Origin of the sequence: Helicobacter burdigaliensis (assembly GCF_003670295.1) — a bacterium.
Taxonomy (GTDB): domain Bacteria; phylum Campylobacterota; class Campylobacteria; order Campylobacterales; family Helicobacteraceae; genus Helicobacter_D; species Helicobacter_D burdigaliensis.
Genome location: NZ_QXJG01000002.1, coordinates 1 through 115,343 on the forward strand (window position 1 = coordinate 1; position 115,343 = coordinate 115,343).

123 protein-coding genes and 1 pseudogene (1 of these 124 running past the window's edge) are annotated in these 115,343 nt (G+C 32.9%); 87 read left to right on the top strand and 37 right to left on the bottom strand.

The window, feature by feature from the left end; genetic code table 11:
* Together EBF09_RS01300 and EBF09_RS01305 are read left to right on the top strand one after the other, a co-directional pair.
* Positions 1-1,438, top strand: a pseudogene (locus tag EBF09_RS01300) (hypothetical protein); the annotation flags it as partial.
* A 333-nt stretch (positions 1,439-1,771) separates the two neighbouring features.
* Positions 1,772-2,200 (top strand): hypothetical protein, encoded by a 429-nt coding sequence (locus EBF09_RS01305; RefSeq protein ID WP_121763354.1) that lies wholly within the window; start codon positions 1,772-1,774, stop codon positions 2,198-2,200.
* Positions 2,201-3,243: 1,043 nt separating this feature from the next.
* Here EBF09_RS01305 and EBF09_RS01315 read toward each other — a convergent pair.
* The 10 genes from EBF09_RS01315 to gap all read right to left on the bottom strand — a co-directional run bounded on the left by EBF09_RS01315 (position 3,244) and on the right by gap (position 13,942).
* Entirely contained in the window at positions 3,244-3,969 is a 726-nt protein-coding gene (locus EBF09_RS01315) for a hypothetical protein (protein ID WP_121763356.1), read from the bottom strand.
* Positions 3,970-4,098: 129 nt separating this feature from the next.
* A complete protein-coding gene (gene rplT, locus EBF09_RS01320) occupies positions 4,099-4,452 on the bottom strand; it encodes a 50S ribosomal protein L20 (RefSeq protein ID WP_121763357.1) in 354 nt (117 codons plus the stop codon).
* A gap of 95 nt (positions 4,453-4,547) precedes the next feature.
* The gene (gene rpmI, locus EBF09_RS01325; protein WP_121763358.1) at positions 4,548-4,742 is read right to left on the bottom strand and encodes a 50S ribosomal protein L35; all 195 of its coding nucleotides are present in this window, start codon (positions 4,740-4,742) and stop codon (positions 4,548-4,550) included.
* 25 nt (positions 4,743-4,767) lie between these two features.
* Positions 4,768-5,283, bottom strand: coding sequence for a translation initiation factor IF-3 (infC, locus tag EBF09_RS01330; RefSeq protein ID WP_121763359.1), 516 nt, complete (start codon positions 5,281-5,283; stop codon positions 4,768-4,770).
* Positions 5,280-7,097 carry a threonine--tRNA ligase gene (thrS, locus tag EBF09_RS01335; protein ID WP_121763360.1) on the bottom strand — a complete coding sequence of 606 codons (1,818 nt, stop codon included), beginning with the start codon at positions 7,095-7,097 and terminating at the stop codon, positions 5,280-5,282. Before thrS ends, infC begins: the two co-directional genes overlap by 4 nt.
* Before the next feature lie 97 nt (positions 7,098-7,194).
* Positions 7,195-9,984 (bottom strand): cytochrome c biogenesis protein CcsA, encoded by a 2,790-nt coding sequence (ccsA, locus tag EBF09_RS01340; protein ID WP_121763361.1) that lies wholly within the window; start codon positions 9,982-9,984, stop codon positions 7,195-7,197.
* Between the two features lie 89 nt (positions 9,985-10,073).
* Positions 10,074-10,655 (bottom strand): thioredoxin fold domain-containing protein, encoded by a 582-nt coding sequence (locus EBF09_RS01345; protein WP_121763362.1) that lies wholly within the window; start codon positions 10,653-10,655, stop codon positions 10,074-10,076.
* Positions 10,652-11,602 carry a ferrochelatase gene (hemH, locus tag EBF09_RS01350; protein ID WP_408609803.1) on the bottom strand — a complete coding sequence of 317 codons (951 nt, stop codon included), beginning with the start codon at positions 11,600-11,602 and terminating at the stop codon, positions 10,652-10,654. The genes EBF09_RS01345 and hemH overlap by 4 nt, the downstream gene beginning before the upstream one ends.
* Positions 11,595-12,932: a M99 family carboxypeptidase catalytic domain-containing protein gene (locus EBF09_RS01355; protein ID WP_121763364.1), complete on the bottom strand. Its 1,338-nt coding sequence runs from the start codon at positions 12,930-12,932 to the stop codon at positions 11,595-11,597. The genes hemH and EBF09_RS01355 overlap by 8 nt, the downstream gene beginning before the upstream one ends.
* A 5-nt stretch (positions 12,933-12,937) precedes the next feature.
* Entirely contained in the window at positions 12,938-13,942 is a 1,005-nt protein-coding gene (gene gap, locus EBF09_RS01360) for a type I glyceraldehyde-3-phosphate dehydrogenase (RefSeq protein WP_121763521.1), read from the bottom strand.
* 159 nt (positions 13,943-14,101) lie between these two features.
* On the opposite strand from gap, the gene EBF09_RS01365 reads away from it, so the two are divergent.
* Both EBF09_RS01365 and EBF09_RS01370 read left to right on the top strand, forming a co-directional pair.
* The gene (locus EBF09_RS01365) at positions 14,102-14,809 is read left to right on the top strand and encodes a Bax inhibitor-1/YccA family protein (RefSeq protein ID WP_121763365.1); all 708 of its coding nucleotides are present in this window, start codon (positions 14,102-14,104) and stop codon (positions 14,807-14,809) included.
* On the top strand, positions 14,802-15,209 hold the full coding sequence (locus tag EBF09_RS01370) for a thiamine-phosphate pyrophosphorylase (RefSeq protein ID WP_121763366.1): 408 nt from the start codon (positions 14,802-14,804) through the stop codon (positions 15,207-15,209). Before EBF09_RS01365 ends, EBF09_RS01370 begins: the two co-directional genes overlap by 8 nt.
* Here EBF09_RS01370 and EBF09_RS01375 read toward each other — a convergent pair.
* A complete protein-coding gene (locus EBF09_RS01375) occupies positions 15,202-16,086 on the bottom strand; it encodes a DMT family transporter (RefSeq protein ID WP_232817617.1) in 885 nt (294 codons plus the stop codon). The genes EBF09_RS01370 and EBF09_RS01375 overlap by 8 nt on opposite strands.
* 77 nt (positions 16,087-16,163) lie before the next feature.
* Between EBF09_RS01375 and der the strand changes: the two genes are divergently transcribed.
* Positions 16,164-17,546, top strand: a complete 1,383-nt coding sequence (gene der / locus EBF09_RS01380; RefSeq protein WP_121763367.1) for a ribosome biogenesis GTPase Der — start codon at positions 16,164-16,166, stop codon at positions 17,544-17,546.
* 86 nt (positions 17,547-17,632) lie between these two features.
* Here der and EBF09_RS01385 read toward each other — a convergent pair whose 3' ends face one another.
* Positions 17,633-18,673: an agmatine deiminase family protein gene (locus tag EBF09_RS01385; protein ID WP_121763368.1), complete on the bottom strand. Its 1,041-nt coding sequence runs from the start codon at positions 18,671-18,673 to the stop codon at positions 17,633-17,635.
* A 63-nt stretch (positions 18,674-18,736) separates the two neighbouring features.
* On the opposite strand from EBF09_RS01385, the gene EBF09_RS01390 reads away from it, so the two are divergent.
* From EBF09_RS01390 to EBF09_RS01415, 6 genes are read left to right on the top strand one after another with little or no spacing between them, the layout of a single operon-like run.
* A complete protein-coding gene (locus tag EBF09_RS01390; protein WP_232817618.1) occupies positions 18,737-19,357 on the top strand; it encodes a hydrogenase-4 component G in 621 nt (206 codons plus the stop codon).
* Between the two features lie 9 nt (positions 19,358-19,366).
* Complete coding sequence (tsaD, locus tag EBF09_RS01395; RefSeq protein WP_121763369.1) at positions 19,367-20,428, top strand: tRNA (adenosine(37)-N6)-threonylcarbamoyltransferase complex transferase subunit TsaD; 1,062 nt, start codon at positions 19,367-19,369, stop codon at positions 20,426-20,428.
* A gap of 36 nt (positions 20,429-20,464) precedes the next feature.
* Positions 20,465-20,959: a thiol peroxidase gene (tpx, locus tag EBF09_RS01400; RefSeq protein WP_121763370.1), complete on the top strand. Its 495-nt coding sequence runs from the start codon at positions 20,465-20,467 to the stop codon at positions 20,957-20,959.
* Between the two features lie 8 nt (positions 20,960-20,967).
* Positions 20,968-21,516: a YqiA/YcfP family alpha/beta fold hydrolase gene (locus EBF09_RS01405; protein WP_121763371.1), complete on the top strand. Its 549-nt coding sequence runs from the start codon at positions 20,968-20,970 to the stop codon at positions 21,514-21,516.
* Between the two features lie 59 nt (positions 21,517-21,575).
* Complete coding sequence (locus tag EBF09_RS01410; protein WP_121763372.1) at positions 21,576-23,531, top strand: cache domain-containing protein; 1,956 nt, start codon at positions 21,576-21,578, stop codon at positions 23,529-23,531.
* Positions 23,532-23,545: 14 nt separating this feature from the next.
* Positions 23,546-24,877 (top strand): sodium-dependent transporter, encoded by a 1,332-nt coding sequence (locus EBF09_RS01415; RefSeq protein ID WP_121763373.1) that lies wholly within the window; start codon positions 23,546-23,548, stop codon positions 24,875-24,877.
* 443 nt (positions 24,878-25,320) lie between these two features.
* On the opposite strand, the gene kcuS is transcribed toward EBF09_RS01415, so the two are convergent.
* The 7 genes from kcuS to hisS form a co-directional block, all read right to left on the bottom strand.
* Positions 25,321-25,530, bottom strand: coding sequence for a KCU-star family selenoprotein (kcuS, locus tag EBF09_RS01420; RefSeq protein WP_121763374.1), 210 nt, complete (start codon positions 25,528-25,530; stop codon positions 25,321-25,323).
* Complete coding sequence (locus EBF09_RS01425) at positions 25,514-27,661, bottom strand: carbon starvation CstA family protein (protein WP_121763375.1); 2,148 nt, start codon at positions 27,659-27,661, stop codon at positions 25,514-25,516. The genes kcuS and EBF09_RS01425 overlap by 17 nt, the downstream gene beginning before the upstream one ends.
* A gap of 297 nt (positions 27,662-27,958) precedes the next feature.
* Entirely contained in the window at positions 27,959-28,972 is a 1,014-nt protein-coding gene (hemE, locus tag EBF09_RS01430; RefSeq protein WP_121763376.1) for a uroporphyrinogen decarboxylase, read from the bottom strand.
* Positions 28,973-28,982: 10 nt separating this feature from the next.
* On the bottom strand, positions 28,983-29,465 hold the full coding sequence (locus tag EBF09_RS01435) for a YqhA family protein (RefSeq protein ID WP_121763524.1): 483 nt from the start codon (positions 29,463-29,465) through the stop codon (positions 28,983-28,985).
* Positions 29,466-30,473: 1,008 nt separating this feature from the next.
* Complete coding sequence (locus EBF09_RS01440) at positions 30,474-31,052, bottom strand: hypothetical protein (protein WP_121763377.1); 579 nt, start codon at positions 31,050-31,052, stop codon at positions 30,474-30,476.
* Positions 31,049-31,447, bottom strand: coding sequence for a hypothetical protein (locus EBF09_RS01445; RefSeq protein ID WP_121763378.1), 399 nt, complete (start codon positions 31,445-31,447; stop codon positions 31,049-31,051). The genes EBF09_RS01440 and EBF09_RS01445 overlap by 4 nt, the downstream gene beginning before the upstream one ends.
* Before the next feature lie 163 nt (positions 31,448-31,610).
* Complete coding sequence (gene hisS, locus EBF09_RS01450) at positions 31,611-32,915, bottom strand: histidine--tRNA ligase (RefSeq protein ID WP_121763379.1); 1,305 nt, start codon at positions 32,913-32,915, stop codon at positions 31,611-31,613.
* Positions 32,916-33,048: 133 nt separating this feature from the next.
* Between hisS and rpmE the strand changes: the two genes are divergently transcribed.
* The 21 genes from rpmE (at position 33,049) to EBF09_RS01555 (ending at position 57,492) form a co-directional block, all read left to right on the top strand.
* The gene (gene rpmE, locus EBF09_RS01455) at positions 33,049-33,252 is read left to right on the top strand and encodes a 50S ribosomal protein L31 (protein ID WP_111229261.1); all 204 of its coding nucleotides are present in this window, start codon (positions 33,049-33,051) and stop codon (positions 33,250-33,252) included.
* Positions 33,253-33,255: 3 nt separating this feature from the next.
* On the top strand, positions 33,256-34,074 hold the full coding sequence (rsmI, locus tag EBF09_RS01460) for a 16S rRNA (cytidine(1402)-2'-O)-methyltransferase (protein ID WP_121763380.1): 819 nt from the start codon (positions 33,256-33,258) through the stop codon (positions 34,072-34,074).
* A gap of 15 nt (positions 34,075-34,089) precedes the next feature.
* Entirely contained in the window at positions 34,090-34,779 is a 690-nt protein-coding gene (rlmB, locus tag EBF09_RS01465) for a 23S rRNA (guanosine(2251)-2'-O)-methyltransferase RlmB (protein ID WP_121763381.1), read from the top strand.
* Positions 34,763-35,626 (top strand): hypothetical protein, encoded by an 864-nt coding sequence (locus tag EBF09_RS01470; protein WP_121763382.1) that lies wholly within the window; start codon positions 34,763-34,765, stop codon positions 35,624-35,626. The genes rlmB and EBF09_RS01470 overlap by 17 nt, the downstream gene beginning before the upstream one ends.
* Positions 35,620-36,435 (top strand): hypothetical protein, encoded by an 816-nt coding sequence (locus tag EBF09_RS01475; protein ID WP_232817619.1) that lies wholly within the window; start codon positions 35,620-35,622, stop codon positions 36,433-36,435. Before EBF09_RS01470 ends, EBF09_RS01475 begins: the two co-directional genes overlap by 7 nt.
* Positions 36,436-36,444: 9 nt before the next feature.
* Positions 36,445-37,656 (top strand): LL-diaminopimelate aminotransferase, encoded by a 1,212-nt coding sequence (locus EBF09_RS01480; protein ID WP_121763383.1) that lies wholly within the window; start codon positions 36,445-36,447, stop codon positions 37,654-37,656.
* Positions 37,657-37,671: 15 nt separating this feature from the next.
* Positions 37,672-40,095, top strand: coding sequence for a heavy metal translocating P-type ATPase (locus tag EBF09_RS01485; protein ID WP_121763384.1), 2,424 nt, complete (start codon positions 37,672-37,674; stop codon positions 40,093-40,095).
* Positions 40,096-40,097: 2 nt separating this feature from the next.
* On the top strand, positions 40,098-41,084 hold the full coding sequence (gene pseB / locus EBF09_RS01490; protein ID WP_121763385.1) for a UDP-N-acetylglucosamine 4,6-dehydratase (inverting): 987 nt from the start codon (positions 40,098-40,100) through the stop codon (positions 41,082-41,084).
* Positions 41,081-42,244 (top strand): UDP-4-amino-4,6-dideoxy-N-acetyl-beta-L-altrosamine transaminase, encoded by a 1,164-nt coding sequence (gene pseC, locus EBF09_RS01495; RefSeq protein ID WP_121763386.1) that lies wholly within the window; start codon positions 41,081-41,083, stop codon positions 42,242-42,244. The genes pseB and pseC overlap by 4 nt, the downstream gene beginning before the upstream one ends.
* Before the next feature lie 12 nt (positions 42,245-42,256).
* Positions 42,257-42,967, top strand: a complete 711-nt coding sequence (gene pseF / locus EBF09_RS01500) for a pseudaminic acid cytidylyltransferase (protein ID WP_232817620.1) — start codon at positions 42,257-42,259, stop codon at positions 42,965-42,967.
* Between the two features lie 19 nt (positions 42,968-42,986).
* Entirely contained in the window at positions 42,987-44,576 is a 1,590-nt protein-coding gene (locus EBF09_RS09155) for a hypothetical protein (RefSeq protein ID WP_198672512.1), read from the top strand.
* Positions 44,577-44,723: 147 nt separating this feature from the next.
* Positions 44,724-44,852 carry a hypothetical protein gene (locus EBF09_RS09435; protein ID WP_269801076.1) on the top strand — a complete coding sequence of 43 codons (129 nt, stop codon included), beginning with the start codon at positions 44,724-44,726 and terminating at the stop codon, positions 44,850-44,852.
* A 367-nt stretch (positions 44,853-45,219) separates the two neighbouring features.
* On the top strand, positions 45,220-47,757 hold the full coding sequence (locus EBF09_RS01515; RefSeq protein WP_121763387.1) for a hypothetical protein: 2,538 nt from the start codon (positions 45,220-45,222) through the stop codon (positions 47,755-47,757).
* A 63-nt stretch (positions 47,758-47,820) separates the two neighbouring features.
* Positions 47,821-49,515, top strand: a complete 1,695-nt coding sequence (locus EBF09_RS01520) for a ShlB/FhaC/HecB family hemolysin secretion/activation protein (RefSeq protein ID WP_121763388.1) — start codon at positions 47,821-47,823, stop codon at positions 49,513-49,515.
* A gap of 482 nt (positions 49,516-49,997) precedes the next feature.
* The gene (locus EBF09_RS01525) at positions 49,998-50,531 is read left to right on the top strand and encodes a hypothetical protein (protein ID WP_121763389.1); all 534 of its coding nucleotides are present in this window, start codon (positions 49,998-50,000) and stop codon (positions 50,529-50,531) included.
* The gene (locus EBF09_RS01530; protein WP_121763390.1) at positions 50,531-50,986 is read left to right on the top strand and encodes a hypothetical protein; all 456 of its coding nucleotides are present in this window, start codon (positions 50,531-50,533) and stop codon (positions 50,984-50,986) included. The genes EBF09_RS01525 and EBF09_RS01530 overlap by 1 nt, the downstream gene beginning before the upstream one ends.
* A 75-nt stretch (positions 50,987-51,061) precedes the next feature.
* Positions 51,062-51,697, top strand: coding sequence for a hemerythrin family protein (locus EBF09_RS01535; RefSeq protein WP_121763391.1), 636 nt, complete (start codon positions 51,062-51,064; stop codon positions 51,695-51,697).
* A gap of 67 nt (positions 51,698-51,764) precedes the next feature.
* Positions 51,765-53,018 carry a Vi polysaccharide biosynthesis UDP-N-acetylglucosamine C-6 dehydrogenase TviB gene (tviB, locus tag EBF09_RS01540; RefSeq protein WP_121763392.1) on the top strand — a complete coding sequence of 418 codons (1,254 nt, stop codon included), beginning with the start codon at positions 51,765-51,767 and terminating at the stop codon, positions 53,016-53,018.
* A 331-nt stretch (positions 53,019-53,349) separates the two neighbouring features.
* On the top strand, positions 53,350-56,604 hold the full coding sequence (gene carB / locus EBF09_RS01545; protein ID WP_121763393.1) for a carbamoyl-phosphate synthase large subunit: 3,255 nt from the start codon (positions 53,350-53,352) through the stop codon (positions 56,602-56,604).
* A complete protein-coding gene (locus EBF09_RS01550; RefSeq protein ID WP_121763394.1) occupies positions 56,604-57,050 on the top strand; it encodes a Sua5/YciO/YrdC/YwlC family protein in 447 nt (148 codons plus the stop codon). Before carB ends, EBF09_RS01550 begins: the two co-directional genes overlap by 1 nt.
* Before the next feature lies 1 nt (position 57,051).
* The gene (locus EBF09_RS01555) at positions 57,052-57,492 is read left to right on the top strand and encodes a hypothetical protein (protein ID WP_121763395.1); all 441 of its coding nucleotides are present in this window, start codon (positions 57,052-57,054) and stop codon (positions 57,490-57,492) included.
* Here EBF09_RS01555 and EBF09_RS01560 read toward each other — a convergent pair.
* Genes EBF09_RS01560 through EBF09_RS01580 form a run of 5 tightly spaced genes read right to left on the bottom strand, consistent with a single transcriptional unit; the run spans position 57,477 to position 61,979 of the window.
* On the bottom strand, positions 57,477-58,208 hold the full coding sequence (locus EBF09_RS01560; protein WP_121763396.1) for a M15 family metallopeptidase: 732 nt from the start codon (positions 58,206-58,208) through the stop codon (positions 57,477-57,479). The two genes, EBF09_RS01555 and EBF09_RS01560, sit on opposite strands and share 16 nt — an antisense overlap.
* The gene (locus EBF09_RS01565) at positions 58,183-58,428 is read right to left on the bottom strand and encodes an HP0495 family protein (protein ID WP_121763397.1); all 246 of its coding nucleotides are present in this window, start codon (positions 58,426-58,428) and stop codon (positions 58,183-58,185) included. The genes EBF09_RS01560 and EBF09_RS01565 overlap by 26 nt, the downstream gene beginning before the upstream one ends.
* Positions 58,429-58,431: 3 nt before the next feature.
* Positions 58,432-58,821 carry a YbgC/FadM family acyl-CoA thioesterase gene (locus EBF09_RS01570; RefSeq protein ID WP_121763398.1) on the bottom strand — a complete coding sequence of 130 codons (390 nt, stop codon included), beginning with the start codon at positions 58,819-58,821 and terminating at the stop codon, positions 58,432-58,434.
* 14 nt (positions 58,822-58,835) lie between these two features.
* Complete coding sequence (locus tag EBF09_RS01575) at positions 58,836-60,863, bottom strand: WG repeat-containing protein (RefSeq protein WP_121763399.1); 2,028 nt, start codon at positions 60,861-60,863, stop codon at positions 58,836-58,838.
* Between the two features lie 30 nt (positions 60,864-60,893).
* Positions 60,894-61,979 carry an ATP-binding protein gene (locus tag EBF09_RS01580; protein WP_232817621.1) on the bottom strand — a complete coding sequence of 362 codons (1,086 nt, stop codon included), beginning with the start codon at positions 61,977-61,979 and terminating at the stop codon, positions 60,894-60,896.
* A gap of 191 nt (positions 61,980-62,170) precedes the next feature.
* Here EBF09_RS01580 and rpsJ point away from each other — a divergent pair, with 191 nt between their 5' ends.
* From rpsJ to EBF09_RS01760, 36 genes are all read left to right on the top strand, one after another.
* Positions 62,171-62,482, top strand: a complete 312-nt coding sequence (gene rpsJ, locus EBF09_RS01585; protein WP_121763401.1) for a 30S ribosomal protein S10 — start codon at positions 62,171-62,173, stop codon at positions 62,480-62,482.
* Positions 62,483-62,491: 9 nt separating this feature from the next.
* A complete protein-coding gene (rplC, locus tag EBF09_RS01590) occupies positions 62,492-63,070 on the top strand; it encodes a 50S ribosomal protein L3 (RefSeq protein WP_121763402.1) in 579 nt (192 codons plus the stop codon).
* Complete coding sequence (gene rplD / locus EBF09_RS01595) at positions 63,067-63,681, top strand: 50S ribosomal protein L4 (protein ID WP_121763403.1); 615 nt, start codon at positions 63,067-63,069, stop codon at positions 63,679-63,681. The genes rplC and rplD overlap by 4 nt, the downstream gene beginning before the upstream one ends.
* Before the next feature lie 2 nt (positions 63,682-63,683).
* Positions 63,684-63,965, top strand: coding sequence for a 50S ribosomal protein L23 (locus tag EBF09_RS01600; RefSeq protein ID WP_121763404.1), 282 nt, complete (start codon positions 63,684-63,686; stop codon positions 63,963-63,965).
* Positions 63,966-63,976: 11 nt separating this feature from the next.
* The gene (gene rplB / locus EBF09_RS01605; RefSeq protein ID WP_121763405.1) at positions 63,977-64,804 is read left to right on the top strand and encodes a 50S ribosomal protein L2; all 828 of its coding nucleotides are present in this window, start codon (positions 63,977-63,979) and stop codon (positions 64,802-64,804) included.
* 9 nt (positions 64,805-64,813) lie between these two features.
* Entirely contained in the window at positions 64,814-65,095 is a 282-nt protein-coding gene (gene rpsS / locus EBF09_RS01610; RefSeq protein WP_121763406.1) for a 30S ribosomal protein S19, read from the top strand.
* 9 nt (positions 65,096-65,104) lie between these two features.
* Entirely contained in the window at positions 65,105-65,434 is a 330-nt protein-coding gene (gene rplV / locus EBF09_RS01615; RefSeq protein WP_121763407.1) for a 50S ribosomal protein L22, read from the top strand.
* Positions 65,434-66,138 carry a 30S ribosomal protein S3 gene (gene rpsC, locus EBF09_RS01620; protein WP_121763408.1) on the top strand — a complete coding sequence of 235 codons (705 nt, stop codon included), beginning with the start codon at positions 65,434-65,436 and terminating at the stop codon, positions 66,136-66,138. Before rplV ends, rpsC begins: the two co-directional genes overlap by 1 nt.
* A 2-nt stretch (positions 66,139-66,140) precedes the next feature.
* Positions 66,141-66,566 carry a 50S ribosomal protein L16 gene (gene rplP / locus EBF09_RS01625; RefSeq protein ID WP_111229612.1) on the top strand — a complete coding sequence of 142 codons (426 nt, stop codon included), beginning with the start codon at positions 66,141-66,143 and terminating at the stop codon, positions 66,564-66,566.
* Complete coding sequence (gene rpmC / locus EBF09_RS01630; RefSeq protein ID WP_121763409.1) at positions 66,553-66,747, top strand: 50S ribosomal protein L29; 195 nt, start codon at positions 66,553-66,555, stop codon at positions 66,745-66,747. The genes rplP and rpmC overlap by 14 nt, the downstream gene beginning before the upstream one ends.
* Complete coding sequence (rpsQ, locus tag EBF09_RS01635; protein WP_111229610.1) at positions 66,747-67,013, top strand: 30S ribosomal protein S17; 267 nt, start codon at positions 66,747-66,749, stop codon at positions 67,011-67,013. Before rpmC ends, rpsQ begins: the two co-directional genes overlap by 1 nt.
* A complete protein-coding gene (gene rplN, locus EBF09_RS01640) occupies positions 67,010-67,378 on the top strand; it encodes a 50S ribosomal protein L14 (RefSeq protein WP_111229609.1) in 369 nt (122 codons plus the stop codon). The genes rpsQ and rplN overlap by 4 nt, the downstream gene beginning before the upstream one ends.
* Complete coding sequence (gene rplX, locus EBF09_RS01645; protein ID WP_121763410.1) at positions 67,378-67,608, top strand: 50S ribosomal protein L24; 231 nt, start codon at positions 67,378-67,380, stop codon at positions 67,606-67,608. The genes rplN and rplX overlap by 1 nt, the downstream gene beginning before the upstream one ends.
* A 4-nt stretch (positions 67,609-67,612) precedes the next feature.
* Positions 67,613-68,167 (top strand): 50S ribosomal protein L5, encoded by a 555-nt coding sequence (gene rplE / locus EBF09_RS01650; RefSeq protein WP_121763411.1) that lies wholly within the window; start codon positions 67,613-67,615, stop codon positions 68,165-68,167.
* Positions 68,160-68,345 (top strand): type Z 30S ribosomal protein S14, encoded by a 186-nt coding sequence (locus EBF09_RS01655; RefSeq protein ID WP_026943278.1) that lies wholly within the window; start codon positions 68,160-68,162, stop codon positions 68,343-68,345. Before rplE ends, EBF09_RS01655 begins: the two co-directional genes overlap by 8 nt.
* A gap of 9 nt (positions 68,346-68,354) precedes the next feature.
* A complete protein-coding gene (gene rpsH, locus EBF09_RS01660) occupies positions 68,355-68,750 on the top strand; it encodes a 30S ribosomal protein S8 (RefSeq protein ID WP_111229606.1) in 396 nt (131 codons plus the stop codon).
* 9 nt (positions 68,751-68,759) lie between these two features.
* Complete coding sequence (gene rplF / locus EBF09_RS01665; RefSeq protein WP_121763412.1) at positions 68,760-69,296, top strand: 50S ribosomal protein L6; 537 nt, start codon at positions 68,760-68,762, stop codon at positions 69,294-69,296.
* 9 nt (positions 69,297-69,305) lie between these two features.
* On the top strand, positions 69,306-69,662 hold the full coding sequence (rplR, locus tag EBF09_RS01670; RefSeq protein WP_121763413.1) for a 50S ribosomal protein L18: 357 nt from the start codon (positions 69,306-69,308) through the stop codon (positions 69,660-69,662).
* Between the two features lie 8 nt (positions 69,663-69,670).
* A complete protein-coding gene (gene rpsE, locus EBF09_RS01675) occupies positions 69,671-70,111 on the top strand; it encodes a 30S ribosomal protein S5 (protein WP_121763414.1) in 441 nt (146 codons plus the stop codon).
* Between the two features lie 9 nt (positions 70,112-70,120).
* Complete coding sequence (gene rplO, locus EBF09_RS01680) at positions 70,121-70,522, top strand: 50S ribosomal protein L15 (protein ID WP_121763415.1); 402 nt, start codon at positions 70,121-70,123, stop codon at positions 70,520-70,522.
* Complete coding sequence (gene secY / locus EBF09_RS01685) at positions 70,522-71,781, top strand: preprotein translocase subunit SecY (protein WP_121763416.1); 1,260 nt, start codon at positions 70,522-70,524, stop codon at positions 71,779-71,781. The genes rplO and secY overlap by 1 nt, the downstream gene beginning before the upstream one ends.
* Positions 71,781-72,539, top strand: coding sequence for a type I methionyl aminopeptidase (gene map, locus EBF09_RS01690; RefSeq protein ID WP_121763417.1), 759 nt, complete (start codon positions 71,781-71,783; stop codon positions 72,537-72,539). Before secY ends, map begins: the two co-directional genes overlap by 1 nt.
* Positions 72,540-72,542: 3 nt before the next feature.
* On the top strand, positions 72,543-72,761 hold the full coding sequence (gene infA, locus EBF09_RS01695) for a translation initiation factor IF-1 (protein WP_121763418.1): 219 nt from the start codon (positions 72,543-72,545) through the stop codon (positions 72,759-72,761).
* A gap of 212 nt (positions 72,762-72,973) precedes the next feature.
* Positions 72,974-73,087: a 50S ribosomal protein L36 gene (rpmJ, locus tag EBF09_RS01700; protein WP_005022299.1), complete on the top strand. Its 114-nt coding sequence runs from the start codon at positions 72,974-72,976 to the stop codon at positions 73,085-73,087.
* 11 nt (positions 73,088-73,098) lie between these two features.
* Positions 73,099-73,467, top strand: coding sequence for a 30S ribosomal protein S13 (rpsM, locus tag EBF09_RS01705; protein ID WP_111229599.1), 369 nt, complete (start codon positions 73,099-73,101; stop codon positions 73,465-73,467).
* Between the two features lie 9 nt (positions 73,468-73,476).
* Entirely contained in the window at positions 73,477-73,869 is a 393-nt protein-coding gene (rpsK, locus tag EBF09_RS01710) for a 30S ribosomal protein S11 (protein ID WP_111229598.1), read from the top strand.
* A gap of 11 nt (positions 73,870-73,880) precedes the next feature.
* Positions 73,881-74,507, top strand: a complete 627-nt coding sequence (rpsD, locus tag EBF09_RS01715) for a 30S ribosomal protein S4 (RefSeq protein WP_121763419.1) — start codon at positions 73,881-73,883, stop codon at positions 74,505-74,507.
* A 19-nt stretch (positions 74,508-74,526) separates the two neighbouring features.
* On the top strand, positions 74,527-75,513 hold the full coding sequence (locus EBF09_RS01720) for a DNA-directed RNA polymerase subunit alpha (protein ID WP_121763420.1): 987 nt from the start codon (positions 74,527-74,529) through the stop codon (positions 75,511-75,513).
* A 12-nt stretch (positions 75,514-75,525) separates the two neighbouring features.
* The gene (gene rplQ / locus EBF09_RS01725) at positions 75,526-75,876 is read left to right on the top strand and encodes a 50S ribosomal protein L17 (protein WP_121763421.1); all 351 of its coding nucleotides are present in this window, start codon (positions 75,526-75,528) and stop codon (positions 75,874-75,876) included.
* Positions 75,877-76,075: 199 nt separating this feature from the next.
* On the top strand, positions 76,076-76,579 hold the full coding sequence (gene petA, locus EBF09_RS01730) for a ubiquinol-cytochrome c reductase iron-sulfur subunit (RefSeq protein WP_121763422.1): 504 nt from the start codon (positions 76,076-76,078) through the stop codon (positions 76,577-76,579).
* Between the two features lie 9 nt (positions 76,580-76,588).
* Positions 76,589-77,818: a cytochrome b gene (locus EBF09_RS01735; protein ID WP_121763423.1), complete on the top strand. Its 1,230-nt coding sequence runs from the start codon at positions 76,589-76,591 to the stop codon at positions 77,816-77,818.
* 11 nt (positions 77,819-77,829) lie between these two features.
* A complete protein-coding gene (locus tag EBF09_RS01740; RefSeq protein ID WP_121763424.1) occupies positions 77,830-78,678 on the top strand; it encodes a c-type cytochrome in 849 nt (282 codons plus the stop codon).
* 103 nt (positions 78,679-78,781) lie between these two features.
* Complete coding sequence (locus EBF09_RS01745; RefSeq protein WP_121763425.1) at positions 78,782-79,198, top strand: chemotaxis protein CheX; 417 nt, start codon at positions 78,782-78,784, stop codon at positions 79,196-79,198.
* A 12-nt stretch (positions 79,199-79,210) separates the two neighbouring features.
* Entirely contained in the window at positions 79,211-79,570 is a 360-nt protein-coding gene (gene fliN / locus EBF09_RS01750) for a flagellar motor switch protein FliN (RefSeq protein ID WP_121763426.1), read from the top strand.
* Complete coding sequence (locus EBF09_RS01755; protein WP_121763427.1) at positions 79,567-80,028, top strand: flagellar biosynthetic protein FliO; 462 nt, start codon at positions 79,567-79,569, stop codon at positions 80,026-80,028. Before fliN ends, EBF09_RS01755 begins: the two co-directional genes overlap by 4 nt.
* Positions 80,029-80,034: 6 nt before the next feature.
* Entirely contained in the window at positions 80,035-80,850 is an 816-nt protein-coding gene (locus tag EBF09_RS01760) for an energy transducer TonB (RefSeq protein WP_121763428.1), read from the top strand.
* Positions 80,851-80,925: 75 nt separating this feature from the next.
* Here EBF09_RS01760 and EBF09_RS01765 read toward each other — a convergent pair whose 3' ends face one another.
* The 7 genes from EBF09_RS01765 to recA are packed head-to-tail and all read right to left on the bottom strand — an operon-like array spanning position 80,926 to position 86,636.
* Entirely contained in the window at positions 80,926-81,789 is an 864-nt protein-coding gene (locus EBF09_RS01765) for a menaquinone biosynthesis family protein (protein WP_121763429.1), read from the bottom strand.
* A 35-nt stretch (positions 81,790-81,824) separates the two neighbouring features.
* Complete coding sequence (gene waaF / locus EBF09_RS01770; protein WP_121763430.1) at positions 81,825-82,838, bottom strand: lipopolysaccharide heptosyltransferase II; 1,014 nt, start codon at positions 82,836-82,838, stop codon at positions 81,825-81,827.
* Positions 82,835-83,326 carry a shikimate kinase gene (locus tag EBF09_RS01775; protein WP_121763431.1) on the bottom strand — a complete coding sequence of 164 codons (492 nt, stop codon included), beginning with the start codon at positions 83,324-83,326 and terminating at the stop codon, positions 82,835-82,837. The genes waaF and EBF09_RS01775 overlap by 4 nt, the downstream gene beginning before the upstream one ends.
* Positions 83,313-84,071, bottom strand: a complete 759-nt coding sequence (locus EBF09_RS01780) for an AMIN domain-containing protein (RefSeq protein ID WP_121763432.1) — start codon at positions 84,069-84,071, stop codon at positions 83,313-83,315. The genes EBF09_RS01775 and EBF09_RS01780 overlap by 14 nt, the downstream gene beginning before the upstream one ends.
* The gene (locus EBF09_RS01785; protein WP_121763527.1) at positions 84,068-84,274 is read right to left on the bottom strand and encodes an FtsB family cell division protein; all 207 of its coding nucleotides are present in this window, start codon (positions 84,272-84,274) and stop codon (positions 84,068-84,070) included. Before EBF09_RS01785 ends, EBF09_RS01780 begins: the two co-directional genes overlap by 4 nt.
* 31 nt (positions 84,275-84,305) lie before the next feature.
* A complete protein-coding gene (gene eno / locus EBF09_RS01790) occupies positions 84,306-85,577 on the bottom strand; it encodes a phosphopyruvate hydratase (protein WP_121763433.1) in 1,272 nt (423 codons plus the stop codon).
* An 18-nt stretch (positions 85,578-85,595) separates the two neighbouring features.
* Positions 85,596-86,636 (bottom strand): recombinase RecA, encoded by a 1,041-nt coding sequence (gene recA / locus EBF09_RS01795; protein ID WP_121763434.1) that lies wholly within the window; start codon positions 86,634-86,636, stop codon positions 85,596-85,598.
* A gap of 284 nt (positions 86,637-86,920) precedes the next feature.
* Between recA and EBF09_RS01800 the strand changes: the two genes are divergently transcribed.
* Positions 86,921-87,283 (top strand): hypothetical protein, encoded by a 363-nt coding sequence (locus EBF09_RS01800; RefSeq protein ID WP_121763435.1) that lies wholly within the window; start codon positions 86,921-86,923, stop codon positions 87,281-87,283.
* A gap of 784 nt (positions 87,284-88,067) precedes the next feature.
* Here EBF09_RS01800 and EBF09_RS01805 read toward each other — a convergent pair.
* From EBF09_RS01805 to maf, 3 genes are read right to left on the bottom strand one after another with little or no spacing between them, the layout of a single operon-like run.
* Positions 88,068-89,027, bottom strand: coding sequence for an NAD(P)-binding domain-containing protein (locus EBF09_RS01805; RefSeq protein WP_121763436.1), 960 nt, complete (start codon positions 89,025-89,027; stop codon positions 88,068-88,070).
* Positions 89,024-89,221: a cbb3-type cytochrome oxidase assembly protein CcoS gene (ccoS, locus tag EBF09_RS01810; protein WP_121763437.1), complete on the bottom strand. Its 198-nt coding sequence runs from the start codon at positions 89,219-89,221 to the stop codon at positions 89,024-89,026. The genes EBF09_RS01805 and ccoS overlap by 4 nt, the downstream gene beginning before the upstream one ends.
* A gap of 9 nt (positions 89,222-89,230) precedes the next feature.
* Positions 89,231-89,773 (bottom strand): septum formation inhibitor Maf, encoded by a 543-nt coding sequence (gene maf / locus EBF09_RS01815; protein ID WP_121763438.1) that lies wholly within the window; start codon positions 89,771-89,773, stop codon positions 89,231-89,233.
* 254 nt (positions 89,774-90,027) lie between these two features.
* On the opposite strand from maf, the gene EBF09_RS01820 reads away from it, so the two are divergent.
* From EBF09_RS01820 to acpS, 6 genes are all read left to right on the top strand, one after another.
* On the top strand, positions 90,028-90,948 hold the full coding sequence (locus EBF09_RS01820) for a methylenetetrahydrofolate reductase (protein ID WP_121763439.1): 921 nt from the start codon (positions 90,028-90,030) through the stop codon (positions 90,946-90,948).
* Positions 90,949-90,951: 3 nt separating this feature from the next.
* A complete protein-coding gene (locus tag EBF09_RS01825; protein WP_121763440.1) occupies positions 90,952-92,109 on the top strand; it encodes an FtsW/RodA/SpoVE family cell cycle protein in 1,158 nt (385 codons plus the stop codon).
* 60 nt (positions 92,110-92,169) lie between these two features.
* Positions 92,170-93,426 (top strand): diaminopimelate decarboxylase, encoded by a 1,257-nt coding sequence (gene lysA, locus EBF09_RS01830; protein WP_121763441.1) that lies wholly within the window; start codon positions 92,170-92,172, stop codon positions 93,424-93,426.
* Between the two features lie 9 nt (positions 93,427-93,435).
* Positions 93,436-94,503 carry a prephenate dehydratase gene (gene pheA / locus EBF09_RS01835; RefSeq protein ID WP_121763442.1) on the top strand — a complete coding sequence of 356 codons (1,068 nt, stop codon included), beginning with the start codon at positions 93,436-93,438 and terminating at the stop codon, positions 94,501-94,503.
* A 69-nt stretch (positions 94,504-94,572) separates the two neighbouring features.
* Complete coding sequence (gene fliL / locus EBF09_RS01840; protein WP_121763443.1) at positions 94,573-95,103, top strand: flagellar basal body-associated protein FliL; 531 nt, start codon at positions 94,573-94,575, stop codon at positions 95,101-95,103.
* Between the two features lie 3 nt (positions 95,104-95,106).
* Positions 95,107-95,466 (top strand): holo-ACP synthase, encoded by a 360-nt coding sequence (gene acpS, locus EBF09_RS01845; protein WP_121763444.1) that lies wholly within the window; start codon positions 95,107-95,109, stop codon positions 95,464-95,466.
* A gap of 3 nt (positions 95,467-95,469) precedes the next feature.
* Here the strand turns inward: acpS and EBF09_RS01850 are convergent, their stop codons facing one another.
* Positions 95,470-96,234, bottom strand: coding sequence for a TSUP family transporter (locus tag EBF09_RS01850; RefSeq protein ID WP_121763445.1), 765 nt, complete (start codon positions 96,232-96,234; stop codon positions 95,470-95,472).
* The gene (locus EBF09_RS01855; RefSeq protein ID WP_121763446.1) at positions 96,235-96,444 is read right to left on the bottom strand and encodes an alkylphosphonate utilization protein; all 210 of its coding nucleotides are present in this window, start codon (positions 96,442-96,444) and stop codon (positions 96,235-96,237) included.
* An 85-nt stretch (positions 96,445-96,529) separates the two neighbouring features.
* Between EBF09_RS01855 and EBF09_RS01860 the strand changes: the two genes are divergently transcribed.
* Positions 96,530-97,789, top strand: a complete 1,260-nt coding sequence (locus tag EBF09_RS01860) for a glutamate-5-semialdehyde dehydrogenase (RefSeq protein WP_121763447.1) — start codon at positions 96,530-96,532, stop codon at positions 97,787-97,789.
* 345 nt (positions 97,790-98,134) lie between these two features.
* Here the strand turns inward: EBF09_RS01860 and acnB are convergent, their stop codons facing one another.
* On the bottom strand, positions 98,135-100,681 hold the full coding sequence (gene acnB, locus EBF09_RS01865; RefSeq protein ID WP_121763448.1) for a bifunctional aconitate hydratase 2/2-methylisocitrate dehydratase: 2,547 nt from the start codon (positions 100,679-100,681) through the stop codon (positions 98,135-98,137).
* Between the two features lie 280 nt (positions 100,682-100,961).
* Here acnB and cysK point away from each other — a divergent pair, with 280 nt between their 5' ends.
* From cysK to EBF09_RS01920, 11 genes are all read left to right on the top strand, one after another.
* Positions 100,962-101,885 (top strand): cysteine synthase A, encoded by a 924-nt coding sequence (gene cysK, locus EBF09_RS01870; protein ID WP_121763449.1) that lies wholly within the window; start codon positions 100,962-100,964, stop codon positions 101,883-101,885.
* A gap of 104 nt (positions 101,886-101,989) precedes the next feature.
* Positions 101,990-103,306, top strand: a complete 1,317-nt coding sequence (locus tag EBF09_RS01875; protein ID WP_121763450.1) for an alanine/glycine:cation symporter family protein — start codon at positions 101,990-101,992, stop codon at positions 103,304-103,306.
* 66 nt (positions 103,307-103,372) lie between these two features.
* On the top strand, positions 103,373-104,041 hold the full coding sequence (locus tag EBF09_RS01880) for a bacteriohemerythrin (RefSeq protein ID WP_157978154.1): 669 nt from the start codon (positions 103,373-103,375) through the stop codon (positions 104,039-104,041).
* On the top strand, positions 104,042-105,757 hold the full coding sequence (locus tag EBF09_RS01885; RefSeq protein ID WP_121763452.1) for a flagellar assembly protein A: 1,716 nt from the start codon (positions 104,042-104,044) through the stop codon (positions 105,755-105,757).
* Between the two features lie 9 nt (positions 105,758-105,766).
* Positions 105,767-106,609: a fumarylacetoacetate hydrolase family protein gene (locus EBF09_RS01890; protein ID WP_121763453.1), complete on the top strand. Its 843-nt coding sequence runs from the start codon at positions 105,767-105,769 to the stop codon at positions 106,607-106,609.
* A 113-nt stretch (positions 106,610-106,722) separates the two neighbouring features.
* The gene (locus tag EBF09_RS01895; protein ID WP_121763454.1) at positions 106,723-107,895 is read left to right on the top strand and encodes a NifS family cysteine desulfurase; all 1,173 of its coding nucleotides are present in this window, start codon (positions 106,723-106,725) and stop codon (positions 107,893-107,895) included.
* Positions 107,896-107,906: 11 nt separating this feature from the next.
* Positions 107,907-108,887, top strand: a complete 981-nt coding sequence (locus EBF09_RS01900; RefSeq protein ID WP_121763455.1) for an iron-sulfur cluster assembly scaffold protein — start codon at positions 107,907-107,909, stop codon at positions 108,885-108,887.
* Positions 108,888-108,997: 110 nt separating this feature from the next.
* Entirely contained in the window at positions 108,998-109,735 is a 738-nt protein-coding gene (cysQ, locus tag EBF09_RS01905; protein WP_121763456.1) for a 3'(2'),5'-bisphosphate nucleotidase CysQ, read from the top strand.
* A gap of 326 nt (positions 109,736-110,061) precedes the next feature.
* Positions 110,062-112,143 (top strand): TonB-dependent ferric enterobactin receptor CfrA, encoded by a 2,082-nt coding sequence (gene cfrA, locus EBF09_RS01910; protein WP_121763457.1) that lies wholly within the window; start codon positions 110,062-110,064, stop codon positions 112,141-112,143.
* 106 nt (positions 112,144-112,249) lie between these two features.
* Positions 112,250-113,392 carry an MFS transporter gene (locus tag EBF09_RS01915; RefSeq protein WP_121763458.1) on the top strand — a complete coding sequence of 381 codons (1,143 nt, stop codon included), beginning with the start codon at positions 112,250-112,252 and terminating at the stop codon, positions 113,390-113,392.
* A gap of 2 nt (positions 113,393-113,394) precedes the next feature.
* On the top strand, positions 113,395-115,343 hold the 5' portion of the coding sequence (locus EBF09_RS01920; RefSeq protein WP_121763459.1) for a dynamin family protein. 229 nt of this gene lie beyond the right edge of the window; 1,949 of the gene's 2,178 nt are visible here — the first part of the coding sequence; the start codon lies at positions 113,395-113,397; the stop codon falls past the right edge of the window.

Genomic DNA, 115,343 nt, shown 5'->3' on the forward strand with positions numbered 1-115,343 from the left:
TAATGAAGAACTAAAGAAACCTAGTGGAAATGTAAATGAAGAACTACATCTCGTAGGGAATAATGTATTTATTAATGTAGAGGGAATTAAATCTAATTCTGTGATTGCTAGTGCATATAAAAGTGGAGCATTACAGCAAAGCACTACAAACTTTATTACAAATCCTAATGCAATTACTAACTTTAACTTTAGCATAAAAGATTATGAGAATGTAGAGGGTAATAGCAATAATGCTATTAGCAATAGAGAATTTAAAAAGTATGCGACTATGGCTAGTGCAGAAGATTGGAAAAACTTTGCTAATGGGTGGAATAATAATACAAATAATATGCAAACTTTCTTTGATGAATATCATTTGATTGGTGATATTGATTTTAGCACTTATGTAGATAGCGAGGGAAAGCAAATTGCTATTGATCCGGTGGGGGTTTATCAATATGGGCTTGATGAGAATGGACAACCTACTGAAGAGGATATAAAAGTACCCTTTAATAAAGTCTTTAATGGCAATGGATATACATTAAGTAATGTATTGATTGATACAAACTATCATAGTTTGGGATTATTTGGAAATATCAAAAATGCGAGTATTTCTAATCTTAATATTAATGGGTTAAATTTTAATTATGGCAATCAAGATAGAATTATTAATATTGGTAGCTTTGCAGGACATATAACAAATTCTAATGTTTCTAATATCAATATTAGTAATGTAGGGGAAATAAAGGGAGATTCTGTAGGAATAGCAAGTGGATGGATGCAGGTTACAGCAGGTGGATTTGCAGGCACCGTTACCAATTCTAATATTCGTAGTATTATTTTAAAGAATGTTGAAAGTATTAAAGGACAAAATTCGGAAGGTGTGGAGGGTTACTGGGGTGCTGGAAGAGTAGGGGGATTTATGGGGGTGGCTGTTTATAGTGATAATTATCTTATTGAAAATATTTTTATTGATGGAATAGGCAGTGTAGAAAATCACTTTGACCATGTAAGAGCTAGTACAGGAGGTTTCTATGGAGATGGATATATAAGTGGCAAATCGAAAGTAAACAATATAGTCATTAAAAATATTGATAGAATCTATGCTAAAAATGGGCTGGCATCAGGTTTTGCAAGTGGTACGGAGACCGTTAATAATATCTCTAATATCTATATTTATTTTTCTAAAGATGCAGAGATTGTATCTGATAAAGGAGATGCTTATAAATTTTCAGCATTCTATGGTGATGCTAAAAATGTAAATGTATATTATCAAGAAGGAAGATTAGTAGGTGTAGGTGAAGGCTCTACTAATGGTAACCCTATTAATTATGTAACTTATAAAGAAGATATGGAAAAAGAATTTGATAGCATAGTGGCTAAAGATAGTAGCTTTCAAGATAATGGATGGCATGTAGATGATAATGGCAATCTAAGTTTTATAGAAGAAAAGCAATAAAACTTTCTTACCGGCAACGACTTCTCTAGCGATTTAGTAAAACAAATCATCAAAGATTTTTATGAGGGTAAAATCATCATTGATTTACAAAACAGCTTTGATGCTAATGGAAACTTTATCTATTCTAGTTTAGATGAATCTTTAAAACAAAGTATTGCATTCTTATTAGCTTTTAGTGATAAAGACTTAGGAGCATTAGAAACTATTTTAGCAAGTAATCAAACAAATAACTTTGAAATCACAAAACCAGAAATCAACCATATAAAAGAAATCCAAAATAAATTTAAAGAAGATATAAAAGCTCTAGGAAGTAAAATAGCCTTTTTAAAAGAAATGGAAAATCTTATCTACTCTTATAACAATGCTATTGATGAAAGCCATAAACAAGCTTTAGCAAAAGATATTAAAAAACAATTAGATAAGATGAATAAGATTCAAGAAGAACTAGAAAGCTATGTGGCTAAAGGAGAATATCACTTTAAAAATGAAGACGGAGAAGAACAAGTGGGCTTTGTAATGCTAACTAATCCTTTTAATCTTGTTTTTAAAGAAAACACAGATGATACACTAGATCAAACCCTAACCACACCCCTAAAAGACATTAACTCTTCTATGATAAACAAAGAAAAGGTAGTTTTAGTAAAACCAGCAGAAGAAGAAAAAGAAGCTCTAGATGAAGAGAAAGGAACTCTAAATAGTAGGACTTGTGTTGTATCAGAGAACTTTAAGACAAATAATCCTTGTATGGCAGAAAGAATTTAAAATTCGTATTGGGGTAAGCAATATAAAAGATTTGAAAGATTTTAAGGGGTTCGCAAACCTTATGTTTAGCCTCACCCCTAAAATCTTCCAAAAGCTTTCATAGCCTTACCGCCACTACTAGAATTTATTTTTACTATTTCAAAACTTATGAATCTTTTAAGACATTGACTTCCTGAAAAGCCCTTTAAGGCTTTTATTATATGCTGTAACTACTAGAATTTATAATTATTTTTATTGCTGTAAATAATCCTAAACTACTTATATTGTCATTGCGAGGAGCGTTAGCGACGAAGCAATCTAATTGCCAGAATCTTAAAAAAACCTTTCATAAAAACTTAAATTGCAATGTAAGCCTATGGACTGCCACGAGCTAAAGCTATTGCAGTAACAAAGATAAAAACTCTTTACTGTAAAAGAATTCTCGTGGCTTAAGGGAAGAAAACTTTGGTATTCTACTCTCCTTGAAAGAAATTTTTTAAATAAAGAGTATGGTGTAATAAATAAAATAAAAGATGATGAAACTTTATATAAAAAGTGTTTTTTCACAAAAACGCCTCTCCCCCTCCCCACTCCCCCGAGCACAAAAAGCTCCCTTTGTGGTGGAGAACCTCGCCTTTTCTGCTTCTAGCTTTCGTGCAAGCGTTGCACTCTTACAATTCTTTTTCTACACTCCAGCACCACGAAGCAGAGCGAGAGAATGTTTGCAAAAAACCTTTTAGATTTGCACTTTGCTTTGCTCGTGGATAGTTTGGCGTGTATGCTTTGGCACAATGTGCCTCGCAATGACAGGAGAGAGGGGGGTGTAATGATGAAATAGATTTGTAGTGGTTAAAATTAGATTGCTTCGTTGCTTTGCTCCTCGCAATGAAAGGTGGGTGGGGTAAAATCTTGCGATGACAAGAGAAAATATTTTGCTTGTTCTTTTGGATTTGCATTGTGTTTTGTTTATGGATAGTTTCGTTTGTATGCTATTTAGTTAATTTTTGCTTTTTAAAAGAATGATAGTTACCAAAAAGGCGATTTAATCGCCTTTTAATAGGTATTTATTTGCAAATAAAAATTGCTTTAGCTTTTAGTGTCCTTAGTGCTTTTTTGTCTTGAGGCATAGAAATATTTTCAAGTGAAACATCACTAGAAGCTCCTAGCATAAGACTATTTTTTCTCATAAGAGGGGAAGGCATGCTAAGATCATTTTCTCCTAAAGCAACCTCTTGCACTGAACATTTCTTTTGTGTAATTTTAGAGTAATCTTTGGCTTTTTGCATAATTTGAATCAAAATTTCTTCTTGTAATTTTTTGTCAAAATTTTTAACACTTTCTTGAGTGGCAATATTTTCACTTTTTGGAATAGGGAATAATAGCCATTTATTGTTAGAAACTTCTTTTTCTATAAATTTCAAATAGTGATTAAAAGTTTCAATCTCTTTTTGGGTATTGAAATTACATTCTAAATTATATGAGGTTTCAAAGCCACTTTGTTGTTTTGTGTTATTTTTATACTCATAAAAGGGATTGATTTCAAAGCCACCTCCCATACAAATATCCCCTAAAACTTGCTTATTAATTGCATTAAAAGTTTTGATAATAGAGTTTTTATCTTCTAATGAGAGATTTTTTGTTTCTCTTAATTTTTGAGAGCCTAATATTTGGATATTACTTTTATAAGAATTGTTGGGTATTTCTTTTGAAAGCTCAAAGTTTTGTGATATTTTCATCTCTGCTAATAATAGTCCGCTCATAAAAGTAGCAAGTAGTAACATTTTTTTCATAAACAATCCTTGGTGTAGAAATTTGTATATTATAACAATATATAATTTTAGAAAGTCTTATTTTAAAAAATATATATGAAGTATATATGAAGTTTGAGAGTTAAAGCCATTTGGCTTTAACTTTTTATATTAGAGGGCTTTTTTAGCACTCTCTACAATTTTTGCAAAGTTTTCTGGCTCATTCATAGCAATATCTGCTAGTATTTTTCTATCTAGCGCAATGCCTGCCTTTTTTAAGCCAAACATAAATCTTGAATAAGAGATTGCATTCATTCTGCAAGCAGCATTGATTCTTACAATCCAAAGTTTTCTAAAATCTCTTTTCTTTTGTTTTCTATCGCGAAACGCATAACATAAACTTCTCTCTAATTGCTCTTTAGCTTTTCTAAAATGTTTGCGTCTTGCACTATAGAAACCTCTTGCTAGTTTTAAAACTTTTTTGTGTCTTCTTCTTCTTACGACACCTGTTTTTACTCTTGCCATTTTAATTCCTTTACCATATTGTGGTGTGGTATTTCTACCAAACTTGCCCTAACTTTAGGGGAATGACATACTAAAATGTATGAAACTTTAAAACCTTATGCCATACATAGCATTTTTTTAACAGATTCAAGATTTGCATCATGAACATATTTTGGTGCATTTAAGTTTGCGATTTTTCTTGGTCGCTTTTTAGTCAAAATATGGCTTTTATAAGCAGAACCGCGTTTAACAAGATTCTTTTTAAGCTTGAATCTCTTCGCTGCACCACGATTTGTTTTCATTTTTGGCATCGCTTTACTCCTTTCATAAGATAAATTATTTTTTGGGGGTTACGAGCATATTTACATAACGCCCTTCTACTTTGAAATCTCTATCTACATTTGCAACATCTTCTAACATTGTAGCAACTTTTTCTAAGACTTCAAAACCTGCTTGAGGCTCACTCACCTCACGCCCACGCAAGAAAACTCTAAATCTTACATGCTTGTTTTCTTCTAAGAATTCTCTTGCATGTTTTACTTTGTAATTAATATCATTGATTGCTATCTTTACAGAAAGCTTTATCTCTTTGATTTCAATTTGTTTTTGTTTTTTCTTGGCTTCTTTTAGCTTTTTTTCTTGTTGGTAGCGAAACTTCCCATAATCCATAATTTTACATACAGGAGGCTTTGCATTTGCTGCAATCAAAACTAAATCTAGTCCTTTTTGTTCTGCAATTTTTAGGGCTTCTTGTGAGCTTATTACTCCATATTGCTCACCATCATCGCCCACACAACGAACTTCTGGAAAATCAATCTCCTCATTTAGGATCACTTCTTCATTTTTACTCAAAAACTAACCTCACTCATTTTCTCCTTTAATAGTTTAATAAACTCCTCTTTTTGCATTATACTTTGTTCTTTGTTTCTTCTATCTCTAATGGATACTTTTTGTTCTTCTACCTCCTTAGCTCCGATTACTGCTATCATAGGAACTCTTTGTTTTTCAGCATTTCTAATGCGTTTATTAAGAGTTTCATTTTTATTTTCAATTTCTGCATAAATACCAAATCTTAAAAGCTCATTACGCAAATTTTTTGCATAGGCATTTTGATCTTCACCAATAGGTATAATAATAAGCTGTGTAGGAGCCACAAAGAAAGGAAATTCTCCTCCAAAATGTTCTGTTAATATAGCAATAAATCTTTCAAAACTTCCTAAAATTGCTCTATGAATCATTACAGGTTGCTGTGCGCTGTTTTGCTCATCTGTGTATTCTAGTTTAAAGCGTTCTGGTAAGTTCATATCAATCTGAATAGTTCCACATTGCCATTTTCTGCCAATTGCATCTGTGATTTTAATATCAATCTTAGGCCCATAAAATGCACCTCCACCCTCATCAATTTTATAAGGGATTTTGCAAACTTCAAGAGCATTTTTTAAAGCAAGTGTAGCTTCTTCCCATACAGCATCATCGCCTATGGATTTTTCTGGGCGTGTAGAGATTTCCATTTCATAGCTAAAATCAAATGCGGCCATAATTTTTTGTGTAAAATCAATAATATTTTGCACTTCATTTGCGATTTGATTAGGACGACAGAAAATATGTGCATCATCTTGTGTGAATTCTCTAACCCTTAAAAGTCCGTGCAATACCCCACTTTTTTCATGGCGATGGACTACACCATATTCATAAAATCTTAAAGGCAAGTCGCGATAGCTTCTCAAAGTATTTTGATAAACTTTGATATGTCCCACACAATTCATAGGTTTAATGCCGTATTCTACTTCATCAATAGTAGTAAAATACATATTTTCACCATAATTTGCATAATGTCCGCTTGTCTTCCATACTGCACTTTTTAGAATCTCTGGACCCCTTACAGGCTCATATTCACGCTCTATTAGTGCTTGTGTTAAAAGCTTTTCAATATTTCTTCTAAGTCTTGCACCTTTTGGAAGCCATATTGGAAGCCCTGCACCTACTTCTTCATCAAATGTAAAAAGCTCCATTTCCACACAAAGCTTTCTATGATCGCGTTTTTTGGCTTCTTCCATTTGTCTTAGATATTGATTAAGACTTTCTTTATCTGCAAAAGCAATGCCGTAGATTCTTGTTAGCATTTCTGCTTTTTCATCTCCTCCTAAATATGCTCCTGCAATTTTAGTGAGTTTAAATGCTTGGAGAAGCTTTAGAGTAGGCAAGTGGGGGCCTCTGCATAAATCTTCAAATTCACCTTGTGAATAAATGCTAAGTGTCCCATCGCCTTGTGGAATTTTACTGATTACAGCTTGTTTTAAGTCATCATTGGCAAATTTTGCAATTGCCTCTTCTCTTTTTAAGCTATATTTTGTAATTTTTTCGCCTTTTTTAGCAATTTCTTTCATTTTGGCTTCTATTTTTGGTAAATCTTCTTCGCTAATTTTTTGATTCACTCTAAAATCATAATAGAAACCCTCATCTACCACAGGACCGACGAAAAATTGCGCTTCTTTGTAGAGTGCTTTGATGGCTTCTGCCATTAAATGTGCACAAGTGTGTCGCATAATTGCTAAGGATAGAGGAGAATTATCAAAATAGATTTCTTCTCCATTTATATTAAGTTCTTGTGCTGTTTGTGTATCATAAATCTCATTTTGGATTTTATAACCTATTATTTGAGACATTAAAAACTTGCCTTTTTACTTTATAAATTTTAAAACAAAAAGCTTATTATAGCAAAAAAACAACAATTATGGCTTAATCTAAAGTAAGTTCTTTAGATTAAGATAATTTTGGAGGTTGTAAATCGCTTTTTCTTGAAGCTAGAATGATTAATAAAATAGTTGTGGCAACAAAATAATAAAGGAAAGATGGGATAGGAAGTGGATCTCCTGCAGCATAAGAATGCAATCCTGAAAGGTAGAAATTTACCCCAAAATAAGTCATTAGAATAGAATAAAATGCTACTACACTTAAAGTTGCAAAGACATAAGGAGAATTGCCTTTAGGAATAAATCTAGCATGAAGCACAATAATATATACTACAATAGAAATAAGCGCCCAAGTTTCTTTAGGGTCCCAGCCCCAATAGCGTCCCCAAGATTCATTAGCCCATACACCTCCTAAGAAATTTCCAACCGTTAGCATTGAAAGTCCTAAAATCATCGCCATTTCATTAATAACATGTAGTGTGAGAATAGTAGAATCAATTTGTGGGTAGTTTTTATTCCTTAGAATAAATAATGCTAAAGTGATAGCACCCAACAAGAAGCAAAGCCCTAAAAATCCATAACTTGCGGTGATGATAGAAACATGGATATTTAGCCAATAAGATTTTAAGACAGGCACGAGATTTCCAATTTGAGGATCCATAAAGCCTAAATGTGCTACAAAAAGAGAAATCCCTGCTAGAAAGCTTGAAGTAGAGAGTGCTAGATAGCTACGCCTAAAGAAAAGCACCCCTGCAATACCAGCAGCCCAAGCAATATAGATCATTGATTCATAGGCATTGCTCCAAGGGGCATGTCCGCCTACATACCATCTAACTCCAAGACCTATTGTGTGTGTTAAGGCTAATAATACAATAAAAATGTAAAGAATTGTAGTTAAAGGAATAAAGACGCTTTGGTTTCTAAAGATTTGTATAATTACTACAAAAAATAAAATTAAACCTGCAATAATGTAAAAATAGGTTAAATTATCAAAAATATTATAATGGTTTAGGAATATTTCTAACTCTAATTTGCTTTTAGAAGGCAATAAATCTGCACCAAATTTTTCTTGTATAGTTTTAAAAGATTTGAGTGCTAAATCTGCATTTTCCCATTTGTTTTCCACAAGCCCTTGATGGAAGCTTGCAAAATATGCACCAAAAAGCTTTTGTAAATGTGTAGAATCTTTTGTATCAAAATTTGCCATAGCATCAGATGGGGCATACCAAGTGTTGCTTTCTTGTTTGAAATCAGGGATAATTCTTAAAGCTTGTGCTGTGTAAATCAAGAAAGCCGCATTTATTCTCTCATCTACGGCTATGACATCTTTATCAAATGTGCTACGCATTGCGGGTTTTTTTCTGTTGGCTTCTTCTACAAAATTTGTGAGCTTATATTCTCCCTCTTTTGTGAAAAGATCATCAAAAGCAATGCGTTTTTGGTCTTTGCTAACTCCTATTAACTCTCTTAATTTTGGGGTTTTAGTAGAAATCATATTGATGCGTTTAAATTCTGCTGGATAAGTCATCATACCTAGCAAAATTTGCATATTGCTTAGGCCTTGAAAATTATCTGTTTGTGTGATTTTATGCACATATTCCATGGCTAGAGTATCAAGAGGCTTGATTCTTCCTCCAAAATCTTGCACTAAGATTTTTCCAAACTTGTTTGCATGAGTGCTAGAGTTTTTCTTGAGATGATCTAATAAGTCTTGAATATTCTCTTTGGTGATTGTGATTTCTTGGTGTGGATTTGTTGTGTTGTTTTCGTTTGCATAAAGAGGAGCGTTAAAAAGGGCTAAACTACATGCAAATAAAAGTGCCAAATTTTGGTTTTTTAAATATCTTCCTAATTTATAAAAGCGTCCATTTTTCACAAAAAACGACCATAAAAGTCCAAGCGTTAGCATAGCATATCCAATATAAGTTGGGATTTTTCCTGGATCTTTATTGACAGAAAGAACTGTTCCTAGCTCGTCTTGATCATAAGAGGATTGAAAAAATCTAAAACCTCCATAATCTAATACATTATTCATAAAGATTCGATAGGGTTGCTTGATGTTGTTTGTAGTATCTTCTAAAATGATTTCTGAAGCATAAGAAGAAGGACTCATGGAGCCTGCATAGCGATCAAGCTGAAAGTCTTTAAGCTCTAGATAAAAAGGTAAAACTTTATCGATGCTCCCCCATTCTAGCCCAAGTTTTAAATCGCCCACCATTAAAAGAGTTGGACCTTGTCCCATTGTATTTTTTTCTATTTCTATAATTTCTTGATTGTTTTGATAAGCGATTTCTACTTTTAAGCGTTCTAGGGACATTTTGTCTTCTGCTGGGGTGTATTCTAAAAATTTGATACTTAGAGTTTGCTTGTTTTGCGGAAGTTCAAAAGTTTTATCAAAATGTTGTTGGACTAATGGAGTGAGATTGACTGGAAAATAAGCACGATAAACTTTATCTGTTTTTATGAAGATTGATAAAAACTCTTCTTGGGTTTTTATGGTGTTGCTTTTTTCTCCTTCTCTTATATGCATTACTCCTTCAAATCCATAATAGCGTGTGATTGCTGCCCCTATAAAAATCACTACTAAAGAAGAGTGGAATAAAACGCTTGCATACTTTTTTCTTTGCCAAGCACGCGAGAGTAGCAACACGCCTATGAGATTTAAAACGAGTAGCAAATGCAATAAATCAAACCATTGCGTATTGTAAATGAGGGCTTTAGCAGATGGAGTTCCATAGTCATTCTCTACGAAAGTTGCTACCGCACAGGCACTTCCATAAATAAATAATAAAACAAAAGTAACCCAAAAATTACAAAAACCCTTGATAACAAAATTGAGAAAATTTTTAACGCTTTTCATAACTTCCTTTCTTTATTTGGACAACACAAAGTAAATTTGTATTCTAGTTTTACTTGAATAACGATTGATAAACTAGAAATTTTTTATGGTTACTTTTCTAAGAATTCTTGCAAATGTTTCGCAATTTCCTTTTCCTCTAGACTTTCCCAAGCAGGATCGCTTAAAAATTTCAAAGTTTTGAAGAATCTTTCTTTAGGCATAAAGCCTGGATATACATATAAAATCTTTCCTTTTGCACTTAAAAAAACCATTGTGGGAGTAGGCTTAATGCTAAAATATTCTCCTAACTCCTGTGTGTTTAGGATTTTATCTTGCATAAAGGAGATTTTATGCTCTTTAGTGTAGCTAAGATTGATGTAATAAGGAGAATAATTTTCTTGAATATATTTTTTAACTTCTTCATTTTCTTTGATGAGGGTTTTTAATTTATCACAAAAAATGCAACCATTAGCTGCAAATACTAAAAAATAAGGTCTATCGCCTTTGGTTGTAATTTCTTTAGTATCTAAAAAGACATCCGCAACTTCTGCATACGAATTTTTATCCACATTTTGCATTGCTTCTATATGGCTTGTAGAATCTTGCGTCCCACTAGAGACTAAATCTTCCTCATTACAACCTATAAAAAAAATGATTGAAATAGCTAAAATTAAGAATTGAATTTTTTTCATTTTGCTTCCTTTAATTGATTTAAAATAAATTTTGCAAAGTCCTCATCGTCATTAAGGCATTTACAAACTATAAATTCTTTAATGCCTAAACTTAAAGCTTCCTGCTTGTATTGGAGTGAGAGTTCAAAATCGGTTTCAGAATTGTCCATAGTAAATGCAATAGGATAAATGATAACCTTTTTATCCTTGTAGGATTTTAGCAAGTGTTGTAAGCTAGGCTCTAGCCATTTAATAGGGCCAATTTTAGATTGATAGGCTACTTTGATGCTTGCAAAATCTAATCCTTCTTTTGCCAAAAGTTCTTTTAAAATTTCTACATTTTCTAAAATTTCTTTTTGATAGGGATCGCCTCTATTTATATTTCTTTGTGGGAGAGAATGGGCGGAGAAGATGAGATGAAAGTCTTTTGAGTTTTTATCGGCTAAGCCTTCTTTGATTTTTTTGAGAATGGCTTGATTGTAGAGTTTATCCCAGTAGTAGTTTTTGACTACTTTTATTTTTGGATGATAGTTTAGCTCTTTTAATGCTTTTAGAAAATCTTCATAAGAGGATTGAAAAGTAGTGTAGCTAAAATGAGGATACATACTAAAAAGAATAATTTCTTCCACTCCTTTTTGAAAAAGATCAAAAGCTACCATTTTAGCAAAGGGTGGTGTATAACGCATAGCATAAGTAAAATAATATTCGCTATTTAGGACATTTAGTTTTTCGCAAAGAGAAAAGGTAAGGGCGACAAGAGGGGATTTCCCGCCGATTTGTTTGTAGTTGTTTTGGGATTCTTCTAAGCGTTTATTGACGATGAAATTTGCCACCATTTTGCGCATAAAATCGGATTTTATACTAAGAATATAGGGATCATTAAACATATTTTGCAAAAAAACTTTAACCTCATGTAAGGAGTTTGGACCTCCCATATTTAAAAGAACAACCGCTTTATTTTTATTCATCATTTTTCTCCATTATTATCATACCGCAAAATTCATCTCCCTTATAAGCTTCTATTCTAAAGCTATTACCTTGCTTATCTAGGCTAAAATTTTTGTCAATTTTATCAATATATAGATTATCTTCACTGATTATTCCTTTTTTGGAATATCCTATTACATTGATTCTTATATCTTTTGTAGGTTTAATCAAAAAGCCTTTTTGAAACTTTAGAGAATCTCCTAATTTGACATTGCAAAAATCCTTGTCATCTGCTTTGATTTCTAGGCTTTCTAAAGTGCAACGCATACTAAAATAATCAGGCTTTAAAGTGCTTATTTTTTGATGTCCGATGTAGATTTCATAGCCTTTATTAGTTTGCTTTACTCTTCCAAGTGGGTGTGAAAAGCTAAAGGAATTATCCTCTTTTTTTAAAGGTATGAAGTTAAGTTGTGTTCTTATGTTGTTTAGCTTTAGAAGGGTTTTTTGGTTGATATTTAAAGTCCCAAAATCATCTAGCTTTTTTCTAACTCCCTCTAGAGTGAAGTCAAAATCTCTACTAAAAGTGATTCCTAAAATCTCCATTAATGCTTCAATGGAGCTTAGTTGATAATATACTTTTAAATCTAACTCTTTAATGTTTTTACTAGTTTCAATGGCAATAGAGGGTTTTAGGTTTGTAATTGCAAAAAATGTAAGGGAGTTTTGTTGCTCTTCATCTTTAAAACGGGTTTGCGTGTTTCTCACACCAAAAGTGTGAAAATCATAATGCAAATTTTGATTGAGTTTTGTTTCAATCTTTTTAGTAATTTCATCTAAGTTTCCAAAAGGCACATTATCCAATGTTTTTTGATCAATTACATAGGTTTGCCCCCAAGCTTTTGGGTTAAAGATTGCATTTTCCCATTTTTCCCTATAAAATCCATGCCCATCGTGCAAATTAATAATAAAATCCACTTCTTTGTATGTAATCAATTCTTTAATTTTCCAAACATTCTCATAATCTGGATCACTAAGCTTTATAGTTGCAAATTTTCTATTCATATCTTTATAGATTCCGCGCCTAAAGGCTAAAATGCTATCAGGATTTAAATTAGGAACTACATAAAGATTACCTTTTTTGATTTTATAGGAGCTTAGCAACACAGAAGGACTAAAATAGCCCCCAGGTTCATCTCCATGGATTCCACCAATTACAAGCAGTGTAGGGCCTTCTTCCTCTCCTTTTAGATGATATACACTAAAAGGAGCGTTTTGTTTATCTCTTAGCTTTTGCAAAGACATCGAATGAGCATAAACAAAATCCAATAAACAAAAACCAAAAACTAATAAAACCTTTAAAAACAATCCCATCTAATTTATCCCACTATAAATTTTGCCATTTCTAAAATGCGATGCGAATAGCCCCATTCATTATCATACCATACCATTATTTTTGCCATATTACCACCAAGGACAAAAGTAAGATCGCTTGCAACAACCCCACTTAAAGGACAATTTAAAAAATCTTGAGAGACGCCATAATTTTCATCTACTCCTAAAATACCCTTTAAGCGATTTAAAGAAGCCTCTTTAAAAAGGGCATTAATAGCTTCTTGGGTAGTATTTTTATTTAAATTCACATTGAGATCTACCATAGAAACATCTGCAATAGGCACTCTAACGCTGTGTCCATGCAATCTATCTTTCATATTGGGTAAAACCAAATGGAGTGCTTTTGCAGCACCTGTTGTGGTGGGTATCATATTGAGTGCAGCAGCTCTTGATCTTCTAAAGTCATTTTTTTTGTGTGCGCTATCAATTAAGTTTTGATCGTTTGTGTAGCTATGAATGGTGGTTAAAATCCCTTTTTCTACCCCAAATGCTTCCTCTAAAAGCATAACAACAGGGGCAAGGGCATTAGTCGTGCAGCTTGCATTAGAGAGGATTTGCTCTCCTTTGTAATTTAGATGATTTACTCCTAAAACAAAAGTAGGGGTATCATCTTTAGCGGGTGCAGAGAAGATTACGCGTTTTGCTCCCTTTTTTAAATGGGTTTGCACTTCTTCTTTTTGTAAAAATAAACCACTTGCTTCAATCACAATATCTGCATTTAAAATATCAATAGTTTCTGGGTGTTTTTGTTGTGAAAAACGCACAGGAGTGTTGTTGAGTAAAAATAGATTTTCTTCTAGCTTTGTAGAAGTGATTTTATGGCATTGATGCACAGAATCATTTGCTAAAAGATAGTTTAAAACATCAGCATTTGCTAAATCATTAATTCCCACTAGTGTGAAATCTTCTTGCATTTTACTAAGGGCTACTCTAGCAATTGTGCGTCCAATTCTCCCAAAACCATTAATAAAAACTTTTATTTTCTGCATACTCTCTACTCTAAATTTTGCGTTTAAAAGTCTAATTGTAACAAAAAATAGTTTTTTAAAAGCTTGATACAAAAGCTTTTTTACAAAAACTTTTTATTAACAAACTCTTAACAATTTTTAGTTATAATAAAAATTCAAATTTTTTACAAGGATTTTTAGATGTCATTGTATAACAGAAGGTCAGTTGGTGATTATGCACAAGAACAAAATTCTTTTGCACAAAATGATGTAGCGCTGATTAGTTTTGTAAAACAAACTTATCAGCTTTTTGCAGCTTCACTTTTAGCAGCAACTGTGGGGGCTTATGTAGGACTTAGCACAGGTGCAGGAGCAATGGTAGCACAATTTTATATTGGATTTGTGATTTTAGAATTTGCACTTCTTATAGGATTGTTTTTTACAAAGGCAAAGCCAGGAATTAATCTTGCAATGCTTTTTGGTTTTACATTTGTAACAGGTTTAACTCTTACTCCACTTTTAAGTAGAGTTTTGGGAATGCCAGGTGGTGGTGCTATTGTAGCACAAGCATTTTTACTTACTACCATTATTTTTGGAGTGATGAGTATTTTTGCGCTAAGAACTAAAAAAGATCTAGCAAGCATGGGGAAAATGCTATTTATTGCACTAATCGTGGTTGTGATTGCATCTTTAGTAAATTTATTTTTAGGAAGCCCATTGTTGCAAGTTTTAATCGCAGGCGCAGGAGCGATTCTTTTTAGCTTATTTATTGCTTATGATACACAAAATATTGTAAGAGGATTGTATGATAGCCCAGTAATGGCAGCTGTTAGCTTATATTTAGATTTCTTAAATCTTTTTATTTCGCTTTTACAATTATTTGGTATCTTTGGCTCATCAGATGAGTAAGGAAAAAGAACAAACTTTTCGTATTATTGATGCTAACCTTAATCGCCTAAGAGAGGGGATTAGGGTAGTAGAAGACATCTTACGCTATTATTTTAACCACAAAGAATTCTCACAAACTTTAAAAAACTTACGCCATCAGTGTATTTTAGAAAATGAACAGGAATTTTTACCCTTTAGAGATTCTCTAAAAGATGTACTAAAACCCTCTAGCAAAGAAGAGCAAAACCGCACAAGCTTAAAAGACATTTGCATTGCAAATTTTAAAAGAGCTGAAGAATCTTCACGCGTTTTAGAAGAGATTTTAAAGCTAGATTCCATTCCTCAAAGTCAAAAATTTAAAAATATCCGTTATGAGCTTTATATGCTAGAAAAAGAAGTGATATTAAAATTATTTATTTAGCTTTTTTAGAAAGAACTGCTAAAATCCCACTTATTGCAATAAGCAACATTCCCAAAATCACAAAAAGGCTAGGGAGTGCATCGCCTAAAATAATTCCAGCTAGAGTTGCTAAAAAAATGCTTACATAGGAAATTGCACCCACTAGTGGAGGATTTCCCATACCATAGGCTTTTGTTAGGTAGATTTGTGCATAAGTAGAAACCACTCCTAAACCTAAAAGCAAAATCCATTCTTTAGCATTTGGTATAATAAAGGGTTCAAAAAGTGCGATAGGATAGGATTCATAAGGCACTAAAAGAGTAAAAAGAGGCAAAATTGTCCCGCTAAACATTAAAGAGCCGATGATTATGCGTTGATCGTAAAAATGTGCAAGTTTTGCAATAGAAAGATAAGCAAGTGCTGCACCCACCCCGCTATAAATCCCAATTATAAATCCCATTATGCTTAAATCTCCCCCTGTTGGGTTGCTAATGAGTAAAATCCCAAAGAATCCGATTAAAAGTGCAATCCAAAGCTTCAAAGAAACTTTATCATGGATAAAAATAGCACTAATAAGGGCTAAAAAAATCGGAGAAGTATAAGAGAAGCTAAAAGCAAGTCCAAGGGGCATTACAGACATATTATAAAAATATGCCATCATCGCACTTCCTCCTGCAAATCCTCTAAAAAACAGCACAAAAGGTTTGCCTCCTTGTCTATTTTTGGGCGGATTTAATAAAAGTGCGCTCACAATCCAAAGCAATCCAAATAAATTCCTTGCAAATGCTACTTCAATTACTGGCATATTAGGGCTTAACACTTTTACAAACATTCCCATAATGCAAAAAAGACATGCAGCAAGTAGCATGGCTAAAATTGCTTTGTTATTTTGTGACATATTTCCTACTTTAATCAATTTTATGGAATAATATTCTTAATTTTTTAAAAAAGCAATAATAAAAGGTTAATAAATCTATGGAAGAATTTTATGGAACAATCGCGATTGTTGGAAGACCCAATGCTGGTAAAAGCTCACTTTTTAATAGATTTTGCAAAGAAAGAATTGCAATTACTTCAGATGTAGCTGGGACGACGCGTGATGTGAAAAAAAATATTTTTATGCTCAAAGAACGCCCCTTTTTGCTTTTAGATACGGGTGGGCTAGATAGCCAAAATGATCTTTTTAAAAGTGTTAGCAAACATTCGCTCATTGCAGGGGAGGGTGCGGATTTAATTTTGTATTTAGTAGATGGCAAACAAGCTCCAAGCCCTGAAGATAAAAGTATTTTTTATGCCCTAGAGAAAAAAAATCCTAATATTTTTTTGGTAGTAAATAAAATAGATAATGAAAAAGAAGAGGCAAATGCGTGGGAGTTTTCTAGTTTTGGAGCAAAGAAGTGTTTTTTCATTTCTGTTTCACATAATAGAGGTATGGCTAAGCTAGAAAATGCCATAGAAAAAGAATTTAGAGCAAAAGTGCAAAACCTAGATAATCTTTTATGCAAAGAAGAGGATATAGAAAGTTTAGAGGACTTTTTGGAAGAAGACACAAAAGAAGATTTGATTAATATAGGGATTATCGGTAGGGTAAATGTGGGTAAAAGCTCCCTTTTAAATGCACTTTTAAAAGAAGAGAGATCGGTTGTTTCTAATGTTGCTGGGACTACGATTGATCCTGTAGATGAGATGGGCTATATCCAAAATACTAAAGTAAAATTTGTAGATACAGCAGGGATTAGGCGTAGGGGAAAGATTGAGGGGCTAGAAAAGTTTGCATTGCATAGAACTAAAGGTGTGCTAGAACGCACAGATATTGCGATTTTGGTGCTAGATGCTTCTAAGCCTTTTGTGGAACTAGATGAAAAAATCGCAGGTTTAGTAGATGAGTATAAATTAGGTGTAATTGTAGTGCTTAATAAATGGGATATTGCACATAAGGATTTTAAGGCTATTATGGAAGATTTTAGGCTTAGATTTAAATTCTTAGAATATGCACCTATTCTTACAATTTCAGCGAAAAATGGACGCCATATCCAAAAACTAGAAGAAGAAATTTTAAAGGTTTATAAAAACTTTAGCTCACGCCTTAGCACTTCAGTTTTAAATAATCTTATTAAAGAAGCTACACAAAGACACCCCATTCCTAGTGATAGAGGTAAAATTACTAAAATTTATTATGCTACACAATTTGATTGTAAGCCTCCACAAATTGCTTTGATTATGAATCGTCCTAATAGTTTGCATTTTAGCTATAAACGCTATCTTGTTAATTTTTTACGCGAGAGAATGGATTTTAGTGGCACTAGAATTATCTTTATTGCTAGGGGTAAAAACGCCTTTAAAGAGGAAGAAGAATAAAATTTAAAGATATGTAGTTAAGGCAAAGCCTAAAAGGCTAAGAATGCTTGATATTGTAATAAGCTTTTTTGCTTTATTGTAAAGCCTTAATTAAGATTTAAAAGAGTGTTTTTGGGAAACTGCATACTAATGCAATGCAAACTCCCATGCTGTCTTATTAGCACACTACAATCAATAGGGATAATTTTATGGTTTGGGAGTGCTTTTGTTAAAATTTCTATGGCTAAAGCATCGTTTTTATCATTATAAATAGGAAGCAAAAGCGCCCCATTGATAAAAAGAAAATTTGCATAAGTAGCAGGCAATCTTTCATTATCATAATATTTTGGTGTGCAAAAGGGCAGGGCTACAAGATTAAAGGGCTTATTTTCAAGATCTCTTAATTCTTTTAGTTCTTCTTCCATAGCTTTTAGTGCTTCATAATGAATATCGCTTTTATCTTCGCATTTTAGATAAGCTATGGTATTTGGTGTGATAAAACGCGCTAGAGTATCGATGTGGCTATCTGTATCATCTCCTTCTAAAAAGCCAAAATTAAGCCATAAAACTTTTTTAATCCCCAAAACTTTTTTTAAAATTTTCTCTATTTTATCTTTAGAGTAGGCAGGATTTCTGTTTTTTTCTAGTAAGCATTGAGTGTTTGTGAGTAAAATCCCCTCTCCATTGCTTTCAATGCTTCCACCCTCTAAAATTATCTTTTGTGTTTTAACCTTTTTCAAAATCCCTTTTTCTTTGAGTTTAGCAGTGATTTGATTATCAAAATTAGAAGGAAACTTCAATCCCCATCCATTAAAACCAAAATCAAGCACAATATTTTTACCATTTTTGCAGATACTAATGCCTCCAAAATCTCTCGCCCAAGTATCATTGCTAGGAAGCTCTACTAAATGTAAATTTTTAAAATCTAAGTGCAAATTATGCACTTTAAAATAGTTTTCTATGTAATTTTTTGCTTCTATTTTGTCTTGTGCTACTAAAATACAAGCTTCTCTTTTGATAATTTTTGAAATAATTTCACAATAAACATCTCTAACTTCGTTAAGATACTCACACCAATCAGAATCTTTGTGGGGAAAAGCCAGTAAGATTCCATCTTGATTTTCCCATTCAGCATAAAATTTTTTCATAAGGACTCACTCTTTTTAAAAAAATGACGATATTATTACATATTTAACTTTAAGGAGTTTAAAATGGAAATCAAAAAAAGTGCTACCGAATATGCAAATAATTTGCAAAGCAATTTAAACCTACCTATTCAAAATGAAAATCTTGCCAAAAATGAGAATGCTACTACACAAAAAGAGGCAGATATTAAAGAAAGTGCTTCTAAAGTAGATGCAAAAGAACTCATGATGCAATATACTGTGCAGTTTCAAATGAGTGTGAGTGGGAATTTCTTAGCTCAAAGTGGGCTTAATAGTGGTTTTGGTAATTTTGGGAATGGAGAAAATTATGCAAATAATCTCCAAAAATTATTTTCAAGTCTTGATTTGTCAGCTATCGGATATGAGGGTAAGCCATTAAGGGAGTTAAGCAGTGATGAGGCTAAAGAGCTAGTGGGAGAGAATGGATTTTTTGGAATCACACAAACTTCAGATAGAATTGCAGATTTTGTGATAGCAGGTGCAAGAGAGGATATAGAGAAGCTAAAAGCAGGTAGAGAAGGGATTATTATAGGATATGAACAAGCGCAAAAAGCTTGGGGAGATGAATTGCCAGAGATTAGCAAAAAAACTCTTGATAGAGCGTTAGAAAAGATTGATAAGACTTTAGCAGATCTTGGGGTAAATGTGCTAGAGCAAGACGCATAAAGGGTGATTTTGCAAGATTTAATTTTGAGCATAGAAAGTAGTTGTGATGATAGCTCCATAGCACTTACGCAAATTAGCGATAAGAAGCTTATTTTTCATCAAAAAATTTCACAAGAAAAAGAGCATTCAAGTTATGGTGGGGTAGTGCCAGAGCTTGCAAGTAGATTGCATGCAGAGGCATTGCCTTTGATTTTAGAAAAGACAAAGCCCTATTTAAAGCAAGTAAAGGCGGTGGCTGTTACCACAGAACCCGGATTAAATATTACTTTATTAGAAGGGCTTATGATGGCAAAAACTCTTGCTTTTAGCCTAGAAGTCCCTTTAATAGCCATTAATCATTTAAAGGGGCATTTGTATTCTCTTTTTTTAGAAAAAGAAGCGATTTTTCCTCTTGGGGTTTTGCTTGTTTCTGGCGGACATACGATGCTAATAGAAGCTAGAAGCTTTGAAGAGATTAAGATTGTAGCAAGAAGTATAGATGATAGCTTTGGAGAGAGCTTTGATAAAGTGGCTAAAATGCTAGGCTTAGGGTATCCGGGCGGTCCTATTGTGGAAAGCTATGCTAAAAGAGGTGAAGCTAGTTCTTTTAGCTTTCCTGTGCCGCTCAATAGCAAAACAAAATTTGCTTTTTCTTTTTCGGGACTTAAAAATGCAATAAGGCTTGAAATTGAGAAATTTAGGGAAGATGGAGGATTTGAAGATAAAGAAAGACTAGAGATTTTTAGAGCAAATCTAAGTGCGAGTTTTCAAAAAGTAGCTTGTGAGCATCTTTTAAAAAAGTGTAAGATATTTTTTGAAAATGATCAAAAAAGTAAAGATTCTTGGGAACATTTTGCTGTGGTAGGTGGAGCAAGTGCGAATCTATTTTTACGAGAAAATTTACAAAAAATGTGTGAAAGTTATACAAAAACTTTACTTCTTGCACCTTTAGAATTTTGCTCAGATAATGCTGCAATGATAGGTAGAGTAGGCATAGAATCGTATTTAAAAGGAGAATTTAGCTCACCTTTTAATATTAAAACTAAGCCAAAAGTTAGCGATTTTAATGCAAATTTTAGTGAAGATATTTAAAAATTTGATTTTAAATTTAATAAAAAAGGAATAATTATGGTAACTTTTAAAGGTAGTGAAGTAACACTTAAAGGAAAAGAGATTAATGTAGGAGATAATGCACCTAAAGTAGATTTAATCGCAGGAGATTTAAGTGTAAAAAGCGTGGGTGGAGCAAGTGGCAAATATCAAGTAATCAATGTAGTTCCTTCTCTTGATACAGGTGTTTGTGCTATGCAAACAAGAAAATTTAACGAAAAAGCAGCTTCCTTGCCAAATACAGAAGTATTTGTAGTGTCTTTGGATTTGCCTTTTGCACAAGGAAGATTCTGCACAACTGAAGGCATTAGCAATGTAGTAGCGCTTAGCGATTTTAAAGAAAAAGCATTTGGTGAGGCTTATGGTGTATTGCTTGGTTCTTCTCCGCTTGCTGGATTGTTAAGCAGAGCTGTATTTGTAGTAAATCCTGAAGGTAAGGTTATCTATAAAGAGTTAGTGGCTGAAATCACAACAGAACCAAACTATGAAGCAGCACTTGCAAGCTTAAAATAGGGAAGCGATTGTTATTATATATACACGGCTTTCGTAGTGTTGGATTGTGCTATAAAGGGAGTTTGATAAGGGAGTTTAGCAAAGATTCTCTAACTCCTAATCTCCCTTATGCACCCAAGCTTGCCATTAAACTTTTAGAAGAAATCATCCTAAAAAATTTAGAACAATCTTGCAAAATTTCTCTTGTTGGAAGTTCGCTTGGTGGGTATTATGCGATTTATTTAGCACATAAATTTAATTTAAAAGCAGTGCTTGTAAATCCTGCAGTTTATGCTTATAGGAATCTTTCTTTGGCTATTGGAAAAGTAAATGTTCCTTATAGTGGAGAATCTTTTTTATGGACGCAAGATTTAGTAGAAGATTTAAAAGAGTTAGAAATAAAAAATCTCAAAAGTGAATTATTTATGGTGCTTTTGCAAAAAGGTGATGAGGTGCTAGATTATAAAGAGGCAGCTTTAAAATTTAAAGATTCTAAGCTTTTGATTTATGAGGGAGGTTCTCATAGATTTGAGAATTTTGAAGCACAAAAAGAAAATATTCTTCAATGGTGCTCTTAATTTTGAAAAATAGGTCAATTTTTTTTGTTATAATTTGATAAAACACAAGGAGGCAAACTATGGAATCTTCAATGATTAATCTTTTAAATAATTATATGCCGCTTATAAAAAGCTATCGTTCTCAATTTACATCTTTAAATACATTACTTGGAAAGACGACACTCACAGGTAAAATAAGCTCTCTTGATATTGCAGAAAATCTTTTTGAATATATGGAGCAAACGCAAGAAAAATTTGAAAATTTGCAAGAAAAACTTATTGATACGATTATGGAGCAAAGCTTTTTAAATAAGTATGAAGAGGCTTATACTTCTGTTTGTGTGATTTTAGATCAAATGGAAAATAAAATCACAAAATGCACACAAGAAGTTGCTATGTTTGTAGCGAGTAGATATATTTTAAAATGTTGTCAAAAAGAAGAATTTGAAGAGCTCAAAAAATATTTTAATGCTTTTTTAGAAAGCCATCAAGTTTATAAGGATATTTTGCTTTATGACTTGCAAGGAAATATCAAATTTTCAACCAAATTTGAAGCAAAAAATACTAAAAATATTGAAATTGCAGGATATAGCGAAAAATACAAAGATTGTTTTGGTAAAATTGACTTTTATCCTTTAAGCAACGAAGAAGCCTTTTATTTTGTGGCTCCTATTAAAAAAGAAGAGAACGCGTATTTATCACTCATTTTTATTATTGATTTAGAAAAAATTTTCTTTGATTCTTTAAAAAGATATCCTTATAGCATCTCTCAAGCAGTGCTTATTTTGGCAAACCAAAAGAATCAAATAATTTATTCAGACGATAGTAGAAATTTTCCAGTAGGTGGCAACTTAAATCTTCATCATCATAAAGAATATAGTTTTATTGAAAGCCATAATAAGCTTTATTTAAATGCTTCTAAGAGTTTTGAGAATGTTCCTAGAATGCAAGATTGGAAGGTTTATCGTGTAGTTCCTTTGTTGAATGCGTTTGAGCAAAAAAAGGGAGAAGAATTTAAAATTGAAAAGAAATTTTTGGAAAATTCATTGTTGATTACAGAAGATTTAGATAGTGTGATTACAGAGGCAGAAAATATCAATGAGGATTTAGGCGATGTGGTTATTAATGGTGAGATTATCGCTTCAAAAAGCCATTCTTATGCGTTAAATCCTATTTTGAATAATATTAGAATCTTAAGTGAAGAGATGAATACCCTTTGTGTGCAATCCACAGAAGAGTTGCAAAAAGGAATTTATGAAGCACTTTTTAATGTGGTGGGTTATTATTCAAGATATTCTTCTTATAGTGTGTTGGATTTGTTTTTGATGGCTTATAATGATGTGCATTGGATTAGAAAAAATGATGCTTTTAAAGATTTTGCACAAGAATGCACTAAAGAGGATAATCGCATTTTAACCTGTCTTAAACGCTTTAAGCAAGAAAGTAGTATTTATCATAATATCTTAGCCTATGATGCTAATGGGGTAGTTGTGGCAAATGGGTGTGATATACACGCGCTCAATGGGCAGAAAGTGGCAATTTGTGATAGAGTTTCTCAAAGTGTTACTTATAAAAATAATTTATTTGTTTCAGGATATGAAAAAACACCTTTTTATGCAGGAGATAAGACGATTATTTTTTACACGCCTCTTGTGAATTCTAATCGTATTGTAGGGGGGCTTGCATTTGTTTTAGAAGGAAATATTTTTAAAGATATACTTTTAAGAACCCTTTCAAAAGAATCTTCCATTCTTTCAGAAGAAAGTGAGATTTTTAGCATACTTTTGGATGCAAATCTGAATCTTTATGCAAGCACAAAAGAAGATTTTTCTTTTGAAGCTTTTAATTTTGAAGAGATTGATTTGGCATCTTTAAGGGATAAAAAACAGATTTTTAAATTTAAAGAACGCTATTATTTAGTAAGTGTGCAGATGGTAGTGAGTGATTGTGAAGATTTTAAAATGCAAGATATTTTTAGAACACCTCTTTATAATGTTGTGTTTGTTGCTATTAAAGATGAAGAAAAAGAATTTTAAATTTTAGGAGAGATATGAAAAGATTTTCAAATGTTGGATTTGTCTTAGCTACTGCTGGAAGTGCAATAGGGCTTGGTGGAATTTGGAAATTTCCTTATTTAGTGGGGCAATATGGAGGTGCTGCATTTGTGCTTGTGTTTATTGTCGCTTTTGTGCTTTTTGGAGTAAGTGTATTTATAGCAGAAATGCTTTTTGGTAGGCACACAGGGCAAAATGCCGTAAGCACTTTTGAAGTGTTAGCGCCCAAAGGAGCAAAATTCCTAAAATATGGCGGTTTTATGTTTATTTCAGGGATTTTGATTTTTTCTTTTTATGCTGTGGTTTTGGGTTGGCTTGTGCATTATTTGTTTTTAAGTGTGATAGGTATGCCAACTACTTTAGAAGAAGCACAAAGCGTTTGGGGAAATTTTGCTTCCAAAGAAGCTACATGGCAAATATTGTGGCATTTTGTAATAGTGGCACTTTGTGCTTATGTGCTTAATAAAGGTGTAAAGGCAGGGATTGAAAAACTAAATTTAATTTTAATGCCTCTTTTATTATTTATTTTTTTGGGATTGCTTGTTTATGCTATGATGCAAGATGCTTTTTGGCAGTCTTTTAACTATTTATTTGCTTTTAATTCAAGTAAATTAACCCCTCAAGTGATTGCAGAAGCAGTGGGACAAGCATTTTTTGCACTCTCTTTAGGGGTAGGGGTGATTTTGACTTATTCTAACTCCTTGCCAAAACATGGGAATTTTGTAAAATACGCTATTTATGTGGCTGTGATGAATTTCTTATTTTGTTTAGTGGCAGGACTTGTGATTTTTACTTTTATCTTTGGATATGGAAGTGAGCCAAGCCAAGAAGTGGGGTTAGTTTTTATCTCTTTACCACTTATTTTTGCTAAAATGGGAGTAAGCGGACAAATTATTGCGTTTTTATTCTTTGTGGCTCTTATATTTGCAGGGATTACTTCAGCAGTTTCTATGCTTGAACCTTTTAATGCCTACTTGATTGAACGCCATAATATGAGTAGAAAAAAGGCAAATTTTATCGGGATAGCCATTGCCTATATTTTGGGATTAATCGTGCTTTTTAGCGGACTTGATGTATTTAGTGCAGATCTTAGCTTTTTTGGTAAAAGTCTTTTTGGTTGGTTTGCTTATCTTACTAGCACATTTATGTTGCCACTTGCTGGGGTGTTTATGTGTATTTATATGGGGTGGATTTTACCAAAAGAGAAAGTTTATGCGATGTTTGAGGGGCATTTGACATCTTTTTGGTTTGTGGGTTGGTATTGGACGATTAGAGTGATTGCCCCCATTGGTATTTTAATAGTAATGTTTAGCTTGATTTTTAAATAATTAAGCAATTTTATTGTTTGCTTATCATAGTGGCAAGGTGGTTTAGTAATAATATTGAATAGTCCAATTGTCACTGCGAGAGCTGAAAGCTCGTGGCAGTCTAAAGAGTTAGCCTTTTTGAAGGTTGCTCTTTTAGATTTGCACTTACTTACTCTTTTCTGGATTGCTTCGTCGCTTCGCTCCTCGCAATGACAAAAAGAGGGAACTTGCAATTACAAAAAAGGGTGTCATTATGAACGCTTAGGGATTTCTCCACTGTGTCATTGCGAACGAGTGCGTAAGCACGAAGTGTGGCAATCTAAAAGATTGCTTCATTGCTTTTCTTCTTGCAATAATACTCTAACAAGTTTAGCTTAAAAAATTTAGACAAAAGATTTTAAAATAGGAGTGGAGTATTTCTAAGGCTTTTAATTGTATTCTATAAACTTATAGCTTGTGCCTTATCAACATTTATTTCTTCCTGCACCATATTTTTTATCCATGGCTTCTTTAAAGAATTCCCTTTGCGATTTTGGGATTTTATCAGGGTGGTGCTTTTGCATATGTTCTAAATATTTATCATAGCTTGGCATTCCAACGAGCAAGTGAAAAAATCTATCTGATTTTTGATAGATTTTTATAAAAAATAGTAGCAATTTAGAATTTATCTGCATAATCACTTGCTTTAAGATAAGGGGTTTCTGCTAAAGGAATGGTATTTGTCCCATTAAGCGTTTTAAGGCAAATTCTAATAGTTTGTATTAAAACTAATATCGTAATAAACATAAAAAACGCACAAAGAATAGCATTTAAGAGATTGTTATTTGCTAAAGTTTGGAAAGTTTGCATTTTTGTAGTAAGTGCTTTAATTTCATTAGCGTCCTTAGTTTGCTCTATTTGTATGAGTAAATCTTGTGCTTTTGCTTTATTGTTTTGGTAGAGGGCTACATGGCTTACTGCATCGTGAATCTTTTCTCCATTTGCAGGAAGTAGCTTTTCAACTCCAGCATAAAGTGTGCTAACAAGCACCCAAATAGCAGGTAAGATAACTACCCATGAAAGCTTTGCTTTACCCATTTTAAATAAAATTGCAATCACTACTAAAAGAGCCATACCTGCTAACATTTGGTTAGAAACGCCAAAGAGTGTCCAAAGGGATTTAATACCACCTTGTGGATCTGTAACCCCTTGATAAAGGATATATCCCCATCCAGCTACACAGATGATTGTGGCTAAAATCCCATAAAACATAGAGTGGATATTTCCAAAAGGTTTATGCACATTGCCTAGCACATCTTGCACCATAAATCTACCTGCTCTTGTCCCAGCATCCACAGCCGTTAGGATAAAGAGTGCTTCAAATAAAATGGCAAAATGATACCAAAATGCCATAGAACCTGCATTAAATACAGGCACTTGAGAAATAATGGTAGCAAGCCCAATAGCAAAAGTAGGAGCACCTCCAGTTTTGCTTAAGATGCTTAATTCCCCAATTTCTTTTGCGGTGTTTAAAATATCTTCAGGCTTAATCACAAATCCCCATGAACTAATAGTTTGAGCAGCGATTGCAGCAGCTTCGCTTACATCTTTAATTCCTGCAGTTCCTAGTGTTGCGGGAGCCACATTGATAGAAAAATAAAGTCCAGGAGTTAGAATAACCGCTGCAATTAAAGCCATAATAGCCACAGCAGATTCCATAATCATAGAGCCATAACCAACCATTTTAGCATGGGATTCTTTTTCTAGCATTTTAGGGGTGGTTCCACTAGAGATTAAGGCATGGAAACCACTAATCGCACCACAGGCAATGGTAATAAATAAAAATGGGAAAAGTTGTCCGCTAAAGACAGGACCGCTTCCATCAATAAACTTTGTCATACTTTCAAATCTTACTTCAGGAGCAGCCACTAAAATACCAAAAGCCATGATGATGATTACCCCAATTTTTAAGAATGTGCTTAGATAATCTCTAGGAGCGAGCAAGAACCATACAGGCAAAATCGCAGCGATAAATCCATAACCTATCATAATATAAGTTAAAGTAATGGGACTTAGAGTAAAATAAGCTGCTAAAGTAGGGCTAGCTGCTACATCACGCCCATAAAAAAGTGCTAAAAGAAGTAAAACAAAACCTATGATACTAGCCTCCCCAATCTTACCAGGGCGTAAAAATCTCATATGGATTCCCATATAAATAGCAATAGGAATTGTCATAGCAATCGTAAATAATCCCCAAGGAGATTCGGCAAGTGCATTCACAACAACAAGGGCTAAAATAGCAATAATAAGCATCATAATGCCTAAAATCCCAATCATTGTAATGCTACCTACACCTTTACCAAGCTCTAGCTTGATAATCTCTCCAATAGATTTTCCATTGCGTCGCATAGAGATAAATAGCACGGTAAAATCATGCACAGCACCCGCTAGCACAACCCCAACAACAATCCAAATCATACTAGGCAAATATCCCATTTGTGCTGCTAAAATCGGTCCAACAAGTGGTCCAGCACCCGCGATTGCTGCAAAGTGATGCCCAAAAAGTATGGCTTTGTTTGTGGGGACAAAATCGCGTCCATCATTTTGCACGATTGCAGGAGTAGCACGATTATCATCTAGTTCTAAAACTTTTGTTGCAATGTATTTTGCATAAAAACGATATCCAATTACATAAAAGCACACAGCCGCTACAATAATCCAAATAGCTGAAATACTTTCTCCTTGATGGAGTGCCAATACGCCAAAGCAATATGCACCCACTAAGCAGATAGCAGCCCATAGTAGAATGCTAAGAAGTTTTTTCATTACTTTTCCTTAAGGTTAAATTTGTTTATAAAACTTAACAAAATAAATTATAATGTTTAAAAATTATACAATGCAAAAATGAGAGTTTTTTTAATGAAGTTATAGAATAAAAGTTTTAAGTTACTTTTTGTGAAGGTAATGGGGATTATGTTTAATTTTTACACAAAATATTAGAATGAGGAACTTTGCTTTATGAAAAATCTATTTCTTTAAAGAGAGTAAAATTCTTAATTTTTTAAAAAGCTAAAATTATAAGTTATAAACCCCTTCCATTAAAGGAAGTTAGGTATATTTGTATTACTTGTAATTGTGGATAAAATCTACAAGTTTTATTGCATTTTCTCGTGGTAAATCAGGTAGCATTCCATGCCCTAAGTTAAAAATATGCCTTTTGCCTCCCATAAGATCCAAAATCTCTTTAGCTCCGCTTAGCATAGATTTTTCATCATAGAGCCTACAAGGTTCTAAATTGCCCTGTAAGACATAATTTTTGCCTAAAGTTTCTTTAGCTATTTTTAAAGGCGTGCTCCAATCCACTCCAAATACATCAAAGTTTCCATCTATTTTATCTAAATAGCCACTAATGCCTTTGGGGAAGAGGATTGTGGGGATATGTGGGAATTGTGTTTTGATAAAATCAGCAATTTTTTTATTGTATTCCCAGCCAAATTCTAAATAAGCCTCCTCTTCTAATGCACTAGCCCATGAATCAAACACCATTACCGCATTCACACCTGCTTTGATTTGCTCTTTTAGATAGTAGCAAAGATTATGCGTGATTTTTTCTAAAAGAGTGTGGAGAAGTTTTGGATGAGAATAAAGAAGTTTTTTAGATTTTGCATAAGTTTTACTTCCTTCTCCTTCTATCATATAAGTAGCAAGTGTCCAAGGAGCACCGCAAAATCCGATTAAAGCCTTATCTTTAGCTAGTTTCTCTCTTGTAAGGGAAATCGTATCATAGACATAATTTAGCCTTAAATATGAATCATCACTAAGCTTTGCAATATCTTCAGATGTTGTGATAGGATTTGCAAATTTTGGTCCCTCGCCTTTAAAAAATCCAAGCTCTAATCCCATCTCCATAGGGATAACCAAAATATCGCTAAACAAAATTGCTGCATCTACATTTAAAATACCCACAGGTTGCAAAGTTACTTCGCTTGCTAAAGTCGGGTTTTTACAAAGCGAGAGAAAATCACCCGCTTTTTGCCTTACTTCTTTATATTCACTTAGGTAGCGTCCTGCTTGTCGCATAAACCAAACAGGAGTATAAGGGGTGGATTTACCAAAACATGCATCAATAAAAATCATTTTTGTCCTTTTAATGTTTTTGATCTTTGTGTAAAAAATATAATCCCACAGATAATGCTAAGATAGAAATAGCAAAAAACAGCATATCTTGAGTGCTTTTCATACCCATATTTAGCACTTTAGAGAAAAATGCTACTATGAGTGCCATCACGATTACTTTGGCGAGTTTGTCTTTGAGCTGGTCTAATGTATGGATTTCTAGCACTTTAGAAGAATTTTCATCTTTGATTTGAATCTTGCAGATAAAAAGTTCATAAAGTCCAAAGGCAAAAATCAAAAGCACTACCGCAATTAAATACAAATCAATCGCCATAATAATTGTATTTAAAAGGATATTGTGAATATCAGCTCCTGCTTCTAGTGCGTGCGTGTAGTAAAGATAGGTTTGCTTGCCAGCTTTGATAATATCCACACTTGCGACAATGAAAAGCAAAATAGCTCCAATGAGCGATAAAATGACTGCCAAGATGATAAATAGCCTTGCATTCCACATTAAAGATTCAAAAGTTTTTCTCAAAAAAGCCAAATTTTTTCCTTATAGTGTTAAGATTTTTGCAAGTATAGCAAATTTCTTCTAAATGCTCGTTAATTTTAAAGATAATAAAACTTTTAGGATAAATTTTTATTCTTAAAAGCTGTATTTTATATTTTATTCAAATTTAAATTTTTAATATGTAGAATTCACATTATTTTTTTAAGTTAAAAATACTTAAAACTTACAATAAAGTATTTAAATTTATTATTTTAGGGAATCTATGCAGACTTTAACTAATCTATTCACTACTCCACTCTTAGTGCGGGGGGGGGGGGCATTCTAGCTCTTTATTAACCCCTTCCTTTACTCTTTATCCCTATACACATACAAATCTAAATCTTACAAATAAACTTTTATTTAATTTCTTAAACTCTTTATTCAAAAGTAATTCTCTTAGGCGGGAAGTGGGAACCCTAAAACTGCAAGCAGTTTTGTCCCATTCACTGCTTAAGCAGTTAATCCTTTGGAAATCGCCACGAGAATTCTTTTGCAATAAAGAGTATTCCCTCCCTCTGTCATTGCGAGGAGCAAAGCAAAGTTGTAAATCCAAAAAGATTTACCAAAAAATTTAAATCATTCCTTTTATTCTTTTAAACAACAAATCCACACTTTATATAAAAAGCATTTTGAGAGTGGCCTCTCAAAAGTTTGCTTGCAAACTAAGGGAATCCTGCTGCCACGAACAAAATTGCTTTTTGTATAAAGTTTCATTGTTGCACTTGTCATTACAAACCCACTTCCTTTTGTTATCGCGAGCAGTGCTTGCGCTGTGTGGCATACAAGCAAAGCGAAGTGCAAATCCCCTTGCTAGAAACTAAAAATAAATGCAATTTTGGCTTTACATAAAAATTTAAAAACTTTACATAAAAACTTAAAAATTGCAATGTAAGCCTATGGACTATCATGCAATGTTTCACTGCTTGTAGCGGCACTTTACACTAATTTTTTTATAAAAGCAAATAAAATCTAGGGCAGTTTGGCTTTTTGCATTTTTATTTTTGTGCATTGGTTGATTAAGGTATTATAATGCTTAGCAAGATTAAGTAGTGTAGTTTTAGCGGGGCAGTCTTGATTGTTGTCCCGATTTATATAGCAATAATAAAAACTCTCTTGCATTTTGCCCTCTTTATAGTGTTCATAGCTTATTGCATTGTTCCAATAATTAAGCCTTAAACTCTCTTGCAAAATCCCTTCGTTATAGACTTGCACCTCATATATCTCATGGTTATCTTTAATGCACCAAACCCCAATGCGTAAGCCTTTTTCATAATCTCCTGCTATATGCGAAGAGCCTTCATTACCATTATTAGCTAGTAGATAGCTAGATTTTATCTCCCAAGTGCCTGTGCGTCTATGCTCTGTATCATAACTCCCAAAATGCAGTGCCATATGTCTATCAGAGTTATTTGGCTCTGTAGTTAAGCTAAGGACAATAAAAAGCCAAAAAATTGCACCAATCCCTACCATACTGATAAATACTATAATTCCACGCAATACATCTAGCAAGGTTTTAAAATATTTGATTGTTTTTTCTTTGCTTATCATTGCTTTTTCCATATAATCTTGCAATCTTGCACGATGCCACTTGCGATTAAAATCCCATTTTCTATAATTTCAAGCTTTTGGTTTTGCCAGACTTTTTTGGATTTTGCACAAATTGCATCATAGGGCTTTGGTAGTTTAGAATCTTCTTTAAACTCATTTGCAAAATATAGATTTTTATTCCATACTTCTTCATCTAGCACATAGCTTTTATTTAAAATTCGTAAAGCATAGTCATCTCTGCCCCAATCTTTGCCACAAGGATTTTCAAACACAGGGTAAGATTCTGCAAAAATAGCGATATAGGCTTTGTGCCCTAAGATAATCATAACGCTTAGTGCTATGCTAATGCCAATAATATAAAGTGAGGCTTTAAAAGCAAATTTTGTAAAACGCATAAGAAACCTTAAAAAATTAGTAAAATTATAGATAAAATCATTTTAAAGTTTTGCATTGTTTGGGTAGTTTTTGAAGTTTTTAGGGGGGGATTAAAATAAAATGTAACTTGCATAAACAATCCCCCGTTTATAGAGTGAATTTTGCCTTTGGAGAATCTAGAAATTAAAGCATAATCTTTTCTTTAACTTCATTTAAAGAGAGATTAGTATATTGCTCCCCGCTTTCCATATCTTTAAGAGAGTATGTGTTATTTTGTATCTCATCTTCTCCTAGAATAATCACCCATTTATAACCTTTCTTGTTTGCGTATTGAAAAGATTTTTTAGGTTTTGTAACTTCAGGATAAACTTCAATATTCACACCAAGCTTTCTTAAGTTTTTAGCGCATTCATAGCTAGTTTGCAAAGAAGAAAGTGGGATAAGTAAAGCATTTGCCACATTTTCTTGCATAGAGATTAAATTGAGTTCCAAAAGTCCTGCTAAAAGTCTATCAAGTCCGATACTTGCACCTACGCCACTCATTGCTTCTTTGGAGAAATTTTGTGTTAGATTGTCATATCTTCCTCCAGAACATACAGAACCTAAAGAAGGGAGATCATTAAGCGTGGTTTCATAAATGATACCTGTGTAGTAGCCTAGTCCGCGTGCAATAGAGAGATTGATTTTATAGGAGTTTTGGGGTAGTAGATTTTTTAGGATTTTGCAAAGTTCTTCTAGCTCTTCTAGGCCTTCTTTTAAGGTAGCATTATGGCTTTTATACTCTTGTAAGGATTCTAAAAAAGAAAGAGCACTACTTTCTTGCTTTTTTTGTATAAAGGATAATAAAAAATCAATCTTATCTGCTTTTAAAGAAATATTTTTTAATTCTTCTCTTATGGCAATTTCACCTATTTTATCTATTTTATCAATGATTCTTAAGACCTCAATAGTAGAATCTTTTATGCCTAGATATTCACAAAGTCCATTGAAAATTTTTCTATTATTGATGTGGATTGTAAAATCTTTTAATCCTAAATCTTTTAAGGTTTGATAGATAACCTCTACAATCTCTACATCGCTTCCTATGCTTGTGGTGCCGATAAAGTCAAAATCACATTGTGTAAATTCTCTATATCTTCCTTTTTGTGCGCGTTCTCCTCTAAACACATTGCCAACACAATAGCGTTTAAAAGGCAAGCCTAACTCATTTTTATATTGAGAGATAAATCTTGCTAGTGGGAGGGTTAAATCAAATCTTAGTGCAACTTCTCTATTGCCATGATCTATGAAATGATAGAGTTCTTTTTGTATTTCATCACTGCCTTGTTTTTTTAGGATTTCTGCGTATTCTAAATGGGGAGTTTCAATGGGTGCAAATCCAAATTTTTCAAAAGTATTTGTAATGCTTCTTAGCATTTTTGTTTTTGCATAAGCTTCTTTTGGAAGTCTATCTTTAAAACCGCTTAGAGTTTTGGGGGTGATTAGCATAATATTCTCCAAATTTTTTTAAAATAAATTGTATTTTACACAAACTTTTATTATTGATTTATTATTTTATTGGTATAATTACCGCTTTAATTTTAAAATTGCTTCTAAAAACAAGAAGATCAAGGAATAAAAAATGAAAAAAGGAATTCATCCAGAATATGTACCTTGTAAAGTAACTTGCGTTACAAGTGGTAAAGAGATTGAGGTTATGAGCACAAAAAGCGAGCTAAGAATCGATATTTCTTCTTATTGTCATCCTTTTTATACAGGATCAGACAAAGTAGTAGATACAGCAGGAAGAGTAGAAAGGTTTAACAAAAAATACAACCTTAAATAACCTATGGTTACTTTCCTTCCTACTCCCATAGGTAATTTAGAAGACATTACCTTGCGAGTATTGCAACGCTTAAAAGAATGCGAAGTTTTACTCTGTGAGGACACAAGAATCACTAAAAAACTCATCACACTCTTGCAGGATCGTGGGCTTCTTACAAAAAAAGAATACATCTATCATGCTTTGCATTCTCATAATGAAGAACAATTTTTAAATAATGTTTCTTTGGAATTTTTTAATCAAGAAATTGCGTATTTAAGTGATGCGGGTATGCCTTGTATTAGCGATCCGGGAGCTAAACTAATTCTTTTTTTACAAGGGCATAATATCCCTTATGATGTTTATGGTGGGATTAGTGCATTAACTTTAGGAGTGGCTTTTAGTGGAATTGTAGAAAAAGAATTTGTATTTTTAGGCTTTCCTCCTCATAAAATGCAAGAGAAAATGGAATTTTTTAGAAAAAATCTAAAAAATGAAATTCCTTTTGTTTTCTATGAATCTCCTTATAGATTGTTAGAAACTTTAGAGTTATTGTGTAAAATTGACAAGCATTTGCAAGTTTTTTTAGCAAAAGAGCTTACAAAAAAATATCAAACTACCTTTTTTGGTAAAATTACAGAAGTTTTTGAGAATTTAAGTAAGACAAATATTAAAGGTGAATGGGTTTGTGTGGTTAAAGCAGAAGCTAAAGAAGAGCATAAAAAAAGCTTGAGCGAAGAGGAAATATATAGCTTAGATATTCCCCCAAAAATTAAAGCAAAACTTTTAAGCAAGCTTCAAAATAGGGCCACACAAGAGATCTATAAAGAGCTTTGTGAAAAATAGATTTAGGTTAGAGTGATGATTATTTATGGTAAGCAAATTGTGATGTATGTCGCTAAAGAATATCCTAGTTTATGTGAGGAGATCTATCTTGCAAAGGAGATTGAAAAAAGCAATTTTAATCTTTTAAAAAAGCTTGGCAAGCCTATCTTAAAATTAGACAACAAAAAAGCACAAGCACTTGCCCATGGCGGTAATCATCAAGGCTATTTAGCAAAGATTACTCCGCCTTTGCAAACACCTTTTAAAGAACTAAAAAGGGCTAATTTTCTTTTGGTGCTTAGTGGGGTAAGTGATGTGGGAAATATCGGCTCACTTTTTAGGAGTGCTTATGCGCTTGGTGTGGATGGGATTGTGGTTTGTGAGCTAAAAGATTTAAAGCTTGAAGGGGTGATTAGGACAAGTGCGGGGGCAATGTTTGGTATGCCCTTTTGCGTGGTGCAAAATACGCTTGATGTGGCACATGAGCTAAAAGAATCTGGCTTTAGTCTTCTTGGGACGAGTTTAGAACAAAAAGGAGGAGAAAAAGATATAGGATTTAAAAAGGCTTTATTTTTAGGGAGTGAGGATAGAGGATTATCAAAGAAAACTTTAGCTAAAATGGATGTTTGTTTAAATATACCGATGAAAAATGGATTTAACTCGCTAAATGTTGGTGTTGCGGGTGCAATTTTAATGGATAGGATGATAAATGGAAGCATTGGATAAATTAAAAGAAATAGGTGCAAAGGAAATAGCACAAAATACGCATATTGCTATCAATAGAGTAGAGGATATTTTAAAAAAAGATTTTTCTTCCCTAAAGGATAAAACAAGCACAATAGGTTTGGTGCATATTTTAGAGCGTGAATATAGCTTGGATTTAAGTGAGTGGGTTAGTGAATATGAGGGGTTTTTAAAGGAAAATGGACTAGAGGAGAAAGAGGATTTAGAAGGTTCTATCCAGCTAAAAATCACACATGAAGTAACAGAAAATCGCAAAGATAAAGGGGGAATGATTATTATTGCTGTGATTTTGATTTTGTGTGGGATTGGTTTTTATGTGTATAATAATTTTTCTACTTCTTTAACTAAAGAGGAAAATGCTACAGAAATTAACACCACTGCGCAAACAAAAGAAGAAAATATTACAACACAAAGCGAAGAACAAACTTTGCCTTTAAAAGAGAATAATCAAACGGCACTTCCTCAAGTTGCAGAAGATTTGTCTTCTTCAACCCCTATAAATTCTCCATTAGAACAAGCTAAAGAATCACAAATCATACAAGCTCCTACTGCTTTTGAGATTAGACCTAAAGGGAATATGTGGATAGGGATTTTTTATTTAGACAATCATCAAAAGGTATCTTTAACGACTGATAAATCCATTGAAATTGATACAAAAAGGGAGCAAGTGTTTATCACAGGGCATGGAATGCTAGAAATGGGGGAAGGAGAGAATTTGCAAAATTATAATCAAGCGACAAAAATGCGTTTTTATGTGGATAAGGAAGGAAAAGTTGCCCCTATAAATTATACAGAATATATGCGATTAAGCGGAGGAGCTGGGTGGTAAAAAAAATTTTTTTATGCTTGTGCTTTAGCGGTATTATTTTTGCAAATTCGGTTACTTATAGCATTATTTCAATCTTAGGACCTCATGAATTTCAAAGGAATGAGCGTTTTATTCAGAGGATTTTTGCTAAAGAGGATAATTTTTTAGATGGCAAGGGGAATCCAAATCTTTATAAAATTTCGCAAAATCTAAAGACTAATGGGCTTTTAAATCTTACCTTTGGTGCTCCAAAAGAACTTCTAGTAAAATTTGAGGTTAAGGAAAATCCCCTTATTTTTATGAATGCACTTTATGAGGTTTTGCGTGCAATGGGGTATTATTATTATTTAGTGAAACAAAGTCAAATTGATGAAAAGGGCTATCAATTTACTCTATCTATGAACACAGAATATGCAATAGATCCTGTAATCTTGCAAGAAAAGTTGCAAGAGTTTGGCTATGAGGCAACTTTGATTGAAAAAATAAATCTGCAAGAGTGGAAATATTCTTTTAAAAATTTAGAATTTAACTATCCAAAAGCAGTGCAACTTCCTTTAAATGAAATAAAATTTATGGCAAATTTGGGGGGAGAATATTGGTATATGTGCGATGGGGGTAATAAGCTTGTTTTAGAGAGTGCAAATGGGGTAAAATGGTTTCCCAAGATTGTATTTTTTGATCAATCTATGAATATTTTAGAAGTTAAAGATACTAAAGAGAGTGTGCAAAGATTAGAGATTACTTTGCCTAAAGAAGCAAAATTTGTTAAAGTGAGCGATACTTTTTTGCCCATTAATATTAAAAATGGAATCAATGTGATAATGCAATAAGGAGTGGAGATGTTTAGTGAGATTGAATTTGAAAGAATTAAAAGATTACCCAAATATGTTTTTGCAGCGATTAATGAGATTAAGCTTAAAATGAGGCAAGAGGGTGAAGATGTTATTGATTTTAGTATGGGGAATCCTGATGGAGCAACGCCTAAGCATATTATAGATAAGCTTTGTGAAGCGGCTACTAAGCCTAAAAATCACGGCTATTCTGCTAGTAAAGGGATTTATAAATTACGCCTTGCAATTAGTGATACTTATAAAAGAAAATATGGAGTAAATTTAAATCCAGACACACAAGTGTGCGTTGCTATGGGTTCTAAAGAAGGCTATGTGCATTTAGTTCAAGCCATTACAAATCCTGGAGATACCGCTATTGTAGCAGAACCTGCTTATCCTATCCATTATTATGCTTTTATTTTAGCGGGTGCAAATGTCGCTACTTTTGGGTTAAAATGGAATGAAAATTATGAGCTTGATGTGGAGAATTATTTTGAATCTTTACAACAAGCTTTAAAAAATACAATGCCTAAGCCAAAATTTGTCGTAACTAATTTTCCTCATAATCCCACAACTGTAGTAGTTTATAAGGAGTTTTATGAAAGACTTGTGGCTTTAGCTAAAAAAGAGCGTTTTTATATTATTAATGATATTGCTTATGCGGATTTAAGCTTTGATGGCTATGTTGCTCCTTCAATTTTTGAAGTAGAGGGTGCGCTAGATGTGGCAGTAGAGAGCTATACACTTTCAAAAAGCTACAATATGGCTGGTTGGAGAGTGGGTTGCATTGTAGGGAATGAAAGGCTAGTAGGGGCATTACAAAAGATTAAAAGTTGGTTAGATTATGGGATTTATACTCCTATTCAAATTGCCTCTACAATCGCACTTAATGGAGAGCAAGATTGTGTAAAAGAAATCGCACAAAAATATGAAAAAAGAATGGAAGTTTTAATTGAAAGTTTTGGGGCAGCAGGTTGGGAGATGAAAAAGCCAAAGGCAAGTATGTTTATTTGGGCAACTCTCCCAAAATGTGCAGAACATTTAGGAAGTATGGAGTTTTCAAAACAGCTTTTAGAAGAGGCTAAAATCGCAGTAAGTCCGGGGATTGGTTTTGGAAATGAGGGGGATAAATATGTAAGAATTGCTCTTATTGAAAATGAAAATCGTATAAGACAAGCAGCAAGGAACTTAAAAAAATTTTTAAAAAAATTTGAAAATTAAAGACAAGTTTGTTAAATGTTAAAAAAATGCGATCATTGCCATTTAGAATTTGATACAAGTTCTCTTATAAAAACACAAATTAAGGGGGAGGATAGGTATTTTTGTTGCAAGGGTTGCGAGGGTGTTTATAAGTTGCTTTTGGATGAGGGGTTAGAGGATTTTTATGCAAAATTAGGAAAAGGCACACTCTCTCCTGTGGAAAATCATCTCAATGAAAGTTTGGAATATTTTGATAGTGAAGCATTTTTAGAAAAATATATCCAAGAAAAAGATGGCTTTTGTGAAGTGGCTTTGATTTTAGAGAAGATTCATTGTGTTGCGTGTGTATGGCTAAATGAGAAGATTTTATCCAAGCAGGTTGGCATTAAAAAGGCGCTTATTAATTACACAAATCATAAAGCTACCATTCTTTTTGATAAAAATAAAATCAAGCTTTCACAAATCATCGCAATTATTAGAATGCTAGGCTATGATGCACATATTTATGATTCTAAACTCCAAGAGCAATATGTTAAAAAAGAAAAGCGTGATTATTATATTAAAATGAGCGTTGGAATTTTTTGTGTGATGAATATTATGTGGATTGCAGTCGCACAATATGCAGGATATTTTAGTGGAATTTCGCAAGATATGAAAAATATTTTAAATTTTGCAGGTTTTGTGCTTTCTACCCCTGTTTTATTTTTTAGTGGCTCTATTTTTTGGAGGGGGGCATATACTGCTTTAAAATTTAAAATTCCCAATATGGATTTATTAGTCATTAGTGGGGCTACTTTAGGGTATTTGTATTCTATTTATGCGAGTTTTTATGGTGGGGAAACTTATTTTGAATCAGTTGCTATGATTATCACTTTTGTGCTTGTGGGGAAATTTTTAGAAATTAGAGGCAAAAAAAGTGCAGTAGATTCGCTTGATATGCTAAATGCTACAATGCCTTTAAGCGTGGTTGTATGCGAGGGAGAAAAAAGAATAGAAAAGGCATTAGAGGCGGTTAAAATAGGGGACTTAGTAGAGGTTAAAGTGGGGGAAAGAGTGGCATTAGATGGGGTTTTAAAATCTAGTGAGGCAGTTTGTGATGAGAGTGCATTAAGTGGAGAATCTTTACCTGTTTTTAAAAGATATTCTAATCCCATTCTTTCAGGATCTTTGGTGCTTGATAGGCCTTTTTTATATGAAGTAACTAAGAGTTTTAAAGATTCTCTTATGAGCACTCTTATCCATTTAGTAGAAGAGTCGCTCAATGCGCGTCCAAAGATTGAAGAGATGGCAAATAAAATTTCGCGTTATTTTTCTTTGGTGATTTTGTCTTTAGCAATTCTTACTTTTTTTATTTGGTTTTTGGGTGCTTATGCAGGGTTTGAAAAAAGTCTTATGGTGATGATTTCTGTGATTATCATCGCTTGCCCTTGTGCATTGGCTCTTGCTACTCCTATTGCTTCGCTTGTGGGATTAAATGAAGCTTTTAAGAAAAAGATTCTTTTTAAAGAGGCTAGATTGATTGAGAGTATTGCACAAGCAAATGTTTTGGTTTTGGATAAGACAGGCACGCTTACAAAAGGAAAGTTAAAGGTTGTAGATAAAATCTCTAAAACAGAAGATTTTGGCATTTTAAAACAGATTTTATCTAAAAGTAGCCACCCTATTGCTTTGGCAGTTTTAGGATATTTGGAGCAAAGCTTTAAAGAAGTTTCACAAGAAAAACTAGAATTTTCAAAGCTAGAGCAAGTAAGTGCTAGGGGAATGAGTGCTAAGCTTGGAGAAGATTTTTACTATGGAGGGAATGAAGCACATTTATTAGAAAATGGCATTAAGATTCCTAAAGAAATTAAAGAAAAATTTAAAGAGAGAAGCATTTTTTGTTATGCGAAAAATAATGAGCTTCTAGCGGTTTTTATGCTAGAAGATGAATTAAAAGAGGACGCAAAAATTGCCCTAGATTCCATTAAACAAATGGGGATTTCTTTGGTGCTTTTAAGTGGGGATAATTATGGAGTTTGTAAAAAAATAGCAAAGGAGCTAGGGATTAGTGAATATCATGCTAATTGTTCGCCTATAAGCAAGGCAGAATTTATTGATAAATTACATAAAGAGGGTAAAAAGGTGATTATGGCAGGAGATGGCATTAATGATGCGTTAGCACTTAGTAAAAGTGATGTATCCATTGCTATGGGAGGGGGGATAGATGTTGCTATTAGCGTGTCTAATGTCGTGGTTTTAGACGATAGAGTAGAAGGGGTGAAAGAGGCAATTAGGCTTGGGAAGAGAACTTATGGTTTTATAAAGCAAAATTTATGGATTTCTTTGGTGTATAATTTGCTTACAATTCCTCTTGCAATGGCAGGATATGTGATACCACTTGTAGCGGCACTTTCTATGTCGCTTAGCTCTCTTTTGGTGGTGGGTAATAGTATGCGGATTAAACAAAATAGCGAGGAGTAAAGATGTTTAATGATAAAAGTATTTTAATCACAGGTGGCACAGGAAGCTTTGGTAAATGCTATACAAAAACTTTGCTAGAGCGTTATAAGCCTAAAAGGATTGTGATTTTTTCACGCGATGAGTTAAAGCAATATGAAATGGCACAAACTTATAATGCATCTTGTATGCGGTATTTTTTAGGAGATGTGAGAGATGAATCAAGGCTCAAAGAAGCGTGCAATGGGATTGATTATATTATCCATGCAGCAGCACTAAAGCAAGTCCCAGCAGCAGAATATAATCCAACAGAGTGTATTAAGACAAATATTTATGGAGCGCAAAATGTAATTAGTGCGGCTTTAGCCAATGGGGTTTGTAAGGTTATAGCACTCTCAACGGATAAAGCAGCAAATCCTATTAATCTTTATGGAGCGACAAAACTAGCAAGTGATAAACTCTTTGTAGCGGCAAACAATATGACAGGAAGCAGAAAGACAAGATTTTCAGTAGTAAGATATGGAAATGTGATAGGTTCAAGAGGTTCTGTTGTGCCATTTTTCTTAAAGCTTATCAAAGAGGGTGCAAAAGAGCTTCCAATTACCGATGAAGAAATGACAAGATTTATGATTACCTTACAACAAGGGGTGGATTTTGTGCTAAAAAACTTTCAAAGAATGGTGGGTGGGGAAACATTTGTGCCAAAGATCCCTTCTATGAAAATTACTGATTTAGCACTCGCGCTTGCACCTAATTTATCGCATAAATTAGTAGGAATACGACCTGGAGAGAAAATCCATGAAGTGATGTGTCCTAGCGATGATTCGCATATTACTTATGAATTTAGCGATCATTTTGTAATCGCTCCTACGATACAATTTAACTTTTTAACCGATTTTAGCAAAAATGCTTTAGGGGAAGTCGGAAAGCTCGTAGAAAGAGGCTTTGAGTATAATTCAGGGAGCAACAAAGAGTGGCTTAGCAAAGAAGAGTTTTTGGAGTTAATCAAATGATACCTTATGGCAAACAAGAAATTACAAAAGAAGATGAAAAGGCAGTTTTAGAAGCGTTGCATTCGCCCTTTATCACACAAGGGCCTAAAGTGGTGGAGTTTGAAGAAGCTATTGCAAAAGAAGTGGGTGCAGAATATGCAGTGGGGTTTAATAGTGCTACTTCAGCATTGCATTGTGCTTGCTTGGCACTTGGGCTAAGGGAGGGGGATTTTTTGTGGACTACTCCTATTAGTTTTGTAGCTTCTAGTAATTGTGGGATTTATTGTGGTGCAAAGGTGGATTTTGTGGATATTAATCCTAAAACTTACAATTTAGATGTGAAACTTTTAGAAAAAAAGCTCAAAAACACTAAAAAAAGCAAGCTTCCTAAAGTGCTTGTGGCAGTGCATTTTGCAGGGCAAAGCTGTGATATGGAAGCACTTTTTAAGCTTAGTTTAAAATATGGCTTTAAAATCATTGAAGATGCTTCCCATGCATTAGGAGGGAAATATCGCACTTATCCTATTGGTTGTTGCAAATTTAGTGATATTAGTATTTTTTCATTCCACCCTGTGAAGATTATCACAAGTGCAGAAGGGGGAATGGCAACTTGCAAGGAAGAAAAATATGCCAAAAAAATGCAAATGCTAAGAAGCCATGGAATCACAAAAATCAAAGAGGATTTGAATAAAAAAAGTGCTAACAATGAGGGATGGTATTATGAAGAGCAAATTATTGGGTTTAATTATCGCTTAAGCGAATTGCATGCAAGTTTGGGTTTAAGCCAACTAAATAGGCTAAAAAGTTATGTAAAAAGACGCAATGAGCTTGCTAGAATCTATCATGAAGCCTTAGCGGATTTAGAGCTTATTTTACCTTTTGTGGAAGCTTATAATTACAATGCTTATCATCTTTATCCTATCTTGCTTACCAAAAAAAGTGGGATTAAAAGAAGAGAGCTTTTTGATATTTTTCACAAAGAGGGTGTGGGAGTGCAAGTGCATTATATCCCTATCCATTTACAACCTTTTTATGCAAGATTTGGCTTTAAAAAAGGGGATTTTAAAAATGCAGAAAGTTATTATAAAAAAACACTAACTTTGCCTTTATTTCCAACACTTAAAGAAGAAGAGCAACAAAAAGTGATTAGAATCTTAAAAGAAAATGTAGCTAAAAAGTAAAGAAGGGATAAAGTGCAAAGAAGGGATAAAATAAAAGAAAAAGCGATTTGTATTATCCCAGCGCGTGGTGGAAGCAAGAGGATAAAGCGTAAAAATTTAGTGGATTTTTTAGGGAAGCCTTTAATTTCTTATAGCTTAGAAAATGCCCTAAATTGTGGGATTTTTGAAGAGGTTTATGTCTCTAGTGATGATGAAGAGATTTTAGAATTTGCAAAGAGTTTTAAGGGTGTGAAGATACTTAAAAGAAAAGAAGAGCTAAGTGGGGACTATGTAGGCACAAGGGAGGTAATTCTTGATTGCATAGAAGAATTAGGACTAGGTGAAGATGTATGGGTGTGCTGTTTGTATGCAACAGCACCGCTTTTAAGAGAGGAGCATTTGCAAATTGCTTACAAAGAAAGAAAAGAAGAAAGTTATGTTTTCCCGGCGGTTGCTTATTCTTACTCGCCTTTTAGAGCCTTTAAGATAGAAAATGGAAGCAATAAAATGCTTTTTAAAGAGCATTTTTCTAAAAGATCGCAAGATTTGGAAGCTATTTATCATGATGTGGGGGCATTTTATTTAGCTAAAGCAAAAACTTGGCAAAATAAAGAAAATATTTTTGAAGATTCTAAGTGCATTATTGTGAGTGAGCTTGAAGCACAAGATATTGATAATTATGAAGATTTAGAGCTTGCAAAAATGAAGTATGAAATGATGAGGAATGAAATATATAAAACTTGAATTAAACAAGGAAATAAAAATGGTAAGAAATGTAGTTTTACTAGGCGGAAGTAATTCTGTAATGGTAAATGGCTTACAAAAAGGCTTAAGAGAAGGGATAGAAAAATACAATCAGAACAAAAAGAATCAAGAAAAGTTAGAGTTTTATAATTTTGCTGTGGGGGGTTGCACAGTTATTCAAAATCTTTATGAATTAAAAAGAGTAAGAAATCAAGAAGTTTTTAAAGAAGCTAGGCTAATTATTACAGAATCAAATATTAATGAAATTGTAAATAATAATCATAAATTTGAAAAATTGCCTTTAAAAATGATTTATAGGAATCTTAATTGGTTTTATCAAGAGCTTTATTTTTTAAATACAAAGGTTGTTTCTATTCTTTTGCCAAATCAAGTGAGCAATTATAAAGTTATTAATAATATCCATAGAAAGCTTTGTAAAAAATATGGATTTAATTGTGTGGATATGCAAGAATATTATAATAAACATGATATTGAAGAATTTGGTAATAGAATAGATAGTTCCCACCAATTAAGTGTAATTATGCAAAAATTTGGAGAAAATATTTTAGAGAATATTGACAATTTCATACTCCCTAAAAAACTAGAATTAAAAAATGATAATCCAAAGTTTATTTTTTGCCAAGCAAATGAGTTAGAAAACATAGAAGGTAGATTAGAAAAAATAGAAGTTCAAAATTCTATGTATAAGGAAGTAGTTTATCGAATCCATAAAGATGTAAAACTAAAATTTTCAAATAAATTTGAAGACTATAATCTCATTGCTTTGCATACTTGGAATACTAATAATAAATGGAAAAAAGAATGGGGAGAGTATAATCAAATACTGTTTAGAAATTATTCAAGTCTTGAAATTTATAATCAAGAAGTAAGCATTATAAAAGAAAACAATATGTTTGTAAATGTGGTTGAAATACAAAACAAATTTAGAGTTGATAAAGAAAGCTATGTGGCGTTAAATGGTGATAAGCCTTGTAATGAAAAATTTAATGCTGCTATGAGCTGGTATTCTGATTCTAAAAAATTAGAATTTTGCGATCTTATCTCCTTCTTCCTAGCTTCCCCTAATGGAAACTATCACGATGAAGAAATAGATTTTGAGGCTCTAGCTAATGAAAAAATAGAAATTGAAACAAAATATGATTTTAACCATTTAATCCCACCCATAGAGCTTTATAAAGAAATCATCGATGAATATTGTGTAAAGATGGGTTTTGGCGAAATATCATACACTCCTTCTATTTGCTCTAATTCAGCAAAAGCGATAATATGCAATCATCTTTCCTATAAACTTGGAGAAGCAATATTGTATAATCTAGGTTGGAAAATGATAAGATTAATATTTATAGCACATTATATTGCTAAAAAACATAGAATAGATAAAGGGAGAATAAAAATTATCAACAAACCTTTAGAGACTTATCCTGATTACAAAGAGGCATTAAGAATACAAAATGGCTTAGTCTACAAACTTGGTTCAGCACTCATAAAAGCAAATAATGTGCGGGGGGGGGGGGCAAAAATACTCTCCTTTATCCGCTTCTTAAAAGAAGTGCGTAGATTGAAGAGGGAGTATAAAAATAAAAGATAGATGTGCTATTGTAAAACCTCTGTTTTATTGTAATAGAGGGTGTTCCTCCTTGTCATTGCGAGGAGCGAAGCGACGAAGCAACCTAAAAGAATTACCCCTAAAAGTAAAATCCATTAGACTGCCACGCAAATATTATCCTATTTACTTATGATGATAGGGGTGGGGAGTATTGTGTTTTTTGTGATGGGAGTAAGATGTTGTATTTTGTTTGTGAGGGTAGGTGGAATGGGATTGCAAGTTTTGCTTGTAAGATTGAAAGAAAAATTTTATTTTTAGGTAATTTTATGTATAAATATGGAATATTAAAGTAAAATTAACTTAAAAATATTGATTGTTTCTCTCAATAGTCAATATTGCATAGCAGAATTTATATATAAGGTTTATAAAATAAGATTTGTAGTATAATTCGCCCTCAAAATCAAAATTTACCGCAAAAGGAGTGAGTTTATAGATATCTGAAAAATTTTATTTTGCAATAAATTTATTTTTATAGATTGGGTTCGTAGCTTAAAATGGGGAATTTACACAATTATTTACAATCCTTATCATAAGTTTTATTTTTTAATGCTTGAAAATAGTTCATAGATTAAAAAATAAGTAAATTTTATATTTTAAAAAATAATAAAAGGAAAGGGTTTTTTTAATGGTTAAAGTAGGTAAAGTTTCTCTATTAAGCATTATTACGGCTTTGGCACTTGAAGCACAAGTGACTAAGATTGGCTATGAGTGTTTAGAAAATAAAGATGTATGGGATTATGCTAATAATACTCATAAAAAAATAGAAGGTAAAAATTACTGCAGCATCAAATCTAACGATTCTATTAAAGGTGCAACACTTATTTATGATAATCCAAAAATTTTAAATGATAAGCAAAAACTTCAAATCATCACTCCAGATGTTAATACAAAACTTCTCGTGCGTGGCACACATAGTGGCTATTCTTCTAATGAGGAATTAAGGGATATTGCCTATGTTCCTTTTGTGATAAGTGCTTGGAGTAAAATGGGGAATGTAAGCGATAATAAGCTTGTGTTAAAAGCAGGAGAGCTAAGCTCTGTGTATTTTGTTTCTCCAAGTGATGCTAAAGAAGTGCAAGTACCAAAGGCTTCTAAAAAAGGAGATAGTTTTAACTTTCTTGTAACTCCTGCACTTACACAAAAAGGGGATTCTAAAAACAATAGCCTTATTTTGCAAAAAGATGCGTATGTGAATATGGGTGTGGAAAACACTTATAATCTTGATTTAAATGGCGCGCCTTATCTTGTAGGAGGGATTTCATTTTTAGGGGATTCTTTAAATAACTCTGTGCTTTTAGAAAAGGGTGCTAGAGTGGATTTTCATCCAAGCCTTTATAAAGTAAATAGTGATGATGATAGAGTTTATGATGAGCGTATGACACATATTGTGGGAGGTATTGCTTATAATGGAGATGTTAGTGAGAATAAAACTAGCATTCAAGGGAGTAAATTTATCGTTCATGGAACTTTAGGGAGTTATTCAACTTCAGTGGTGGCACACATTGCTGGGGGCTTTGTAGATGTGAATGATAAAAAAGAACACAATGCTTTAAGAAATAGTTTGGAAATAGATGGGTTGGATTTAGATTTAAAAATAGATTCTAAAGAAATGCTACAATATTATGATGCACTTTTATTTGGAGAGTTTTTTGGAGGGAAAACAGCACAAGGAAAGGCAGACAACAATAAAATTACTCTTAAATCTTTAAATACCTATAAGAAATTAAAAGATGGGATTAAAATCCAAGGGCTTTTTGAGTTTTATGGTGGATATAGCACAAAAGGAAGTGCGAATTATAATAGTATCGATATTGATTTAAGGAAACCTTTTGCACTTTCTGAAACTTATCTAGGTGAGAGTGGATTTAGTTTTTATGGAGCATATGCAAGTAGTGGAGCTAGCTTTAATAGTGTAAAGATTAGAAACAATCTTACAGAGATTGATACAATCCAGAATGAGGATAGAACACAGAAGCTTCGCGATAAAATTTCCATCGTAGGAGCAAGAACGCTTGCAGGAGATGCAAATTCTAATATTATTGATTTTAAAGATTCACAAAGTGCATTGCCTCTTTATGTTTTTGCGGTAGATAAAGAGTTTTTTGAGGGAAGCTATCATTATGCACAAAATGCTAAAAACAATAAAATTACTTTAAATAATGTTTTTAGTAGAGAAACGATTAAAAGCGGTATTGAGGCTATACAAGTAGAAGGAAATAGTATTGAATACTACAATGTAGAGGCGCAAAAATCCAATACAAATAAAGATAGAGCAAGTGGAATTTTTCTTTATGGATTAGAGAGTGCTAAAAATAATAAAGTAAATGTAGGTAACTACTACTCTACTTCGCAAGTTGATATTTATGGGGCTAGAGGAGAGGTTGAATCTTATAAAAACGAATTTAATTTCAAAAATACTAAATTTGCCTCAGACGCACCAAAATCTGGATTGTATATTATCGCAGGAGTGGGGCAGAGTGCCTATGAAAATACTTTAAGTCTTGTGGATGTGAGTTTAGGCGACTATAAAGAAGAAGATGGAGATGAGATTTATATTGCAGCTAGTGGTGTTCCAAATGCAGAGAGTAATCTAGCTCTTTCTTATAAAAATACACTTTATATAGGTGGAGAATTTAGCAAAGATGATAAAGTTAACATTAATGCAATTAGTGGAAGTGTGATAAGAATCCCATTTTGGCAAAGTCCCTCAGGTGTGTCTTTAACTCTTCCAAGTCCTTCACTTGCACAATTAAGCGAAGATAATCATCTTATAACTGAAGCAAAGTTAGAAGCAAAAGTTGTAAATAATTTTGAACATTTTAGTTTTATTTACAAGAAAAAAGATTCTAAGAGTTTTGTAAAAAGTTTAGGATTTCCTATTAATCTTTCTTTAGCGGCAGATTTTAATCTTTATGTACCTAAGGGCGTTGCTAAACCGCAAAATAAAATTGCACTTTTAGAGAGCCAAGAGGGGTTTGCAGATATGAATGGGAATCCTCTAAATAGGGCAGATCTTTTAAAAAGTATTGAAGCAATCAATCAAAGTAATAATAAAGCAGAAGTAGGAAAAATAGCAGGTTTTCACAAAGAAAATTTTACAAAATATAAGTTAAATTTAAGTTTAAGTGAAGATGGCAAAATTATTTATGGAGAGGCTAGATAGCCTCTTTTAACAAGACTTAAAAGAAGTCTTTATTGAAATAGAAATTTATTTAAAGGGTTATTTATGGGTAAAAAAAGTTTTTTAGCACTTAGTCTTGTAGGTTTATGTTCGTGTGTTTTTGCGCAAACAAGTCCAGAGGAAGCAAAGCAACTAGAGGATATGATTAACACTTCTCCTTATAGAGATGTGCCACAAAATAAAAATATTACAAATACGCTAAAACAGCAACAAAACTCTTTTAAACAAAAAGATAAAGAAAATCTTGATGAAGAAGGTTTGCAATTAAGAGAAGAGCAACAATATAAATACAAATATAATTTTAAGATTGATAATAAAATTGATGGCAAAGAGGTTACTTTAAAAGATTTAGGGATTGAAGAGAAATGGCTAGCAGAATCAATCTATGCACAAAAGATTTCTAAGATCTCTCCAGAAACTTTACAAGCAATCACAAATATTGTCTCTTATTATTTTCAATACAATGGCTACCCTTCAGCGACTGCTTATGTTCCACAACAAACGATTAAAGATACCATTCAGGTAAATATTATTGTGGGGACTTTGGGGGATTATACTATTAAAAATTATTCTAAATTGAGTGATTTTGCTATTAATTCTAAGCTTAGTGAATCGCTTAAAGGCAAGATTATCACTACCAAAAATATGGAAGATGTTATCTATAAGATTAATCAAAGTGCAGGTATTGAGGCTGTGGGTGCATTAGAGGCTGGGGAGGATTTTGGAGAGAGTAATGTTGCAATAGAGATTTATGATAGTAAAAAAGCAAGTGCAATGCTCTATGCGGATAACTACGGAACAGAGGGAGCAGGGCAAATTAGGTTTGGTGCGACAACGACTTTTAATAATCTTTTTGGTTTGGGCGATTCTTTAAATACTATGGTGCAAAGAAGTAACGAAAATCAGCTTAACTATGGAGCGACTTACACTACATTTATAGGGAATCTAAAAATTTCTCCAAGAGTGAATAAAGGAAACTATGAGCTAGGTGGAAACTATAAGAAAATGGGAGCCGTGGGAACTTCTACGGACTTTGGAGTAGATTTTACTTATCCGCTTTTTATAAATTCTACAAATTCTTTGTATTGGAGTGCTGGATATACACACAGAAAGCTAAAAGATGCTTATGAGAGATTTGGGATTGACTTTATGAAGCATAGTGATGTGGGTTATGGAGGATTTGAAGGAACTTATGGTGGGATAGAGAGAAATTATCTAAGCTATAATGTGAAAGTGTATTATGGAGATGTAAAGGGTGATGATTCTTTAACAAAAGATGCACCAGGAACAGGGAAGTTTTCAAAGCTTAATGTTTATTTAAATAATCAATATTATTTACATGAAAAGCTTACACATCTTTTTAATGTAAGCTATCAAAAGGTTTTGGGAGGATTTTGGCTAGATTCTAGTGAATCTGCATCTTTAGGGGGTCCTTATGGTATGAGGGCCTATAGAAATGGAGAAGGAGAAGGTGATAATATGGTAATGGCAACTTTAGGTTTGCGTTATCAAAGTCCTATCCCAAACTTCTACATCACTCCTTTTTATGAGCTTGGGTATTCTTGGAATGAAGATAAGGAAAGACAAGAGTATTTTATGGATTCAGCAGGGTTGGAGCTACTTTATTTAAAGCCCGATGCTTTTTATGTTAAAGTAGATTTAGCAAGAGCCATCAAAAAGCTAGATACAGATGGAGCAAATAGAGCAAGAGCTTATGTGGGGGCAGGAATTTATTTTTAATGTGTAGATTTTATAAAAAATACAAGCAAGGAAATTACATCGTATAGGGGCTTAGGAGTGCTTGCCCTCCTAGCCTATTAACCTAGATTTATAAATTTTAATAAATAGGTGTTATAATTAAGCAAATAAATGCTATAATTACTACGATATAAAGCATTTTGCATTCTCCTTTCGGCGAAGCAAATTTCCCTTAGTGAAGTCGTAATTCACTAAGGAATCAAACTTCACGCGATAAAATTATACCATAGAATTACTACAAAAAGCTTCTATTTATTAAACATTTTTAAGATTTTCTAAAAGTTTTGGATTTAAAATAAAAGATTATTTTAATGCTATAAATTTTAAAATTTATGTAGGATAAAAATATTTCTTAAATTATATTTTCTTATAAATATAGAATTGACATATAATAGAAATTTTACTAAAATTAGGAATTTTGAAGTATAAGTAGCCTTAAGGGGAGAGGTTTATGAAGGGGCGTTATGGAATTAAAAGATTTTTTAAATCGTGGTATATTAGAACTTGAAAACTTTTTAAACCATACAGAAAAAGAGGGTGATGGGATTAAGTATGAAGTGATTTTGATGCAAGAAGATTTGCAAAAAAAGTTATGGAAATACAAGCAAAAAGAGTTTATGTGTGTCCTTTTGCGTTTGCTTATATGGAAAAGAGATAATGAAAAAGTATCTTTTAACTTTTCAGATGTTTTAGCATTTATGAGTATGAACACTCTTGTAAAAACTGCGATTAAATACAAATTCCAAGTCAAAAAAGATAAAGCCATAGAAGAATATGTAAGATACATTACAAAAGCCTTGCAAATTGATTATGAGGAGTTTGTAAGAGGGGATGTGAGAGATATACAATGGCTTAGTGAAGTCTTAAAAAAGAGTGAAACAAGAACACAAAGTGTAAATGAGATTTTAATGTGTATTAAAGCATGGAGAATTACTCTTTCTAATCTTCCTAGTTTGGCAGAACATAGAAGAGAACAACGCTTGGCAAAGAGTGTTTAATGCTTAGTGGAATAAAGTTTAAATATGTGCCTCCCATAGAGTTTTCTTCCAAAGAAAGCCTAAAAGAGTTTGTAGAGCATCTTTTTAATTTAAATAAGCATTTTAATCAAGATACAACCCATAATCAATATTATTCTTTTAATCAAGCAGATTATTGCAATCTAAAAGCAAATTATTTGGGAGAGAGTTTATGTTTTAATGATGAGAGCTTTAGGAAGATTGAGGCCAAATTTACTTTAGAGTTTTTGAGCCATTATACACATAAACAAGTTAAGAGTGATACGCTCTATTTTGCTTTTTCTCATGATTTTTATGATGAGGATTGTTTTATTAAAATTGTGCAATTTTTGGAGCAAAAAAAGACTTTTAAAGATAAAATTTTTTCCTATGTAGTGGTGCATTTAAATTCTGGAGCTTTTCATTTGCATCGATTGTTTGTAGAAAGAAAACTATAGGAGAAATTTTTAGTTTAAGGAATATTCTTTAAAAAAGAAGATAAAATAAAGAATTTATAAAAAGGTGTGTTAAGAGTGATAAAATGGAGTAATTCTTTTAGTGTGCATAATGAGAAGGTGGATGCACAGCATAAAATGCTATTTGCTATTGCAAATCGCGTGTTTTTGTTGGCAAATCGTCAAGCAACTGCCAATGAAATTAAAGAGGTTTTAAAAAAATTTTTTGATTATATGGGAGTGCATTTCAAAGAAGAAGAAAAATATATGGAGAAAATCGGCTATCCTAAGCTAGAAGAACATAAGCAAATCCATAATATGATAACAAAACAAATGTTTTCTATTGTCAAAGAAGCAACAAGTCTTAATGAAATTAAAGAAAAGCTAAGTATAGTTGCTAAAAAGTGGCTTTTAGAACACATTTTAAAAGAAGATATGAAGGTAGAAAAATTTAGAAGAGATTCTATTATTGCAAGTTCTGATGTATGTGATTTAGTAGTGCCAGAACTTTTGAATAATATTGATAGTCTTAGCGAATATGATGTAATAGAAGATGGTTTTGAAGAGGGGGAGGAAATTGATGGGTTTTATTATACTTGTGCATGTCCTAATAAAATCCATGATGTGCCAGATGATGTGCATTATAAGATCTTAAAGGGTGTTTCATTTAGATGTAAAGTATGTCAAAAAGCTTTGGTATATAAAACAAAATAAAATGTTATTTATGAAGGATTTATTAAAAATAAGTAGAATTTTATAACTTTATATAAAAGGGAGATAAATGAAGACTTTAGCTGTAATTGGACTTGGATATGTTGGATTACCACTAGCAGTGGAGTTTGGCAAGAAATATGAAGTGATTGGATTTGATATTTATGAAGCTAGAATTAATGAGCTAAAAGAAGGCTATGATAGAACGCTAGAAGTAGATAAAGAAGAGCTATTAAGTGCTAAAAAACTAAGCTATACCACAAACTTAGAAGACCTAAAAAAAGCACAAATTTTTATAGTAACCGTTCCAACGCCTATTGATAACTACAATAAACCTGACCTAACTCCACTAAAGAAGGCATCTACAAGTGTTGGAAAAGTGCTTAAAAAAGGCGATATAGTAATTTATGAAAGCACGGTTTATCCGGGTTGCACAGAGGAAGATTGTGTGCCTATTTTAGAAGAGATGAGTGGGTTAAAGTTTAATGTAGATTTCTTTTGTGGATATTCGCCAGAGAGGATTAATCCGGGGGATAAAGAACATAGACTACCAAGTATCAAAAAAGTAACAAGTGGTTCTACACCAGAAATTGCAGAAGAAGTAAACAATCTTTATGCAAGTATCATTACAGCAGGGACACATAAAGCCTCAAGCATAAAGGTAGCCGAAGCAGCCAAAGTTATAGAAAACTCGCAAAGAGATATTAATATCGCCTTTGTAAATGAACTGTCGCTAATCTTTGATAAAATGGGCATAGATACACTAGATGTGCTAGAAGCAGCAGGGACAAAGTGGAACTTCTTGCCATTCCGCCCGGGACTTGTAGGGGGGCATTGTATAAGTGTCGATCCATACTACCTAACACATAAGGCTGAATCTTTAGGCTATCACTCACAAGTAATCCTAGCAGGAAGACATATTAATGATAATATGGGGATTGTAGTTGCAAATAAAGTTATAAAACTAATGATTAAAAACTCTCATCAAATTGTAGGTTCTAAAGTTGCAATCTTAGGAATCACATTTAAAGAAAATTGCCCAGATATTAGAAACTCAAGAGTAGTGGATATTATAAAAGAATTACAAGAATTTGATTGCTGTGTAGATGTTTTTGACCCATGGGCAGATAGCAAAGAAGTAGAACACGAATATAATCTTACTTTGCAAGATATGGATAAATTTAAGCTCCAAGATTATAAAGCAGTTATTGTTGCTGTTTCACATAATGAGTTTAAAAAATATGACTTTAGCAATAAAGGTAAAACTATAATTTATGACTTAAAAGGAATCTTGCCAAAAGAGCAAGTAGATGGGAGATTATAATTTCTCCTTTTTTATAAAAGTTGCTACTATATGTTGCAACTATTGGAATTGATTACTTTTGCTATCGCCCCTAAAGTTTTTCTGGGTTTTGCTTTTATTGTTCTAGAAATTTTAAAACTAAAGCTATATACATTAAAGACTATGATAAAACTAAACAATCTATAATTTACATTACAGGCAAAAACACCCTAAGCAATCAAAAATCGTTATCAATTAAAAACTTACATATTGACTTAGTTCTGCAATAAAATTTCATTGACGCTACAAAAATTTAAGTCTTAACACGCTAAAATAACAAGATTTATTTAAAAACTATTTAAAAGAAGAGCTAATGCCAAAAAGAGATGATATTAATACAATTTTATTGATTGGTTCAGGGCCTATCGTGATTGGACAAGCTTGCGAGTTTGATTATTCAGGAACTCAAGCTGCAAAAACGCTTAAAGAGTTAGGTTATAAAGTTGTGCTTATCAATTCTAACCCCGCTACAATTATGACAGATCCAGAGTTTGCAGATAGAACTTATATAGAGCCTATTACAGAAGAGGTTGTGGCTGATATTATTAAAAAAGAAAAAGTAGATGCCATTTTGCCCACTATGGGGGGGCAAACCGCACTTAATATTGCGATGAGTATGTTTGAAAAAGGAATGCTTGAAGGTATTAAATTTTTAGGTGCAAAGCCAGAAGCAATTAAGAAGGGTGAAGATAGACAAGCTTTTAAGGAAGCAATGCTAAAAATTGGTATGGATTTACCAAAATCCCGCTATGCTTATACGCTCAATGAAGCACTAGAAGCGGCAAAAGAGATAGGATTTCCTCTTATAATTAGGGCAAGTTATACTCTAGCAGGTGGTGGAAGCGGTGTGGCTTATAATATAGATGAGTTCAAAAGCCTTGTAGAAGCAGGGTTAGAGATTAGCCCTATTGGCGAGATTTTGATTGAAGAGTCTTTATTGGGTTGGAAAGAATATGAGATGGAAGTTATCCGCGACAAAGAGGATAATTGTATTATTGTATGTTCTATTGAAAATTTAGATCCTATGGGAGTGCATACAGGGGATTCTATCACGATTGCTCCAGCACTTACTTTAACCGATAAAGAATACCAAAGAATGCGCGATGCTTCTTTTGCGATTTTGCGTGAGATTGGCGTGGATACAGGTGGGAGCAATGTGCAGTTTGCGTTAAATCCAAAAACGGGCAGAATGACAGTTATTGAGATGAATCCTAGAGTTTCAAGAAGCTCGGCTTTAGCAAGTAAAGCTACAGGCTATCCTATTGCCAAAGTTGCAACACTTTTAGCAGTTGGCTATACTTTAGATGAGATTAAAAACGATATCACAGGAACTCCTGCAAGTTTTGAGCCTAGTATAGATTATATTGTGACTAAAATCCCGCGATTTACTTTTGAGAAATTTCCACAAGCTGATTCTACGCTTACTACTTCTATGAAGAGTATTGGGGAGGTTATGGCGATTGGTGCTACTTTTAAAGAATCGATACAAAAGGCTTTGAATAGTTTAGAAACAGGGATTTTTGGATTTAATCCACAAAGTAGTGATTTAGCAGAAATCCAAAGGGAAGTAAGGCGTCCTAATGCAAATAGAATCCTTTATGTAGCAGATGCTTTTAGACAGGGAGTAAGTGCAGAAGAAGTGCATGAATGGAGCAGAATCGATCCTTATTTTTTATATCAAATTGAAGAGATTATAAAATTTGAAAAAAGCATTAGTTTTGAAAAGTTGCAAAAAGAGGAATTTTTAAGAGAGGCTAAAATCTATGGTTTTAGTGATAAAATGCTTGCTTTTTTGATTAATCAAAAGGAATCTTTAGAGATAAGAGAAGAGGATATTTACTCTTTGCGTAAAAATTTGGGTATCACACAAGCTTATAGTGAAGTGGATACTTGTGCTGCAGAGTTTGCCACTAAAACGGCTTATTTGTATTCTCATATTCCTTTTAACAATAAAGAGGAAGAAAAGCCACAAGAGAATAGCAAAAAAGTGATGATTATCGGAGGAGGTCCAAACCGCATAGGGCAGGGTATTGAGTTTGATTATGCGTGTGTGCATGCGGCTTTTGCACTCAAAGATATGGGGATTAAAAGCATTATGTATAATTGTAACCCAGAAACTGTTAGTACCGATTATGATACAAGTGATGTATTGTATTTTGAACCCATTACTTTTGAGCATGTAAGATCTGTGATTGAAAGAGAAAAGCCAGATGGAATCATCGTGCATTTTGGAGGGCAAACTCCTCTAAAACTAGCTAAAAAGCTCACAACCATTGGTGCAAATATCATAGGCACAAGTGCTAAAACCATAGATGTAGCAGAAGATAGAGAGAAATTTGCTAAGTTTGTAGAAGAAAATGGATTATTACAACCTAAAAATGGCACGGCCTTTACCAAAGAAGAAGCCATTAGCATAGCACAAAGCATAGGTTTTCCAGTTCTTGTGCGTCCTAGTTATGTGCTGGGTGGGCGTGCTATGAGGATTGTTTATAACATTGCAGAATTGCAAAATTATATGAGTGAGGCTGTGAGTGTTAGTGAGGATTCTCCGGTTTTAATTGATAAATTTTTAAACAATGCAATCGAGCTTGATGTGGATATTATTTGTGATGGAGTAGATGTGTATATTGCAGGGATTATGCAACATATTGAAGAGGCAGGAATCCATAGTGGAGATTCTGCTTGTTCGCTCCCTACAATTAGTATTAGCAAAGAGAAGATTAAAGAGATTGAGGAAACTACTGCTAAAATCGCAAGGAATCTTGGAGTAGTAGGGCTTATGAATACGCAATATGCGATTTTTGAAGATACTTTGTATTTGATTGAAGTAAATCCTAGAGCTTCACGCACCGTACCTTTTGTATCTAAAGCTACAGGTATACCTTTAGCTAAAGTTGCAACCGATGTAATGGTAAATAAAGATTTAAAAAAGGCACTCGAGCGTTATGATACCTTTAAAAAAGTAGAGTTTAAAGATGGATTGTATAAGCCAAAGTTATCTAACCATATCGCAGTAAAAGAATCTGTTTTTCCTTTTAATAAGTTAAATGGTGCAGTGATGGTTTTAGGACCTGAAATGCGATCAACTGGCGAAGTTATGGGAATTAGTGATAGTTTTGGGATTAGTTTTGCTAAAAGTCAGTTAGCTTGCAAGAATAATATTCCATTAAGTGGAGAAGTCTTTTTATCGCTAAAAGCACTTGATAAGCCTTATGCTGTGGAGTTTGCTAGAAAGCTTAAGGAGCTTGGTTTTAGCTTGTGTGCTACAAGAGGGACGGCTAAAATCATAGAAGAAGCAGGAATTGCTTGTAAAGAAGCACTAAAGATTAGTGAAGGGCGTCCAAATATTGGTGATATGCTTGCAAATGGCGAGATTGCTTTAGCGATTAATACAAGCGATGAGGCTTCTAGTAAAGATGATACGGATAAAATAAGAACACAAGTATTACGTAATAATGTGCCTTATTTTACGACGATTGAGGCTGCTAGAGTAGCGATTTTAGCTATTGGAGAGATTAAAGAGAAAAATCCAAATCTTGCAAAATCAATTCAAGATTTCTTGAGATAATGCAACCTCTCATCTATTTAGCCCAAAGTGATACCACTGCGGGCTTTCTTTCTAAAGATTTTCATAGATTAAATTCTATTAAAGGGCGTGAAATTTCTCAAAATGTGCTTTTAACTACGGCAAGTTTAAAAGATTTAAAAAGTTTAACAAGAATCCCAAATTTACATAAAAATAGAGTGAGAAGAAGCCAAAAGACTACTTTTATTTATAGGGTTCCTAATAATATTGCAGTGCGTGTTGTGGCAAGTGGAATGCACCATGAGTTTTTGTCTTTTTTGGGTGCTCTTTATTCAAGTTCTGCAAATTTTCATAAGCAAAAATTTAATTTAGAATTTGCATTAAAAAAAAGTGATGTGGTTGTGCTAGATGAGCGTGGAATAGAAGAGAAGGAAGCTTCAAAAATTTTTTTAATCCATAATAAAAAAATAAAAAAAATAAGGGGCTAAAATGAAAGTAGCAGATTTTATTCAATCTATTTTTGTAGGTATATTTTTTGTATTTATTTTGATGTGTGTTTTTTGGGTGGCGATTTTTGTAAATTATATTCAATTTTATGGAATCAAAGAGTTTTTTAACCCTTTTTTTGGAAATGTGTTTAATGGGGTGATTTTTACATTGCTTGTTGTGATCTTTGGGCTTGGTTCTATGATAAATTTTTTAGCCAAGATTTTAAGGGTTATTTATGGTGTTTTGCTTTTGTTTAGCCTTATTTTGTTTGTGCCTAGCTTAGGAAAAGCAGTGGGTGGAATTTTATTAGGTTCTAAGGAAGTTGTGCTAAAAAATGGAGAAGAAATCAGGGTGCATAGCCTCTATCAAAATAAATTTTATATTATTTATGAAGAGGATAAAGGGGATAAAAAAGAGCTTGTGTATTATGAACGCCCATAACATAGAATTTCAGGGCGGTATTCAAAGTGCATAGTATCATAATGCCACCATTTTCCTCCCCAGATAAATCCCTCGCTTTCAAAAATTTCTATGATTTGTTGCGGAATCTTTTTGGGATTTTTTCTTGTTTTATCCCATAGCCAATAGCGTGAGTGTGCTACATTAATATCTATTGCAATCCCATAGCTGTGCGCGCTTAGGCGGTTTGTATTTGCGATTTTTCTATATTTATAAGTCCCACCGATTTTGCTAAGATAGGGAAGATATTTGCCATCAAGCGTTTTTAGTTTTTCCTTTACACGCCTTAGTGCTTCATAAGCACCATTTTGCGTGTTAAATAAAAAGACTTCCCCATCTAGCCAAGTGAGTTCTTTTAAATTTTTTTCTACTTCTTTTTGTGAGTTTCCATAAACTTGCCCTAAAAGTTCAAAATTTCTTATGCGTGAGGAATCTTCATAAGGATTTTTAGGAGCATTTTGTGGATAAGGATAGAGAAACATACTTGCAATATCAGGATTTTGTAATCTCTCTTCATAGCTTATGTTTTCTTTATGGGTAGCAAAAGGAATGGAATAGGAATTTTTTAAAATCACTTGATTGTTTGTGATGTGTGAGATAGGGTAGCTTTGCATAAGGCAAGTGTGGATTTTATTTGCACTCACATAAAGCGGTAAAAATAAAAGAGTGAAGCTAAATAACGATATGGATTTTTTCATGGCTTGAGAATTTAGAGAAGATTAAATCGCGTTCTTCTTCGTTATCTACTAGCACTTCAATATTGATGCTATGGTATTTGCCACCTTTGCTAGCTTTACCTAAAGTGTGTTTGAAATCTTTATCTATAAGGTTAAAAGCAATTTCTATAAGCTCCTCTTTATCGTTTCCGATGATTTTATATTGCCAAAGGCAAGGATAGGTGATTTGTGGTTTTTTCATAACTTAGTCTTTTTGTAAATTTTTAAAAATTTCATTTGCAAAGGGTGGAATTTTGGTAATTTTTGGTATTCCTTTATTTTGAGTAATGCAAACTAATAAGATTGTAGCACAAAATATCTTTTTTTCTTGTAAAAATATTTCTTGTTCCAACAAAATAGAAGCACTTTTAAGCTCTAAAATTTTGGTTTTTACTTCTAGTAAATCACCAAGCTTTGCAGGGTGTAAAAACTCAATTTGCATAGATTTTACAACAAATCCTAGATTATCAGTTTGTGGGCTTAAACCAAGAGCAAAAAACCACTCACTTCTTGCTCTCTCACAATATTTAAGGTAGTTTGCATGATAGACAATCCCGCCACAATCTGTATCTTCATAATAGATTCTTATTTTCATTTTCACCTCATAAATTAATCTGTTAATTTTAAAAATCTTCCTAAATCAAAGAATTTTGGCTCAATAAGAATTTTGCCATTTTTATCCATTAAGCCTATTTTAGAGCCTTTTTGAAATCTTATAAACCCAAGTTCTTCTATAAAATCTTCTAGTACTAAATAATCATATTCTGGTTTTATAAACACATTATTTTCTAAATTCAAAAAACCATATTTTGCACTATATCTGTCGTCATTTTCATAAATTTTTAGCAAAGCTATATCCCCTAAAATAGAGATTTCATCATAAAAGGGCTCTAGGATAAAATTTCCTTTTGTATCTATAAGACCTTCTTTATCAAAAGGACTTTTTTTATTTATAACCGAAACCTTTATATATCCATTATCTTCTTCTGCATAAAAGACAGAAGGTATTTCAATAAGCTCCCCTTTTTTGTTAAAAAATACTACTTTTGTATCATAGCGCATTTTGGCCTTTATTAATCCATTTGCATATGTGCTGTATTCTAAATAAGAAAATTGTGGTTCAATAATTATTTCTCCCTTTTTGTTAATAAAACCCCAATCGTGATTTAAATAGATTCCTGCAATTTCCCCATAGAAGTCTTGTGCTTCTGCAAATTGTGGTTTTATAACCATTTTACCTTTTTTATTAATAAAACCCCATTGATTATTCAGCTTAACTGCTGCAAGACCTTCATGAAAATTGCTAGCCTCCACATAAATGGCGGGTATAACCATTTTTCCACTTTTGTCTATAAAGCCCCATTTTCTATTTAGCTTAACTCTAGCAAGATCTTTATAAAAACTATAAACTTTTTCATAAATAGTAGGTATAACCCTTTTCCCATTTTCATCTATAAAGCCCCATTTCCCATTCTTTTTTATAGATATAAGTCCATTATCAAGCTTACCTACCGCATCAAATTCACTTTCAGCTATCACTTGAAATTTAGCATTTGCAATGCCAAATTTATTGTTAGATTCAAGTTTGATTAAGCCTTTATCAGCCATTCTATAAAAATTATCAAACTTAGCTTCCAAAAGAAACTCAAGCTTTTGATTAATTAAGCCCCATTTTCCATTTATTTTTATTGAAAATATATTGTCTGTAAAATCAATAAAAGAATCCGCATAGCTACTCACCTCTTCAATATTTTCTATAAGAATTTTTCCAGAAGCGTCTATAAAGCTTATTTTTTCATTTAAAGTAACTTTGAAAAAATCTCCAAAAAATTCTATATTATCATAGATAGGGTTTATTATAAAATTTCCATTTTTATCTATAATCCCCCATTTTCCACTTTTACTTGCTAGAGTATAAGGAATGCGAAAATAAGAAGTTGCATCAAATTGTGGTTGAATGACAAACTCTCCTTTTTTGTTAATAAAACCAAAAAGTTCATCTTTTTTTGCTGGGGCAAGCCTATCATGAAAATCATAGGCACTTTTGAAAGTAAAATCTATAACAATATCCCCCCATTCATCTATAAATCCCCATTTATCATCTTTTCTAACTGCGATAAGTCCTTCAGAATAATCTTTAATTTCTTCAAATTGAGGTTCTAAAATCTCTTTGCCTTCTTGATTTAAGATACCATATTTATCATTTGTAGCAACTTTTATAAAACCATTGTTTAAAAGATCAAAATCGCTATATTTTTCTTCTGTGATAAAGTTTCCTTCTATGTCAATAAGGCCATATTGAAGAGGGTTTTTGGAGATAGCAGGTGCAAAGCCGTATTCTAAAAATGAAAGATATGTTTTTGCTTTGCTAAGCCCTAAATCTTGAGCCTTTTTATAATAGGCTTTAGCGCTTGTAAAATCTCTTTTTGGAGAATTTTGATAGAGTCTTCCAAGCTCTAAACAAGAATCTGCATTGTTTGCATCGCAATCTTTTTGGTAAATTTGCACGAGTTTTTCACAGCTTTGTCTTTCTTTAAAGCTACATTGTTTTTTTAGGGTATCTAGCTCTTTATCCTTAAAACAACCTCCTAATAGCCCCACTAAAAGCAAAGCAGATAGTAACTTAGCTTTTTTCATCACTTCCCCTTTTTATAAAATCTTTATATTTTAACAAAACTCTATAAAAGTTTCAAATGCAAATTCGCTAAAGGGAAGGATTGTGTAGGGAGTGCCTAGATTTTCTCCTTTTTCTTTTTGGCTAAGACTTAGGATTAAAAAGCTTTCACAAAATTCTCTTTCCTTTGTAATTTTACTTAGTTTGGTTTCTAGATTTTGGATAAAAGGCATACAAAGAATCCCTAAAGATAATGCAGGGATATAAAAATCAATTTTATCTGTATAAAAAATCTCATCTTTAAAGCGTGCATAAAGTTCTAAAAACACCATATTTTCAAAAAGTGTAGAGAAATCTTTTTGAAAGCTTAGAGAATTTTTAAGGCTAAAATCCCAAAAATAAAGCTTTTTAGGAGCGAGTGCATGCTCAAATTTTCTTACCCAAAAAAGCATATTTTGTTCTTTTAAAGTATTTATAAAATTATAAAATCTATCTTTTGAAATCTTACCTTCTTTTTTTAATTTTGTATAAATTTGATGGGGGGAAACTTTAAGTCCTGAAGAAAGAATAAGATTTTTAAATATCCACAACTCTGTAATATCTTTGCTTAATATCTTTAAAAGATTCCCTTTGTTTTCTTCAAAATTTTCTTCATAAAGAGTGCCTTTTTTAAGATATTGATGAAAAACTTCTTGGATTTGTCCTTTGAAAAGTTGCATAAATTCATTAAAAAGAATAGGAGGAAATCCTAAAGTAGTAAATGAGGGAATAGAATAATAAATATTAGAAATTAAAATAATATTTTCTAATTTTGGCAAATAAGAGGGAGGGAGTAAAGTGGGTGAGTAGTGATTAATGATTAATGAATCTATTTTGGTTTTAGCGCAAAAATCATTCAAGTCTTTTAGAAAATCTAAATTATTAAAACGAATATCTTCCAAATCTATATAGAGTTTTTTAAGATCTATTTTATCTTTTTGGTTGAAATAATGAAGCACATAATCGTTTTTACCTAAAAAAGGTGCACCAAAAATTAGAGCTTTTTTGGGAAGATTTAAAGAAAGTTTGCGATGGATTTTATTAGAATTTTTAGGATAATTTTCAAAAATTTGTTCTAAAAGCATAATTTTTTCTCTCAAAAAATAAAAATTTAGTATGGAATATTTGCGTTGTAGAAATATTATTATTTTCCTTTTTAAAAGGAAATAAAATTTTATTTTGCAAGAAGAAAAAAGTTAAAAAGTATTGCTAAAATGGCATAAAATAAGTATAATTGCAACTTCCAAAAATATTTACATCAATTTTTGATGAGTTCTTTGAAGGAAAAAAAATGGAAAAAATTAGACTTAAGTTGAAAGCCTATGATCATCGTGTTCTTGATAGATCAGTAGTATCTATTGTAGATGCTGTGAAAAGAACCGGTGCAGAGATTCGTGGTCCTATTCCACTCCCAACTAAAAAGAGACGCTACACAGTTTTAAAATCTCCTCACATTAACAAAGATTCAAGAGAGCAATTTGAAATTCGTGTGCATACGCGTATTATTGATATTGTATCAGCTACGCCTGAGACTGTGGATAGCTTGACAAAATTAGATATGGCACCTGAAGTGGATGTAGAAGTCCGCTCAATGGGTAAATAAGGGGCATAAATGGAATTTTTAGTAGAAAAGATTGGAATGAGTAGGACAATCGGTAAGCCAAGTATTCCTGTAACTTTGCTAAAAGTGAAAGATGCTAAAGTTTGTGAAATGTTTGAAGGTGGAAAAGCACTTGTTGCTTATCATCAAGGAAAAACATTGAATAAATCTATTGCAGGAGTGCAAAAAAAATATAATCTTGATAAAGAGTTTAATCGTTTTGCAACTTTGGCAGTAAGTAATACAGAAGCAGGTGATTTAGATTTATCTCTTTTAGAGAGTGCAAAAAGAGTTAAAGTATCTTTTAATACAAAAGGTAGAGGCTTTAGCGGTGTTATGAAAAGATGGAATTTCCAAGGTGGTCCAGCAGCTCATGGTAGTAGATTTCACAGAGCTCCGGGTTCTATTGGAAATCGTGAGTGGCCAGGTCGTGTTCAGCCGGGTAAAAAAATGGCAGGACATTATGGAAATGAAAAAGTAACGGTTCAAAATGAAATTGTTTCTTTTGATAAAGAACATAATGTTTTGGTATTAAAAGGTTCTGTTCCAGGTTTTAATGGAGCATTTGGAAAAATAAAGGTTGTAAAATGAGTAAAGCAATTATTTTGGATTCACAATTAAAAAAGAGCGGTGAAGCTGCGTTGCCAGAAAGTTATCAAAGCATCCATTCACACAATCTTTATTTGTATGTTAAATCTTTTTTGGCTTCATTGCGTGCAAATAATGCAATGGCTAAAACTCGCGGTAAAGTGAGCGGTGGTGGTAAAAAGCCTTGGAGTCAAAAAGGTGGCGGTAGAGCAAGAGCAGGAAGTATCACTTCTCCAGTATTCGTAGGAGGGGGTGTAGCTCATGGTCCTAGCAACAATAGAAACTACAATCTTAAAGTAAATAAAAAGCAAAAAAGACTGGCTTTACAATATGCTTTACAAGAAAAAGCAAATAATGGTAGTTTGTTTGTTGTTGATAAAATTGATGTAGAAAGTGGTAAGACAAAAGATGCAGCAAATTTATTTAATGCATTGAACCAAAGAAGCACTTTATTTGTTTGTGAAGCATATAATGAGAAAACTTACCTTGCTTTTAGAAACTTAAAGCAGTGCTATTTGATTGATGGGGCAGAGTTAAATGCTTATTTAGTAGCCACATTCAGATCGGTAGTGATTGAAAAATCGCTTTTTGAAACTATCACTAAAGAGGGTTAAAAATGGCAGGTATTACAGATATTAAATCCATTATGTATACAGAAAAGTCTCTTAAGCTTCAAGAGCAAGATGTGTTGGTAGTGCAAACTTCACCAAGTTTAAGCAAGACACAATTAAAAGAAGTATTTAAAGAGTATTTTGGAATCACTCCTTTGTCTATTAATTCTTTAAGACAAGAAGGTAAAGTAAAGAGATTCCGTGGTGTTATTGGTAAAAGAAATAACTTTAAAAAATTCTATGTTAAGCTACCTGCGGGTGCGAAAATTGAATCACTAGCGGTATAAGGGGTTAGAAAATGGCAATTAAAACATATAAACCATACACTCCTAGTAGAAGATTTATGAGCAATCTAAGCTCAGAGAATATTACTGCTAAGCCAAGTGTAAGAAAATTATTAGTGAAACTTCCCGTTCATGCAGGAAGAAATAATAACGGAAGAATTACAAGTCGCCACAAAGAAGGTGGGGCTAAAAAGCTTTATCGTATTATTGATTTTAAAAGAAATAAATTCAATATTGAAGGTAAAGTAAGTGCGATTGAATACGATCCATATAGAAATTGTAGAATCGCATTAATCACTTATAAAGATGGTGATAAAAGATATATTATCCAACCAAGTGGCTTAAAAGTAGGCGATATTGTGCTTTCAGCAGAGGGTGGATTAGATATCCGTTTGGGTTATGCTATGAAGTTGAAAAATATTCCTATTGGAACTGTTGTGCATAATATTGAAATGTATCCAGGGCGTGGCGGACAGCTTGCAAGAAGTGCAGGAGCAAGTGCGCAACTTATGGGTAGAGAAGGAAAATATTCTATTCTTAGAATGCCAAGTGGCGAGATGCGATATATTTTAGGTGAATGTATTGCTACAATTGGAACAGTTGGAAATGAGGATTTTGCAAATATTTCTATCGGTAAAGCAGGTAGAAATAGATACTTAGGTGTAAGACCTCAAACAAGAGGTTCAGCAATGAACCCAGTAGATCACCCACATGGTGGTGGTGAAGGTAAAACAGGTTCTAGTGGACATCCAGTTTCACCTTGGGGAATGCCAGCTAAAGGTTATAAGACTAGAAAGAAAAAAGCAAGTGATAAGCTTATTATTTCAAGAAGAAAAAAATAAGGAAAACAAATGGCTAGATCAATAAAAAAAGGTCCTTTTGTTGATGAACATTTAATGAAAAAAGTAACAAAAGCAAAAGAGACAAAAGACAATAAACCGATTAAAACTTGGTCAAGAAGAAGCACGATTATTCCAGAAATGATTGGCTTAACTTTCAATGTTCATAATGGGAGAGCATTTGTTCCTGTGTATGTTACAGAAAATCATGTGGGCTATAAGTTGGGTGAATTTGCACCTACTAGAACTTTTAAAGGACACAAAGGTAGTGTCCAAAAGAAAATCGGTAAGTAAGGGGAGAAGATGAGTAAGGCATTATTAAGATATATTCGTTTATCACCTACTAAAGCTCGTTTGATTGCAAGAGAAGTGCAAGGAATGAATGCAGAGCTTGCGATTGCTTCTTTAGAGTTTATGCCAAATAAGGCTGCAAAAGTGATTTCTAAAGTAATTGCTTCAGCAGTAGCAAATGGTGGTTATGAGGCTGAAAATGTGATTGTTTCTTCTTGCAGAGTGGATGCAGGTCCAGTTTTAAGAAGATTTACTCCACGCGCTAGAGGAAGAGCAACTCCAATTAGAAAACCCACTTCACATATTTTAGTTGAAGTAGCACAAAAAAGTAAGGATAAATAATGGGTCAGAAAGTAAATCCTATTGGTTTAAGACTTGGTATTAATAGAAATTGGGAATCAAGATGGTTTCCTGCATTTGCGAGTGCGCCACAAAATATTGCTGAAGATCATAAAATTAGAAAGTTTCTAAAAAAAGAGCTATATTATGCTGGTGTTAGTGACATTGTTGTTGAAAGAACTGCTAGAAAAATCCGTGTAACCGTTGTGGCAGCACGCCCAGGGATTATTATCGGTAAAAAAGGTGCAGATGTTGAAAAACTAAAAGAATCTTTAAAGAAAATCGTAAATAAAGATGTGTTTATCAACATTAAAGAGGTTAAAAAACCGCAAAGTAATGCACAACTTGCAGCTGAAAGTGTAGCAACACAGCTTGAGAGAAGAGTAGCTTTTAGAAGAGCTATGAAAAAAGTAATGCAAGGTGCTATGAAATCAGGTGCTAAAGGTATTAAAGTAAGAGTTTCAGGTCGTCTAGCAGGTGCAGAGATGGCAAGAACAGAGTGGTATATGGAAGGAAGAATCCCTCTTCATACTTTGAGAGCTAAAATTGATTATGGTTTTGCAGAAGCTTTAACGACTTATGGAAATATTGGTGTTAAAGTATGGATCTTTAAAGGAGAGGTTCTTCAAAAAGGGATTCAAGCTGAAAAACAACAAGAGAGTGGCGAAGAGAAAACTCGTCCAGCTAGAAAAAGAAAGGGGCAATAATCATGTTAATGCCAAAAAGAACGAAATATAGAAAGCAAATGAAAGGTAGAAATCGCGGTAAAGCATTTCGTGGAACTTCACTAGCTTTTGGTGAGTTTGGAATTAAGGCTTTAGAGCATGGAAGAATTGATTCGCGTCAAATTGAAGCAGCGCGTATTGCGATGACTCGTGCTACAAAAAGAACAGGAATGGTTTGGATTAGAGTATTTCCAGATAAGCCACTCACTGCAAAGCCTCTTGAAACTCGTATGGGTAAAGGTAAAGGTGCAGTAGATAAGTGGGTTATGAATATTAAGCCAGGAAGAATTATTTATGAAATGGGTAGTGTTGATGAAGCTTTGGCAAGACATGCATTATCATTGGCACAAAGTAAGCTCCCTTTTAAAACAAAAATTGTAACTAGAGAGGGTGAAAATGAAATTTACTGAGATTAATACAAAAAGTCTTGAAGAATTAAAGACACTTTTGAAAGAAAAAGAAACTTCATTGTTTGAGTTAAGAATCAAGCTTAGAACAATGCAATTAACAAATTCTAGTGAAATAAGAGCTACTAAAAAAGATATTGCGAGAATTAAAACGGCTCTTAATGCACTACAAAGGAGGGCTTAATGAGTGCAACACAACCGCATAAAAGAGTAGTGCAAGGTAAAGTTGTAACTAAAACAGGCGATAAGAGTGTTACAATTTTGGTAGAAAGAAGAGTAACACATCCAAAATATAGAAAAATTGTTAAAAGATTTAAGCGTTATATTGTGCATGATGAGAATAATAGCGTAAAAGTAGGCGATGTGATTGAAGCGATTGAATGCAAACCTATTTCAAAAAGAAAGTCTTTTACACTCCATAAAGTTGTTTCAGTAGGGGTTGAGCTATGATACAAAGTTTTACAAGATTAAATGTAGCTGATAATAGTGGTGCAAAAGAAGTAATGTGTATTAAGGTTCTTGGTGGAAGTAAGAGAAGATATGCAACAGTAGGTGATGTGATTGTTGCTTCTGTAAAAAAAGCTCTACCAAGTGGTAAAGTTAAAAAAGGACAGGTTGTAAAAGCAGTTGTTGTAAGAACTAAAAAAGAGCTTCATAGAGAAGATGGTGCTTTAATTAGATTTGATGACAATGCAGCAGTTATTTTAGATAGCAAAAGAGAACCTATTGGAACTCGTATTTTTGGACCTGTGGGAAGAGAAATTCGTTATGCTAATTTTATGAAAATCGTATCTTTAGCACCGGAGGTATTGTAATGGCAAAGTTTAAAATTAAAAAGGGCGATATGGTAGAGATTATCGCAGGCGATGATAAAGGCAAGAAAGCTAAGATTTTACGCGTAATCCCTAAAAATTCTCAAGTGATTGTAGAGGGTTGCAAGGTAGCTAAAAAAGCAGTAAAGCCAAGTGAAAAAAATCCAAAAGGTGGCTTTATTGATAAAGAAATGCCTATCCATATTTCAAATGTTAAGAAAGCGGAGGATTAAGTAGATGTTTCAATTAAAAGCCGCATATAAAAATGAGATGAGAGCAAAATTAGCAGAAGAGCTAGGAATTAAAAATCCTATGCTTTTACCTAAGCTAGAAAAGATTGTTATTAGTGTAGGTGCAGGAGAATATGCAAAAGACACTAAGATTATGCAAAATATTGCAGACACTATTTCACTGATTGCAGGTCAAAAAGCTGTAATTACAATCGCTAAAAAATCTGTTGCAGGATTTAAAATGCGCGAAGGTATGCCTATGGGTGTAAAAGTTACTTTAAGAGGGAATCAAATGTATAACTTCTTAGAAAAGTTAATCGTGATTGCTCTTCCAAGGGTAAAGGACTTTAGAGGTATTCCTAGAAATGGATTTGATGGTAGAGGGAATTATAACTTTGGTATCACAGAACAACTTATTTTCCCAGAGGTAGTGTATGATGATATTATGGTAAGTCATGGTATGAATATCACTTTTGTAACATCAGCTACAAATGATAAAGATGCTTTTAAATTGCTAGAACTTTTTGGCTTACCTTTTGCAAAAGGAAGAACAAATGGCTAAAAAATCTATGATAGCAAAAGCTGCTAGAAAACCTAAATTTAAAGTAAGAGCATATACAAGATGCTCTATTTGTGGAAGACCACATTCAGTTTATAGAGATTTTGGTATTTGCCGTGTTTGCCTTCGTAAAATGGGTAATGAAGGGTTAATACCTGGACTTAGAAAAGCAAGTTGGTAAGGGGAAAATATGGTAAATGATATTATTGCAGATTCACTAACAAGAATTAGAAATGCAAGTATGAGAAGATTGGATACTACAACTTTATATTATGCAAAGATTGTAGTGTCAATTTTAGAAGTTTTCCAAGCTAAAGGCTTTATTGAGGGCTATAAGGTTGTAGAAAAAGATAAAAAGCAATCTATTAATGTAGTATTAAAATATGATGAAAAAGGACGCTCTGTTATCAATGAAATCACTAGAATTTCAAAACCAGGTAGAAGAGTGTATAAGGCTAGAAGCGAGTTAAAACATTTTAAAAATGGTTATGGGACAATTGTAGTTAGCACATCTAAAGGTGTGATTGCTAATGATGAAGCTTATAAGGCAAATGTTGGCGGTGAAGCCCTTTGCAGTATTTGGTAGGAGAAATTTATGTCAAGAGTTGGTAAAAAACCTATTAGCATTCCAAGTGCTATTTCAGTTAGTGTAGAAGGAAGCAAAATAGTTTTTAAGGGTGGTAAGCTTACTAAAGAATTAGAAACTTACGGACGTGTTGGAATTGCTTGTAAAGAAAATGAGCTTGTTTTCTCTTTGGTGGGAGAAGATGCACAATCAAGAGCTTATTGGGGAACTTATAGAGCTTTAGCAAATAATATTGTAATAGGTTTGAGTGAAGGTTTTACAAAGCAATTAGAAATTAATGGAGTAGGTTATAAAGCAGCAGTAAAAGGAAAAGTTTTAGAACTTGCTTTAGGGTTCTCACATCCTATTAATTATGATATTCCTGAAGGCGTTGAAATTAGCGTAGATAAAAATATTATCGTAATTAAAGGTGCTGATAAACAACAAATCGGACAAATTGCAGCAGAAATTAGAGAGTTTAGACCACCAGAGCCTTACAAAGGTAAGGGAATTAAATACAGTGATGAGCGTATTATCCGCAAAGCTGGTAAAACTTCTAAAAAATAAGGGTAAGTCATGACAAGTAAGATTATTAGAAGAAAAAGAACTCTAAGAGTTAAAAGAAAATTAAGAATTCGTTCCAAAATCTTTGGACATGCAACAACCCCAAGATTGAGCATTTTTAGATCTAATAGATATTTTTATGCACAAGCTATTGATGATACAAAGGGTATTACTTTAGCAAGTGTTGATGGTAAAAAAATGGGCTTAAAATGCAACAAAGAAGATGTTAAGAAAATCGCTAAAGCTTTAGCTGATAATTTAAAAGCGAAAAACATTAGTGAAGTAATCTTTGATAGAAATGGTTATCTATACCATGGTGTTGTTGCTAGTTTTGCAGATTCTCTTCGTGAGAATGGAATAACTCTGTAGGGGATAATATGGAAATTAATAGAGAAGACTTTAAAGAAGTTGTGGTAAATGTTGGTCGTGTAACTAAAGTTGTTAAAGGTGGTAGAAGATTTCGCTTTAATGCATTAGTTGTTGTTGGTAATAAAGATGGGCTAGTTGGTTTTGGTTTAGGAAAAGCTAAAGAAGTTCCAGATGCTATCAAAAAAGCCATTGATGATGCTTTTAAAAATATCGTTAAAGTAAATATTAAAGGCACTACAATCGCACATGATGTTCAAGAGAAATATAATTCAAGTATCATCTTGCTAAAACCTGCAAGTGAGGGTACTGGTGTGATTGCGGGTGGATCTGTGCGTCCTGTATTAGAAATGGCAGGAATTAAGGATATTTTGACAAAATCTCTAGGCTCAAATAACCCTTATAATGTAGTGCGTGCTACTATTGAAGCACTTACTAAAGTAAAAGCTTAAGGAGAGTTTATGGCATTAGAAAATCTAGCACCTGCTAAAGGTAGTGTAAAAAAAATCAAAAGAGTAGGACGCGGACAAGGTAGTGGTATGGGTAAAACTTCCACAAGAGGTGGAAAGGGACAAACTGCTAGGACAGGTTCTAAGCAAAAAAGAGGTTTTGAGGGTGGTCAGCAACCCTTACAAAGAAGATTGCCAAAAGTAGGTTTTACAAGTAGGGTTGTGAAGCCTTATGTAATTAATGTGCAAAAAATTGAAAAAGTAGCTGCTTTATCAGAAATTACTTTTGAAAGCATTAAAGAAGTGCATAGCTTCCCTTCTTATACTACAAGTATAAAGCTTATTGGAGCGAATGCAAAAGATTTAGCTTCTAAAATTAAAGATGAAAGAATTAAAGTAAGTGGACAAAAATAATGAGTAAAACAATCGTTACTAAGATACTCATTACTTTAGGCTTTCTTTTAGCCTATCGTGTATTGGCTTATGTGCCAGTACCGGGTGTAGATACTGCAGCTATTAAAGCTTTTTTTGATAGCAATTCTTCTAATGCACTTGGATTGTTTAATATGTTTAGCGGTAACGCTGTGGAACGATTAAGCATTATTTCTTTGGGGATTATGCCTTACATTACAGCTTCAATTATTATGGAATTATTGGCAGCCACTTTTCCTAATCTTGCTAAAATGAAAAAAGAACGCGATGGAATGCAAAAGTATATGCAAATTGTGCGTTATGTTACAGTTGTGATTACTTTGATGCAAGCTGTGGGTGTTTCTATTGGTTTAAAAAGTTTAGGAAATGGTCCTAATGGCGCTATTATGATTGATATGAATGTATTTATTGCTATTTCTGCATTTTCAATGTTGTGTGGAACCATGATGCTTATGTGGATTGGAGAACAAATCACACAAAGAGGTATTGGAAATGGTATTAGTTTAATCATTTTTGCAGGAATTGTATCAGGGATACCTAGTGCAATAGCAGGAACTTTTGAACTTGTAAATACTAAGCAGTTAAGTTGGTTGGCACTTCTATTTATTTTGGCTATTATCATTATAACAGTAGTTTGTATTATCTTTGTGGAGCTTGGTGAGCGAAGAATACCTGTTTCTTATTCAAGAAAAGTGGTTATGCAAAATCAAGATAAAAGAATTATGAATTATATCCCTATTAAGCTAAATCTTAGTGGAGTGATTCCTCCTATTTTTGCTTCTGCTTTATTGATGTTTCCTAGCACACTTCTACAAGCTTCTTCTAATGAAGTGATTATGAAAATAGCAGACTATTTGAATCCTAATGGATATATTTATAATGTATTGATGTTTTTGCTGGTTATCTTTTTTGCCTATTTTTATTCTTCTATTGTATTTAATGCAAAGGATATTTCAGAAAATCTTAAAAGACAAGGCGGTTTTATCCCTGGAATTAGACCGGGTGAGGGAACTGCAGGATTTTTAAATAATGTTGCAAGTAACTTGACTTTTTGGGGTTCTTTATATCTAGCACTTATCTCTACACTTCCTTGGGTTTTAGTAAAAGCTTCAGGAGTTCCTTTTTATTTTGGAGGGACAGCAGTGTTGATTGTTGTGCAAGTTGCTGTGGATACAATGAGAAAAATAGAAGCTCAAATTTATATGAATAAATATAAAACACTTAGTGCAGTAGGTCTATAATGGCAATTTCTATTAGAAAACCTAATGAAATAGAGCAATTGCGAAAAGCAAGTAGAATTGTAGCTAAAACGCTTAATCATCTAAAAGCACATATTAAGCCTGGTATGACTTTAAAAGAGATTGACAAAATGGGGGAGGATTTTATCCTCTCTTGTGGTGCTATACCTTCTTTTAAAGGATTGTATGGGTTTAGTGGTTCTGTTTGCACTTCTGTAAATGAAGTGATTATCCATGGTATCCCTAATGATTATCAACTAAAAGAGGGTGATATTATAGGGCTTGATATTGGGACAAACTTAAATGGTTGGTATGGAGATGCTGCAATTACTTGTGGTGTTGGTAATATTTCTAAAGAAGATACAAGGTTAATTGCTTGCTCAAAGGATGCACTTTATTATGCAATTAGTCAGATTAAAGTAGGAATGCATTTTAAAGAGCTTAGCGCTTTGATTGAGCAATTCATCTTGGATTATGGATATGTGCCCTTGTTTGGATTTTGTGGGCATGGGATTGGTAGAAAACCCCATGAAGCACCAGAGATTCCAAATTATCTTGAAGGTAAAAAGGCAAAACAGGGTGATAAAATAAAAGAAGGAATGGTTTTTTGTATTGAACCTATGATTTGTCAAAAAGAGGGGAATCCTAAAATCTTAGAAGATGAATGGAGTGTGGTTTCAACAGATGGTTTAAAAGGAAGCCATTATGAACACACAGTTGCTATTATCAATGGCAAAGCTGAAATTTTATCAAAGGAATAACACTTGGCAAAAGATGATGTTATAGAAGTAGATGGGATTGTTAAAGAGGCATTACCCAATGCGACTTTTCGTGTAGAGCTAGAGAATGGGCATGTTATTTTATGCCATATTGCAGGAAGAATGCGCATGCATTATATTAAGATTTTACAGGGAGATAAAGTAAAGATTGAATTAACTCCTTATAGTTTAGATAAAGGTAGAATCACTTTTAGGTATAAGTAGTTTTTAATAAGCTTTTAAGTATAATTACCACTTTTCATAGTCGTTTAGGTGATGAATAAGCCTTTGGAGGACTATAAACTCAATGCTTAAATTTATTTTTAAGAAGCGATAAATTTTAAATTTAGAGCAATTCAGTAATGTTTTTGGTTTTTTACCAAAAAGCTTGGGGTTTTAGTAAATAAAACTTTAAGAATTAAAAGTTAGGAGAACTTATGAAAGTTAGACCTTCTGTTAAAAAGATGTGTGATAAATGTAAAGTTATCAAGAGAAAAGGCGTGATTCGAGTAATTTGCGAGAATCCAAAACATAAACAAAGACAAGGTTAAAAGGAAAAAGAATGGCGAGAATTGCTGGTGTTGATTTACCCAAGAAAAAGAGAATTGAATATGCTTTAACCTATATTTATGGTATTGGTTTAAAGACTTCAAGAGATATTTTAAAAGCAGTGAATATTTCTTATGATAAGAGGGTGCAAGACCTTGGTGAAGATGAAGTTTCTTCTATTGCAAAAGAAATTCAAGCTCACCACATCGTAGAGGGTGATTTACGCAAAAAAGTTACAATGGATATTAAATCTCTTATGGATTTAGGTAACTATCGTGGTTTAAGACATAGAAAAGGACTTCCGGTTCGTGGTCAAACAACTAAAAATAATGCAAGAACACGAAAAGGTAAGAGAAAAACTGTTGGTAGTGCATCTAAATAAGGGGTAAAAATGGCTAAAAGAAATGTAACTAAAAAAAGAATTGTAAGAAAAAATATAGCAAGAGGTATTATTCATATTTCTGCTGCTTTTAATAATACAAGCGTAACAATTACTGATGAAATGGGAAATGTTATTTGCTGGAGCACAGCAGGTGCATTAGGTTTTAAAGGAAGTAAAAAATCTACTCCTTATGCAGCACAACAAGCTGTTGAAGATGCAGTAGCAAAAGCTAAAGAGCATGGTATTAAAGAATTAGGTGTTAAGATTCAAGGTCCAGGTAGCGGTAGAGAAACTGCTGTAAAAAGCCTAGGTAGCATTGAGGGCATTAAAGTATTATGGTTTAAAGATGTTACACCATTGCCTCACAATGGTTGTCGCCCACCAAAAAGAAGAAGAGTGTAAGGAGTTAGAATATGGCAAGATACAGAGGTCCTGTAGAAAAAATTGAAAGAAGATTTGGTGTTTCTCTTGCTTTAAAAGGTGAAAGAAGATTAGCAGGTAAGAGCGCACTAGATAAGCGTCCATATGCTCCCGGACAACACGGACAAAGACGCGGTAAAATTTCAGAGTATGGTATTCAATTAAGAGAAAAGCAAAAAGCTAGAATGATGTATGGCGTTTCTGAAAAGCAATTTAGAGCAATGTTTGTAGAAGCAAACAGATTAGAAGGAAACACAGGAGAAAATCTAGTAAAGCTTATTGAAAGAAGATTGGATAATGTAGTATATAGAATGGGATTTGCTACTACTAGAAGATTTGCAAGACAACTTGTAACACATGGACATATTCTAGTAGATGGTAAAAAACTAGATATTCCTTCAGCTCTTGTAAATGTTGGGCAAAAAATTGAAATTTGTGAAAAAACAAAAAAGAATCCTCAAATCCAAAGAGCTATCGAGCTTACAAAACAAACAGGTATTGTTCCATGGGTAGATGTGGATCAAGAGAAAGTTTTTGGTATTTTCACAAGAATGCCAGAGAGAGAAGAAGTTGTTATCCCTATTGAAGAAAGGCTCATTGTTGAGTTGTATTCTAAATAAGGCTTAAAGGAGAATAAATATGAAAAGTATTAAAACTTCTCCTCATGTTCCCAACAAAATAGAGGTACGTGAGGTTGGCAAAAATAGAATACAAATCACAGCTTATCCTTTTGAGTTTGGATATGCGATTACTCTAGCACATCCTTTGCGTCGTTTATTGTTAGGAAGTTCTGTGGGATATGCTCCAACAGCACTTCATATCGCAGGTGCTACACATGAATTTGATTCAGTTCGCGGTGTGGTAGAAGATGTATCGCATTTTATTGTGAATCTTAAAACTATCCGTTTTAGAATTAAAGATGAGAGTGAAGTTGTAAGCATTGATTATAAATTTAATGGTCCTAAAGTAATTAAGGGTTCGGATTTGGCAAATGATTTAGTAGATATTGTAACTCCAGATATTCATTTAGCTACGATTAATGAAGATGCAGTATTGAATTTTTCAATTGTGGTTAAAAAAGGTATTGGTTATGTGCCAAGCGAGGAAACAAGAAAAGAAGTTCCAGAGGGCTATATGCCACTTGATGCTTATTTTACTCCTGTTAGCAATGTTACTTATTCTATTGAAAATGTGCTTTTAGAAGATGATCCAAACTTTGAGAAAGTAATTTTTGATATTCAAACAGATGGTCAAATCGAGCCTTTGGCAGCGTTTAAAAATGCATTAAGTGTTATGCATAAGCAAATGGCAATTTTTAATTCTGAATTGGATATTGAAGTGCCAGAGGTTGAAAATGGAGAGGAAAATCCAGAACTTAAAAAAATGCTCCAAACTATTGATAGTCTAAATTTGAGCGCAAGGAGCTTTAATTGTCTTGATAGATCAGGTATTAAGTATCTAGGAGAATTGGTATTACTTAGTGAAGATCAAATCAAAGAAATTAAAAATTTAGGTAAGAAATCTTTGGATGAAGTTACAGCTAAATTAGAGGAATTGGGTTATCCAGTAAGCAAGGAAATACCTGAAGATTTAGCAGCGATACTAAAGAAAAAATTTGGAAAATAATAAGGAATAATCATGAGACATGGACATGGATATAGAAAGCTTGGAAGAACATCATCTCATAGAAAAGCACTACTTAAAAATCTAACAATTGCGTTGATTAAAAGTGAGAAGATTGAGACTACTCTTCAAAAAGCTAAAGAATTGCAAAGCTATATTGAGAAATTAATCACAAGAGCTAGAAATAATGATAATATGGCTCATCAAGTTGTCTTTTCGCATCTACAACATAAAGGAAGTGTGAAGAAGCTAGTAAAAGAGATTGCACCTAAATATGTAGATCGCAAAGGTGGTTATACAAGAATTATCAAAACAAGAACAAGAAGAGGTGATGCTGCAGAAATGGCTTTTATCGAGCTTGTTTAATAAAGCAGATTCCCTGCTTTATTCTTCTTTATTTTTATAATTTTCTACTCTTACAATTTTTTATATTCTTTTTACTAAAAAGGAACAAACTTTTTATTTTATTCCCCTAAATTTAAGCAAATCTTCCATTTTTATAAGTTTTCTATGCTAGAATTATGTGTTTAAAATATAAATTTTATTTCTTATTAGGAGGGAATAAATGGCAGATAATGTCAATCGTAGAGACTTCCTTGGAATGACTTTAGGTGGTATTGCAGCTGTTGGTGTTGGTGCATCATTGGTTGCTATGAAAGCTACTTGGGATCCATTGCCAAGCGTTGTTGCTTCAGGATTTGTTACTGTGGATCTTAGCTCAATGAAAGAAGGTGAGTATAGACAAGTAGAATATAGAGGAACGCCTGTATATATCATTAAAAAAACTACAGAAATGAAAAAATGCGAAGATAGAGATGTGGTAGTGGGCAATGCAGATTATAGTTTAGGAATACAAGTATGCACACATCTTGGATGTATTCCATCATATGATACAGGAAAAAGTGAATTTCATTGTGCCTGTCATGGAGGAAGATTTGATGCCTGTGGTAGAAATATTTTTGGACCGCCTCCTATTCCTATGAAGATACCTCCCTTTAAGATTGATGGGGAAAAATTGGTTCTTGGAGAAGAGGGTCCAGAATATAAAAAGTTAGTAGGAAATGCATAAGGAGTTTTAATGGCACAAATACAAAAGGCGAATGGTATTGTTGATTGGCTAGACCAAAGAATAGCATTGAAACCTCTTATGAAGGTTTTAATGACAGAATATTGGATACCAAAAAATATTAGTTTTCTTTGGGCTATGGGTATAGTTTTGGTGGTGTTATTTACACTTTTAGTGGTTTCAGGATTATTCTTGCTTATGTATTACAAACCCGATGCAAAATTGGCATTTGATAGTGTGAATTATACAATTATGCAAGAAGTAAAATATGGTTGGCTGTGGAGACATCTGCACGCTGTGAGTGCTTCTGTTTGTTTTTTAATTATCTATATTCATATGTTTGTAGCAATTTATTATGGTTCTTATAAACGCGGAAGAGAGATGATTTGGCTCACAGGTATGATTTTATTTGGATTATTTTCCGCAGAAGCCTTTAGCGGATATATGTTGCCTTGGGGACAAATGAGTTATTGGGCTGCAGCTGTTATTACAAATCTTTTTAGTGGTATTCCTTTAGTAGGACCAGATTTAACAGAGTGGATTAGAGGTAACTTTATTGTTGCAGATTCAACATTGACAAGATTCTTTATGCTTCATGTTGTGCTTTTGCCAGTGGTGATTATTATGGTGATTGCAGTGCATTTTTATACTTTGCGTGTTCCGCATGTTAATAATATGTATGGTGAAGAAATTGATTTTGAAGCAGAAGCAGAAAAGTTTAAAGCAGGAAATAAAAAAGATTCTAAAGTTATTCCTTTTTGGCCCATGTTCTTATCAAAAGACTTTTTTGTGGCAAGTTTCTTTTTAGCAATTTTATTCTATCTAGTTTGCTACCATTATAGCTTTGCATTAGACCCTATTAACTTTGATCCAGCAGATCATTTAAAGACACCTCCACACATCTATCCAGAGTGGTATTTCTTATGGAGTTATGAGATTCTAAGAGGATTCTTCTTTAGTGCGGATTTAGGGTTGATCGCATTTGGTATTGCAAATGTTATCTTTATGCTTTTGCCATGGCTTGATAGAAGCAATGTAGTAGCTCCTGCACATAAACGCCCCGCATTTGCTGTATGGTTTTGGGTTTTAATTGCGGATATGATTGTTTTAACCATTTATGGTAAATTACCTCCAACAGGGGTAAATGCTTATATTGGTTTTGCAGCTACAATTCTTTTCTTGGCTTTATTCTTTGTAATTTTACCTATTATTACAAAGCTTGAAAACAATAAGAAAGCATAAGGAGTAGAGCAATGAAAGAATTTTTAGCATTAGTTATTGTGGTTGTGATTACAGGTGTTATTTATTGGGGAGTGGAGCCTTTTGCACACTCTCAAATGAATCCAGAAGTGGCTCCAGCAGACTATAAGTTTTCAGATTTGCCTGCTTTAAATGCAGAGGGTGAAGCAAATATAGAAAATGGTAAAAAGCTTGTTATGGAAAATTGTGTAGCTTGCCACTCTATTAAAAAAGAGAGTGTTGCTTCTCCGTTTTCTCCTAGTGATGCAATAGCAGCTTATGGAGTAAATCCACCTGATTTAAGCACAGCAGGTTTTATTTATGATAAGCATTTTTTAGCAAATCTTTTAAAAGATCCAGCAGTCGCTACAAAGCAAACACATAAATTTACAGAGATGCCTCATCCTATGCCAGCTTATAATTGGATGAGCGATAGAGATATTTTAGATATGGTTGCCTATTTAGAGTCTATCGCTCCAAAAGAGCTTAGCGATAAAGAAGTTTTTATGGACGCTTGTAGTAGATGCCATGGTATGAAATATGATAAAGTAAGTGCAGAGGGTGGATTAACTACTTATATGGGGACAAAAGTTCCAGATCTTTCTATGATGATTAGAAGTAGAAGTTTAGATTATTTACATACTTTCATTAACGATCCACAAAAAAGACTTGCAGGAACTGCAATGCCAAGAGTTGGTTTAAGCGAGCAGAGTGAAAAGCAAGTGATTGCCTATATGGAAAGCGTTGGTGATAGTAAAAAAGCTGAGCGCGAATCTCTAGGCTATAAACTTATAATCTTTATGGTGGTTATGGGTGTTGTTGCATACCTTTGGAAAAGAAAAATTTGGAAGGATGCTCATTAAAATTAGCTAGCCTTTAGGGCTAGTTTTCTACACTTTCTTATTTAAAGCTTTCTTTTATGGGTATAATTTGCTATAATCTTCTTAAAATAAAAAGGTGTGAGAGTTGTTAGAAATATTACAAGAAGCTTTTAGACAAGTGATACTTGATACAATGCAAATGACTTTAGAATATGGATCAAAGGATTTAAAAGCAGGATATTTATCTAGTATTGAAATGATTTTTGACAATCAAAGTCGTTTGAAGACAACTTTTGTCTGTTCTAAAGAGTTTCTAACTTTAATGGCATTGCAAATGTTAGGAGAAGATAATCCTGATGAGCTAACTTTACAAGATCTTTCTCAAGAAATTGCTAATCTTACCATTGGTTTAGGTAAAGTGTTGGCAATCAAAGAAGGGATTAATTTTAACATAAGCACTCCTAATATTTTTGGAGAGGGTGAATTTGATATAAAAGATTGTCAGAGTCTTAATTTTGTAGTTTCTAATACATATTGTTCATTTTATTTGCATAGTTTTTAAAGGAGTAGAAGTATGCCAGCAGATGAATTTACGCTTGCCAAAATTCAAGCCCCTAAACAAGAAGATTTAGCGCGTTATTTAGAAGGAATTATTAATAATTATGGCGGACTTTTGGATATGGGCGTAGTGTTTTGTGCAGAGCTTGGTGTTACAAAAATTCCCCTATTGGATATTTTGCGTTTTGAAAAAGGCTCTATAATTGATTTACAAAAACCAGCAGGAGAGAGCGTAGAGATTTTTATTAATGGTAGAATTGTGGGTAAAGGTGAAGTTATGGTGTATGAAAAAAATCTCGCTATTCGCGTGAATGAGATTTTAGATTCTAATGCTATCATTTATTATCTTACGCGTGAAAGTATTGGTTCTGTATGAAAATTTTATTTGTTGCGGTATTTTGTTGTCTTTTTGTGTTTGCGGAAACTAATCTCACAAAAGAAGAGATGGCTATTAAACAGTTACAATCACAAACACATTTAGACTATCAGGCAAAAATGCAAAAAGAAAGCAATCTCACTTTTCCTTTTGCTATGGCACAATCCCCTTTAGAATCTGTGAATAAATTTCAATATTTAGGCGTTATTTTTGTTCTTGCTTCGCTTCTTATTTTTCTTTGGTATTTTAAAAAAAGAGCTAAGGGGAGGGGATTTGTGATGGGAAATAAAGCAGGTATTAAAATACTTTATGAAGCAAATCTTAACTTAAATACCAAAATTGTCATTGTTCAAATACGTAAAATGTGTTATGTTTTAGCGATTAACTCTAATAATGTTGTTTTGCTTGATAAATATCAAGATTTTGAAGAATGTTTAAAGCAAGAGAGTGAAAGATAAAAATTTATGCAAAGAAGAGCACTTTTTGCACTTTTTCTTTCTATTTTCTTACACATCTTAGTAATTTTTTTAATTCTATTTGAATTTCCAAAAAAGGAATTTAATCAGCCAAAGCATGGAAACAATGAGGGTAAGCGTATTAATATTAAAGATTTTAAATTTTCTAAAGGAGCACAGCCACAAAATACAATAACTCCTAGTAATCCACAAAATCACACCCCACAAACCAACAAAACTCCAAGGATAGAAGAGGCTAGTAAAAAGCAAACTCCACAAAAAGAACCCATTAAAAAAGAGGTAAAACAACCCAAAAAAGATCCCAAAAAACCTCTTAAAGAAAATGCAAAAGAGACACAGCAAGAGCTTATTAAAAATCTAAAAAACCCTACACAGCAACCTAAAAAATTAAGTTCTCCAAGTGCTTATGATATTAAGCCTAAAAATTCTAGTCCTTCTTTATATGAATATTCTAATGATATGGCTTCTCAAGAGATTGAAGAGCTTTATGGAGAGGAACTTTACTCACTTTCTTTGGAAGAGAGAAAGTTTATTGAAGACAATCTAAGCAATATAGGAAGAATCACGCAAAAGTATTTAAAATATCCTGAAGTAGCGGGTAAATTAGGACAACACGGGGATAATGTTGTGGAGTTTTATCTGCATCCAAATGGAGATATTACAGATTTAAGGCTTTTAACCCCAAGTGGTTACCGACTTTTAGATGATAATAGTGTTAAAACCATAGAAATAGCCTATAAAGACTACCCCTATCCAAGCGTAAAAACAAAAATTAGAATACGCGTGATGTATCGTATCTATTAAAAGCTTTCGGCTTTCGGCTTTCGGCTTTCGGCTTTCGGCTTTCGGCTTTCGGCTTTCGGCTTTCGGCTTTCGGCTTTAACTATTTCTTAAAGAACTATAATCTTTTGGGATAAGACAATCTTGTGTATGAATAAGTTGTGGATATATGCCTTTTTCATAACCAATTTTAAAAAGATTATCCAAAGCTTTGATTTGTAAAGGGCTTAGAGTTTTAGAATCTTCATTAGCATAAAGGTTTAAATAGTGTTCTAGCATTTTATCGCTCACTCGCACTAGATTGCGTTCTTGCAGCATTTTAGAAAGTAAAGGCTTGTGTTTGAGTGCTGTTGCAACAGCTTTGGTAAGAATGTCTTCTAGTTGAATGGCTAAACTTAGAGGGATAGAGCGTAAAATACACATTCCTCCAAGGGGGAGTGGCAACTCCTCTTTGTTTAGCTCACACCAAATATCCCAAATTTCCCTCTCTACTTCTAAGCTTTCATCAAAATTTAAAATGGATTCATGGATTAAAACCCCTGCATCTACTTCATCTTTTAGGATAGCTTGTTCTATTTCTAGAAAATTTTTATAAACAATCCTTGCTTCTGGATAGGCAATTTTGAAAAGTAAAGCATTTGTGGTATGTTCCCCACTTAGAGCAACTTTGAAATTCTTTTTAAGATTTTTAGAGCGTTTTTTTACAAGTTTTGGCCCATAGCCATTACCAAAACTAACCCCCGTTCGTAGCAGTGCTTGTTCTTTAAAAAGTAGCGGATATACACCAAAAGAAATAGCAGAAATATCCAAAAGATTTTCTAATGCCATTTTATTAAGCGTTTGAATATCTAATGCTTGATTTTTAAAGCTAATTCCCTCGCCAACCCAACCAAAAGCGATTGCATAATACATAAAAATATCATCTGCATCAGGTGAATGTCCTAAATTGATTATTTTTTTCATAAATATCTCTTTGTAGTATTTTTAAAAGATTGTAGTTAAAAGTCGCTTATAAGGGATTGAATTTTAGAAATTACAAATTTTGGTTCTAAAGAGAGCATACATTGATGATAGGATTTATCATTTTTAGAAAGAGGGCAAGCGCGTTTTTTACAAGGCATACAAGCTAGAGGCTTTCCTAAGGTTTTTAAGGAGATGATATGGGCGTTTTTGGAACCAAAAGGAGAAGTTTCACTATCATTTGTAGGGCCAAAGATAGCAATCATAGGAATATTAAACGCAGCACCTATATGCATAGGACCACTATCATTAGTGATTAAGAGATTTAGTTTTGAAAAATAAGCTAAGAGGCTTTGAATATCTGTTTTACCACAAAGATTTAAAACTTCTTCTTTAAAATCCAAGAAAGAAAGAATTTTTTGTGCAATTTCCTTTTCATTTTCTCCACCAAAAAGCAAGATTTTATATCCTTTTTGATGTAAAAATTCTGCTACTTTAGCAAAATTCTCTTCACTCCAGCGTTTAGCACTTCCAAAGGCAGCCCCAGGATTAATCCCAGCAATCTTGTTTGTATTGTCTAAAAGAGGTAAAGGAATATTTGGCTTTTGTAGATAAAGTTTTGGTGTTAAATCTATATTTGCAAAAGGCTTTACCAGCTTAGCAAAAACCAAAACTTCATGTAAGGCTTTTTCTTTTTTAAAGCTATGAGTTAGCAAAAAAGAACGCATTTCATTTTTGTAGCCCACACGCACTTTTGCTTGATTGAAGTATAAAAAAAGAGCCGAAAGAAAATTGTTTTGAAAGCTAAAAGATAAATCACAAGGCGGGAGGGATTTAGCGAGTTTAAAAAGAGAGTAGATTCTACATTTTGCTTGCTTGCTTTTATCTTGTAAGGTTAGGGTGTTTTTGTGGTTACTATAAAGCTCACAAGCCACTTTTGAACCTACAAGATAAAATCTAGCATTAGGATAGCTTTGGTAAAGTAGTTCTAATGCATAACTTGCCATGATGGCATCTCCTAGCCAGTTAGGAAGACGGACTAAAATATTCATAAGGAATTTAAAACTGCTTTGCTTAGATTTTCTAAAGAATCTGTGCCATCTAAAGTGATTTCAGCACTTTTTTTATAAATCTTTTTGCGTTCTAAATAAAGTTTGTAGGCTTTATCTATATTGCTAAAAAGAGGGCGTTTTTCTATTTCTTTTTGATTCAATCTTTTTAGGATTTCTTCAAATTCTAAATCAAGATAAAAAACTTTCCCCATTGTTTTTACATCGCATACAATAGGCATTCCTCCCCCTGTGGCGATGATACAATTTTGTATATTTTGAGAGCAAAATTTACAAAATTCTTTTTCTAATTCTCTAAAATATTGTTCGCCTTTTGTGACAAAAATCTCATTAATATTTAGATTTTCATTATTTTGAATAATCTTATCGCTATCTAGAATCAAGCGTTTGCTTTGCTTGTAGAGGATTTTAGAAAGTGTGCTTTTGCCACTCCCCATAAAGCCTATTAGGACGATATTAGTTGAGTTCAATTTCTAATCCCTCTTTTGTGGTTTTGAGGTTGTAGCTATATTGTCCATCTAGCATTAAGCTAATACGATAAAAGTCTAAATGGTTTTGCAAAGTCCCTTTTGTAACAATAGGGAGTTTTGTGGTAAATTTACTTTTTTGGGGTAAGCCATTTTTATTTTTAAAATCAAGAATTAAACGCATAGGAGAAGCTAGAGTAAAATCCCTAAGGAGCTTATATTTTGTTTTGATTTTAATTGTATTTTTATTAATATGCACGGAAAAGTCCTTCCCTAAAGTAAAATCAACTTTTGGGGGGGTTTGGACTTTGGGTTGCACTTCTTGAGATAAAATCAAAGGAAAATGCCAATCAATATCACCGCTTAATTCTTGTTCAATATTTGAAAGAGAACCATCAAGATTTTGATAAGTTAGAGTAATTTTTGTAATCTTTCTTGCAGTGCTTGGAAGTTGTATTTGTGTTTTAGTAAAGAGGCTAAGTTCGGGTTGGTTGGAGATTAAACCACTTTCTTTTGGGGTGATTAAAGGAGTGAAAGGATTCCTTTCTTTAGAAGCGGTTTCTTGTGAGGCTTCTTTGGAAGAAGTTGTATTTTGTGTAGAAATTTCAATGGGTGCCATATTTTCAGTAGCAGTTTGCTTTTTGGTTGTATTGTTTTCTAAAACAATGGGTGGAACTTCAGGTAAAACCTTAGGTTCTACTGCAAATGCTAAAGTAAATAAACTAGTTAAAAGGATACTTTTTTTCATTTTGGCTCCAATCCTTTGAGTTCAAAAAGTTCTTTTTGCAATCTTGCATTTTCATTCATGAGGCGATTAACTTCTGTTCTTATGGCTTCTTCTTTATTTTTGAGTTTGTAAAGCACACTCAAAGAATTTTCACCAAACAAAAGATTGCCAAAATAAAGCGCAAGAATGCACACTAATAAAATCAATGTTAAAAAAGGGAGCATTTTATAAAATCCCCCTTTGTTTTGATAAATCTTATCCAAAAAGTTTTTTTCCTAGATAGATGGGGTGTGCTAGCTCTTTTTCAATCGCTAAAAGTCTATTGTATTTTGCCATTCTCTCGCTTCTTGCAGTAGAACCGGTTTTAATTTCTCCTGTATTTAGCGCAACTGCAAAATCAGCGATGAAGCTATCTTCACTCTCTCCACTTCTATGGCTCATAATGCATTTATAGTTATTTCTTTGAGCTAGGCGGATAGTTTGCATAGTTTGTGAGATTGTGCCGATTTGGTTAGGTTTAATCAAAACCGCATTTGCAATATTTTTGCTAATCCCTTCTTCTAAAATTTTTGCATTCGTTACAAAGAGATCATCGCCTACTAATTGAATCTTGTTCCCAAGTTTTTTTGTGAGCTTAGCCCAGCCTTCCCAATCATCTTCACTTAGTCCATCTTCGATGGATACAATAGGATATTTGTTGATTAAGTTTTCATAATATTCTATCAACTCTTCACTATTTAGCTTTTTATTTTCTCCCTTTAGGTGATAGATTCCATTTTCATCTACAAACTCGCTACTAGCGACATCTAAGGCAATTGCAATTTGTTCTCCCTCTTTATATCCTGCTCTTTTTACTGCTTCTAAGATTACAGCGATAGGTTCTTCGTTATTTTTTAGATTAGGGGCAAATCCACCCTCATCGCCAATGCTTGTAATATGCTTATTTTCATTAAGTAGCTTTTTTAGGTGTTGGTATATCTCAGCACTTGCTCTCATAGCCTCACTGAAGCAGTCAAATCCCACAGGCATAATCATATATTCTTGAAAATCCACGGTATTATCTGCATGGCTTCCACCATTGATGATATTTAACATAGGAGTGGGTAGAGTTAGAGCATTTGCACCACCTAAATAGCGATAAAGCGGGATGTTTAAGCTTTTGGCTGCCACTCTAGCTAGAGCCATAGAGACGCCTAAAGTCGCATTTGCACCAAGTTTTGAGAAGTTATCTGTCCCATCAAGCTCTATTAAAAGATTATCAATAGCACTTTGATCATAAGGGCTTAGTCCGATGAGCTCTTCAGCGATTGTGGTATTGACATTTTCCACAGCTTTTAAAACGCCTTTTCCAAGGTAGCGACTATCTCCATCGCGTAACTCTAAAGCCTCTCTTTTACCAGTGCTTGCACCACTAGGGACAATCGCACTAGCAGAGCTTCCATCGCTTAATAAAATAGTTGTTCTGATAGTAGGATTCCCTCTGCTATCTAGGACTTCTTGTGCTTGTATATCATCTATATAATTCATTCTTTCTCCTTTGAAATTTTATGCTTCTTGTTCTTCTTCATCTCCACCATTAGATAAATCATCTGTGATAGAGATAGAAGCTTTGATTTTATCTTCAATTTCTTTTGCAATTTCTTTGTTTTCTTTTAGATAGGCTTTTGCATTTTCTTTGCCTTGTCCGAGCTTTTTATCTCCATAGCTAAGCCATGCACCACTTTTATCTACAATATCTAGCTTCACGCCATAGTCAATTAGCTCACCTTCTTTGCTAATCCCTTCGCCAAACATAATATCAAACTCTGCTCCTCTAAAGGGTGGAGCAACTTTATTTTTAACCACTTTAGCTTTTACGCGGTTACCGATATTTTGTTCGCCCTGTTTTAGGGTGGCTACGCGTCTTACATCAATTCTTACACTTGCATAGAATTTTAGTGCATTACCACCTGTGGTAGTTTCAGGGCTTCCATATCCCATTACACCTATTTTCATACGGATTTGGTTGATGAAAATTACTGTTGTATTCATTTTGTGAATCACGCCGGTAACTTTACGCAAAGCTTGGCTCATAAGTCTTGCTTGAAGCCCTACATGCTGATCGCCCATATCTCCTTCAATCTCGCTTTTTGGAGTGAGTGCTGCAACAGAGTCAATTACGATTAAATCCACCCCACCACTTCTTGTAAGTGTTTCTAGAATCTCTAAGGCTTGTTCTCCAAAGTCAGGTTGAGAAACAAGTAAATTTTCTACATCTACCCCAAGTCTTTTAGCGTAGGTTACATCTAGTGCGTGTTCTGCGTCAATAAAAGCACAAATGCCACCATTTTTTTGGCATTCTGCTACAATTTGTAAGGCTAAAGTTGTCTTACCAGAGCTTTCAGGACCATAAACTTCTATAATTCTCCCTTTTGGGATACCGCCAATCCCTAATGCAATATCTAAGCCCAAAGAGCCTGTGCTAATCGCATCAATTTTTTCTACGGGCTTATCGCCAAGTCTTATGAGAGCACCTTTACCAAAGGCTTTATCAATTTGTTTGATAGCAAGCTCAATCGCTTTTTGCTTATTTTCATCTAGTGCCATCTATTCTCCATATTTTGTGGGTTGTTATTGCAAGATTTGATGAAGCAAATCAAGGCAAACTAAAATAAAAGCTTTATTCTAACAAAAAAACAATAAAATTAGCGTAATTTTTTAGATTTTGGCTTTCAAAATAATTTTTTAAAAATTTATAAATAAAAAATAATAAATTAAAATTTAAAAAATTTCATAATATAATTCCAAAATCAAAATTAAGTATCCTTTATGTAAATTTATAATATTTACATAAATTTTTAAATTAGATTTCATTTTATTAAGGAGGTTTTATGTATTTTTTAAATCTTAATACCTCTTCTCCTAAAATACTGCGGGGGGGGGGGCATTCTAGCTCTTTATTAACCCCTTCTTCTACTTTTTATCCCTATACACATACAAATCTTACAAATAAACTTTTATTTAAAACTAAAACAAACGCTATAAATAAATACAAACTCCTTGTCTTATTTTTGTTGTTGCAAGGAGTTAAGCAGAAGCATACAAGAGAAGCATTATCCACAAGCAAAGTGAAGTACAAATCTATTCTTTTGTTTTGCAGGGTTATTTCTATCATTGCGAGCAAATATACAATATTTGCGTGGCATACAAGCAAGGCAGAGTGCAAATCTGAAAAGAATAACCAAAAATTTTAAACTATCTCCAAAGAAACAATCTACAATTTTTATTTGTGGCGGTGTGATTCCATTAGTGTGTAAGCAATCTTTCAAAAGGCTACTCCTAAATCGCTTTTTATATAAAGTTTTTTCGCTCTCTGTCATTGCAAGCAGTGCTTGCACTGTGTTTTGCTTCTTGTAGTAATAAGTGAGTATCTCACTTTTTAAAAAAATCATAATTAATATTTTAAACTTTGTTTTGTTAAGTAGTCGCTATATTTTCATCGTTTTAAGCTTGTTTTATTGTCTTTTAAAGATACAAAAAGGAATTAATAATAATTTTTGTAATTTCACTAAAAGCTCTTGTTTTAGTTTCAAAGAGAAACTAAAACAAACACATAATATAAATTTAATGTGTTTCTAGTTAAACCCCATTTAACTTAGACTTAAAGCAGTATTTTATTGAGAATACACAAAAATTCTTTAAAAGGTCTTTTATTTTGCCTTTTGAGGATAATCAAATTTATTTTCTATTAACTAAAAATCAAAATTCTTTTGTAAAATTTTAGATTGCTACGATTTGTTTTCATAAATCTTGCAATGATTAGGTAGAGGGCATTTGATTGCTCTTTTTAGATTTGTGCTGTACTTTGCTTGTAAGGCAATGCTTTGTTTGCGGTGAAGCTTTACTGCTTTTTGTAAAAAACTTTCAAGAGCTTTCAGGTTCTATTGCCACTACCAAAATTTAATTTTTTGCTTTTTGGGATTTTGCAGTCTTGAAATCATACAGCTATTTAAATAGGTTAATTTAAGGCTTGAAGCCTTAAGAAAGTTTAGAGTTTATCTCTTGGACAATGTGGAATCCATGATTTAATGCAGCAGCAATCGAGCCTCCATTTTTATATAAAATATCTCCAGCGATATAAATTTTTTCTACAGAGCTTTGGTGGTTTTCATCAATCTTTGGCACACCATTTTCATCAAGTTCTAAGCCACATTTTTTAAGAAAATCTATGGGCGCCATTCCGCCAATTGCGTAAATAATTCTATCAAAGACGCTTGAGCTACCATCAGTAAAATTAACCTTAGGTTTGCCATTTTCATCTTCTAAGCTTTCAATATCTATGCCCAGTTTTGGAGTAATTTTGCCAGAATTGATACAATTTTGTAGGTTTTCTTTGTTGATTTGATTGATTCTTGAAAACTCATTGCGGCGGTAGTTTAGTGTAAGAGGATTGCTTTCGCTTAAAACACAAGCATATTCCACAGCAGAGTTTCCGCCCCCTACGACTAAAATGTGTTCATTAGGTAAAACACTATTAGGATTAAAATTAACTAAAGAGCGGATAGAAGAGGGGATGGGGTAGGAAGGTTTATTAGGTTGTCCCATTTTGCCAATAGAAATAATAATAAATCTTGCTTTAATTTCCGTATTGTTTGTCGTGTGGATTACAAAGAGATCTCCTTCTTTTTGTATAGATTCTACTTCTGTTTGGAATTTCGCTTCAAAATAATTTTTTTGAATAATCTCATCAAAAAGATCTAAAGTGCTTTCTTTTGTGCCATCGCAAAAATAGATATTGCCATTTAGCTCTATTTTTTGCCCTTTGTAGTCTTTATCTACGCGTTTGTTGTCTTTGTAGAATTTTCTAATTGTGGTGGAATGTCCCTCACCTTTTTCAAATAAAATCACATCTTTAATGCCTAAAATAACAGATTCTACCGCAGAAGCAATGCCTCCAGGTCCTCCTCCAATGATTGCGATATTATAAATTTTACTCATTTTGTATCCTTTTTATTAGGTTTTGTATTTGCAGCATGTTGTAAATCTTCAGGAGAGTCAAATAAAACACCTTGCATCATCTTTTTTTCATCATCAAATTGACCATTTTTTAGTCCCCATACAAATGCAATAAGTCCTAAAAGTCCGATAATGATAGAGGTGGCAAGCATAATAGCTACCATAGTGGTATTCATTTTTACTCCTTAAAGAAAAGTTTTTAGAACTTCAATGTTCAAACCTAAAGCATTAGTGCTTGAGCCTATCTGCTTTTTAACATAGCGAGAATGGAAGCCCTCACACATAATGCAACCTGCTTTATTTTGCCAAAGATTGCTTGAAAGATAATCTTCTAAATCTTTGTCTTGAAATTTTTCAAATTCATAGTAAGTTGCACTAATGTCAATAAAAAATTTACTTTGCGAGTGATAAATCATACAAGTTAGAATACTAAGGCAGTTGCCACTTTGGGCGTTTAAAAACTCTCTTGCCTCGCTTAGATTTTTTGCTTTTCTTTGTAGGTTTCCCTCCATCATTACCACGCTATCTGCTATTAAAAGAGGTAAAGAAAGTCCATAGACTTCTTTAGCGTTTTGGTGTTTTCCTAAGGTTGCATAATAAACAAAATCTTTGGGATTATCCGTTTTTATGCTTTCTTCATCAAAAGAATTATCGCATTGGATAAAAGGTATATTATGTGCCCTTAAAAGAGAACTTCTTATTTTAGAAGCAGAACATAATCTAAGCATTTTCCTAACTTTTGTATAAAATAAAACTTCTCATTATACTATTTTTTTGCTAACAAATCTTAAAACTTAAATATTTAAAAGTAAATTTTTATAGCTTCGTGTTTAAAGATAAAAATTTTAAAAATCTAAATTCAACTTGTATTTATAAAAATAATGCTAATATACTCTTTTAATTTAAGCTATATTTAATATTTTGTTGCGATTAATATTGAATTTATAGAAAATTTATTTAAAAAATAAAATAGAGGATTTAAATGAATAAGATAGAAAATTTTATACAAAGATTAAGGAGTGAAAAAAAGTGCTTCACTTATGAGTTTTCTGTTCCTATGAGTTTTAGTTTAGAAGAGAATTTTAAGCTTTTAGAAAAGAGTAAAATTTTAGATAAAATTGATGCTTTTGTTTGCACGGATTCTCCTTTGGCAAAATTAAAGCATAATTCGCTTCTTGCAAGTTTAAAATTGCAAAGTTATTTTAATATCCCCTCTATTACTACAATGACAATGAGAGATAAAAATACTCTTGCTTTGCAAAGTGAGCTAATTGGTATGAATAGTCTTGATTTACGCCTTATTTTGGCTTTAACGGGTGATCCTCTAAGGCATGGGAATCAAATTCAAGCAAGACCTGTTTTTGAGGGAAATAGTCAGTTGCTTTTAAAGATTATTGCACAATTAAACTCTAAAAAAGATATTAACGATAATGATATTTTAGGGGAAAATAAACCTATTTACGCTTTTAGTGTTTTGAATGCTTATGCAAACAATAAAGACAATCTTTATAAAAAAATGTATGATAAGGTTAAAAATGGGGCTAATGCAATCTTTACACAACCTGTTTATGATTTGCAAAATGCTAAAGAATTGCTAGGTTTTATGGATTCTATCAATAAAGAATTGCAAAAAAAATGTATTTTGGTATTGGGGTTTTTCCCTATTACAACTTACAAAACAGCACTTTTTTTGCACAATAAGCTTCCGGGTGTTTTTGTGCCAAAAGATTGGCTTTTGGAGCTAAAAGAAGTGCAAGGTTTAGAAGATGAAAAGAAAGTTGGCTTACAAAAAAGCAAAAAACTTTTTGAAGATTTGGTAAAGATTCATCCAAAAATTCACATTATGAGTGCAAATAAACTAGAAGTGATTGAAAAAATCTTAGAGGAATTATGCTACAATTAGCAAATGGTTGATCGTTCTTTATTTTTGGCAACTACTTGCCTTATAACTATTAGCATTATTTTTTCTTATTCGCTTTCAAGTTTTGCTGTGCTGTATTATGGTTATAATTCCTTTCATTTTTTTCTAAGGCAACTTATTGCGGGGATTTTAGGCATTTTTCTTATGGGTTGGATTTCAAGGAGGAATCCTGATGCTTATGTTGTGAAATTTGGCTTTTTTTTATTTTTTGGTGGAATTTTTTTGATGTTTATTATGCATTTTTTACCAGAAAGCCTTGCAACAAGCGCAGGAGGTGCGAAGCGTTGGATTAGGCTACCTTTTTTTTCTTTGGCGCCTGTGGAGTTTTTTAAAATAGGTTTTGTATTATTTTTAGCATGGAGTTTTTCAAGGAAATTTTCACTTTTAGAACAAAAAACTATTAAAGAAGAATTTTTAACCTTTTTGCCTTATGTTGGAATCTTTTTAATTGCGGTTTATTTAATTGCAATTTTGCAAAACGATCTTGGGCAAATCGTGCTTTTAGGAATGACTTTAGCACTTATGATGATTTTTGCTGGGAGTAGTTTTCGCTTTTTTCTTATGCTTTTAGTGGGGGCTTTTAGTCTTTTTTTTATAGTGATTATTACAAGCACACATAGGATTATGCGTATTAAAGCTTGGTGGGCGGGGACACAAGATTTTATTTTATCTTTATTGCCAGCTTTTGTGCAAAATTCTCTAAGGGTAGAAAATCTCCCTGAACCTTATCAGATTCAATATTCTTTAAGTGCGATTGAAAATGGGGGATTTTTAGGTAAAGGGCTTGGAAATGGGCTTGTAAAGCTTGGTTTTTTAAGTGAGGTGCATACGGATATTATTTTAGCGGGAATCACTGAAGAGATTGGATTTTTGGGGTTATTTTTTGTAGTTTGTATTTTTGTATTTATGTTGTTTAGGATTTTTAGGATTGCTATTCGCTCTCAAAATACTATTTATTATCTTTTTTGTTCGGGAATCGGGCTTATTTTGGGCTTTTCTTTTTTAATCAATGCTTTTGGAATTGCAGGTATTATTCCTATTAAGGGGATTGCTGTGCCATTTTTAAGCTATGGAGGAAGCTCGCTTCTTGCAAGTTGTATTATGATTGGTATGGTGTTATCCATCAGCAAAAAAACCAAATAACTTTAAGGCTTTTTGCTATACAATATACACCTTTTGTAAAAATTATTTTTTAGGAAGATTATGGAACGAATTATTTTAAGCAATGAACCCACATTAAGCGGTAATTTTACCAAAGAAAATTTAAATAAAGTTGCTAAAAACTATGGAACTCCTCTTTATGTTTATGATTTTGATAAGATAGAAGAGTATTATAAACAATTAAAAGCGGCATTTTTAGGGAGAAAAGCACTTATTTGCTATGCTTTAAAAGCAAATTCTAATCTTAGTTTAGTGCAAAAATTAGCAACTTTGGAAAGTGGTGCAGATTGTGTATCCATAGGGGAAGTTAAAAGGGCTTTGATTGCTGGGATTCCAAAGTATAAAATTATTTTTAGTGGTGTAGGAAAAAAAGATAGTGAGATTAAAGAAGCTTTAGAACTTGATATTTTGTTTTTAAATCTTGAAAGTAAAGAAGAACTTTTTAGGGTAGAAAAAATTGCTAAAGAGCTAGGAAAGAGTGCAAGAATTTCTGTGCGTGTGAATCCTAATATAGATCCACAAACTCACCCTTATATTTCCACAGGATTGCAAGAAAATAAATTTGGCGTTAGCATTGAAGTGGCAAAAGAAATGTATGTGTATGCAAAAAATTCTCCCTATTTAGAGCCCATTGCCATTCATTTTCATATAGGTTCGCAACTCACACAATTAGAACCTATAAGAGAATCGGCTAAAAAAATAGCCTCTTTAGCCCATAGTCTTATTGCCTTAAAAATTGATTTGAAGTTTTTTGATATAGGAGGGGGGCTAGGCATCACTTATAAAGATGAAAAGATTATTCAACCCTATGATTATGCACAAAGTATTTTAGAAGCATTAAAAGGGCTTGATTTGACGATTATTTGCGAACCCGGACGCTTTTTGGTTGGAAATTGTGGAGTGTTTTTAAGCAGTGTTTTATATGAGAAAAAAACCGATAAAAAACGCTTTGTAATTATTGATGGGGCGATGAATGATCTAATCCGTCCTAGTCTTTATAATGCTTATCATAAAATTGTTGCCTTAAAAGAAGGGGAACAAACAAAAGCAGATGTAGTGGGGCCTGTGTGCGAGAGTGGAGATTTTTTGGGTAAAGATATTTCTTTACCTTCTTTGGAGCATAATGATATTTTATGTGTGATGAGTGCAGGTGCGTATTGTGCGAGTATGAGTAGTAACTATAATACACGCTTAAAATGTGCTGAAGTTGCTTTTGAAAAAGGGCGAGAAAGGCTTATAAAAAGAAGAGAGAGTTTTGAAGAGATTGTTCAAAATGAAAAAGAATTGATGCAAAAATAAGGGGTTAAAATGGATTTAAGAGCATTTAGAGAAGAAATTGATGGGATTGATAACACGCTTGTAGAGCTTTTAGAGAAGCGTATGGAGATTGTAAAAAAGATAGGCAAAGCAAAGCTAAAAAGCAAAGCCCCTATTTATCGTCCTGATAGAGAAAAAGAAATTCTTGATAGACTAGGAGCTAAACCTCTTTCTCTTCTTAATAAAAATGCAATCGAATCTATTTTTTTAGAAATTTTTGCAGTAAGTAGAAATTTAGAATTGCCAGAGCGTGTTTCTTATCTTGGTCCTCTTGGAAGCTATACGCATCAAGCAGCTGAAAGTCGCTTTGGTGCGATGTGTGAGTATTTGCCTTGCAACACTATTGCATCAACCCTAAAAAGTGTAGAGGATGGGCGTGCAAATTATGCTGTAATCCCCATAGAAAACAACCAAAATGGTGCAGTAGGAGAAACGCTAGATTTATTAAAAAATACAGAATTAAAGATTGTTGCTGAAATTTATATGCCAATCCATCATTGTTTTGCTAGTCTTTCCTCTAATATTAAAGAAATTAAAGTGCTTTATTCTAAGGATATTGCTTTTGGACAATGTTCGCAATTTTTAAGTGAACACAGCTTAGATCATATTGAAAAAATCCCTGTTGATTCCACAGCACGTGCTGCCCAACTTGCTTCAAGCGATGCAAAATGTGCTGCTATTTGTTCGCATATTGCTGCAAAATTGTATAATACACCTATTTTGTTTAATAATATTGAAAATAATTCTACCAATAAGACCCGTTTTATTATTGTAAGTAATTTCAAAAACCAAAAAAGCACACAAGATAAAACTTCTATTTTTGCAAATCTATCGCATACAAATAAACCAGGTGCACTTTATAATTTGCTTTATGATTTAAAGGATTTAAATATCAATATGACTTCTATTCAATCACGCCCTAATATGCAAAATGATGGAGAATTTAGCTATTGCTTTTTTATAGATATTGATGGGCATATAGAGGATGAAAATATAAAAGAGCTTTTTTTGCGTTATGGGGATAAGCTAAAATGGCTTGGAAGTTATTTGAAAAATTAAACCCAATAAGTAAAGGGATAATCACCAAAATTTTGCTATAATATAAAAATTTTTTTAATAAGGGAAATTATGGCTGAAGTTGAAGAAGAGAAAAAAGAATCCAAACTAGCAGGTTTAAAACAAAATAAAATGATACTTTTTATTATCATTGGAGTTGTTGCATTACTTTTAGTTGTTTTGATTGTTGTGGCTATTTTGATTTTTAGTGGGGGTGATGAGAAACCAGAAGCCCAGCAACAGCCTCAAGTAGCACAGCAAGCAGGTGGTGTACAAGGAGGAGGTAATCTTCTTAGCGTGGGGCAAATGTATCCTGTGGATCAGTTTATAGTGAATCTTATGACTTCAGGGGGAGGCAAGCGTTATCTAAAGACTTCTATATCTTTAGAACTTAGTGCTCCTACTTTGCAAACAGAGCTAGATACAAAAAGAGATATTATTCGTGATACTATTATTACTATTTTAAGTTCTAAGACTTTAGAAGAGATTCAAACCACTAAAGGCAAACAAAAATTAAGAGCTGAAATACAAGAACGTATTAATGAGTTTTTGGTAGATGGTAGAGTGGTAAATATTTTCTTTACAGAGTTTGTGGTTCAATAAAATTTGATAGATGTAGGCGTGGATATTGTAGCAATTAATAGGATTGCTACCTATGTTGAAAAATTTGGAGAAAAAGGGCTTTTAAAGTTTCTTTTGCCTAGTGAGATTAGTATTGCTAAAAAAATAGAAAGTATTGCAGGTTTTTGGGCAGCAAAAGAAGCATGTGCAAAAGCTCTAAAGTGTGGTATAGGAAAAGAATTAAGCTTTCAAGATATATATATTAGTAAAGATAGCAAAAATGCACCCTTTTTGACGCTTAGCGATGAAAAGCTAAAGTATTTTAATATTTCTTCCTTTAGCCTTTCTATTTCTCATGATGGTGGGTTTGCCATTGCAGTAGTGGTGGCTTGTAAGAAGTTTTAAAAATTAAAAAAACTCATCATAGATAAGTTTAGCTACCATAATAAAAGAAATACTAACAATTAGAGGTTTAATGATTTTAATTCCATATCTAATTGCAAGGCGTGAGCCAAGATTTGCCCCCAAAAATTGTCCTACAGCCATAAGTAAGCCAATACCCCATAAAATATTCCCACCCAGTGCAAAAAAGATTAAAGAAGCTAGATTTGTAGAAAAATTATAAAGTTTAGCGTTTCCAAGAGCCTGTGTAAGTCCAAAACCTCCAAGTGTGATGAGTGCTATCATTAAAAACGAGCCTGTTCCAGGTCCAAAAAATCCATCATAAAATCCAATAGCACTTAAGGCAAATATTAAAAAGCCTTTGTGAATGTTTGTAGCTCTATCTTCTTCGGTAATTTTAGGAGAAAAAAGAAAGTAGATTCCAAAAGCACAGATTAACAAAGGAAGAAACTTTTTTAGAAAGCTTGTATCTACAAATTGCACACTTATTGTCCCAATTCCAGAAGCTATGAAGACTAGGAGGGCAAAAGGTAGGCAGGATTTTAGATTGATATAGCCTTTTTTATAAAAATGTAGCGTAGCAGAAAAACTTCCAAAAGAGGATTGGAGTTTGTTTGTAGCAAGTGCTTGCAAGGGCGGAATACCCGCTAAAAGTAGGGTAGGAATAGTAATCATTCCTCCACCTCCAGCTATGGAATCTACAAATCCAGCCACAAAAGCAGCAAAAAACAATAAAAGTCCGATACTAAGAGAGATGTCAAATTCTCCCATTTAGATTTTCTTTAAAAAGCAAGTTTTTAGCACGATAGTGCCTAGTTTATCTACTTTTGCTTCAATTTCGCTTTCATTGTTTGTAAGCTTAATATTTTTAATTGTAGTTCCGCGTTTTAGGTTAGAGCTAGCACCTTTTACTTTCAAATCTTTAATAAGACTTACGCTATCTCCTGTGTTTAATTCTACTCCATTGGAATCTTTTGGCATTTTATTTCCTTGTTTTTAAAAATTTTAAGGGATTATATAAAAAAATGTTTTAAAATAAGCAAACTAAGAATGTAAAGGGTAAATTATGGAGCTTTTAGTAGATTTTTTAAAAATTCAACAAGCCAAAGAGATTTTAGGGCAACTCTCTTCTTCTAAAAGAAGGGAATTTTTGCTAGATTGTGCGGATAATTTGTTAATTTTAAAAGAAGAAATTTTAAATGCAAATGCAAAAGATTTAAAAAAGGCTCAAGAAAATAATCTAAGTGCCTCCATGCAAGCAAGGCTCAAATTGGATTCTAAAAAGATAGAAGCTATGGCGGATTCTTTAAGGGAAATTGCAAATTATAAAGATCCACTAAATCGTGTGATAGATGGGTTTAGCAATCATTGTGGTTTGAAAATAGAAAAGGTAAGTGTGCCTCTAGGCGTGGTGGCTATTATTTATGAATCGCGTCCTAATGTTACAAGCGATACTGCAGGACTTTGCTTTAAGAGTGGGAATGTTGCGATTTTAAAAGGGGGCAAGGAAGCACAAAATTCTAATGAAGCGATTATAGAAGCATTTTTTAGGGCATTAGAGAAGCATTCTTTGCCTAAAGAGTGTATTATTTTGTTAAAAAGTATGCAAAATAGGGAAGATTTAAAGGAGATTTTGGAGCTAGAGGGTGTAATCGATCTTGTAATACCGCGTGGGGGAGAGGGGCTTATTAAGTTTGTTAGCACTTATGCAAAAATGCCTGTAATCAAGCAAGATAAGGGAGTGTGCCATATATATGCCCATAAAAGTTGCAATCAAGAAAATGCTTTAAAAATCATTGTAAATGCTAAAACTTCTTATCCTAGTGCTTGTAATGCTTGTGAAACTTTATTGATAGATAGAGAAATTGTAAAGGAATTTTTACCTAAATGTGCCTTAAGTTTAAGCCAAGAAGGCACACAGCTTAAAGGCACAAAAGAATGTTGTAAAATCTTAAAAGAAAATGGCATTTTGTGTGAAGAAGTAGGAGAAAGTGCTTTTTATAATGAATATGGGGAAAAGATTATTAATCTAAAAATTATAGAGGATTTAAGTGAGGCATTGGCACATATTTCTACCTTTGGGAGCGGACATAGTGAAGCAATATTGTGTGAGGATTATACTCTAGCAGAAGAATTTTTAAACAAAGTAGATAGTGCTTGTGTGTATGTGAATGCCTCTACGCGTTTTAGCGATGGAGGGGAGTTTGGCTATGGAGCAGAGGTTGGAATCTCTACTTCAAAATTGCATGCTAGAGGGCCTATGGGAGTAGAAGCACTCACTAGCTATAAGTATAAAATAAGAGGGGAAGGGCAGATTAGGAAATAAGCTTAAATGCACTAGAAAATTAGCATTTAAGTTTTAAATAAAGCTTTTGAAGTTTTATAAAACACAAAGGACATTAAAAATTACCACCTATCTAAATACATGCAGTTATTAAATATTTTTAAAATAAGGTCAAATTATATTTTCTCCTATATTTTTTGCCATTGCTAAATTGCTTCGTTTGCTATCACATACAAACAGAAAAAAAGGAGTAAGATAACATAAAAACCATAAAACAGATAATGCGTTTTGTTTTTAGTAAAAAATAAAGCGATAAATATAAAAATGGTATAAAATATGCATTAAAATCTTTGTTTTCAAAGGGGAAGATTAATCCCAAAAAAGGGATTAGAAAGAGAAGTTTTTCACTAGATTAAAGTTTAAATAGCGATAAATTTGATCTTTTTTGTCTTTAATCTTTTTAGGGATAAGGTTTAGATATTCCTCTTTTGTAGGGATTTTACCTAAAAGCGCACAAAGTGCTGCAAGTTCCGCACTTCCTAGATATACTTGCGCACCTTTACCCATTCTATTATCAAAGTTTCTTGTTGAAGTAGAGAATACCACAGCATTGTCTCTAACTCTTGCTTGATTACCCATACATAAGCTACATCCAGGAAGCTCGATTCTGGCACCTGCTGCACCAAAAAGAGAGTAATAGCCTTCTTTTGTGAGTTGTTGTGCGTCCATTTTAGTAGGAGGGGCTACCCATAAAGTCGTAGGCACCATACCCTCATCTCTTAGCACTTCTCCTAATGCTCTATAATGTCCGATATTTGTCATACAGCTTCCCACAAACACTTCATCAATTTTTTTAGGACGTTTAGGATCAGCTAAAATCTCGCTAAGTGTCGCTACATCATCAGGATCGTTTGGACAAGCTAAAATAGGCTCTGTAATCTCTGCTAAATCAATTTCAATAATGGCTGCATATTCTGCATCTTTATCAGCCTTTAGCAGTGTTGGATTATCAATCCATTCTTGCATTCTTTGTGCGCGTCGTTTCAGTGTTATAGCATTTTCATAACCATCTTTAATCATTGCTTCAATCAAAGTAATATTAGATTTTAGGTATTCAATGATAGGCTCTTTGTTTAAAGCCACGGTGCATGCTGCTGCACTTCTTTCTGCGCTTGCATCACTTAGCTCAAAAGCTTGTTCTACTTTTAAATCTTCTAAACCTTCAATTTCTAGGATTTTTCCGCTAAAGATATTCTTTTTGCCTTTCTTTTCAATGGTTAAAAGTCCTTGTTTAATCGCATAATAAGGGATTGCATTGACTAAATCTCTTAGAGTAATCCCCTCATTCATCTTGCCTTTAAATCTTACCAAAACAGATTCTGGCATATCAAGAGGCATAGAGCCAGTAACTGCAGCAAATGCTACAAGTCCGCTTCCTGCAGGGAAGCTAATCCCAATGGGGAATCTTGTATGAGAATCCCCACCTGTGCCGATGGTATCGGGTAAAACCATACGATTAAGCCAAGAGTGGATTACTCCATCTCCAGGACGCAATGCCACACCTCCACGACTACTCATAAAATTAGGTAAAGTTGCATGAAGCTTTACATCAGCAGGTTTTGGATAGGCAGCTGTGTGGCAGAAGCTTTGCAATACAAAATCAGCACTAAAACCTAAAGATGCAAGTTCTTTTACTTCATCTCTTGTCATAGCACCCGTAGTATCTTGGCTACCCACTGTGGTTACAAGGGGCTCACAATAAGTTCCTGGTAGTATTCCATCTACTCCACAAGCTCTTCCTACCATTTTTTGTGCTAAACTAAAGCCTTTTGCGCTAGATTTAGAACCAAGAGGTTTTGCAAAAATCTCTTCTTTTTCCATTCCTAGTGCTTCTCTAGCCTTAGTGGTTAGTCCTCTTCCGATGATTAGGTTAATCCTTCCACCCGCTCTTATCTCATCTGCCATTGTGTTTGGGTTTAGATTAAAAGTAGAAACTACTTTTCCATTTTTATGAATCTCTCCTTTAAAAGGATAAATATCAATCACATCGCCTTCATTTAGCTCTAAAACAGGAGCGATGATTGGCAAACAGCCACTATCTTCACAAGTGTTAAAGAAAATAGGTGCGATCACCCCACCAATCACAAGTCCGCCGGATTTTTTGTTGGGAATGTAGGGAATCTCCTCTCCCATATGCCAAACAAGGGAATTACAAGCGGATTTTCTTGAGCTTCCTGTCCCTACGACATCGCCTACATAAACAAGAGGATAACCCTTTTTCTTGAGTTCTTCAATTCTGCTAAAGGCATTTTGGGTTCTATTTTTTAACATAGCTTGTGCGTGGAGTGGAATATCACTTCTTGTAAAAGCATCACTTGCTGGACTTAAATCATCAGTATTTGTTTCGCCATCAATTTTAAAAACCACTGCTGTAATTTTTTCGCTTAATGGTTTTCTGTTTAAAAACCATTCTGCATTTGCCCAAGATTGCAACACTTCTTTTGCATATTTGTTGCTTTTGCTTAAAGTTACAATATCATTAAAAGCATCATAAACTAAAAGTGTGTGTTTAAGTGCGTTTGCAGCTGCTTGTGCGATTGTTTCATCTTTTGCACTTAGGGCGTTAATAAGAGGAGAGATGTTGTAGCCTCCTAACATTGTGCCAAGAAGTTTAATGGCAAACTCTTTTGAAATTCCATTTACTTTAACTTTGTCTAAAATAATTTCTTCTAAAAACTCTGCTTTAACCTTGGCAGCTTCATCAACTCCCGGTGAAACGCGATTTGAAAGTAAGTCAATAAGATAATCTGTTTGTTCCCCTTTTTTAAGAAGTTCTATTACTTCTTTTACCTGCTCTTTATTTAAAGGAAGAGGGGGGATATTTTGTTTTGCTCTTTGCTCTATTTGCTCTTTATAATCTTCAAAAAAATTCATTGCTATCTCCTTATGCTAAATTAAACTAGCTTTGTTAATCATACAAGCTTTATATGTAAAGTCTAGTTAAATGTAAAAAGTTTTTTAATCTTTTTTAGTTTTTTATATCATATCAAAATAGTAGTATATATTTAGATATTGTATAGATATATCCTTATGTTTAGATAATTAACACCCTAAATAAAATCATAGCAATATACTATTATATACTTGACAATATTTATTTTATAAATTACAATGTTACTAAATTACTCCTAAAATTATATAAGAAGGATTTATAATGGCAGCAAGACTTATCCATTCAATAACAGAAGTTATAGGCAATACCCCCCTTTTAAAATTAGAAACTCTTTCAAGAAACTATAGGGCAAATATTTATGTAAAATGTGAGTTTTTAAACCCAAGTGGCTCTATAAAAGATAGAATTGCAAAAGGTATGATAGAAGAAGCATTGCAAAGCAAAAAAATAGACAAAGAAACTACACTCATTGAGCCAACAAGTGGAAACACAGGAATCGGACTTGCTTCTATATGTGCTTCAAAAGGCATTAAGTTAATTTTAACGATGCCAAGTTCTATGAGTATTGAGCGAAGAAAACTCTTAAGTGCATTGGGAGCAAAGCTAGAGCTAACACCGCCAGAATTAGGTATGAGGGGTGCTATTAATAAAGCATTTGAATTAGAAAAGCAAATTCCTAATGCCAAAATTTTAGGACAATTTGTAAATCCTGCAAATCCACTCACACACACTAAAACAACCGCTTTAGAAATTTTAGAAAGCTTAGAGGGTAAAGTGGATATTTTTATCTCTGCAGTTGGCACAGGTGGGACATTAAGTGGTGTGGGTAAGGTGCTAAAAGAACACAATAAACAAATCAAAATAGTAGCATTAGAACCTGCAAATTCTGCTGTGCTTAGCGGAGAGAGTGCAGGAGCGCATAAGATTCAAGGGATTGGTGCGGGGTTTGTCCCAGAGATTTTAGATAGAAGTCTAATAGATGAGATTTTAAAAGTGGAAGAAGAAGATGCAAGGGAACAAGCTAGAAATATCGCAAAACAAGAAGGGGTTTTGGTGGGGATTTCTTCGGGTGCAAATTTATGGGGAGCAATAGAGTGTGCTAAGAAAAATCCGGGTAAAAATATTGTAACTTTGCTTTGTGATACAGGCGAACGCTATCTTAGCACAGATTTATTTGAAGAATAAAATTTTTTTATTTCTAGATTTAGGGAGTGCAAAATAAAACTCCCTTGAAATTCCTCCTAACAAAATATATAATTTGCCTTTTAAAATATAATTGGAATTTAAAGATGTATGATTTATTTTTAAGTATCAATGAGTTTTTTGTAACTTATATTTTAGTAGGTGCTCTGCTTTTAGTTGGAATCCTCTACACTTTTGTCTTTAAATTTGCGCAAATTTTTAAATTTAAATACAGCATTACCTATTTTTTTAAAAACAATCAAAAAGACAAACTCTCTTCTTTGAAGTCTTTGGCTCTTAGTATTTGCGCACAAGTTGGCGTTGGGAGTGTTGTGGGTGTGGCTACTGCGATTAAAGCAGGGGGTGCTGGTGCAGTGTTTTGGATGTGGGTGGGTGCATTTTTGGGTATGGCTAGTATTATGGCAGAGGTTCTTTTAGCACAAAAATTTAGAATTTTTAAAAATGGGCAATACTTAGGCGGACCTGCTTTTTATATCCGTGAGGGTTTAAAGGGGATTTTAGGGGAAAGAATTTCTAAAATTATATCCTACATTTTTGCTTTATCTTTGATTGTGGCTTTGGGCTTTATAGGGCAAATGACACAAAGCAATGCCATAGCCATATCTTTTAAAGATGCTTTAGGTTTTTCTGAAATTCTAAGCGGTTTTTTTGTGGCTTTGTTATGTGCTTTTGTGATTTTTGGTGGAGTGAAACGCATCGTTTTGGTTGCGGAGTTTTTAGCGCCCTTTATGGCAGTGCTTTATTTATTGTGTGCTATTTATATTTTGTTTTTATTTTATGATAGAATCTTATTTTGCTTAGAATGGATTATAATATCTGCAATCAATCCAGAAGCTATAATGGGGGGTTTGCTTGGGATTAGTGTAAAAGAGGCTTTGCATTATGGCATATCAAGGGGACTTATTGCTAATGAAGCAGGAATGGGTTCTATTCCCCATGCTTATATTAACTCTAAAGATAGCAATGTGCTAAATCTAGCTTTTAGTGCTATGCTTTCAGTTTTTATTACTACAATGTTAATTTGCACCGCAACAGCTTTGATTATCTTGCTTACAAATACACAAAATTTAGAAATAGAAGTGATGATGCAAAGTGCATTTAATATCGCTTTTGGAAGTTTTGGGGGCATTATTTTGGCTCTTTGTGTATTTTTCTTTGCATTTACGACAATCATAGCTTGGTATTATTTTGCAAGAGTAAATGTTTTGTATTTATTTGATAAAAAGATTTTAGCTATTTTTAAGATTTTAGTGTTGTTTTTTATTGTTTTGGGAGCAATTTTACAAATAGAATTGGTTTGGGAATTGTCAGACTTTTTTAATACTCTTATGGTAATTTCTAATGTTTTGGCTTTAATTTTACTTTTACCGCTTGTGAGGAAAATTTATGTTTCTTTGTTGTAATATTTGAAAATTTATAAAATAAATAGTATCATTTCAAAAAATTAGAAATATTTAAGGTTTTAAATTGTGTTAGAATGGAATGAAGAATTTGGCATAAAAAATCAACATCTTGATGGACAACATAAACAATTACTCTCCTATGTAGAGGAATCTTATGTTCTATTAAACAAGCCAACTGCTGAAAAGCCTCTTCTTTTAAAGAAACTTGCAAGCAACCTTATAATGTATGCAAAAAAGCATTTTCAAGATGAGGAAACTTATATGAAACATATTAATTATATCCATCTTGAAGAACATAAAGCAATCCATAAAGAAATCATACAAGGGATTAAGGAAACTATCCAAAATATGAATAATGTGGAAGAAAGTGCAAAAAAACTTCATATTTTTTTAAAAGAAAGTCTTTTAAGACATATTTTAGAAGAAGATAAAAAAATAGAAACTTATCGCAATCGCATTAGAGAAATTAATGAAATGCCTTATAGTTTAGAAGTGCAAACAAAGATATTCCAAGAAGTCTATGGTATAAAAGATAGTGAATATCATACTTATGTATGTCTTTGTTATCTTAAAGAAAATCAAGTATGTGAGGCGTTGCATAAACTTATGCAAGAAAAACAAAGCTTTATTCGTTGTAAGATTTGCAAGCAACCTTTAGTTGCATTAAAGCAAGATATACAAGAAAATGAAGAGGCTTTTGAAAAATTGGCAAAAGATTATTTTAAGCAGTTTTAGATGGCTTTAAAGTTTGTTCCACAAGGGTTTAAGCAATGTAAAGGTATTTTAAATATTCCTTTGTTTATACAGGAGCAATCTAAGAGGTTAAATATAGAGCTTGATTATAATCTTTTAGAAGCAAAAACATTTTTCATTAAACAAAATGAAGAAACTCCAAGAATAATTTTAGATATTAATGTATTTAATAAAGATAGTAATTTTTGTGCTAAGGTAAAAATAAAGCAAGTCTATGATATAGAGGTATATAGAAAGCAAGAGCGTCCAAAGCGTCCTTTTCATTTTGAATTAAAACTAGAAGAAAATCAAGTTTTAAAAGCAATTTTATGTGTGGATTCTCCTCTTACTTTTAGTGAAAAATTAAAAGAAGAAATTTATCAAGAACTTTATAAGCAATTAATTAGCGAGAGTTATTTGGTAGGAGTTAGAGAATATCAGCAATTAAGCGAACAAATTGATGATTTTTTACGACAAGTGATTAATAATTCTTATTCTGATACAAATATATTTGATGTAGCTTGCGGAGTTGCTCCTGTGCCTAGAAGTGAGGGTAGGCTAGTTTATAAAGTTAATGTGGAGCTTTTTAAAGAAACTAAAGGAGAGCGTTGTCTTTTAAGCCCTGTAAAAAATGGGGATTTACTTTTTGTATATATTAAGCCTACCCTTGGGAAAATAGGGCGTGATTTAAAAGGAAATCTTTTAGTTCCTAATAATCCTATTTCTTCTTTTAATTTAAAGGTTTTGCAAGGAATTAAGATTAAAGAAAATGAAGAGAAAATTGCTTACTTTGCTGGAGTTGATGGTTTTTTAAAAGAAGTGGATAAAGATACTTATACTATTAATCAGAACATAGAGTGCAATGGAGGAGAAAAGCAAGTTTTAAATATAGAAGGAGCGACAGATAAAAAAAGCACCATACAATCAGAAATTGCTTTTATCACAACACACAGAGGGAATATTAAAGCTAATATTGTTGTGATTGATACATTAGAAAAAGGGGTAGTAGAAGCAAAAGTCGCATTTATTAATAATGCTTTAGGTGGAGTGGTTAGGGCAGATTATATATATATTACAGAGATGCGCTCCTATAATGAAATTTATGCGCGTTATTCTTTGGTGATAGATACTATCAATGGAGATCATAATAGCTTAGAGATTAATCCAGAAAAATTTGCTTTTATGAGGCGTGATAGATTAGAATATGTAATGCTTTCAGATCAAATTAAAATAAAAATTAGGCATTTAAAACAAACTATGGATGAGCTTTATGCCTATTTGCTTCCAGCACAAAATAAAGTGCAACTTATTAAAAAAGAATATGAAGAAAAAAGTGAGCCAGTTCCTCAAAAATTTAAAGGAATTATTGAGCAATATGATAAGGCACTTTCGCGTTATCAAGATTGTTTAAAAGAATATAAAGATATTGCAAATCTTTATTTTGTCAATGAAAAGAGGCTAAAATCTATTAATGAAGCTGCACTTAATGCAAAAATCATCATTAGAAAAGGTAGTGTGAGTGCAGAAACTTTTATAAAATTTAGAGTTTATAGCAATGGACATGAAGAGCTTTTAAAATTGCTTTTGCCTAAAACTTCTCCTGCAAAATGTTTTAAAGTAGTGCAAGAAGATGATTTTTATCGTTTAAGGCATAGTGGAGAGTTGGATGAAAAAGATTTTGAATGGATAGAACGCTTAAAACCTAAAGCAAATGAATAGGAGTTTATAATGTGTAAGATAATACGAATTTTAAAAGATAAAGAAGAAAAGTTTGGAATCTTAGAAGAAGAAAAAATAAAAGTTTTAGAGGGCATTCAAAAAATAGATATGCTTTTTGATAAAAATTTAAAAGAGATTCAAAAATTAGCAACCTATGAGATTTTAAAAGAAGGAGTAGAGATACTAGCCCCCATAGATTCTCCTAGTCAAGATGTGATTTGTCTAGGAGTGAATTATTTAGAACATGCAAAGGAATCCTATAAATTTAAGGGTGAAGCATTTGATGGGAAACGAGAAGAAGCGGTGTATTTTTCTAAGCGTGTTAATGTTTGTGCTAAACCTTATGGAGAGTTTGCTTTAAGGGGAATGAGTGAAGCATTAGATTATGAAGTGGAGCTTGCTTTTATTGTAGGAAAGGACTGCCAAAATATTAGCAAAGAAGAGGCAATGGATTATGTTTTTGGTTTTAGTGTGGCAAATGACTTTTCAGCTAGAGATTTACAAAAAAAACATAAGCAATGGTATGCAGGAAAGAGCCTAGAGGGTGCTTTTGTTATGGGGCCTTGTGTGGTTTTAAAAGAAAGCTTAAACCCTTTTAATCTAAAAATTCAAAGTTATGTGAATGGAGAGCTAAGGCAAGATAGTAATACAAAAGAAATGATTTTTACTATTCCACACATTTTAAGTGAGCTTTCTCATTATTTTTTGATTAAAGCAGGGAGTGTTATTATAACAGGAACTCCAAGCGGTGCAGGTATGGGGTTTAATCCACCAAAATTTTTAAAAGTAGGCGATGAGGTAAGGTGCGTTATAGAGGGGATTGGAGAGATTGTTACCAAGATTATTGAATAACTTAGTTTTATTTCAAAATTTTCTAAGCTTTTTTTGGCTAAAAGCTAAATACATTTTTGTATGTAAAATTTATTAATGATAAAAAATAAATGATTTTATTGAAAGGAATTTAAATGGAAAAGCCTAACAAAAGGGTATATTTAGATAATAATGCCACTACAATGTTAGAACCAAAAGCAAAGGAGCTTATGGAACCATATTTTTGTGAAAAATACGGGAATCCAAATTCTTTGCATATTTTTGGTACAGAAACGCATACTGCTATCAGAGAGGCTTTTAACCATCTCTATGAGGGCATTAATGCTAAAGATGAAGATGATATTATTATTACTTCTTGTGCGACAGAGAGTAATAACTGGGTGCTAAAAGGTGTTTATTTTGATATTTTGCGTCATGGAGAGAAAAACCATATTATTACCACAGAAGTAGAGCATCCAGCTATTCTTTCTACCTGTCGATTCTTAGAAGAGCTTGGAGTAGAAGTTACTTATTTGCCTATTGGAGAAAATGGCGGATTAGATGCTAAAGAAGTAGAAAAAGCAATCACAGATAAAACTGCCCTAGTTAGCATTATGTGGGCAAATAATGAAACAGGGATTATTTTTCCTATTGAGGAAATTGGTGCAATTTGTAAAGAAAAGGGCGTTCTTTTTCATACAGATGCCGTTCAAGCAATTGGGAAGATTCCAGTAGATGTGCAAAAGTGCAATATTGATTTTTTAAGTTTTTCAGCACATAAATTCCATGGACCTAAGGGAATTGGGGGCTTATTTATTAAAAAAGGTAGAGAACTAACTCCTTTATTTCATGGTGGAGAACACATGGGTGGAAGAAGAAGCGGAACGCTCAATGTGCCTTATATAGTTGCTATGGGTGAGGCTATGCGACAAGCGACTTTATATCTTGATTTTGAGAAAAATAATGTAAAAAGATTAAGAGATAAGCTAGAAGATGCCTTACTTAGTTTGCCAGATACTTTTGTAGTGGGTAATCGTGCTAATCGTGTGCCAAATACGATTTTGGTTAGTATTAGAGGTGTTGAGGGTGAAGCAATGCTTTGGGATTTAAATAAATTTGGTATTGCTTGCTCTACGGGTAGTGCATGTGCCAGTGAAGATTTGGAAGCAAATCCAGTGATGAGTGCAATTGGCGCGGATAAAGAATTAGCACATACCGCAGTTAGAATCTCTTTAAGCAGATTTACAACAGAAGAAGAAATTGATTATGCAATAGATGTATTTAAAAAATCCATTGAACGCCTAAGAGCGATTTCAAGCAGTTATTAAAAGGAAAAAATATGGCAAAAAATGAATTACTTGGTGGAGCGTTATGGGACGCATATTCTAAAAAAGTTAGTGAGAGAATGGATAATCCAACACATCTTGGAGTGATTACACAAGAAGAAGCGGACAAAAGAGGCTTAAAACTAATCGTAGCAGATTATGGCGCAGAGGCTTGTGGCGATGCAGTAAGGCTTTATTGGCTTGTAGATTCTAATGATGTGATTGTAGATGCGAAATTTAAGAGTTTTGGTTGTGGAACTGCTATTGCAAGTTCGGATATGATGGTTGAGTTATGTCTTGGTAAAAAAGTGCAAGAAGCAGTAAAAATCACAAACATAGATGTGGAAAAAGCATTAAGAGATGATCCAGATACTCCAGCAGTTCCTGGACAAAAAATGCACTGCTCTGTAATGGCATATGATGTGATTAAAAAAGCAGCAGGATTGTATTTAGGCAAGAATCCAGAAGATTTTGAAGATGAGATTATCGTGTGCGAGTGTGCTAGAGTAAGTCTTGGAACACTAAAAGAAGTAATTAAGCTAAATGATTTAAAAAGCGTAGAAGAAATCACAGAATACACAAAAGCAGGTGCATTTTGTAAAAGTTGTATCAAGCCGGGCGGACATGAAGAGAGAGAATATTATTTAGTGGATATTTTACGCGATGTAAGAGCAGAAATGGAAGAAGAAGCTTTGAAAAATAAAGCTGATTCAAGTGCTAAGGGAGATTTAGCATTTAATGATATGACAATGGTGCAAAAGATTAAAGCGATTGAAGCAGAAATTGATGAAAAAATCCGTCCAATGCTTATGATGGATGGTGGAAATATGGAGATTATTGATTTAAAAGCAACAAGTGATGGCTATAATGATGTGTATATCCGCTATCTTGGTGCTTGTAGTGGTTGTGCAAGCGGATCAACAGGCACACTCTTTGCTATTGAATCTGTATTGCAAGAGAATTTAGATAAGAGCATTAGAGTATTTCCTGTGTGATATAAAGGAGATTTTCTCCTTTATAAAAGCATTAAGAGATTATTGGCAAATTCTATAAAATTTAGAACTTTGAAATTAGAAAATCTTCATAAAATATTTTGGGATAAAAAATGTTAGATACAATTAACTTAGAAGATATAAGGCAAATAGCGCAAAGTGCAGCTAAAGCAACTTTAGAAATTTATAATAGAGATTTTGATGTAGAATATAAAGAGGATCATTCACCTCTAACAGAGGCAGATAAGGTTGCAAATTCTATTATTTGTGAAGCATTGAAAAAATATAATTTGCCTATAATGTCAGAAGAAAATAAAATGATTGCATACAAAGAGCGAAAGAAATGGGAGTGGTTTTGGTGTGTGGATCCTATTGATGGAACAAAAGAGTTTATTAAAAAAAATGGAGAATGGACAATCAATATTGCTTTGATTTATAAAGACACTCCTGTTTTGGGTGTGGTGTATGCACCTGCAACAGACATAATGTATAGTGCTAAAAGAGGGGAAGGGGCTTATAAAAATGGAGAAAGTTTGCCCTTAAAGAGAAAGGATAAAATTTATAAGATTGTCGCAAGTAAATCTCATATGAATGAAGAAACTCAAAAATTTATTGATAACATAGAAGGGGAAAAAGAGCTTGTATCTATTGGGAGTTCTCTTAAGCTTTGTATGGTGGCAAGCAATGAAGCAGATTGCTATCCTAGATTTGCCCCTACAAAAGAATGGGATACAGCAGCAGCAGATGCCATTGTAAGAGAAGCAGGAAAAATGACTTATCAAGCATTCAATGAAAAACCTCTAGTTTATAATAAACAAGATTTATTAAATCCTTATTTTATTGTGAAATAATTAAATTTTTAAAATAAAAACCGCTTTATTTTTTTGATGAATAAAGTTTTAGTTTTTATCTTTTAAAAGATTTGTTGTAATTTGTTTATAAAATACCATAAATTTTATAGCTTAAGCATTTATAAGAAACATTAACATGCAAGTGTTTAGAAAGAAAAATCAAAATATCTTTTATAAAAAATACAAGTTTTTCTTTATAGAGATATAAAAATGCCACTAATCCAATCTTAAAATATAAAAATTTTATATTTTGATAATGGTTTTTATTTTTTATTAAGTTCTAATAAATTATATTAATAATCATTTTTATTTTTATAAGGAACTATATGCGTAAAATTTTAAAAGGTTTATGTGTTTTTATGGCTACAACAGGAGGGAGTTCTCTTGTGGCAAATGAGGTTTATACATTAGGCACTTCTGTTGTGAGTGCTTCAGGGTTTTCTCAAGATATTAAAGAAGCACCCGCTAGTATTTCTATTATCAAAAAAGAAGATTTACAATCTAAACCTTATAGGGATGTTGCAGAAGCGATTGCGGATATTCCGGGGGTTGATTTATTTGCTAGTAAGGGTAAAACAGGTGCTTATAATATTACTATGCGTGGAATTGAGGGCTATACTCTAATATTAATTGATGGAAAAAGGCAGAGTGTTGGGGGCGAAGTAGGTCCTAATGGATTTAGTGCTTTTCAAAATTCTTTTTTGCCACCTATTTCTGCTATTGAAAGGATAGAAGTTATCAAAGGTCCTATGTCTACTTTATATGGTTCAGAAGCTTTGGGGGGTGTGGTAAATATTATTACTAAAAAAGTAGGAGAGAAATGGGGGACAAGCATACAAACAGAAAGTATGTTTCAAACAAATTCTAAATGGGGTAATACCTATGGAGTTAGCATTTATAGTAGCGGACCACTTATTAAGGATAAACTTGGTTTAACACTTAGGGCAAGGGAGTTTTATAGAGAGGGTTCAGATATAAGATACAACACTCCAGATGGAATCTCGCATCAAGCAAGCTATGGAGTAGGCCCTACAAGAGCCAATAATCATAATTTTGGTGCTAGATTAACCTATCTTATAGATGATTCTAATACTTTGATTTATGATTTTGACTATTCGCAAGGCATTTACAATAATAAAAATGGTCAAATAGGAACTCTTACAACTCCTAGTAAGGGAGGTGGATTAAGTGGGGGTTATACAGATACGATGAAAACAGATAAGTTGATTACTTATTTAGCACATCAAGGAACTTATCAAAATTTTGTTTTGGATTCTAGTATTCAATACAATCGCGTTACAAATGATGGAAGAGAAGTTGTTGGAGTGGCTACACAGCCTCATCTTGGGGAAAATAGAGATATAAAAGCAGAAGATTTTATACTAGATTCAAGAGCAGTAATGCCACTTGGAGAAAAAAATATGTTGAGTTTTGGTGGGGAGTATCGCTTAGAAAAAATGAGAGATAAAATCGCAAATCCTACAAAATTTGATCAATATATTTTAGGACTTTATGCAGAAGATGAAATTACTTTATTGGAAAATTTAAATTTAACACTGGGTGCAAGATATAACTATCATGAAACTTTTGGGGATAATCTCTCTCCTAGGGCTTATTTAGTCTATAATCCAACAGATACTCTAACGCTAAAAGGAGGTGTTTCTACAGGCTTTAAAGCTCCTTATGCAAATTTATTGATCCCAGGTGCCTATAACTATGGTAAGCAAGGCAAAATGCCTCTTTATGGGAATCCAAACTTAAAAGAAGAAACATCAATTAATTATGAGCTTTCAGCCATTCATAATGCAGATATGTATTATGTGAGTGTTACGGGATTTTTGACAGATTTTAAAGATAAAATTTCATCAAGAAGTTTTAATCAAAATGATAATGTTCCAGGAGTTGGGATTTGTGATTCTGCTTTTGGTTGTTCTCAAAGTGTAAATCATGGAGAAGTGCGTTATATGGGTGTAGAGTTTGCTGCAGGAATTACTCCTTATAAAAATTTAAATTTAGATTTTTCTTATACTTATCTTGATAGTGAGATTAAAAAAAGTGATACACAAAGTTTAATAGGTAAGCCTGAAGAAGATTCCTTAAAACATAATGTTATTTTTAAAACTTCTTATAAAATTAGTGATTTTACTCCTTTTGTAAAAGCGCAATGGCAAGGGAAAAGATATAGGGGGGAAAGCTATCAAGAATACTATAAGGATGTTTTTTTGATGAGTGTTGGGAGTAGTTATGCGATTAATAAAGATTGGCAGCTTAATTTTGTTGTGAATAATTTATTGGATAAAGATTTTACAAAAGATTATGTGATTAATAGCAATGGAGAATATGAAAGTCGCTTCAATAGAATAGAGGAGGGAAGAAGCGTTTGGATTTCTTTGGTGGGTAATTTTTAAACTAAAAAAGAGAGGGGGTTAAAAATACAATAAAATTTTTACTTTTAAAAGATTATTCACCTTAAAAATATTACAATGCAAAGAAAAAATAAAAACTAGGTGAGAAATGAAGCGTTATACTCTGTGGATTGTTATGTTAAGCTCTATGCTAACAATTTCTAGTCTTTATATCACACAACCTGCACAACCTCTTTTTGTCAAAGAATTTGGAATTTCAGTAACAGAAGTTACTTTATTTACTTCAGTGGTATTATTTTTTTTAGCAATTGCTCCTATTTTTTATGGATATTGGTTAGAAAAATTTGAAGTAAGAAAGATTTTATTTATTTCTTTAGGGATTGTTGGTATTTTGCAATGCTTGATTGCTTTTACACAAAGTTTTGAGAGTTTTTTGTTTGTGCGTTTTTTAGAAGCTTTGGTGATACCCGCAGCACTTACTTCTACACTCACTACATTAACAAGAGAAGGGGGAGGTAAAAAATATGTGAATATCTATGTGGCTTCAACGGTTTTTGGAGGAGTTTTTTCAAGGGTTGTGGGAGGATTTTTGATTACTTTAACCTCATGGCAAATCACTTTCTTTTTACTTGGAGTTAGCACACTTTTAGTGGCATTTGGAGCTTATAAAATGCCAAAAAGCGATGCCAAAATGCAAGCAAACAAAATTAAACCCAAAGATATTTTAGAACTTTTTGCTAAACCGCATTATCGCTTGTTGTTTTTTGGAGCTTTTGTTGTGCTTTTTTGTTTTCATGGAGTTTTGAATTTTTTACCTTTTGAGATTAAAAAAATAGTGCAAAATACAACCACAGCCGAGATTGGCTTTCTATACTTAGGGTATATGATAGGTATTGTAGCTGCTTTGCTTTCTCCTAAAATTTCTAAGTTTTTTGGAGGAGATGTAAAGGCGATTATTTTTGGATTCTTAGTTTTTGCTTCTGCGCCTCTTTTGATGCTTGTCCCTTCTTTTTGGTGGACGTTTTTTTCTGTGTTTGTAATTTGTGTAGGAATGTTTATTTGTCATTCTCTTTTATCTACACTTGTTAATTCTTTCTCGCAAGAGAAAAAGGGAATCACAAATGGCTTATATCTTGCTTTTTATTACACAGGCGGGACGATAGGAGCAACCATGCCAAGCTCCCTTTATGCTTTGGGGTGGGAAGTGCTTTGTATCTTTATGAGTGGAGTGCTTTTATTGAGTGCTTTTTTATTTTGGTATTTTAGAAAATTTTTAGTAAAGTTGGGGTGAATATGCAAATAAATAGTGATATTTTAGCATTGCTTTTAAGCGTGCAATCTTCAAATTTTTCTATAAGTGGAAAGACAGAGATTTTAAAAGAGGTTTGTAAAGAACTTGGTATTTTATTAAGTTTTGATGTGATTTTACAAACAAGCAAACAAATTTTAGAAAGCTTTAAAGAAGATTTAGAAAAAGGCAATCAAGAGGGTAAAAAAACTCTTAATGAAACAATAGAAAAGCTTTATAAACTGCAACAAGCGGATATTTTAAAAGAAGAAGAATTTTTAACCCTAAAGAAACAAATAGAAGAGATTTTAAGCACAAAAGTAAAAATTGGCAAAAGAGAAATGTCCTATTTTAACGATGCGTTTTTAGCGAATTTTTTTAGTAATTCTTTGGAAGTTTTAAGCAAAGAAGCAAATAATTTAGTGGCTTTAGAGAATAATCAAGAAGAAAGCCAAGAATTAAAATCTTGTTTGCAAAAGATTTTAAACAATGCTAGGGAGCAAAAATTTTCCATAGGAGTAAGTGGAGTTTTAAGTGCGGGGAAAAGCACATTTTTAAATGCATTATTTAAAAGGGAAGTTTTAGGGAGTTCTAGTATTCCAGAAACTGCGAGTTTGACGATTTTAAAATATGGGGAAGAAAGAGCAAGAGTGCATTTTTGGAATATGCAAGAATGGGAGATTATGCAAAGCTTTTTAGAAGAGGAGATTATAGAAAAATTAGAAAAAGAAAGTAAAGACAAAATCACAAAAGAAGGAAGAAGCTTAGAAATATTGCTAAGTGATTTAAGAAGCTACACTTCTGCAAATGCAGATTCTAAGCTTGCAACTTTAGCAAAATATAATGAGATTTTTTTGCCTGTAGAATTTTTGAAAAACGATGTGGAGATTGTGGATACTCCAGGGCTTGATGATCCTATGCTTCAAAGAGAACAAATCACAAAGCAATATTTAGAGCGTTGTGATTTGTTAATCCATGTGATGAATGTTTCTCAAAGTGCTACGCAAGTGGATATGGATTTTTTATTAGAAGCATTAGAATATGGGAATCTTGCTAGAATTTTGGTGGTTTTAACACATATAGATTTGGTTAAAGAAGAGGAATTTCAGGAGGTTTTAGAATATACCAAAAGCACTCTAAGGAGTAAAATAGCCAAAAATAAGGAAGAGTTATTAAAACGCATTGCGTTTGTAGGGGTGGCGAGTTATCCTGCATTGCTTTATGCGACAAATCCAAATAAAGCAAAGGAATTAGGGCTAAAAGAAGCAAATATGAAAGAGGTGGAGCAATATTTAGAGGATATTTTATTTGGGGAAAATTCTCTAAAGTCTAAAGATATTATTTATCTCTCAAGCAATGCTATGTTAAAAGTTGCAAAGCAAATAGAAAGCGGATTGGAATTGCAAGAAAAAATGCTTTTTAGTAGCGAGGAGAAGATTTTGGAGTTTATTCAAAAATTGCAAAATAAAAAGGCAGATTTGCAAAAGGAGCTTCAAGATTATAAGATACAAATTGAAAATGCAAAAATAGAATTAGAAAATTATCTTTTAACACAAGAAAAATTTTTAGAATTAAAATTATTAGAAGCACAAGAGATTCTTGTTAAAAGAGTTTGTGATGAGATTGTTTATCATAAGGGTAAAACAATCAATAAGGAATTTTTAAAAGAAAAGATTTTGCAAGGTTTAAAGGATTTTTTAATAGATATTTTAAGAGAATTTTACCAAAAACTAGAGCAGAAAATTTTACAAATTAGTAGTCCTTTGGAGAAATTAAAGCTAAAAACAAGAGCTTATCATTTTGCAAACAATTTGGAGGCTATTTATAGCGTTTATAGCAAGATAAGCAAAGAAGTTTTAAAGCAAATTGGAGCAAAAGAATTGCAAAAGGCTATTATGCAAAGTTTTAGTGAGGGTATGCAGACTTTTAAAGAAGAACTTTTTGTAAAAAGTGA

Bases quoted from the DNA above. Each gene is read 5' to 3' on its own strand.
- EBF09_RS01305 (WP_121763354.1), top strand. From the start codon at position 1,772: ATGGAAAATCTTATCTACTCTTATAACAATGCTATTGATGAAAGCCAT.
- EBF09_RS01315 (WP_121763356.1), bottom strand. From the start codon at position 3,969: ATGAAAAAAATGTTACTACTTGCTACTTTTATGAGCGGACTATTATTA.
- rplT (WP_121763357.1), bottom strand. From the start codon at position 4,452: ATGGCAAGAGTAAAAACAGGTGTCGTAAGAAGAAGAAGACACAAAAAA.
- rpmI (WP_121763358.1), bottom strand. From the start codon at position 4,742: ATGCCAAAAATGAAAACAAATCGTGGTGCAGCGAAGAGATTCAAGCTT.
- thrS (WP_121763360.1), bottom strand. From the start codon at position 7,097: ATGTCTCAAATAATAGGTTATAAAATCCAAAATGAGATTTATGATACA.
- ccsA (WP_121763361.1), bottom strand. From the start codon at position 9,984: ATGAAAAGCGTTAAAAATTTTCTCAATTTTGTTATCAAGGGTTTTTGT.
- EBF09_RS01345 (WP_121763362.1), bottom strand. From the start codon at position 10,655: ATGAAAAAAATTCAATTCTTAATTTTAGCTATTTCAATCATTTTTTTT.
- hemH (WP_408609803.1), bottom strand. From the start codon at position 11,602: ATGAATAAAAATAAAGCGGTTGTTCTTTTAAATATGGGAGGTCCAAAC.
- EBF09_RS01355 (WP_121763364.1), bottom strand. From the start codon at position 12,932: ATGGGATTGTTTTTAAAGGTTTTATTAGTTTTTGGTTTTTGTTTATTG.
- gap (WP_121763521.1), bottom strand. From the start codon at position 13,942: ATGCAGAAAATAAAAGTTTTTATTAATGGTTTTGGGAGAATTGGACGC.
- EBF09_RS01365 (WP_121763365.1), top strand. From the start codon at position 14,102: ATGTCATTGTATAACAGAAGGTCAGTTGGTGATTATGCACAAGAACAA.
- EBF09_RS01370 (WP_121763366.1), top strand. From the start codon at position 14,802: ATGAGTAAGGAAAAAGAACAAACTTTTCGTATTATTGATGCTAACCTT.
- EBF09_RS01375 (WP_232817617.1), bottom strand. From the start codon at position 16,086: ATGTCACAAAATAACAAAGCAATTTTAGCCATGCTACTTGCTGCATGT.
- der (WP_121763367.1), top strand. From the start codon at position 16,164: ATGGAAGAATTTTATGGAACAATCGCGATTGTTGGAAGACCCAATGCT.
- EBF09_RS01385 (WP_121763368.1), bottom strand. From the start codon at position 18,673: ATGAAAAAATTTTATGCTGAATGGGAAAATCAAGATGGAATCTTACTG.
- EBF09_RS01390 (WP_232817618.1), top strand. From the start codon at position 18,737: ATGGAAATCAAAAAAAGTGCTACCGAATATGCAAATAATTTGCAAAGC.
- tpx (WP_121763370.1), top strand. From the start codon at position 20,465: ATGGTAACTTTTAAAGGTAGTGAAGTAACACTTAAAGGAAAAGAGATT.
- EBF09_RS01410 (WP_121763372.1), top strand. From the start codon at position 21,576: ATGGAATCTTCAATGATTAATCTTTTAAATAATTATATGCCGCTTATA.
- EBF09_RS01415 (WP_121763373.1), top strand. From the start codon at position 23,546: ATGAAAAGATTTTCAAATGTTGGATTTGTCTTAGCTACTGCTGGAAGT.
- kcuS (WP_121763374.1), bottom strand. From the start codon at position 25,530: ATGCAGATAAATTCTAAATTGCTACTATTTTTTATAAAAATCTATCAA.
- EBF09_RS01425 (WP_121763375.1), bottom strand. From the start codon at position 27,661: ATGAAAAAACTTCTTAGCATTCTACTATGGGCTGCTATCTGCTTAGTG.
- hemE (WP_121763376.1), bottom strand. From the start codon at position 28,972: ATGATTTTTATTGATGCATGTTTTGGTAAATCCACCCCTTATACTCCT.
- EBF09_RS01435 (WP_121763524.1), bottom strand. From the start codon at position 29,465: ATGTGGAATGCAAGGCTATTTATCATCTTGGCAGTCATTTTATCGCTC.
- EBF09_RS01440 (WP_121763377.1), bottom strand. From the start codon at position 31,052: ATGATAAGCAAAGAAAAAACAATCAAATATTTTAAAACCTTGCTAGAT.
- EBF09_RS01445 (WP_121763378.1), bottom strand. From the start codon at position 31,447: ATGCGTTTTACAAAATTTGCTTTTAAAGCCTCACTTTATATTATTGGC.
- hisS (WP_121763379.1), bottom strand. From the start codon at position 32,915: ATGCTAATCACCCCCAAAACTCTAAGCGGTTTTAAAGATAGACTTCCA.
- rpmE (WP_111229261.1), top strand. From the start codon at position 33,049: ATGAAAAAAGGAATTCATCCAGAATATGTACCTTGTAAAGTAACTTGC.
- rsmI (WP_121763380.1), top strand. From the start codon at position 33,256: ATGGTTACTTTCCTTCCTACTCCCATAGGTAATTTAGAAGACATTACC.
- rlmB (WP_121763381.1), top strand. From the start codon at position 34,090: ATGATTATTTATGGTAAGCAAATTGTGATGTATGTCGCTAAAGAATAT.
- EBF09_RS01470 (WP_121763382.1), top strand. From the start codon at position 34,763: ATGGAAGCATTGGATAAATTAAAAGAAATAGGTGCAAAGGAAATAGCA.
- EBF09_RS01480 (WP_121763383.1), top strand. From the start codon at position 36,445: ATGTTTAGTGAGATTGAATTTGAAAGAATTAAAAGATTACCCAAATAT.
- EBF09_RS01485 (WP_121763384.1), top strand. From the start codon at position 37,672: ATGTTAAAAAAATGCGATCATTGCCATTTAGAATTTGATACAAGTTCT.
- pseB (WP_121763385.1), top strand. From the start codon at position 40,098: ATGTTTAATGATAAAAGTATTTTAATCACAGGTGGCACAGGAAGCTTT.
- pseC (WP_121763386.1), top strand. From the start codon at position 41,081: ATGATACCTTATGGCAAACAAGAAATTACAAAAGAAGATGAAAAGGCA.
- EBF09_RS09155 (WP_198672512.1), top strand. From the start codon at position 42,987: ATGGTAAGAAATGTAGTTTTACTAGGCGGAAGTAATTCTGTAATGGTA.
- EBF09_RS09435 (WP_269801076.1), top strand. From the start codon at position 44,724: ATGATGATAGGGGTGGGGAGTATTGTGTTTTTTGTGATGGGAGTAAGA.
- EBF09_RS01515 (WP_121763387.1), top strand. From the start codon at position 45,220: ATGGTTAAAGTAGGTAAAGTTTCTCTATTAAGCATTATTACGGCTTTG.
- EBF09_RS01520 (WP_121763388.1), top strand. From the start codon at position 47,821: ATGGGTAAAAAAAGTTTTTTAGCACTTAGTCTTGTAGGTTTATGTTCG.
- EBF09_RS01525 (WP_121763389.1), top strand. From the start codon at position 49,998: ATGGAATTAAAAGATTTTTTAAATCGTGGTATATTAGAACTTGAAAAC.
- EBF09_RS01530 (WP_121763390.1), top strand. From the start codon at position 50,531: ATGCTTAGTGGAATAAAGTTTAAATATGTGCCTCCCATAGAGTTTTCT.
- tviB (WP_121763392.1), top strand. From the start codon at position 51,765: ATGAAGACTTTAGCTGTAATTGGACTTGGATATGTTGGATTACCACTA.
- carB (WP_121763393.1), top strand. From the start codon at position 53,350: ATGCCAAAAAGAGATGATATTAATACAATTTTATTGATTGGTTCAGGG.
- EBF09_RS01550 (WP_121763394.1), top strand. From the start codon at position 56,604: ATGCAACCTCTCATCTATTTAGCCCAAAGTGATACCACTGCGGGCTTT.
- EBF09_RS01555 (WP_121763395.1), top strand. From the start codon at position 57,052: ATGAAAGTAGCAGATTTTATTCAATCTATTTTTGTAGGTATATTTTTT.
- EBF09_RS01560 (WP_121763396.1), bottom strand. From the start codon at position 58,208: ATGAAAAAATCCATATCGTTATTTAGCTTCACTCTTTTATTTTTACCG.
- EBF09_RS01565 (WP_121763397.1), bottom strand. From the start codon at position 58,428: ATGAAAAAACCACAAATCACCTATCCTTGCCTTTGGCAATATAAAATC.
- EBF09_RS01570 (WP_121763398.1), bottom strand. From the start codon at position 58,821: ATGAAAATAAGAATCTATTATGAAGATACAGATTGTGGCGGGATTGTC.
- EBF09_RS01575 (WP_121763399.1), bottom strand. From the start codon at position 60,863: ATGAAAAAAGCTAAGTTACTATCTGCTTTGCTTTTAGTGGGGCTATTA.
- rpsJ (WP_121763401.1), top strand. From the start codon at position 62,171: ATGGAAAAAATTAGACTTAAGTTGAAAGCCTATGATCATCGTGTTCTT.
- rplC (WP_121763402.1), top strand. From the start codon at position 62,492: ATGGAATTTTTAGTAGAAAAGATTGGAATGAGTAGGACAATCGGTAAG.
- rplD (WP_121763403.1), top strand. From the start codon at position 63,067: ATGAGTAAAGCAATTATTTTGGATTCACAATTAAAAAAGAGCGGTGAA.
- EBF09_RS01600 (WP_121763404.1), top strand. From the start codon at position 63,684: ATGGCAGGTATTACAGATATTAAATCCATTATGTATACAGAAAAGTCT.
- rplB (WP_121763405.1), top strand. From the start codon at position 63,977: ATGGCAATTAAAACATATAAACCATACACTCCTAGTAGAAGATTTATG.
- rpsS (WP_121763406.1), top strand. From the start codon at position 64,814: ATGGCTAGATCAATAAAAAAAGGTCCTTTTGTTGATGAACATTTAATG.
- rplV (WP_121763407.1), top strand. From the start codon at position 65,105: ATGAGTAAGGCATTATTAAGATATATTCGTTTATCACCTACTAAAGCT.
- rpsC (WP_121763408.1), top strand. From the start codon at position 65,434: ATGGGTCAGAAAGTAAATCCTATTGGTTTAAGACTTGGTATTAATAGA.
- rplP (WP_111229612.1), top strand. From the start codon at position 66,141: ATGTTAATGCCAAAAAGAACGAAATATAGAAAGCAAATGAAAGGTAGA.
- rpmC (WP_121763409.1), top strand. From the start codon at position 66,553: ATGAAATTTACTGAGATTAATACAAAAAGTCTTGAAGAATTAAAGACA.
- rpsQ (WP_111229610.1), top strand. From the start codon at position 66,747: ATGAGTGCAACACAACCGCATAAAAGAGTAGTGCAAGGTAAAGTTGTA.
- rplN (WP_111229609.1), top strand. From the start codon at position 67,010: ATGATACAAAGTTTTACAAGATTAAATGTAGCTGATAATAGTGGTGCA.
- rplX (WP_121763410.1), top strand. From the start codon at position 67,378: ATGGCAAAGTTTAAAATTAAAAAGGGCGATATGGTAGAGATTATCGCA.
- rplE (WP_121763411.1), top strand. From the start codon at position 67,613: ATGTTTCAATTAAAAGCCGCATATAAAAATGAGATGAGAGCAAAATTA.
- EBF09_RS01655 (WP_026943278.1), top strand. From the start codon at position 68,160: ATGGCTAAAAAATCTATGATAGCAAAAGCTGCTAGAAAACCTAAATTT.
- rpsH (WP_111229606.1), top strand. From the start codon at position 68,355: ATGGTAAATGATATTATTGCAGATTCACTAACAAGAATTAGAAATGCA.
- rplF (WP_121763412.1), top strand. From the start codon at position 68,760: ATGTCAAGAGTTGGTAAAAAACCTATTAGCATTCCAAGTGCTATTTCA.
- rplR (WP_121763413.1), top strand. From the start codon at position 69,306: ATGACAAGTAAGATTATTAGAAGAAAAAGAACTCTAAGAGTTAAAAGA.
- rpsE (WP_121763414.1), top strand. From the start codon at position 69,671: ATGGAAATTAATAGAGAAGACTTTAAAGAAGTTGTGGTAAATGTTGGT.
- rplO (WP_121763415.1), top strand. From the start codon at position 70,121: ATGGCATTAGAAAATCTAGCACCTGCTAAAGGTAGTGTAAAAAAAATC.
- secY (WP_121763416.1), top strand. From the start codon at position 70,522: ATGAGTAAAACAATCGTTACTAAGATACTCATTACTTTAGGCTTTCTT.
- map (WP_121763417.1), top strand. From the start codon at position 71,781: ATGGCAATTTCTATTAGAAAACCTAATGAAATAGAGCAATTGCGAAAA.
- rpmJ (WP_005022299.1), top strand. From the start codon at position 72,974: ATGAAAGTTAGACCTTCTGTTAAAAAGATGTGTGATAAATGTAAAGTT.
- rpsM (WP_111229599.1), top strand. From the start codon at position 73,099: ATGGCGAGAATTGCTGGTGTTGATTTACCCAAGAAAAAGAGAATTGAA.
- rpsK (WP_111229598.1), top strand. From the start codon at position 73,477: ATGGCTAAAAGAAATGTAACTAAAAAAAGAATTGTAAGAAAAAATATA.
- rpsD (WP_121763419.1), top strand. From the start codon at position 73,881: ATGGCAAGATACAGAGGTCCTGTAGAAAAAATTGAAAGAAGATTTGGT.
- EBF09_RS01720 (WP_121763420.1), top strand. From the start codon at position 74,527: ATGAAAAGTATTAAAACTTCTCCTCATGTTCCCAACAAAATAGAGGTA.
- rplQ (WP_121763421.1), top strand. From the start codon at position 75,526: ATGAGACATGGACATGGATATAGAAAGCTTGGAAGAACATCATCTCAT.
- petA (WP_121763422.1), top strand. From the start codon at position 76,076: ATGGCAGATAATGTCAATCGTAGAGACTTCCTTGGAATGACTTTAGGT.
- EBF09_RS01735 (WP_121763423.1), top strand. From the start codon at position 76,589: ATGGCACAAATACAAAAGGCGAATGGTATTGTTGATTGGCTAGACCAA.
- EBF09_RS01740 (WP_121763424.1), top strand. From the start codon at position 77,830: ATGAAAGAATTTTTAGCATTAGTTATTGTGGTTGTGATTACAGGTGTT.
- fliN (WP_121763426.1), top strand. From the start codon at position 79,211: ATGCCAGCAGATGAATTTACGCTTGCCAAAATTCAAGCCCCTAAACAA.
- EBF09_RS01755 (WP_121763427.1), top strand. From the start codon at position 79,567: ATGAAAATTTTATTTGTTGCGGTATTTTGTTGTCTTTTTGTGTTTGCG.
- EBF09_RS01760 (WP_121763428.1), top strand. From the start codon at position 80,035: ATGCAAAGAAGAGCACTTTTTGCACTTTTTCTTTCTATTTTCTTACAC.
- EBF09_RS01765 (WP_121763429.1), bottom strand. From the start codon at position 81,789: ATGAAAAAAATAATCAATTTAGGACATTCACCTGATGCAGATGATATT.
- waaF (WP_121763430.1), bottom strand. From the start codon at position 82,838: ATGAATATTTTAGTCCGTCTTCCTAACTGGCTAGGAGATGCCATCATG.
- EBF09_RS01780 (WP_121763432.1), bottom strand. From the start codon at position 84,071: ATGAAAAAAAGTATCCTTTTAACTAGTTTATTTACTTTAGCATTTGCA.
- EBF09_RS01785 (WP_121763527.1), bottom strand. From the start codon at position 84,274: ATGCTCCCTTTTTTAACATTGATTTTATTAGTGTGCATTCTTGCGCTT.
- eno (WP_121763433.1), bottom strand. From the start codon at position 85,577: ATGAATTATATAGATGATATACAAGCACAAGAAGTCCTAGATAGCAGA.
- recA (WP_121763434.1), bottom strand. From the start codon at position 86,636: ATGGCACTAGATGAAAATAAGCAAAAAGCGATTGAGCTTGCTATCAAA.
- EBF09_RS01800 (WP_121763435.1), top strand. From the start codon at position 86,921: ATGTATTTTTTAAATCTTAATACCTCTTCTCCTAAAATACTGCGGGGG.
- EBF09_RS01805 (WP_121763436.1), bottom strand. From the start codon at position 89,027: ATGAGTAAAATTTATAATATCGCAATCATTGGAGGAGGACCTGGAGGC.
- ccoS (WP_121763437.1), bottom strand. From the start codon at position 89,221: ATGAATACCACTATGGTAGCTATTATGCTTGCCACCTCTATCATTATC.
- maf (WP_121763438.1), bottom strand. From the start codon at position 89,773: ATGCTTAGATTATGTTCTGCTTCTAAAATAAGAAGTTCTCTTTTAAGG.
- EBF09_RS01820 (WP_121763439.1), top strand. From the start codon at position 90,028: ATGAATAAGATAGAAAATTTTATACAAAGATTAAGGAGTGAAAAAAAG.
- EBF09_RS01825 (WP_121763440.1), top strand. From the start codon at position 90,952: ATGGTTGATCGTTCTTTATTTTTGGCAACTACTTGCCTTATAACTATT.
- lysA (WP_121763441.1), top strand. From the start codon at position 92,170: ATGGAACGAATTATTTTAAGCAATGAACCCACATTAAGCGGTAATTTT.
- pheA (WP_121763442.1), top strand. From the start codon at position 93,436: ATGGATTTAAGAGCATTTAGAGAAGAAATTGATGGGATTGATAACACG.
- fliL (WP_121763443.1), top strand. From the start codon at position 94,573: ATGGCTGAAGTTGAAGAAGAGAAAAAAGAATCCAAACTAGCAGGTTTA.
- EBF09_RS01850 (WP_121763445.1), bottom strand. From the start codon at position 96,234: ATGGGAGAATTTGACATCTCTCTTAGTATCGGACTTTTATTGTTTTTT.
- EBF09_RS01855 (WP_121763446.1), bottom strand. From the start codon at position 96,444: ATGCCAAAAGATTCCAATGGAGTAGAATTAAACACAGGAGATAGCGTA.
- EBF09_RS01860 (WP_121763447.1), top strand. From the start codon at position 96,530: ATGGAGCTTTTAGTAGATTTTTTAAAAATTCAACAAGCCAAAGAGATT.
- acnB (WP_121763448.1), bottom strand. From the start codon at position 100,681: ATGAATTTTTTTGAAGATTATAAAGAGCAAATAGAGCAAAGAGCAAAA.
- cysK (WP_121763449.1), top strand. From the start codon at position 100,962: ATGGCAGCAAGACTTATCCATTCAATAACAGAAGTTATAGGCAATACC.
- EBF09_RS01875 (WP_121763450.1), top strand. From the start codon at position 101,990: ATGTATGATTTATTTTTAAGTATCAATGAGTTTTTTGTAACTTATATT.
- EBF09_RS01885 (WP_121763452.1), top strand. From the start codon at position 104,042: ATGGCTTTAAAGTTTGTTCCACAAGGGTTTAAGCAATGTAAAGGTATT.
- EBF09_RS01890 (WP_121763453.1), top strand. From the start codon at position 105,767: ATGTGTAAGATAATACGAATTTTAAAAGATAAAGAAGAAAAGTTTGGA.
- EBF09_RS01895 (WP_121763454.1), top strand. From the start codon at position 106,723: ATGGAAAAGCCTAACAAAAGGGTATATTTAGATAATAATGCCACTACA.
- EBF09_RS01900 (WP_121763455.1), top strand. From the start codon at position 107,907: ATGGCAAAAAATGAATTACTTGGTGGAGCGTTATGGGACGCATATTCT.
- cysQ (WP_121763456.1), top strand. From the start codon at position 108,998: ATGTTAGATACAATTAACTTAGAAGATATAAGGCAAATAGCGCAAAGT.
- cfrA (WP_121763457.1), top strand. From the start codon at position 110,062: ATGCGTAAAATTTTAAAAGGTTTATGTGTTTTTATGGCTACAACAGGA.
- EBF09_RS01915 (WP_121763458.1), top strand. From the start codon at position 112,250: ATGAAGCGTTATACTCTGTGGATTGTTATGTTAAGCTCTATGCTAACA.